The organism is Klebsiella sp. KPN54798, assembly GCF_021184225.1.
Classification (GTDB): domain Bacteria; phylum Pseudomonadota; class Gammaproteobacteria; order Enterobacterales; family Enterobacteriaceae; genus Klebsiella; species Klebsiella pneumoniae.
In genome coordinates this window covers 227,685-342,673 of sequence record NZ_CP089234.1, presented here as the reverse complement: position 1 = coordinate 342,673, position 114,989 = coordinate 227,685, and the positions used below count along the sequence as shown (strand labels likewise).

The window sequence follows — 114,989 nt, the reverse complement described above, 5'->3', positions numbered from 1 at the left end:
GTCAAAAGCGCAACGATTATCGGGGAAATCCCCCGGGGAATGGAATATTTTCCGTCGCTATTTTATTGATCCTGATTATGGATTAAGCGTGAAATCTGGTGCTTTTCCGCTTGCCAAAAAAAAGCGACAAACCCAGTCACAGCAAGGGCTGACGAGGGATACGAGCATCGTCGTAGCGCTAATAAGGGCCAATAGCTGGCAAGGAAAAGAGGGAAAAAGGGCGGCTTATTGCAAAGAAGCCAGGGTAAGCAGCGTTACCCTGGCTTTTTATTTCCCGCGAGCGGGAGATGGGCGGGTTTAGCTCAGCAGCTGGAAGGCGATCATACCGACAATCGCCCCGGTGGTGCCAAGGATGGTTTCCATCATGGTCCAGGTCTTCAGCGTCTGGGCTTCACTGGCGCCGGTAAATTTACCAAACAGCCAGAAGCCGGCGTCGTTCACGTGGCTTACCACAATCGAGCCGCCGGCGATACAGATAGACAATGCCGCCATCTGCGCGCCGCTGTAGTTCAGCTGCTCAATCACCGGCATCACCAGGCCGACCGCCGTCAGGCACGCCACGGTGGCAGAGCCCTGAATGATACGCACCGCCGCCGCCAGTACGAAGCAGGTAATAGCGATCGGCAGCCCCATTCCGGTCAGCGCTTCACCAAGCGCCGGGCCAACGCCGGAGTCAACCAGCACCTGCTTGAAGACGCCGCCAGCCCCGATCACCAGCAGAATAATCCCGGCCGGCTGCAGCGCGTGGCCGCAAATCTCCATCACCCGGTCTTTCGCCATTCCCTGACGTACCGCCAGACCGTAAATCGCCACCAGGCAGGCCACCAGGATCGCGGTGAACGGGTGGCCGATAAACTCGAACCATTCGTAGGCAGTGGAACCCACCGGCACAAAGCGCGCGGCGATGGTTTTCAGGCCAACCAGCACCAGCGGCAGCAGGATCAGCGCCAGGCTGAAGCCGAAGGAGGGCATTTTGCCTTCCCCGAGATGCGGTTCCGTGACGTCGTCAGGAATATGCAATTCGACGTAGCGGCTGATGAAGTTGCCCCATAGCGGACCGGCGATAATCATCCCCGGAATGGCCGCACACAGGCCAATCAGGATCATCCAGCCAAAGTCGGCGTGCATTTGCGACGCCAGCAGCATCGGCGCCGGTCCAGGCAACAGAAACGCCGCGGCGGCGGCAACGCCGGCAAACAGCGGGATCACCAGCTTCACGAGGTTAGTACCGGTATGGCGCGCCATCGAGAAGGCGACGCTAATCAGCAGTACGATCGCCACTTCGAAGAACAGCGGCAGCGCGCAGATGAGACCGGCGAGACCAATCGCATAGTGCGCGCGATTGTGGCCAAAGGATTTGAGCATCTTGACGGCAATCTGATCGACCGCCCCCGTTTCATGCAGGATCTTACCGAACATCGCGCCGAGCGCGACGACGATCGCCAGGAAGCCCAGCGTACCGCCCATCCCTTTCTCCATCGTCGCCGCGATTTTATCCAGCGGCATGCCGGAGAAGAGACCGGCGCCAATAGAAACCACCATCAAAGCCACGAAGGCGTGCATTCGCGCCTTCATGACTAAAAACAGCAGCAGCAATACCGAGCCGACTGCTGTTAAAACAAGCGTTAAAGTACTCACTAGTGACTGCCTTTGTTGATCACCTCGATGGTGCTGGCCACCACGCCTTCCAGCGGCTGGTCGATATCGACGATAAGCACATCGCTCTCGTCGGCGCCTGGTTCCTGCAGCGTTTCAAACTGCGTCACCAACATTTGGGTTTTAAAGAAGTGCCCTTTACGTGCCTTCAGACGGCTTTCGATCACGTCGAAATCGCCTTTCAGGTAGATGAAGGAGAGGTTCGGGTTGCCCTTGCGCAGAATGTCGCGATAGCTCTTCTTCAGCGCCGAGCAGACGATCAGCGACACCTTGTTGGTACGCTGCATGGCGAACGCGGCGTCATTTAGCGCCTGCAGCCACGGCGTGCGGTCGTCATCGTTGAGCGGCTCGCCGGAGGCCATCTTGGTGATATTGCTGCGCGGATGGAGAAAGTCGCCGTCAAGAAACGCGGCATGCAGTTGATGCGCCACTTCGCTGGCGACAGCGGATTTTCCGCTGCCGGAAACGCCCATCAGGACATAGACGTGGTGATCATGGTTAGTCGTGCTCAAAGCGTCCTCCCACTGGACTGGTACGCCGCGCCGGGGCTGACTCATCCAGCGCGAAGGCGGCGTATCGGTTAATTGTTACGGGTAACTGTTATCGGTAACATTGTCATGCCGGACCTGTGGAGAAGCAATATCCATTCGTGCCAGATGTGAATATGTGTGATCTACTTCAAACTTGTCAGTTTAAATTGATCCGCCCGGTGACAATGTGAAACCTAAATCTAACATCTTAGGGGTAATCGCTTCACCACGAATGCGCGCCAGCAGCCGTTCGGCGCCGATGCGCCCCATTCGCTCGCGCGGGGTCAGGACGCTGGCCAGCCGCGGCTCCATCACCTGGCCGATATCATGGCCGTGGAACCCGGCGATCGCCATATCATCGGGGATCTTCAGCCCCAGACGCTGGCACTCGAACGCCGCGCCGACCGCGAGGTCATCGTTGGTGCAGAAGATGCCGTCGAGCTGCGGATATTCGCGGCGCGCCTGGCGCATCAGCTCAATCCCCGAAGAATAGGACGAGGATTGTTCCACCATCACGCTGTAGGGCGTCATCCCGGCGTCAAGCATCGCCTGCTCGTACCCCTTCTGTTTGATGATAGTACGTTCATCAAGACGCGCCCCCAGATAGGCGACATGGCGGTGGCCGCGGGCGATGATCGCCGCGGTCATCTGCCGGGCGGCTTCAAAGTTATCAAACCCGACGGCAATATCGAGACACGGCGACCGGCTGTCCATCAGCTCCACCACCGGAATGCCGGCGACTTCGATCATCTTCAGGGTGCGCGGCGTATGGGTGCGTTCGGTGAGGATCAGGCCATCAATGTTCCAGGAGAGCATCGATTCGAGGCGTTTCTCTTCCATTTCCGGCTTATAGCCGTAGTGCGCCAGCATGGTTTGATAGCCGAAGGCGTCGGTGACGCTTTCGATACCGCGCAGTACTTCCGAAAAGACCTGGTTGGTTAACGACGGCAGCAGCACGCCGATGGCGCGGCTGGTGGCGTTGGAAAGAATGTCAGGGGCGCGATTGGGAATATAACCCAGTTCATCGAGGGCAACGGCAATCTTGCCACGCAGCGCTTCGGAGACCTGCTCCGGGTTGCGTAAATAGCGACTGACCGTCATTTTGGTCACGCCGACAAGATCGGCTACATCCTGAAGTACGGGTCTTTTCTTTTTCATCGTCCTGACTGTGATCAACGGGAAACATTTTCTCAGTTTATCACGGACAAAGCGCAACCTTCCCTAACATGAGGGAAGGCTGCGCAATTTATTTAACCTGGCTCAGATAACTATCAAACCGGCGGCAGATCGAACAGCAGGATCTCGCTATCGCTGTTGGCATGAACCGAAATCGCCTGCTCGTCCCAGATGGCCAAACCGTCGCTGGTGGTGGCTTTGGTACCGTTGATGGTCACTTCGCCTTTGACCACCTGGATCCACACGCGGCGTTCCGCGGCAATCTGGTGAACCGACTGCTCATCTTTCAGCAGCGCCCAGCGATAGAGTTCCATATCCTGGTACACCTTCAGCGAGCCATCTCGCGCATCCGGCGACAGCACCAGCTGTTTGCCCTGGGCGGCGTCGAAGCGGCGCTGCTCGTAGCGCGGGGTAATGCCGGTTTCTTCCGGAATAATCCAGATCTGATACAGACGCAGACGATCGGTTTTGCTCGGGTTGTACTCAGAGTGGCGCACCCCGGTACCCGCGCTCATGATCTGGAACTCGCCCGCCGGCACCTGCTCTTTGTTGCCCATGCTGTCCTGGTGCTCCACCGCCCCTTCCAGCACATAGGTCAGGATCTCCATGTCTTTGTGCGGGTGGGTACCGAAGCCCTGACCGGCGTCGATGACGTCGTCGTTAATCACCCGCAGGGCGGAGAAGCCCATAAAGTTCGGGTCATAATAGTTGGCGAAAGAGAAAGTATGCCAGGAATCCAGCCAGCCATGGTTAGCGTGGCCACGTTCGTTCGCTTTGCGTAAATAGATCATGTTGCACCCCCGTATGTTGTCGATGGAGTCAGTGTGGACCCATTTCGCCGGCGATCATAGAGGGTGAAAATTGACTCCTCTGTTCAAAAAATATGAACAAGCGCAGAGGAGCCAATTTGACTTATCGGGTAAGGGTAATGGTGGCCGGTGAAGGCTGCTCAAAGCCGCGCTGCAGGATCTCCATATTGGTGAGAACGTCAGTTTCCTTGACGTAATTCGGCTGGCCGTTGACGAGGGTGTCGTACAGCGCGTCGTACACCCGACCATAATCGCCGCTCTCCAGCGGCACCGCTTCGCGCACCATCTCCCCTGCCTCGTTGACATACACCAGCTCGCCAACGCTGTCGTCCGCGCCAAATCCCGGCTCGCCCGGCATGATATTGGCCTTCAGGCTGGTCTCCTGCTGGTCAATGCCGTACTTCACAAACGAACCTTTGTGCCCGTGAACGATAAATTTCGGGTAATCGATCTGCACCAGATGGCTGGTCTTAACGATGGCCTTCATATCGCCGTAGAACAGCTGGGCTTCAAAGGTGTCATCCGGGTTGGCTTTATTGCGCAGCGAGCGCAGATCGTAAGAGACATGGTCCGGGCGGCCGAACAGCGAAATGATCTGATCCAGGGTATGCACGCCAAGGCCATAGAACTCGCCGTTTTGCGGACCGCCGGGGTTGGTCTCCGCCAGCGGGCGATAATTATCGAAATGGCTTTCGATCTCCACCAGTTCGCCGAGTTTCCCGCTCTCAATCACCTTTTTGGTGGTCAGGAAACAGGAGTCGAAACGGCGGTTCTGATAGGGCGTCACCGTCAGGCCTTTGCTGTTCGCCAGGGCAAACAGAGTTTTTGCTTCCTCCAGCGTCGGGGTGAACGGCTTTTCCACCAGCACGTTTTTCCCCGCCTCCAGCGCCTTTTTCGCATATTCAAAATGGCTGTCGGCGTGAGTGCAGACCACCACCAGCTTGACCAGTGGATCGTTTAATACTTCATCAAGGTCGCTGGTGAAATGAATATGGGAATACTGCGGCGCCTGCTCCTCGGGCTTCGCCCGGCGGCGGTAAATGTGCGCTACCTGCCAGCGGTCTTTGCGGTGCAAAACGTAAGGAAGGTGATAGCGGGTGGTGCTTTTACCAAAGCCAATAAATGCGCAGTGCAGAGTCATAACGCTGTCCTTAGTTAATGAGCTACCTTCAACCATAGCGCAAGCCGGTCCCTCACTTCATCCTCTCTGTTCGCTTGCAGTGAAGATTCGTTAGGAAAATAGTTCGAGTATCACTCATACGTAATTATTAATAACTTATTGATTAATAAGTGATTAAATCAGCAGTTTTCGGCAAAAAACCTTGATCGCCATGGCAAAACTGCGGATAAGTGGAGAGCAAACCAGGAGGTTGCTGATGACTAACGGAGTAGCCAGCCGCTGCTGATGGACAAACAGTATCTCGCCATAAACGGCGCCCTTTTTTTCTGGCTTCTCGCGCTGATCGCCTGGTCTGTCGATGCAAGCGCGCTGGCGCGCCTGGCGGCCGCCTGCGCGCTTATCGCTTTCCTCCTCCATAGCCAACGGAACAAGATTAACGCGATGTTTATTAAGAAAAATAAAACGGAACCTCAGATATCAGAAGCAGCCACGCCTCCGGCAATTAACCCAGAACCCGAAGCGGTCGCCAGCAAAAAACACGAGACTACGGTCATCGCCAGCGGGGTGCATTTCGTCGGCAATATAGTCGCCAGCGGCCATGTCTATATCCACGGCCAGGTCACCGGCAACATTGAGGCCAAAGAGCATTTGATTAAGGTAATGCGTGAAGGCCAGGTGGAGGGCAACGTCAGCTGCCGGGAGCTAATAATTGACGGCAAGGTGCAGGGCCAGTGTCATGGCGACAGCATCACCATCGAGGAGCACGGCCATCTGGAGGGTACCCTCGCCTATCGCGCGCTGGCGATCAAGAAAGGCGGCGTTTTTAGCGGTCGCGCTGAAATGCTGGCCGCCGCGGAGAACAAAAGTCATATTCTCGGTCTGGTAGCAGACGCGCCCTCCAAAGCCGACGCGCAGCCCGTCAGGCCGCAGAGCGCCTGAGATAGCAGCAAAAAAAAAGCCAGCACCCGGCTGGCTAAAGTAATACTGGAAGCAATGTGAGCAATGTCGTGCTTTCAGGCTTTCCGCAAGGGTCTCCCTGAATGCAGGACAATAATAATCATTCTCATTCGCACTTGTCTACTTTTTTTTGCAAATAATGCGTGTTGACTCGAACGCCGTAGTCAGTGATGTTTAAAGGGACTTTTCACCTGAATGAGGAACAAGGAATGAGTGACATCGTGATACGCCATGCTGAACCGAAAGATATTGACGCGATTCGTCAAATTCACGCCCAGCCGGAGGTGTATCACAACACGCTACAGGTCCCTCATCCATCCGAACATATGTGGCGGGAGCGGCTAACCGATACGCCCGGCGTGAAGCAACTGGTGGCCTGTATCGATGAGCAAGTCGTCGGCCATTTAAGCATTGCCGTCGTCCAACGTCCCCGCCGTAGCCACGTCGCCGATTTTGGTGTCAGCGTGGATTCGCGCTGGCACAACCGCGGCGTCGCCAGCGCGCTGATGCGCGAGATGATCGACCTGTGCGACAACTGGCTGCGCGTCGAGCGTATTGAGCTGACGGTGTTCGCCGATAATGCCCCGGCGATTGCGGTGTATAAGAAGTACGGCTTTGAGATCGAAGGCACCGGCAGGCGTTACGCGCTGCGCAACGGTGAGTATGTGGATGCGTATTATATGGCGAGAATGAAGTAGCGTGTTGCCGGGTGGCGGCTTCGCCTTACCCGGCCTGCGTTCGCACAGTTGTAGGCCCGGTAAGCGCAGCAGCGCCGCCGGGCAACACATCAATACCCCGCCGTTAAATCATCCGGCGAACGCGGATCGGAGGCGCCATACAGCATGCCGTCCGGCCCCACCATGATGCTCTGGGTACTGCCCATCGCCTCTTTCAGCGCCACTTTCTGCCCCTTCGCCTCCAGCAGCTTCAGGGTATCCGGGCTAAAGCCTTTCTCCACCCGCAGCTCATCCGGCAGCCATTGATGGTGGAAACGCGGCGCGTTGGTGGCTTCCGCGACGTTCATCCCGAAATCGATGGTATTGACCACCATCTGCAGTACGGTGGTGATGATCCGACTGCCGCCCGGGCTGCCGGTTACCAGCCAGGTTTTGCCGTCTTTCACCACAATGGTCGGCGACATTGACGACAGCGGGCGTTTTTTCGGCTCCACCGCATTGGCGTCGCCGCCCACCAGACCATAGACGTTAGGCACGCCGGGCTTCGCCGAGAAATCATCCATCTGGTTATTGAGCAGAATGCCGGAATCACCGGCCACAATGCCGGTACCGAAGGTGGTATTCAGCGTATAGGTCACCGCCACCGCATTGCCGTCTTTATCGACCACCGAGAAGTGGGTGGTCTGGTTGCTTTCATAGGGCGCCAGCTTGCCCGGACGGATCTGGCTGGAAGGCTTCGCCTTGTTGACATCAATCTCGGCGGCGATCGCTTTGGCGTAAGCCTTGCTGGTCAGCGCCTGCCACGGCACGTTGACGAAGTCAGGATCGCCGAGATATTCGGAACGGTCGGCATAGGCATGTTTCTCCGCCTCCGCCATCACCTGCATGGCGTCGGCGCTGCCAAAGCCATATTTCTGCATATCGAAGTTTTCGAGGATATTGAGGATCTGCACGATGTGGATCCCGCCGGAGGACGGCGGCGGCATAGAGTAAACCTCATACCCGCGATACTCGCCGCTAACCGGCGTACGCTCCACAGCCTTATAGCCGGCGAGATCGGCTTTGGTGATTAGCCCGCCGTGCTTTTTCATCTCGTCAGCGATCTGGTCGGCGATGGCCCCTTTATAGAAGGCGTCCGGGCCGTGCTCGGCAATCAGCTCCAGGCTCTTACCGAGGTTCTTCTGCACCAGCCGATCGCCCTTCTTCAGCGGCTCGCCGTTCTTCCAGAAGATCGCTTTACTATTTTCATGCTGCGGGATCACTTCGCTGCCGTAGGTCTTCAGATCGTCCGCCAGCGCATCGTTAACGATAAACCCCTCTTCCGCCAGCTTAATCGCCGGACGGATCACTTTGTTCAACGGCATGGTGCCATACTTTTCCAGCGCGAGGGAGAAACCGGCGACGCTGCCTGGCGTGCCGGAGGCCAGATGCGAAGTCAGTGATTTTTTACTGTCCGGGTTGCCCTGGTCGTCAAGGAACATGTCGCGGGTGGCCTGCTCTGGCGCCATTTCGCGGAAATCGATCGCCGTGGTCTTGCCGTCTTTAGTCCGCAGCATCATAAAACCGCCGCCGCCAATATTCCCGGCCTGCGGATGGGTGACCGCCAGCGCGTAGCCTACCGCTACCGCCGCATCGACAGCGTTACCGCCCTGGCGCAGGATATCCACGCCGACGCGGGTCGCCAGCGCGTCCACCGAGGCCACCATCCCCTGCCGGGCGCGTACCGGGTGGAACACATCTTCCTCTACGCCATAAGAGACCGGCGGCGGCGGTGGCGGATTGGCGGCGACGGTAAAGCTGCCCCCCGCCAGCAACGCAGCGATGACCACCTGACGCCATATTGTTGTTTTTATCATTGTCTTACTCCTGAAAGGTAGGTTTCATTCCCCGCTTAAGCCTGGTTGATAACTCCTAAAAAATCATTGTTATGGCAGATTCGAGGTACACTTAAGTGATCCCACGCACGGGAGGAGAAAACCATGAAAGCGATTCTGTTTCTGGCGGCGCTGATGCCGCTTGGCGTATTAGCCCAGCCGATCAATATTAATAACAACCCTAACCAGCCGGGTTACGTGGTCCCCAGCCAGCAGCGCATGCAAAATGAGATGAAGATCCAGCAACAGCAGCAGCAGAGCATGCTAAAGCAGGATCTAAACAATCAGACCCGCTCGCAGCAGCAGCATTTGCAAAACCAGCTGCAGACTAATCAGCAGCGCGCGGCCCAGGGCGGCAATCTGAATGCGCCGCAGCAGGTGCGGCCAAATAACAACGGTGGAATGCTGCGGCAGACTAATCCGTAAAGGTCGTCCGCCGCAAATCCGTCTTAAGGCTGGAAATTCGGCCCGATGACATCAATGGCATCGGTGCAGATGCAGTCTACGCCCCAGCACAGCAGTTCGGCGGCGCGCTGGGGTTTATTGACCGTGTACACCAGAATGTGCAGGCCGGCCTGTTTCAGGCTCGCCACCCGCGCCGCATCCAGCAGTTTGTGATTGAGGTGCATCGACACGCAGCCCAACCGGGTGGTCAATTCGCGCCAGTCATCGCGCCACTCATCCAGCAGCAGCCCGCGCGGCAGCTCGGGCGCGGCTTCCTGCGCCGCCTCCAGGGCGTCGATTTCAAAAGAGGAGAGCAGCGGCGCGGTCATGCCTTGCCATAGATCGCGCGCGGCCAGCGCCACCACTCTGCCGGTCTGCGGCCCCAGCCCGGTGGTCGGCTTAATTTCGATATTCGCCATCATGCCGTGACGACGGCAGCGCTCCGCCACCTGGGAGAGCAACGGCAGCGGCTCGCCCTTAAATTCACGGCTGAACCAGCTACCGGCATCGACCTTCAGCAGATCGTCCCACGCCAGCTCGCCCGCCACGCCCCAGCCATTGCTGGTGCGTTCGAGATTATCGTCATGCAGCAGAAAGATCTGCCCGTCCTTCGACAGCTTGGCGTCAAATTCAATCATCGTGTGCCCGTAGCGGGCGCCGACGTCGATAGCCGCCAGGGTGTTCTCCGGCGCCAGTTTACCGCCGCCGCGATGGGCGACGATGCGGGGATAAGGCCAGTTACTCATGCGCGTTGTCCTGTTTCACCATCAAAGAGGTGCAGATGTTCCAAAGGCAGATGCAGCCATAGCGTGCTGCCTGCCGCCGGGCGCTGCTGGTGCGGCAGTCTGACCACCAGCTTCTGTTCGCCCCAGCGCCCGTGAGCGAGGTTATCGGCACCTAAAATTTCCAGGGTGTCCATCAGCAGCGGAATGCCGCCTTGCGCCTGTGAGCTTAAGATAAAATGCTCCGGACGGATACCGAGCGTCATTTTACGCCCAGCGTGGCGCCGGTGCTCATGATTCGTCGGCAGCTGCATGCCGCCCGCCAGCTCAAAGCGACCGCCGTCATCGCTGATGCGCCCTTCCAGCAGGTTCATGGCCGGGCTGCCGATAAAGCTCGCCACAAAGCGGCTGGCTGGTTTCTCATACACTTCCACCGGGGTGCCGATCTGCTCGGCAACGCCTTTGTTCATCACCATCACCCGCTGGGCGAGGGTCATCGCCTCCACCTGGTCATGGGTGACGTACAGCGAGGTGGTTTTCAGGCGGCGATGCAGCTGCTGCAGTTCCAGACGCATCTGCACGCGCAGCTTGGCGTCGAGGTTTGACAACGGTTCGTCGAAGAGGAATACCGCCGGGTCACGCACGATGGCGCGGCCCATCGCCACGCGCTGGCGCTGGCCGCCGGACAGTTCCCGCGGACGGCGCTTGAGCAGACCATCCAGCTCAAGAATGCGCGCCGCCTCCTGCACCCGCTCGGCGATCAATCCCTTACCCATGCCGCGAATCTTCAGCCCCCACGCCATGTTCTCTTCCACGCTCATATGCGGATAAAGGGCATAGTTCTGGAACACCATCGCGATGCCGCGATCTTTCGGCTCCATCTCGGTCACCCGTTTACGATCGATCCAGATATCGCCGCTGGTCACCCGTTCAAGTCCGGCGACCATCCGCAGCAGCGTTGATTTCCCGCAGCCCGACGGGCCGACCATAACGATAAATTCCCCGTCCGCCACGTCCAGCGTCAGCGGTTGAATTACCTGGGTTTTGCCATCCCAGCTTTTGCTTACTGCCTGTAGTTTTAAACCAGCCATTTTATTTCTCACTATCGACCAGGCCGCGCACAAACGCGCGCTGCATGGCTAAAACGATGACGACCGGCGGGATCAGGGTCAGCAGCATCGCCGCCATCACCTGATTCCACTGGGTAGTACCTTCGCCGGTGGCGATCATGCCTTTAATACCGGCGACGGCGGTGCCAAGATTCACATCCTGAATAATCAGCAACGGCCATAGATACTGGTTCCAGCCGTAGATAAAGGTGATGACGAACAGCGCGGCGAGGTTGGTTTTCGACAGCGGCAGCACGATGTCGCGAAAGAAGCGCATCGGCGAAGCGCCATCGATACGCGCCGCTTCAATCAGCTCGTCCGGCAGGGTCATAAAGAACTGGCGGAACAGGAAGGTGGCGGTAGCCGAAGCCATCAACGGCAGCGTTAACCCGGCATAGCTGTCGAGCATGTTGAGGTTGGCGATCACCTCCACCGTCGGGAAAATACGCACCTCGACCGGCAGCATCAGGGTGATAAAGATCATCCAGAAGAACAGATTACGCAGCGGAAAGCGGAACCAGACGATGGCGAACGCCGAAAGCATCGACACCACGATTTTGCCGACCGTAATGGCGAACGCCATGATGAAACTGTTGAGCATCATCAGCCAGAACGGCGCGCTGTTGACGCCGACGCCGTTCACCCAGATGGTCTTCATGTTCTCCAGCAGATGTCCGCCGGGGATCAGCGTCATCGGCGTTTCAAATACCGATTTGTTATCCAGCGTCGCCGCCACGAAGGCGACGTACAGCGGGAATAAAATGACGGCGATACCCAGGATCAGCATGGTGTGGCTGAAAATCGTCAGCCCGCGACGGTTCTCAATCATTGGTAACGCACCTTAGTTTCAACGTAACGGAACTGCACCACCGTCAGGATAATGACGAGGAACATCAGCACCACCGACTGCGCGGCGGAAGCGGATAGATCGAGCCCGGCGAAACCTTCGCGATAGATTTTGTAGATCAGAGTGGTGGTAGCCTGCACCGGGCCGCCGGCGGTGGCGGCATCGATCACCGGGAAGGTGTCGAAGAAGGCATAAACCAGATTGACCACCAGCAGGAAGAAACTCACCGGCGCAATCAGCGGCAGCGCCAGCTTAAAGAAGCGACGAATCGGCCCGGCGCCGTCGATGGCGGCGGCCTCAACCAGCGAACGCGGAATCGACTGCAGCGCGGCGAAAAAGAACAGGAAGTTGTAGCTTATCTGTTTCCACACCGAGGCGAAGACCACCAGAAACATCGCCTGGCCGCTGTTCTGCGCATGGTTCCAGTCGTAGCCCAGCTCGCCGAGGAAATGGGTGATCAGCCCGCGCCCGGGGTTAAAGAGGAAGATCCACAGCACCGCCGCGACGGCGGGGGCCACGGCGTACGGCAGCAGCATCAGCGTTTGATAAAAGCGGCTGCCGCGCACCACATAGTCGACCAGCGCGGCGAAAAACAGTGAAATGAGCAGGCCGCTGACGGTCACCAGGGCGCTGAATTTTATGGTGGTCCAGAACGAGTCCAGGTAGTACGGATCGTGGAACAGCGCAACGAAGTTATCCAGGCCGACGAACTGGCTGGAAAGGCCAAAGGGATCGACGCTCTGCAGCGAGTACCACAGCGCTTCGCCTGCGGGCCAGATAAAGAAAATCAGCGTGATAATCAGCTGCGGCGCGACCAGCACATAGGGCAGCCAGCGCGAGCGGAATACCGGACGGGATGATGACATTGAGATTGGGTTCCTGAACAATGCCGGGTGGCGGCTACGCCTTACCCGGCCTACATAGGGCACATCGTAGGCCCGGTAAGCGCAGCGCCACCGGGCAAGTTACAGATTACGATTTGGTCGCTTGCTCGAAGCGACGCAGCAGCTGGTTCCCGCGCTGCACGGCGGAATCCAGCGCCTGCTGCGGGGTTTTCTTGCCGGTCCACACGCTCTCCAGCTCTTCATCGACGATGGTGCGGATTTGCGGCATGTTGCCCAGGCGCAGACCTTTGGTGAACGGCAACGGCGGCTTGTTCAGCATCTGGCGGGTAGCGATATCGGCGCCCGGGTTCTTATCATAGAAGCCCTGCTGACGCGTCAGATCGTAGGCCGCGGTAGTGATCGGCAGGTAGCCGGTTTTCTGGTGCCACTCGGCGGCGTTTTCCGGTTTGGTCAGGAAGTCGAGGAACTTCGCCACGCCGGTGTAGGTCTCTTTGTCTTTGCCCTGCATCACCCACAGGCTGGCCCCGCCGATGATGGCGTTCTGCGGCGCGCCTTTCACGTCGGCATCGTAAGGCATCATGCCGACGCCGTAGTTAAATTTGGCGTACTGGCGGATATCGGCCAGCGAGCCGGACGAGGCAGTGGTAATGGCGCAGTCGCCGTTATAGAACTTTTCGGTAGACTCGTCTTTACGCCCGAAGTAGCTGAAATCGCCCTTCTTGTTCATCTCTTCGAGCAGCGCGATATGCTTCACCTGCTCCGGCTTGTTGAACTCAAGAACCGCGTCGGTACCGTCGAAGCCGTTATTCTTCGTGGCCACCGGCAGACCGTGCCAGGCGCTGAAGTTTTCAATCTGGATCCAGCCCTGCCAGCCGCTGGCGTAGCCGCACTTCATCCCGGCGGCTTTCAGCTTCGCGGTGTAGGCCGCCAGATCCTGCCAGGTCTTCGGCGGCTGCTCCGGATCTAAGCCGGCTTTTTTGAAGGCGTCTTTGTTGTAGTAGAGCACCGGGGTAGAGCTGTTAAACGGCTGGGAGAGCAGATGGCCGGTTTTCGAATCGGTGTAATACCCGGCCACCGTCGGTACGAACTGCGATTCATCAAACTTGATGCCCGCCTCGCTAAACACCTGGTAGACCGGCTTAATGGCTTTTGACGCCATCATGGTGGCGGTGCCGACTTCATACACCTGCAGGATAGCCGGCGCGTTGCCGGTACGGAAGGCGGCGATACCGGCGCTCAGGCTCTGCTCGTAGTTGCCTTTGTATACCGGAACGATTTTGTAATCAGGATTGGCCGCGTTAAAGCGTTGCGCCAGAGAATCCACTTCTTTACCCAGCTCGCCTTCCATTGAGTGCCAGAATGGGATGGTGGTAACCGCCAGGGCCTGACCGGCAAAAGCCAGGCTCAGCGCCAGTCCTAAAGCTGTATGTCGTAACGATATCATCGGTTATCTCTCTTGTTGTGCCGGATGCGCGATTTCACGCGTTTTATGCTCGCGGGGTAACATGACATGTTCGAATTACAGAAAAATAACTTTTTTATTACAAAAAAAAGATAGTAACGGGTCAGAGAGATGACAAGCCGATGAAAGGACGGGGGAAGTAAAGTGGGAGCTGAGACACGGATAATATTTGCGCGATCGGCTCCCGGGGTCGGCGCAAGCGCCTCGCCCGGGCTACAAACCGGCGAAGCCGCCGGGTTGCAACGAGTTAACCGTCATCCACGCAAACGCGCGACAATCTGTTCCAGGGTAAGTTGCCCTGCTGCTGCCTCGACGGTCATGCCGACGAAGTCTGGATTCGCTGGCAATATAATTCCATTTCGCTTTAAAAAAAGCAGGGTGATAAACAGTGCCGTACGCTTATTACCATCATTAAATATATGACCGCGAGAAATCGCCAGCAGATGCATCGCAGCGAGTCGCCACACGTCTGTCACACCTTCATATTCAATTTTGTTTAGCACCCTATACATTATCGCTTCGGCACGCCCCGGATCGGGCATACCGGCAACGCCAGGCGTGACGCGGAGCAGCCTGTCGTGAAACAGTATTATCTCTTCCGCTGAGATAATCTGCAGCGTCATTTATCCGCAAGCTCCCTGATCTCATCACCATGAACCGCCATGATAGCCGCGAACTCATCATCCATTCTGGCCGCCTGGTAGCGTTCAAACTCTTCTGCACTAATGATGACTGCAGATTTATGCCCACGACGGGTAATGGTCACAGGTACACCTGTCACTGCGCTTTCCAGCACATCGGCCAGATTTTGCCGGGCTTCGCTATAGTTAACCGTTCTCATAAAAACCTCCAAAGCTGTACTCTTTTATTGTACAACATACATGTACAAAAAAAGAGCCAACAGGCTCTTTTAAATGTATTCGTGCGATCGGCTCCCGGGGTCGGCGCAAGCGCCTCGCCCGGGCTACAAACCGGCGAAGTGAACGACGCCGGGTTGCGATGAATTAACCGCCGAGATAGGCGCTGCGCACCGCCTCGTTGGCCAACAGCGCGTCGCCGGTGTCCTCCAGCACCACGTGGCCGTTCTCCAGCACATAGCCGCGGTCGGCCAGCTTCAGCGCCTGGTTGGCGTTCTGCTCAACCAGGAAGATCGTCATCCCTTGCTCGCGCAGCTGCTCGATGGTGTCGAAAATCTGCTGAATGATAATCGGCGCCAGCCCCAGCGACGGTTCATCCAGCAGCAGCAGGCGCGGTTGGCTCATCAGGGCGCGACCGATCGCCAGCATCTGCTGCTCGCCGCCGGACATGGTGCCGGCGCGCTGAATACGGCGTTCATGCAGACGCGGGAACAGCTCATACACCCATTTGATGCGGGTCTGGAACTGATCGCGGTCGGCAAAAAAACCGCCCATCGCCAGGTTCTCTTCCACCGTCATACGCGAAAAGACGCGCCGCCCTTCCGGAACGATCGCCACCGCCTCGCGCATGATCTTCGCGGTTTGCCAGTCGGTAATATCCTTACCGTCAAAGACAATGCGCCCGCTGGAGGCGCGCGGGTCGCCGCACAGCGTGCCGAGGAGGGTAGTTTTCCCCGCGCCGTTGGCGCCGATAAGCGTGACGATCTCGCCCTGTTTGATATGCAGGCTGACGTTGTGCAGCGCCTGAATCTTGCCGTAGTGGGCGCTGACGTTGTCAAAAGTTAACATCGCGTTTTCCATCTTATGCCTCACCAAGGTATGCGCGGATCACGTCCGGGTTATTACGAATCTCTTCCGGCGTCCCGTTGGCCAGCGGTGTTCCCTGGTTCACGACGTAGATGCGATCGGAAATGCCCATCACCAGCTTCATATCGTGTTCGATAAGCAGGATGGTAGTGTTGTGATGGTTACGCAGCTCGGCGATAAGCTCGTCCAGCTCTTTGGTCTCTTTCGGGTTCAGCCCCGCCGCCGGTTCATCGAGCATCAGAATTTCCGGCTGGGTCACCATGCAGCGGGCAATCTCCAGCCGGCGCTGGTCGCCGTAGGCCAGGTTGCTGGCCTGACGGTTGGCATGCTCCAGCAGGCCGATACGCTCCAGCCAGGTGGCGGCCCTGTCCAGCGCTTCGCTCTGCGCCCGACGGAAGGCCGGCGTTTTCAGCAGGCCGGAGAAGAGCCCGGTTTTCAGCTGCTGATGCTGCGCCACCAGCAGGTTTTCAATCACCGTCATTTCGCGGAACAGGCGCACGTGCTGGAAGGTCCGCACCACGCCCATCCGCGCAATCTGCTGACCCGGCAGCCCTTCCAGGTGCTGGTCGCGCAGCAGAATAGTGCCGCCGGTGGGCTTGTAAAAACCGGTCAGGCAGTTAAAGACGGTGGTCTTCCCGGCGCCGTTGGGGCCGATCAGCGAGACGATCTCGCGCTCTCTGAGCTCCAGCGACACATTGTTGACGGCCAGCAGACCGCCGAAACGCATCATCAGGCCGCTAACGGATAATAATGGCTGACTCATGCCTGCTCTCCTTTCGCCTGACCGTTTTTCAGCTTCAACTGCACGCGCGTCATTGGCAGAAGCCCCTGCGGACGCCAGATCATCATCAGCACCATCAGGCCGCCGAGCATTAACATGCTGTATTCGTTGAAGTCACGCATCAACTCGCGCGAGACCACCAGCAGAATAGCCGCGAGGATCACCGCGAACTGCGAGCCCATCCCGCCCAGCACGACGATCGCCAGCACAAAGGCTGACTCGGCGAAGGTAAAGGATTCCGGGCTGACGAAGCCCTGGCGCGCGGCGAACAGCGTGCCGGCGAAGCCAGCAAACGCGGCGCTGATGGTAAAGGCGGTCAGCTTGATGCGCGTCGGGCTCAGGCCCAGCGAACGACAGGCGATCTCATCTTCACGCAGCGCTTCCCACGCCCGGCCCAGCGGCATTCGCAGCAGGCGGTTGATGACGAACAGGCTGAGCACTACCAGCAGCAACGCCACCAGGTAGAGGAAAATCACCCGGTCGGAGGGATCGTATTTGACGCCGAAGAAGTTGCTGAAGGTATCCCAGCCGCCTTCGCGGGCGCTGCGGCTAAATTCGAGGCCAAAGAAGGTCGGTTTCGGGATCTGGCTGATGCCGTTCGGCCCGCCGGTGATCTCGGTATTGTTGAGCAGCAGAATGCGCACGATCTCGCCGAAGCCTAAGGTCACAATCGCCAGGTAGTCGCCGCGCAAACGCAATACCGGGAAGCCCAGCAGGAAACCGGCCGCCGCGGAGACCAGGCCGGCCAGCGGGAGACAGGTCCAGAAGCCGAGACCGTAATAGTGGTTCAGCAGCGCAAAGGTATACGCGCCGATGGCATAGAACCCGCCGTAGCCCAGCACCAGCAGGCCGGAAAGGCCGACCACCACGTTCAACCCGAGGCCGAGGATGATATAGATCATCGTCAGGGTGGCGATATCCACCGTGCCGCGCGACACCATAAACGGCCAGGCCACGGCAATCACCAGCAGGGCGATCAGGAACAGCTTCTGCTTCACCGTCGACCCGTCAATCGCCGGCATAATAAATTTCGGCCCGGAGACGTTCTTAACCGCTTTCTGGAACAGCGGCCGCAGCAGCTGGAAGAAAAAGACCACCGCGGTACCGATGAAGATCCACTGCCAGCGAATATCGGCGGCGGTATCGACCACCAGTTTGGTGCCGTTCAGCTCCAACTGCACGCCCATAAAGACGCCCGCCAGAATGAAGAACATCACGGCAGAGAGCAGCGCCATTGCAATTTGCATCGGTTTCATACTTTTTCCACCTCCGGGCGGCCCAGAATGCCGGTCGGCATCACTAACAGCACCAGAATCAGCAGTGCGAAGGAAACGACGTCCTTATATTCGGTGCTGAGATAGGCGGAAGAGAGCGCCTCGGCAATACCCAGGATCAGGCCGCCGATCATCGCGCCAGGGATGCTGCCGATCCCGCCGAGCACGGCGGCGGTGAACGCCTTCATCCCGGCCATAAAGCCGATGTAGGGGTTAATCACGCCGTAGAACTGCCCCAGCAGCACGCCGGCCACCGCCGCCATCGCTGCGCCGATGACAAAGGTCAGGGCAATGACGCGGTCGGTGTTAATCCCGAGCAGGCTGGCCATTTTCAGATCTTCCGCGCAGGCGCGGCAGGCGCGCCCCATCCGCGAGTAGCGAATAAACAGCGTCAGGGCCAGCATGGCGATAAAGGTCACCACCCAGATCACCAGTTGCATGGTGGTGATCGTCGCGGAGAAGCTGTCGCTGTGGCCGACGACCCACTGGCCGTTAAACAAGCTCGGCAGCGCCACGTCGCGGGAGCCCTGGGTCAGGCTGACGTAGTTCTGCAGGAAGATAGACATCCCGATGGCGGAGATCAGCGCAATCAGGCGCTTGGAGTTACGCACCGGCCGATAGGCCACGCGCTCAATGCTCCAGCCGTAGGCGCTGGCAATCACAATGGCGCCCACGAATCCGGCGGCGACCAGCAGCCAGCTAGTGTCAATGCCCATCATCATCAGCGCGGCGATGATCATGAAGGAGACATAGCTGCCAATCATATAGACCTCGCCGTGGGCGAAGTTGATCATGCCGATAATGCCGTACACCATCGTATAGCCGATGGCGATCAGCGCATAGGTACTGCCCAGCGTGACGCCGTTAAACATCTGCTGCAGAAAATAGAGAAACTGCTCGGACATAAGGTAACCTTTTTCAAACCGCCCGCGGTTCGCGGGCGGAGGGATAACTCGTCTTCAGCGCTTATTTCGCCGCGCTCGAAGAGCCATCGGCGTGCCACTGGAAGACACCAAACTCAAATCCCTTCAGATCGCCTTTTTCATCCCAGGTCAGCGGCCCAATCACGGTTTTCGCCCCGTGCGCTTTCAAATCGTTGATTAAATCCAGCGGCTGCTGGCTGCCGGTTCTGTCCATCGCCTGCGCCAGCGACTGAACGGCGGCATAGGTGATCCAGACGTACGGTCCGCTCGGATCTTTCTTCTCCGCTTTCAGCGCGTTGACGATGGCGCTGTTGGCAGGGTCCTGATCGTAGCGTTTTGGCATTGTCACCAGCATGCCTTCCGCCGCGGCGCCCGCGATATTGGACAGCGAGGCGTTGCCGACCCCTTCCGGCCCCATAAACACGGTTTTCAACCCGACGGAGCGCGCCTGGCGCAGCATCTGGCCCATTTCCGGGTAGTAGCCGCCGTAGTAGACGAAGTCGATGTTCTCTTTCTTCAGGCGCGCCAGCAGGGCGGAGAAATCTTTTTCCCCCGCGGTGATGCCATCGAAGAAGACGATGTTGGCCCCGGCTTTCTTCAGGTTGTCCAGCACCGAACGCGCCAGCCCTTCGCCGTACTGCTGCTTGTCATGAATGATGGCGATACGCTGCGGTTTCACTTTCTCGACGATATATTTCGCCGCGGTCGGCCCCTGCGAGGAGTCGAGGCCGGCGGTACGCATGATGTACTGGTATCCGCGCTGGGTCAGCTCCGGATTGGTCGCCCCGGGGGAGATCATCAGGATGCCTTCATCCTCATAGATGTCGGAAGCCGGCTGGGTGGAAGAGGAGCACAGGTGGCCGATAACGTACTGAATGCCGTCGTTGACGATTTTGTTGGCCACCGCGACCGCTTGCTTCGGATCGCAGGCGTCGTCATATTCGACGGCCACCAGCTTGTCGCCCTTAATGCCGCCGCTGGCGTTGATGTCTTTAATCGCCTGACGCGCGCCATTGAACTCCATGTCGCCCCACTGGGCCACCGGACCCGACATCGCGCCGACCACGGCGACCTTAATATCCTTGGCCATCGCCGCGTGCGACATCGCTAATGCGACAATGCCCGCGACGATGGTTTTCGCGTTCCTTTTCATGCTGCAGAACCCCGTTCGTGATGTGGTGTAAATGTTTTGTATTTTTATGGTTAAAAAGCATTCTGTGCTTTTATTAAACAACGCCATTTTTACCATTGAGTTTAATGGTTTAGCGCAGTTTTTCACTAAAAAACAGATTAAAACCTCTATTTTTCAGTCGATTAAGCAAAGATAATATTCTGTATTTTGGTGAAGATAAACAAAAAAAAGTCCATCCTGCAGCATAAAATAACGATACATAAGGCGGAATAAAACGCTGCACATTAGGTTAAAATTCTGCTTATTTTTCGATCCATGACGGATTGCGCTACCCTGACAACGCCAGGAAAACGAATCCCCTGATGTACGCGCAAAAAACAGCGCTCCGCCAGACAGCAATTTTGGGTACACTGGCGCCTCTGTTTTGCACTGGATTTGCCGCCCATGAAACTGACCATTATCCGTTTACAGCACTTCAGCGATCAGGATCGCATTGATCTGGGGAAAATCTGGCCGTCGCAGGATCTGTCGACGCTGACCCTTGATGAAAACCATCGTCTCTACGCCGCCCGATTTAACGAGCGCCTGCTGGGCGCCGTGCGCGTTACCCTGCGCGGCGTCGAAGGTGAGCTCAGCGATCTGTGCGTGCGTGAAGTGACCCGCCGCCGCGGCGTCGGACAATACTTAGTGGAAGAGACATTGCGTGATAACCCGGCGATCAATAGCTGGCGCGTCGCCGACCATGGGGTGGAGGACCGCGGCGTGATGGCGGCCTTTATGCAGGCGCTCGGCTTTAGCGCCCAGCAGAATGGTTGGGAAAAGCATTAAGCCGTAGCCCCAATAAGCGGAGCATGACCAAGGAAGAACCCGGCGGCGCTTCGCTTAGCCGGGCTACCTGGCGACTGTAGCCCCGGTAAGCGCAGCGCGACCGGGGTCAGACAACGCATCGGCAGCGTGAAAGGCGCCCCCATTTAACCCAGCATTTCGCGTTGCAAAAAGGCGTCAAGACCCGAAATCCCCGGGAGCTTACATCAGTAAGTGACCGGGGTTGAGGGCCGCAGACAACGCATTTGCAGCGTGAAAGGCGCCCCCCATTTAACCCAGCATTTCGCGTTGCAAAAAGGCGTCAAGACCCGAAATCCCCGGGAGCTTACATCAGTAAGTGACCGGGGTTGAGGGCCGCAGACAACGCATTTGCAGCGTGAAAGGCGCCGGTTAAATTATTTGGCGTCGGTCGCCGTACCATTAGCATGCCAGGTAAAGACCCCGAACTCGAAGCCTTTCAGGTCGCCTTTCTGATCCCACGACAGCGGGCCCATCACGGTGTCTACTGTCGCGCCTTTCAGGTATTTAGCGATTTCCGCCGGATCGTCAGACTGATTCAGGCCTGCCTGCAGCGACTGCAGCGCCGCGTAGGTGGTCCACACGAAGGCGCCGCTCGGATCCTGTTTCTTCGCCTTGATCGCATCCACGATCGGTTTGTTCGCCGGCACCTGGTCGTAGTTCTTCGGCTTGGTTACCAGCAGGCCTTCCGCCGACTCGCCGGCGATGTTAGACAGGGAGACGTTCGCTACGCCTTCCGGGCCCATAAACTGGGTTTTCAGACCGGCGGCGCGCGCCTGACGCAGGATCTGGCCCATTTCCGGGTGATAGCCGCCGTAGTAGACGAAATCGATATTCTCTTTCTTCAGGCGCGCCACCAGGGTGGAGAAATCTTTCTCACCGGCGGTGATCCCGTCGAAGAAGACCACGTTTGCCCCACCTTTTTTCAGGCCATCCTGCACCGCACGGGCCAGGCCTTCGCCGTACTGCTGTTTGTCATGTACCACTGCGATACGCTGCGGCTTCACTTTGTCGAGAATGTATTTCGCCGCGGTTGGCCCCTGATCGGAGTCCAGACCGGTGGTGCGCAGGATCAGCTTATAGCCGCGCGCCGTCAGTTCCGGAGCAGTCGCTGCCGGGGTAATCATCAGAATGCCTTCGTCTTCATAGATATCAGACGCCGGCTGAGTGGAAGAGGAACACAGGTGACCAATGACGTATTTGATGCCGTCGTTGACCACTTTGTTGGCTACCGCTACCGCCTGTTTCGGGTCGCAAGCGTCATCATATTTGACGATCTGCAGCTTATTGCCCTTGATGCCGCCCTTAGCGTTGATATCCGCTACCGCCTGCTCTGCGCCGGTAAACTCCTGGTCGCCGTACTGGGCCACCGGGCCGGACATCGCCCCGACTACCGCGATTTTGATATCTTCCGCCAGCGCCGCGCTGCTCATAACTAAGGCAATACATCCTGCCAGTAACGCTTTACCCTTCATATTCATCCTGAGGCTCCCCATTATTATGGTTTTTGCATTTGTTGTGATGTTGTTTATTAGCGCATTATTTTGTTTATACCCATAGGAAAAGCATATGATAGCTAATCAACCGGGGGCTGCCCGCGCTTTTGCAGCACACTATGCTAAACATACCGTCATTCTGAGGAATTTGAAACGACTAAATTGCGGGCTATGTAACAGATAAGTGACAAATAAAAAAACCGCGCCAGCATGAACCGGACGCGGTGCAAAACAGAGCCTGATTACCAGCCAGCGGGTAGGTAGCCCACCGCGGATGCTATCGCGTAGGCGGCGCTGCAAAGATACAACAACACAATGAAGCATTGGATAAGCGGATGGGTCATCCAGGCCGGACAGGTCCAGCCCGGGGTCAGATCGCCACGCTGGCGGGCGCCCTTGAGCATCAGGATCGGCATAATCGATAAAATGACGCCGCTGAACACCCCGGCAAAATAGAGCGCGTTGACGAAGGAGACCATGCCGCTATAGGCCAGTACGAACGGCGGGATCGCCACCACCAGCAGCACCATCAGGCGCCGGGCGGGCTGTTCGTCATTCCCCAGGCGGAACTGATCGAAGATATTGGTCAGGAAGCTGCCGCCCAGTCCCCAGTAGGAGGTCAACATCGCGCACAGCGCAAACAGGTTGGCGGAGAAGAAGGCCCACTCGCCAAGCGCCCTGCCCCAGGAGATGGTGGCCACATCCGAAATATTGTCCAGACCGTTAAGCGAGATCACCGACAACGGCACCAGCGCCAGCAGGGTAAAGGTCAGCGCCATGCCGACCATAATAGCTTTAGGCAATTTTTCCGGTTTGTCGGCGAAGCCCCGCGCCATCTCCGGGACGATATACTGTGCCGAGAAGCAGAATGCCACGACGTTGAAGACCGGAACCATATACAGCCAGTTGCCGTCGAGCAGATAGCCGACGCGGGTGGTCTCTTTCAGCAGCGTGGCAATCACCAGCACCGAGATCATCACCACCATGCCGATGCTGATAAATTTCTCGCCGCGGCCGATCGCCTTCAGCCCCAGGTAGAGTACCCCTGCCGCCGGAACGAAAAACAGCACGCTGCCCAGCGCCGGCGAGATGCCAAACAGGGAGTGCAACAGCTTACCGCTGCCGGTCATATACGCCGTCAATGCCCCGACGCTATTGACGCAGACGGAGAGAAACATCATCAGCGCGCCAAAGCCGCCGACGTAGCGCTTCGATAATCCACTGAGCTGCAGATGTTTACGGGTGCGCAGCGTGGATTCCGCGACATAGAGCATGGTCACCGTGGTCAGACTACCCACCAGCACCAGCCAGAACAGCAGTGGTAAAAAGCCCGCTTTGCTTGACGCATAGGCGATAGAGAGGACGCCCGCGCCAATATTGGTACCGACAATCATCGATACCCCTTCGACGAAGCTCAGAGATTTTGCAGGGACAGCCGTACGTTCCCGGCCGGTGAGGACGGGAGAAAAGGTGGAGTTTTCAGACATAATACTTTCCGTTTTACTCCGGCGGTTGTCACCGCCGGAAAAAAGGTGATATCAGGGTGATAAACCACTCACGCTGAGCATAAACAGCCGGCTGCGGCGTCCTGTTTCTGTTCGGCTTCCCTGCCGCCGCAGCCCGCCGAGGAGACGTTAGCTCTTCAGTACGCGCGCCAGAATATCCAGCGCTTTCGAGAACTGGGCATCCGGGATAGTCAACGGATACAGGAAGCGGATCACGTTGCCGTAGACGCCACAGCTCAGCAGCAGCAGGCCGTTCTCCTGCGCTTTCTGTTGCACCTGGCGGGTGAATTCCGGCGACGGTTCGCCTGTTTGCGGATCGTTAAACTCCACCGCCACCATCGACCCCCGGCCGCGGACATCAACGATCGCCGGGCAGGTAGCGCGCGCCTGGTTGAGCACTTCCTGCAGATGGCTACCCAGCTGTTCAGCGCGCTGGCACAGCTGCTCTTCGGCAATGACATCCAGCACCGCGTGCGCCGCGGCCACCGCCAGCGGGTTACCGGCATAGGTTCCGCCCAGCCCGCCAGGCGCTGGCGCATCCATCACCTCGGCGCGACCGACAACGCCCGACAGCGGGAAACCGCCGGCGAGGCTTTTCGCCATCGTCATCAGATCCGGTTTCACCTCATAGTGCTGCATAGCGAACAGCTTGCCGGTGCGGGCGAAACCGGTCTGCACTTCATCGGCGATCAGCAGAATGCCGTGGGTATCGCACAGGTCGCGCAGCGCCTGCATAAAATCGGCCGGCGCGACGTTAAAGCCGCCTTCCCCCTGGATCGGCTCGAGGATGATGGCCGCGACCTGATCCGGCGCAATATCCGCTTTGAAAATGCGCTCCAGGCTTTTCAGCGCATCCGCGGTGGTCACGCCATGCGCCGCATTCGGGTAGACACCGTGATACACCGAGCCCGGGAACGGCCCGAAGCCGATTTTGTAGGGCGCGACCTTACCGGTGAGGGCCATGGTCATAAAGGTACGGCCGTGGAAACCGCCGCCGAAGGTAATCAGCCCCGGACGACCGGTGTAAGCGCGGGCGATTTTCACCGCGTTCTCGACCGCTTCCGCGCCGGTGGTGAAGAAAGCCGTTTTTGCCGGCCCGTCAATTGGCGCCAGATCGTTGATACGCTCCGCCAGCGAAACATAGCTTTCGTACGGCACAATCTGATAGGCGGTGTGGGTGAACGCCTGCAGCTGCTCGGCTACCGCGGCGACCACTTTCGGATGGCGGTGACCGGTATTTAACACGGCGATCCCGGCGGCGAAATCGATCACCTCATTGCCTTCGATATCCCACAGCGTGGCGTTTTCCGCCTTCTCGACAAAGTAGTTACACATTACGCCTACGCCGCGCGGCGTCGCCTGCTGGCGACGTTGATTCAGTTCTGAGCTTTTCACCTGCGAATCTCCTGTCGTGTATGTCACGTTATCGCAACAAATTAGAAACGATGTCGTTTATTTACACAGGAGTTGGCCCTATAATCGAGTACCAATTTTGAATATCTGAGGGATCCAATTGCGTTCGCTGGTGGGTGACCTGGTGCTGGTCCGTCTGCAGGAAGAGCGGGATCCTCTTCTGCACAAACGCTTATATAACGCGCTGCGCCGCGCGATCCTCGACGGTTCGCTGGCGCCGCAAAGCCGTCTGCCGCCGTCGCGGGACCTGGCGGGCGAGCTCGGCGTATCAAGAAACACCATATTAACAACTTATGAACAATTGCTGGCGGAAGGATATGTGGTTTCCCGTCGGGGAAGCGGAACATTCGTTGCCAAAACCGCCCCTGAGAGCTCATTGACGGCTAAAGGTCAGCAAGAAAACAGCAGTATCGCAGCACCGACGGCGCATCTTTCACGCCGAGGCCAGCATCTGCTCGGCCAGGTCAGCGCCAGCCCGCGCCAGTGGGGAGCGTTTATACCCGGCGTGCCGGACGTTAACGCCTTTCCCCACCCGCTGTTCAGTAAGATCCAGGCCCGCATCAGCCGTCGGCCCAAACCGGAGCGGCTCAGCTATAGCTGCAACGGCGGCACCCCGGAACTGCAGCAGGCGCTGGTGGATTATCTGCGCGTGTCGCGCGGCGTCCACTGTCAGTCAGATCAAATTCTTATCACCGAGGGGATCCACCAGGCGATCGATCTGGTCACCCGCATGCTGTGTGATAACGGCGATCTGGCATGGGTGGAGGAGCCTTCCTACTGGGGGATCCGTCACGTGCTGGCGATGAACGACGTTCGGGCAGAGCCCCTGACCGTCGATGCCAACGGCCTGTGCCCGCCGGAGACGGTTGACGATGCGCCGAGGCTGATCTTCGTTACGCCTTCCCACCAGTATCCTCTGGGCGCGGTGATGAGCCTTGAGCGCCGCCAGCGCCTGCTGGCGCTCGCCCGTCAGCAGGGGAGCTGGATCGTCGAAGATGATTATGACAGCGAGTTTCGCTTTTCCGGTCAGCCGATCCCCGCCCTGCAGGGTCTGGTCGCCGACGCCCCGGTGGTCTATATCGGCACCTTCAGCAAGACGCTCTATCCCGGCCTGCGCCTGGGCTACGTGGTGATCCCGCGGCCGCTGGTCAGCGACCTGAAGCACGCCCATGCCGAGCTTTACCGCGGCGGCCATTCGCTGATCCAGATGGCGCTGGCGGAGTTTATTACCGCCGGCCACTATTCGGCCCATATCCGCCGTATGCGGCTGCTCTACAGCCGTCGCCGCGCCTTTTTAACTGAGCTTATCCAGCGGCACTGTATGCCGTACGCCCTGTCTGACTTCAGCGATAATGCCGGGCTGCATTTGATCCTCAATTTGCCCGCAGAGGCTGACGATGTGGCGATCGCCAGAGAGGCCAATGCGCGGCACATTCTGGTGCGGCCGCTGTCGCGCTACTACCTGACGGCGGCGCGCAAGAAAGGATTACTGATGGGATTCGCCAGCCAGCCCGAAGAGCAGATGGCGTCGGCGTTCAGCGTCTTACTCGGCTGCCTGCAGACGCACTGCCCGCAGATGCTCCTGCTCCGGGAGGACGCAGAAAAACAAAACGCCCCAACCTGAGGCGGGGCGTTATCGGGGAGCCTGATACCAGGTATCAGGCAGGCATGGCGTATCAGGCTTCGATAGCGGCACGCAGTTTTTTCATGGCGTTCTTTTCCAGCTGACGCACGCGCTCTGCGGAGACGCCGTAGCGGTCGGCCAGTTCCTGCAGCGTGGACTTGTTATCTTCGTCCAGCCAGCGGGCGCGGATGATGTCCTGGCTACGCTCGTCCAGGCCCTGCATCGCATCAGTCAGCTTATTCGCCGCCTGCTCTTCCCAGTTATCGTCTTCGATGCCGTCGGCAAAGTTAGACGTTTTGTCCTGCAGATACAGGACCGGCGCCATCGGCTGGCTGTCGGACTCATCGTCGGACGACATGTCGAAGGTCATGTCCTGGGCCGCCATACGGGATTCCATCTCGCGGACATCTTTGCTCGACACGCCCAGCTCACGGGCCACCATTTCCACTTCATCCTGGTTGAACCAACCCAAACGCTGTTTGGTTTTACGCAGGTTAAAGAACAGCTTACGCTGTGCTTTGGTGGTAGCGACCTTCACAATACGCCAGTTGCGCAGCACGTATTCGTGAATTTCGGCTTTAATCCAGTGCACGGCGAAGGAGACCAGGCGCACACCCACTTCCGGGTTGAAGCGACGCACGGCTTTCATCAGGCCGATATTGCCTTCCTGGATCAGATCCGCCTGCGGCAGGCCATAGCCCGAGTAGTTACGAGCAATGTGAACAACAAAGCGCAGGTGAGACAGAATCAGCTTTTTCGCTGCTTCCAGATCGCCCTGGTAATGCAGCTTTTCAGCAAGCTCCCGCTCTTCATCAGCCGACAGCATCGGCCAAGTGTTAGCGGCCCGGATGTACGATTCCAGGTTACCAACGGGGGCTAAAGCTAAAGTTTGCATTTCTTTGGTCATTCAAATCCTCTCAATTGATATCTTCTGACGCGTTCTTGTCCCCCTCAGGCAACAAGCATGCCAGCATTCATGAGCAACGAGAATATCACTCACATTAGTATCAGACAGTGATTTTATCCACAAGTTCCATGCAACGGTGTGAATAAATTACGCACAAAATGTGACACCACGATGAAAAAGTGAGGGCAGGAAAAGGGGAACAAGCTTGCGGTATCTTTCCCTGCGAACAGGAACTCATTGCAGCAGGGAAAGATTATATCACGCTTTTATTAATCGGGAGTAAAGTGACGTAAATGTTGCACTGTCGCCAGCCAGGCGGCTACCCACCCGATCATCGAGCAGACGATCAACATCAACAGACACTCGTCGAAGCCTAAGCCGCTCAGCTCAAACTGAGTGCCGAAGACTTTCGCCACTTCGGTCACCGCCGACGAGAGGCGCATTACCAGAATCTCCGACAGGATCAGCGATAAAAACGCGCCGGAAAAGCCCAGCATCGCTCCGCCGTAGAGGAACGGACGCAGGATAAAGCCGTCGGTGGCGCCGATAAGCTTCTGAACGTTAATGGTATCGCGGCGGGCGAAGATGCTCAGGCGCACGCTGTTGCCGATCACCAGGAACACCGCCGCCACCATCAGCACGCCGATCATCGCCGACACGCGTCCTACCAGCCCGGTGAGCGAGGAGAGACGGGCAAACCAACTGTCGTCCATCCGCACTTCATCGACGCCCTGGATCCGCGATACCCGATCGCGCAGGGTATTCAGCGCCTCGGTGCTCTGGAAATCCAGCTTCGGCACCACGATGGCGACCGCCGGCAGCGGGTTCTCCTCCAGCATATCCAGGGCGCCGCCAAAGCCTGACCAGTTACGGAACTCCCCCAGCGCCTCGTCACGGGACAAATAGTTTACCTTGTCGACGCCCTGCTCCGCCTGCAGCTGGCCCACCACCCGCGCCGCGGCATCGTCATCCAGCGTTTTTTCCAGATAAACGGTGATCTGCGGCGAGGGATAATACTGGGACGCCGCGCTGCTGACGTTTTTGTAGACCATGTAGCAGACACTTGGCAGGGTCAACGAAATGGCGATGACCATGACCGTCAGGAAGGTCGCCAGCGGCGTGCTTTTTAGATCCTGCAGCGCGCCGTGCCAGGCATAGCGCACCTGCTCGTTGAATACGTTGCTCTTACGCGAGGCCGGGTTAGGCGCCGCTTTCGGCCGTTTTGGCGCATTGCGCCCGCCACCGCCGCCGCCCGCGGCGTTGCGCAGGCGATCGAACTTGCTGCCGAACTGGCGAATCTGGTTCATTGCGTCGCGCTTATTCACCCCGAATGCCTCCATGCAGATGGCCGTCGCTAAGCGTCAGCACGCGGTACGGACGACTGGAGATAAGCCCCAGATCGTGCGTGGCCATCAGTACCGTCACCCCGACGCGGTTAAACTCTTCAAACAGACGTAAAATCCCCTCCGAGAGCGCCTCGTCGAGGTTGCCGGTCGGTTCATCCGCCAGCAGCACCGCCGGCTTGTTGACCACCGCGCGAGCGATTCCCACGCGCTGCTGTTCACCGCCGGAGAGCTGAATGGGAAAATTCTTCGCTTTGTCCAGCAGGCCAACCTTGTCCAGCGCCGCCGAGACGCGACGACGAATATCATCGCCGCTGGCGCCGGCGATAATCAGCGGGATCGCCACGTTGTCATACACGGTACGATCCATCAGCAAATGGTGGTCCTGGAAAATCATACCGATCTGGCGGCGCAGGAACGGCACCTCACGGCTCTTCAGACGGCTGATTTCATGACCGCTGAAGAAGATTTTCCCGGCGCTGGGCCGTTCGATACCACAGATAAGCTTCAGCAGGGTACTCTTCCCTGCGCCGGAATGGCCGGTCAGAAACGCCATCTCGCCCGGCTGCAGGTGGAAGGTCACCCCCTGCAGCGCTTGTCTCCCACCGAGATAGGCTTTGCTGACTTGTTCAAAGCGAATCATTCTTAATCCTCTCGGGCAAAAAGTGCCTCAATAAAGTCGCCCGCATTAAACGGACGCAGATCCTCAATACGCTCGCCGACGCCAATATAGCGAATCGGAATGCCGAACTGATCGGCCACCGAGAAGATCACGCCGCCTTTGGCGGTACCGTCCAGCTTGGTCAGGGTGATCCCGGTCAAACCTACCGCCTCATGGAACAGTTTGGCCTGGCTAATAGCATTCTGCCCGGTGCTGGCGTCAATGGTTAACATCACCTCGTGCGGCGCGTCGACGTCCAGCTTTTTCATTACCCGGACAATCTTCTTCAGCTCTTCCATCAGGTGCGATTTATTCTGCAAACGCCCGGCGGTATCGGCAATCAGTACGTCAACATGGCGCGCCTTCGCCGCCTGAATGGCGTCGAAAATCACCGAGGCGGAGTCGGCGCCGGTGTGCTGGGCGATCACCGGGATATTATTACGCTGGCCCCAGACCTGCAGCTGTTCCACCGCCGCCGCACGGAAAGTATCCCCCGCCGCCAGCATCACCGACTTACCCTGCTGTTCAAACTGACGCGCCAGCTTGCCGATGGTAGTGGTTTTCCCCACCCCGTTCACGCCGACCATCAGAATAACAAATGGCGTTTTGCCTTCAACGTTCAGCGGCTCGTCTACTTTGGCGAGAATCTCGCCCATCTCTTCTTTCAGCAGGCCGTACAGCGCTTCCGCATCGCGCAGCTGCTTACGGCTGGCGCCTTCCGTCAGGTTGGTAATGATCTTGCGGGTGGTTTCCACCCCGACGTCGGCGATCAGCAGCTGTTCTTCCAGCTCTTCAAACAGATCATCGTCGATCTTCTTACCGCGGAACAGGCTGATAAATCCGGAACCGAGATTTTGCTTCGTTTTCAGCAGGCTACGTTTGAGGCGGGCGAAGAAACCTTCTTTTGTCGGTTTTTCCTGCTCCTGAGCCAGCGCTTCAAGCGGCGCCTCGTCCTCGGGCGCCGGCACCACTACCGCCGCCTCTTCTGCCGCTTCGGCCGCCAGCGCCTGCGCTTCCAGCTCTTCATCGCTTAACGGCGCGTCCTCTTCGGGCGCTTCTGTCTCCTGCGGCTGGACAACGATGCCTTCCACAGGCTGCTCTGCTACGGCTTCCGCCACCACCGGTTCGGCGATAACCTCTTCCGCCAGCGGCTCAACCACCGCAGGCTGTTCAGGCGGTTCGCTGACCGCGGGCTCCGGTTCAACAACAGGCGTTTCTTCGGTCAGAGCAGGCGTTTCCACCCACTCTTCTTCCTGCGCGCTGGCAGGCTCCGCGAGGTGCGCTTTTTCGCTTTCGACCACCGTCTCGGTCACTTCGACGACGTCTTCGGCAAACGCCTCCGGGTCTGCTTTCGGCGCGCTCGGCTCAGCAGGGGTTTCAACCGCCGGTATCTCTTCGGCAACCGCTTGCTGTTCTTCTACTTTTTGCTCAGTCTCGGTTTCCTGTGCCTGTTCTTTCTGTCCAAAGCCCAGCCAGGAAAAGAAGCCACGTTTTTTCTCTTTTGCCATTTGCGACCACACTCCTCGCTGTTTATTCATGGCGCAGCTTCATCAGAAGCTGAAAAAATGATGAAATTAGTTGGATAGTCTATCACTTAACTTAACTCGCAGCACCGCCCCCGGATTAAGGTTTCGTCAACCGCCGTCGATCGCTAGAATAGCAGGCTGGAAGTTGAGACTTGAGCAGAGAGATGAAAAAACCAAACCACGCGGGCAGCGGCCAGATCCGCATCATCGGCGGGCAATGGCGCGGCCGTAAATTACCGGTGCCGGAGAGCCCGGGCCTGCGGCCGACCACCGACCGGGTTCGCGAAACCCTTTTTAACTGGCTGGCGCCGTCCATTGTTGACGCGCACTGCCTCGATTGCTTTGCCGGCAGCGGCGCGCTGGGGCTGGAAGCGCTGTCCCGCTATGCGGCCAGCACCACGCTGCTGGAGATGGAGCGCGGCGTAGCCCAGCAGCTGCAAAAAAATCTCGCCACCCTGAAAGCGGATCGCGGCAAGGTGATCACCACCAACACCCTCAGCTTCCTGAGCCAGCCGGGGACCCCGCACCAGATCGTGTTCGTCGACCCGCCGTTCCGTCAGGGGCTGCTGGAGGAGACGCTACGTCTGCTGGAGACACAAGGCTGGCTGGCCGATGAGGCCCTGGTGTACGTCGAAAGCGAAGTCGAAAACGGCTTACCGCCGGTGCCGGCTAACTGGCAATTGTATCGTGAAAAAGTGGCCGGACAGGTCGCCTACCGTCTTTACCAACGTGAGGCCCAAGGAGAGCACCATGCTGATTAATTTAGGCCGCCTGCTGATGCTGTGCGTCTGGGCCTTTCTGTTATTGAATCTGTTTCAGCCCTTCCCGAAGCCGCTGAATATCTTTGTCAACGTCGCGCTGATTTTCATGATCCTGATGCACGGTCTGCAGCTGACGCTGCTCAAGGCGACGCAGCCGAAAGAGGCGCCGCCGCTGAGCCGCTTTGAGCAAATCCGCATTTTTATTTTCGGCGTGTTTGAGCTCGTGGCCTGGCAGAAAAAACTGAAGGCGACGCTGAAAAAATAGTCCTGAAAAGGGCTCAGGGATCGGGCGTAAACGCCACGAACGCTGTGCCCTTATAACTCAACATCCCACGATCGCCGACGCTCAGCGCGTGATATTGCGGCGCGTCAAGGCGAAACACCACCTCCAGACCACCGTTTTCGGGGCGAAAGCTCGCTTCATAGCGCATCTCACTGCCTGCAGGCGTCACCGTCTGCTGCCGCGAGCGCCGATCGTTAATCACTTTTTCCCGTTTATTGCTGACGATAACCCGCTTTTGTAGCAACGGCGCGGCGTCATTCGCCTGTTTCTCACGGCGCTGCTGGACATAGCGAAACGAAGCCGCCACCACAATCACCGCGACGACCAGAACAAAAAAGAGGGGCATTTTACTCATCAAGGTTACCCATAAAAAATATCAGGAATCAGCATACTGCGTCGGGAATAACATTGTCATCTGCTACGCCAAACCACTACACTGAGTTGTAGCATCACGCATCCGTAACTTTCTTTATGATAACAGATACAGGGACTTACTATGCTTTGGTCATTTATTGCTGTCTGTTTCTCCGCATGGCTTTATGTCGATGCATCCTATCGTGGGCCGGCATGGCGACGCTGGGTTTTCAAACCTGTCACCCTGATTCTGTTGCTGTTACTGGCCTGGCAGGCGCCGATGTTCAATGCCATCAGCTATCTGGTGCTGGCTGGCCTGTGCGCCTCGCTGCTCGGCGACGCCCTGACCCTGCTGCCGCGCCAGCGGGTGATGTACGCGGTGGGCGCTTTCTTCCTGTCACATCTGCTGTATACCATCTGGTTCGCCAGCCAGCTGACGCTGTCGTTCTTCTGGCCGCTGCCGCTGGTGCTGCTGGTATTCGGCGCCCTGCTAATGGCGGTGATCTGGAGTCGGCTGGAAGAGATGAAAATGCCGGTGCTGACCTTTATCGGAATGACGCTGGTAATGGTCTGGCTGGCCGGCGAGCTGTGGTTTGCCCGCCCCACCAACACCCCGCTGTCCGGTTTCGCCGGCGCAGCCCTGCTGCTGCTGAGCAATGCCGTGTGGCTGGTGAGCCACTATCGTCGCCGCTTCCGCGCCGATAACGCCATCGCCGCCGCGTTCTACTTTGCCGGCCACTTCCTGATCGTGCGCGCGCTGTACCTGTAATTTAGTCCTTGACTCTGGAGTCGACTCCAGAGTGTATCCTACGGCTAATGAGAAAATTATCATTTCCCGGAGGGTGCCATGTCGACTCCAGACGCGCAGGATAAAAAAGTTCCACAATTCTCGTCTTTCACCATGCGGCCAGCAACCGCCCCGGCGGAGAGCTGCTGTACAGATCACGCCTGCGCCACAGAGTCCGCCCCTGCCGCCGAAGCGCTTAGCGACGCCCGCTACCGCTGGCAGGTAGATGGCATGGACTGCGCCGCCTGCGCCCGCAAGGTGGAAACCGCGGTCCGTCAGGTGCCCGGGGTCAGTCAGGTCCAGGTGCTGTTCGCCACAGAAAAGCTGCTGGTTAACGCCGAGGGCGATGTCCGCGCTCAGGTTGAGAACGCGGTCCGCCAGGCGGGGTATACGCTGCGCGATGCCGATGCTCCCGCAGCAGAGCAAACCCGAGGGTCGCTGCTGCGCGACAATCTGCCGTTACTGACGCTGGTTATCATGATGGCCTTGAGCTGGGGGCTGGAGCAGGCCAACCACCCTGCCGGTCAGTTGGCCTTTATTGCCACCACCCTGGTTGGCCTGTGGCCGGTTGCCCGCCAGGCGCTGCGCCTGATCAAGAGCGGGAGCTGGTTCGCCATTGAAACGCTGATGAGCGTCGCCGCCATCGGGGCGCTGTTTATCGGCGCCACCGCGGAGGCGGCGATGGTCCTGCTGCTGTTCCTGATCGGCGAGCGTCTCGAAGGCTGGGCCGCCAGCCGCGCACGGCAGGGGGTGAGCGCGCTGATGGCGCTGAAGCCCGACACCGCCATCCGTCTGCGCAACGGCGTGCGGGAAACCGTCGCCCAGCGCGACCTGCGTCCCGGAGATGTGATTGAAGTGGCTGCCGGCGGGCGTCTGCCGGCGGATGGCCAGCTGCTGTCGCCGTTTGCCAGCTTTGATGAAAGCGCTCTGACCGGCGAGTCGGTGCCGGTGGAACGTCAGGCCGGGGAACGGGTAGCGGCGGGCGCCACCAGCGTCGACCGCCTGGTGCAGCTTACCGTGATATCCGAACCGGGCGACAGCGCCATCGACCGCATCCTGAAGCTGATTGAAGAGGCTGAGGAGCGTCGGGCGCCGATCGAGCGCTTCATCGACCGCTTCAGCCGGATCTACACCCCGGCGATTATGGTGGTCGCCTTGTTGGTCGCCATTGTCCCGCCGCTGTTCTTCGCCAGCGCCTGGCTACCGTGGATTTATAAAGGACTGACGCTGCTGCTGATCGGCTGTCCGTGCGCGCTGGTCATCTCCACGCCGGCGGCCATCACCTCCGGCCTGGCAGTCGCCGCCCGCCGCGGAGCGCTAATCAAAGGCGGCGCGGCGCTGGAGCAGCTGGGCCAGGTGCGCCAGGTGGCGTTCGATAAAACCGGCACCCTGACCGTCGGCCAGCCGCAGGTGACTTCGGTTATTGCCACGGCCGAAGTTGACGACAACGCGCTGCTGGCGCTGGCGGCGGCGGTGGAGCAAGGCTCCAGCCACCCGCTGGCGCAGGCTATCGTCCGTGAAGCGCAGCGGCGTCAGCTGAGCATTCCGCTTGCCAGCGGCCAGCGGGCGCTGGCGGGCTCTGGTATCGAAGCCGAAGTCAACGGCAGCCGCATCCTGATCTGCGCCGCCAGCAAAGCCGCCCCGGCAGAGCATGAGGCGCAGATCCAGCAGCTGGAAAGCGCCGGGCAAACGGTAGTGCTGGTGATGCGCGGCGAGACGCTGCTCGGCATTCTGGCGCTGCGCGATACCCTGCGCGACGACGCGCGTCAGGCGGTGAATGCTTTACATCAGTTGGGCGTTCAGGGGGTGATCCTTACCGGGGATAACCCGCGCGCTGCGGCGGCCATCGCCAGCGAACTGGGGCTGGAATTCCGCGCCGGTCTGCTACCGGCGGACAAGGTCAACGCGGTGATAGCGCTGAATGCCGACGCGCCGCTGGCGATGGTCGGGGACGGTATCAACGACGCGCCGGCGATGAAAGCGGCCACCATCGGCATCGCCATGGGCAGCGGAACCGACGTGGCGCTGGAGACGGCCGACGCCGCGCTGACCCATAACCGTCTGACCGGCCTGGCGCAGATGATTTCCCTGGCGCGCGCCACCCACGCCAATATCCGCCAGAACATCGCGATTGCCTTAGGGCTGAAGGGGATTTTCCTCGTCACCACCCTGCTCGGCCTGACCGGTCTGTGGCTGGCGGTGCTGGCGGATACCGGCGCCACCGTGCTGGTAACGGCTAACGCGCTGCGGTTATTGCGTAAGAAGTTGTAGCATCGATACCGGCTTCCCTGCTCGCGCTACGCTTAGCAGGGCTACGGTTCCAGACCGTCGGGTAGCCCGGATAAGGCGCTACGCGCCGCCATCCGGGAGAGGCTCAGTGGCTTTTGCGGATCAGGTAGCGGTACGGCAGGGCTTCGGTTTCCTGGGCCACCAGCTCATGCTCCATAAAGCGGCAGAATCCCGGGATATCGCGGGTGGTGGCCGGATCGTCAGCAATAATCAGCAGCGTCTCGCCCACCGGCATCGTCCGCACGGTTTTACGCACCATCATGACCGGCTCCGGGCAGCGGAGTCCCAGGGCATCCAGGGTGTGGTCAGCAGTGGAGAAAAGTTCGCTCATTTTAGTCTCACGTCAATAAAACGGCCCTAGTTTACCCCCTGCTCGCCAGTACGCAAGCCAGGTTAACGTTTGCGCGAAAAACAACCATTGCATTACGCCGGCAACGCAGTATCATGCAGCCGTTTTTAATTGGGTTCCCTCACCCCAACGTTCCGCTGCCGATTGCTCATTCACCTGAAGCATGACGGGCATAAAAAGGTCACAATATGAATCCGTTTACTACCGTACAGCGCAAAAAAGCGCTCGTCTGGCTTTCGCTATTTCATTTGCTGGTCATCACCTCCAGCAACTATCTGGTTCAGCTGCCGATCTCCATCTTTGGTTTCCATACCACCTGGGGCGCGTTTAGTTTTCCGTTTATTTTCCTCGCCACCGACCTGACGGTGCGAATTTTTGGCGCCCCGCTGGCGCGACGCATCATTTTCGCGGTGATGGTCCCGGCGCTGGCCATCTCTTACGGCATCTCCGCGCTGTTCTACATGGGCGAATGGCAGGGCTTTGCCGCGCTGGGCACCTTTAATCTCTTCGTCGCGCGCATCGCCGTCGCCAGCTTTATGGCCTATGCGCTGGGGCAGATCCTCGACGTTCACGTCTTTAACCGCCTGCGGCAGAGCCGCCGCTGGTGGTTGGCCCCTACCGCCTCGACGCTGTTCGGCAACATCAGCGATACCGTGGCGTTTTTCTTTATCGCTTTCTGGCGCAGCCCGGACCCGTTTATGGCCGCCCACTGGGGGGAAATCGCCCTCGTCGACTACAGCTTTAAAGTGCTTATCAGCATCATTTTCTTCCTGCCGATGTACGGCGTGCTGTTAAATATGCTGTTGAAAAGACTGGCGGATAAATCTGATTTGTCGGCATTACAGCCGAGTTAAAGGTACTCGCGGGCTGATGTGTTAAGATAGCCGGATGAGCCATTAGTGGCCGTTTATCGAAAGGAAGATGTCAATGCGCAATTTGGTTAAATATGTCGGTATTGGCCTGCTGGTGATGGGGCTTGCCGCCTGCGATAACAGCGATTCAAAAGCGCCAACCGTTGGCGCAGCAGCGGAGAGCAATGCCAGCGGCCAGGCAATCAGCCTGCTGGATGGCAAGCTGAGCTTCACCCTGCCTGCGGGCATGGCCGACCAGAGCGGCAAACTGGGTACCCAGGCGAACAATATGCACGTCTACTCTGACGCTACCGGCCAGAAAGCGGTCATCGTCATCGTCGGCGACAGCACCAATGAAGATCTGGCGGTGCTGGCGAAACGCCTGGAAGATCAGCAGCGCAGCCGCGACCCGCAGCTGCAGGTGGTGAGCAATAAACCGCTGGAGATTAAAGGCCATACCCTGCAGCAGCTGGACAGCATCATCTCCGCCAAGGGGCAGACCGCCTGGTCTTCCGTGATCCTCGGCAAAGTGGATGACAAGCTGCTGACCCTGCAGGTCACCCTGCCGGCGGATAACCAGCAGCAGGCGCAGACCGAAGCGGAAAGCATCATCAACACCCTCACCATCCAGTAATTACTGGCCTGGTGCGCTGGCCTCCGGTTCGCTAACCGGGGGCCGTTTTTTTAGCCGCCAGCCCAACAGCAGCGCCGCCATCACCAGCCCCGCCGCGGCGAGATAAATCATCGAGATCCCGGTCCACGCCATCAGCAATCCGGCCAGCGGCCCGCTGACGCCCAACGACAAATCCATAAACACGGTATAGGTCGCCAGCGCCGACCCCTGATTGTGCTGCGGCACCGCTTTCACCGCCACCACGCCCAGCGCCGGAAAGACCAGCGAAAAGCCAGCCCCGGTAAGGAAAGTACCGATTTTCGCCATCATCGGCGTATCGGCAAAGCCGACCAGCAGCAGGCCGATCGCCTCCACGCTAAAGCAGAGCATCGCCACGTTCAGCCCGCCGAGTCGGTTAATGGCGTTGGGAAACAGCAGCCGCGCGCCAACGAATGCGCAGCTGAATAATGTCAGCGCGAAAGCCGCGCCGTCCCAACCTTTGGCGTCATAAAATAGCGTGATAAAGGTGGCGATCACCCCAAAGCCGGCGGAGGCCAACGCCAGCGCCATGCCGTAGGGCCAGACCCGGCCGAGCACCGCGCGAAACGACATCGCTTTGCCTTTGGCAGCCTTCACCGCCGCGCGGGGCAGCGCGCAGAGGATAGCCACCAGCGCTACCGCCATAATGACCCCGGCCAGACCGCTGAGGCCAATGTGCGAATAGCACAGCACGCCGAGCGGCGCGCCCATCGCCATCGCCCCATAGGTCACAATCCCGTTCCACGAGATCACCCGCCCGATATGCAGCGAACCGACCACGCCGACGCCCCACAGCGTCGAGCCTGTGCCGGCGAAGCTCTGGCCGATACCAAGGATCACCCGTCCGAGGCATAACAGCAGCAGGCTAATCAGTGGCCAGCCGCTGCCCCAGGCGGCCAGCAGATAGCTCAAACCGCTCAAAAAGCAGCCGCCGAGGCCGAAGACGACAATCTTTTTGGGCCCCAGCAGGTCGGCATAGCGCCCGGCATGCGGGCGGCTGAGCAGCGTGGCGAAATATTGCAGGCTAATCACCAGCCCGGCCCAGAAAGCGCTAAAGCCCATGACATCATGAACATAGCCGGGCAGCACCGCCAGCGGCAGGCCGATGGTGAGGTAGCTGGCAAAGTTAAAGATAACGACAGAGACAATCCGCAGATTGAGGCGCAGTCCATTTAGCGCCGGTTCGGCGACGGGTTCGGGCATCAGGTTCCACCAGATTTCGACAACCAGCTTTCACTATTACCACGCTGTCGGCGGAAAAGCAGCCCTCCTTTCGGAATATTAGCAGTCGGCGAACCGCTACACTTATCTGGCGCGACTCATAAAAGGAATACCTATGTCCCCTCCGCAGGCTGATAAAGCCGGGCTTCATATTTTACTTAAGCTGGCGGCGCTGGTGATTATCCTCGCCGGGATCCACGCCGCCGCCGATATCCTGGTGCAGCTGCTGCTGGCGCTGTTTTTCGCTATTGTTCTCAACCCGCTGGTCACCTGGTTCATTCGCCGCGGGGTGCGGCGTCCGTTCGCCATTACCCTGGTGGTGACGGCGATGCTGGTGATGCTCACCGCGCTGCTCGGCGTGCTGGCGGCGTCGCTCAATGACTTTGTCGCCATGCTGCCCGATTTCAACCGCGCCCTGACGCGCAAGATCCTCCAGCTCCAGGAGTATCTCCCCTTCCTTAATCTGCATATCAATCCGGAGCGGATGCTGCGGCGCATGGATTCAGAACGGCTGATGACCTGGGCCACGACGCTGATGACCCAGCTTTCCGGGGCGATGGCCAGCATCGTGCTGCTGGTGATGACGGTGATCTTTATGCTGTTTGAGGTTCGCCACCTGCCCTACAAACTGCGTTTTGCCCTCAATAACCCGCGCCTGCATATCGCCGGATTGCACCGGGCGCTGAAAGGCGTCACCCATTATCTGGCGCTGAAGACGCTGATTAGCCTGTGGACCGGGCTGATTGTCTGGCTGGGGCTGCTGGCGATGGGGGTACAGTTCGCCCTGATGTGGGGGGTGCTGGCGTTTTTGCTGAACTATGTGCCGAACATTGGCTCCGCCATCTCCGCTATCCCCCCCATGCTGCAGGCGCTGCTGTTCAGCGGCATCTATGAGTGCCTGTTGGTAGGGGCGCTGTTTCTGGTGGTGCATATGGTGCTGGGCAACATGGTGGAGCCGCGCATGATGGGCCACCGGCTGGGGATGTCGACCCTGGTGGTGTTCCTGTCGTTGTTGGTCTGGGGCTGGCTGCTGGGGCCGGTGGGAATGCTGCTCTCGGTGCCGTTAACCAGCGTCTGTAAAATCTGGATGGAAACCACCGTCGGAGGCAGCAAGCTGGCGATCCTGCTCGGCCCGGGCCGTCCCAAAAGCCGGCTCCCCGGCTAGCGGCGTTTCACCGGCCAGAAGATGGTCAATACGCCGGCGACGATGATCGCCACGCCCAGCAGCGATTGCCAGTAGAACGGCTCATGCCAGCCGGGCAGCCAGATGGCGGCGGCCCACACGAGGATATAGCTCAGGCTCAGTAGCGCATACGCTTTCGACAGCGGCAGGCGATGGAGGGCAAAGTACCAGCAGACCATCGACAGCAGGTAGCCCAGCAGGCCGAAAAACAGGCCGAAAGTCCCGGGCTGGAAATGCAGCAGATGCTGGAGAAATGCCACAATATCGGTCAGCGGCGGCAAGGCCACCATGGCGCTGCGCAGCAGCAACTGCGCGGCGCTGACGAGGCCGACGCTGAGTAATGCCCAGAAAAAGCCCATCAGACGCTGGTCCCCAGAATGACAATGCCCACGACGATCAACCCGACGCCAAGCCAGTGGCGACGGGCGACCGGCTCATGCCAGATGCCCCAGCCCGCGAGGGTAACCCAGACGAAATTCAGACTCAGCATCGGATAGGCGATGCTGACCGGAATAGACTGCAGGACGCTCAGCCACAGCAGCATGCCGCAGCCCAGACATAACAGCGCCATCCCCAACCAGAAGAGTATATGGCGACTCCGCCGTCCGCGACGGGACGGGCGGGTCGCCTGTTTCTGGCAGAGCTGTCCGGCGCAGCTCAGCAGGCTGGCGCACACCAGACAGATCCAGACGCTCATTGCGGCAGGTACTGAAGGAAAACGACCCGGCCCAGCTCGTAGGCGTTATCCGGTTTCGGTAACGGTAAGTCGAGCATACTCTCTCCTTTATCCATCAACAGCACCAGCGAGACCGGCCCCTGCTGACGATGCGCGGCCAGCCAGTCGGCAAAACCGGCCTGGCTGACAAAGCTTCCCTGAGCATCCGGCCAGTCGAGACCGTACTTCAGCTCACCCTGTTTGTCGAACATAATAATATCGCTTCGCTTCAGCTCCCAGGCCAGGCCGCCGGCGATCCCAACGTTGTTGGTCAGGACGTAACGGCTGGGCTGCAGGGATTCGCTGACGATATCCACGAGGAACTGCGGCTGTTTGCTGTCGATAACCCGGTCCGGGATGGCGAAGCCCACCAGCAGCGCCAGGCCGAGCGGACAGAGCGCGGCGAGGCTCCAGCGGCGGCCAGAGTCTTTCATCGCCAGCCAGCCCATCAGCGCCCAGACGGCAAAAGCGATCGCCGCCAGCAGACATTTATACAGCTCAATCTTGGTCCACACCGGCCTATGCATGAAGCCCCACGGCGAGACCACCAGCACGGCGATAAGCCCCAGCAAACCAACGCCCAGGTTGATCATCCCGTTGATGCGCAACGCTTTCGCGCCGGTCTTTGCGGCCTCCAGCGCGTAGCGGGCCATCAGGATCGACAGCGGCGCAAAGCACGGCAGGATATAGGTCGGCAGTTTGCCTTTGGCGATACTGAAGAACAGGAACGGCATCGCCACCCAACCTAACAGATACAGCGCGCCGCGGGCCTCATCGCGCTCAAGCCAGCCACGCTTTAGCGCCCCCGGCAGCAGGGCCAGCCACGGCAGACTGCCGGCGATCAGGAACGGGATGTAGTACCAGAACGGCGCTTTGTGCTGGGCGTCTTTTTCAGCAAAACGCTGAATATGCTCGACCCAGAAGAAGTAGCGCCAGAAGTCCGGCTCGCGCTGGGCGATAGCCAGCCCCCAGGGCAGCACCACCAGCGTACAGACAATCACCGCCAGCCAGCCGTAGGTCAGCACTTCACGCCAGCGTTTACGGGCGATCACCCACGGCAGAACGCCCACCACCGGCACCGCCAGCGCCAGGAAGCCTTTGGTCATCACCCCCATCCCGCAGGCGACGCCCAGCAGCACGTAGCCCAGTATTTTGCCGCTGCGGCGCTGCGCCTGCGCCGCGCCCCAGAAGCTGCACATCGCCAGCGCCAGCCACAGGGTGATCATCGGGTCCAGCACCGCATAGGTGCCAATCGCATACACCAGCATCGCGGTGAGGAAGATAATCGGCGACAGGATAGCTACCCGCTTATCACGAAAGATCCGCCACGCCAGCCAGGCCACCAGCAGGGCGGTCATGGTGATAGCGAAGACCGACCCGAAGCGTACGCCGAAGTTATTATGGCCAAACAGCCACTGACCGATACTGTTGATCCAGTAACCGGCAATCGGTTTTTCGAAGTAGCGCAGGCCGAGAAAATGCGGTACCACCCAGTCGCCGGTGGCCAGCATTTCACGGCTGATCTCCGCGTAGCGGGTTTCGTCGGGTTGCCAGAGCAAACGGAAATTGAGCGGCAGCAGATAATACAGCGCAAACAGCGCAATCAGAGAGACGCCATAGCGAATGCTTTTCATCAAATACCCGAAGTCAGTAATTGTTCACGTCCGAGCCAGCCTTCCCGGCCAGCCAGTTCACCACGAACCACTTTGCCTGAGGGCAGCTCGCTAAAGTCAGCGGGCAGCAGCTGGCTCAGTGGGCAAAACTGAATTTCTTCTTCCGCCGCCATGGTCAGTAGTTCATTGAACTGATCGGCGTAGGCAATGCCTTCCACTTCAGCGTGAATGGTATAGACCGGCACGCCCGCATCGCGATGGATGCAGTCCAGCAGGTAGCGGTTAAAGCCGGCGATATCCACCGCCGTGCCCACCGCCTCGTCCCAGGTCGGCAACGTGACCGGGATCTGCACGGTACCAGAGACGCCGCTGCCGAGCTGGGGCAGAAACGGCCGCGTGCCGCGACAGTCGCTGTTGTAGAGAAAATCGAAGGATTCTTTGGCTTTAACCACCCGCTGATCGGCGCGCCAGCCGGCGACGGCCGAGCAGGTCACCGGCCGGCCGATGATGCGCTCGAGCTCCAGCAGGCCGCGCTCAACCTCCAGCGCCAGCCTTTCCTGCGGCCAGACGCCGCTCCACGCCTGCCAGCTGTAGTGGTCCCAGGCGTGCAGGCCGACTTCATGAGATTCGGCGGCGGCGCGGATCACCGCTTCGTTCCCTGCGCCGATGCGGCGCCCCGGCCAGGCGGTGCCGGCCAGCAGAATATCCCAGCCGTACAGCGAGGCGGCTCTGGAACGCAGCATCTTCCACAGAAACTTCGGTTTTACCAGGCGCCACAGGTGGCGCCCCATATTGTCCGGCCCGACGCTGAAGAAGAAGCTTGCCTGGATCCCATGCCGGCCCAGCAGCTCCAGCAGCCGCGGAACGCCGTCCCGCGTGCCGCGAAAGGTATCGACATCTATGCGTAAGCCGACCTGTTTCATGGATTTTTATCGTCCACCAGTTCAACCGTGCGCAGGAAGAAGTCCAGCGTGTGTTCGACCGTTTCTTCCATCTCCACCTTCGGCTCCCAGTTCAGGCAGCGTTTGGCGTTGCGGATGCTCGGCTTACGATGCTCAACGTCCTGGTAGCCCTTTCCGTAGTAATCGCTGCTTTCCACTTCACGGAAGCCGGCGAACGGCGGGAAGCGATCGCGCAGCGGATGACGTTCGAAGCAGGCGAGCAGCATTTCGGCCAGCTCTTTGATGCTCGCTTCGTTATCCGGGTTGCCGATGTTAATGATCTGCCCGTCGCAGCGGCCGTCTTTGTTCTCGATGATGCGGAACAGCGCTTCGATACCGTCGCTGATGTCGGTGAAACAGCGCTTCTGCTTGCCGCCTTCGATAAGCTTGATCGGCGACCCTTCCACCAGGTTGAGGATCAGCTGGGTGATAGCGCGGGAGCTGCCGATACGCGCGGCGTTGAGGTTATCCAGCCGCGGCCCCATCCAGTTGAACGGACGGAACAGGGTGAACTTCAGGCCGTTCTTATCGCCATAGGCCCAGATCACGCGATCGAGCAGCTGCTTGGAGACCGAGTAGATCCAGCGCTGTTTGTTGATCGGCCCCACCACCAGGTTGGAGCTATCTTCGTCGAAGTTATTGTCGGTGCACATGCCGTACACTTCCGAGGTCGACGGGAAGATAATGCGCTTATTGTATTTCACGCAGTCGCGGATGATTTTCAGGTTCTCTTCGAAATCCAGCTCGAACACGCGCAGCGGGTTGCGGGTGTATTCGATAGGCGTGGCGATGGCCACCAGCGGCAGCACCACGTCGCATTTCTTAATGTGATACTCGATCCACTCGGAGTGAATGCTGATATCGCCTTCCACAAAGTGGAAACGCGGACAGTCGAGAAAACGGCTGATGGCGTCGGAGCCGATATCCAGACCGTAAATCTCATAGTTGTCGTCCTGCAGCAGGCGCTCGGTCAGGTGGTTACCGATAAAGCCGTTGACGCCGAGGATCAGCACCCGGGTGCGACGCTTAATCGCCACCACCGGTTTGCTGCTGATCACCGCCCCGGACACCAGGCCCAGCGCCTGCGCCAGCTGAGCGCCCTGCATGTACACGCCGCGTTCGGTCTGGCCGGTGACAATCTCCAGCGCCCCGTCCTGGCACGCGACGATCAGCGGCGCAATGGAGATCACGGTGCCCGGTTTAGCTGCTGGCAAATCGTGGCGAACGCGGGATTTCCAGACGATAAACTTGTTCGCTCCGGCGTAGCCGAAGGCGCCCGGCCACGGATCCGAGACCGCACGCACCAGATTGTGCAGGGTCTGCGCCGGCAGCTCCCAGTCCAGCCGGCCATCTTCCGGGGTACGACGCCCCACATAGGTTGCCTGGCTGTGATCCTGCGGACGCTCATCGGTGGTGCCGGCGAGGATCGCCGGCAGCGCCCGGCTCAGCAGCTCAGTGGCGGCGGCGCACAGCTTACGATGCAGCGTCAGGGCGGCGTCATCCGCGCCAATCGCCACGGCCTGCTGGGCGACGATATCGCCAGCGTCTGCGCGGTTCACCATCCGGTGCAGGGTGACGCCGGTTTCGCTTTCGCCATTGACCAGCACCCAGTTCAGCGGCGCGCGGCCGCGATATTTTGGCAGCAGCGAACCGTGCAGGTTGAACGCCCCTTTCGGCGCCAGATTGAGGATCTCATCGCCCAGCAGGTTGCGATAGTAGAAGGAGAACAGCACGTCCGGCTTCATCTCGCGGATACGCTCAATCCACAGCGGATGGTTCACGTCTTCCGGCGCCCACACCGGAATACCCTGCTCGGCGGCAAGGCGCGCCACGGAGCCAAAGAAATGGTTTTCGCCAGGGTTATCCGGGTGGGTGAAAATAGCAGCGATATCATACCCGGCGTCCAGCAGGGACTGGATACCGGTGCAGCCCATATCGTGATAAGCGAAGACTACGGCTTTCATGAACGATCTTCCTCTTTAGATGCCGTTTCCGGCTGGCGAACAACACGTTGAATAAAGTAGCGGGGGCGGGCGCGCACGTCGTTATAGATGCGGCCGATATACTCCCCGAGCAGGCCCATACCGACAAACTGGGCGCCGATGAACATGAACAGCACGGCGAAGAGCATAAACACCCCTTCCGCCGCCCACTGCGGGCCAAAGGCCAGACGCAGCACCACCAGCAGCAGGCCGAAGGCGAAGCCCAGCAGGGCAATCACGCTGCCGAAAATGCTGAGCAGACGCAGCGGCGTGGTGGTCAGACAGGTCACCAGGTCGTACATCAGGTTGATCAGGCGCATGAAGCTGTATTTGGAGTCGCCGAATTCGCGCTCGGCGTGCATCACCGGGATCTCCACCGCGCGCCGGGCGAAGGTATTCGCCAGGATCGGGATAAAGGTGCTGCGCTCATGGCAGTTGAGCATGGCGTCGATGATATGGCGGCGGTAAGCGCGCAGCATGCAGCCGTAGTCGCCCATCGCTTTGCCGGTGGTGCGCTGGATCAGGCGGTTGATCATCTTCGACGCGGTTTTACGGAAGATGCTGTCCTGACGGTTCTGGCGGACAGTGCCCACCACGTCGTAACCTTCATCAGCCTTCGCCACCAGCCGCGGGATCTCCTCCGGCGGGTTTTGCAGGTCGGCGTCGAGGGTAATAATCAGATCGCCGGTTACATGGCTGAAGCCGGCCATGATCGCCGAGTGCTGGCCGTAGTTACGGTTTAACAGCACGGCGACGACGTGGCTGCCTTCCGCCTCGGCGGCTTCGGTGAGCATGCGCGCGGAATCGTCGCTGCTGCCATCGTCGATCAACAGAATTTCATATTGCCGCCCCAGGGTGGCGCAGGCGGCATCCGAACGACGAAGCAGTTCCGGCAGGCTATCCTGTTCGTTATAAACCGGGATAACCACCGAGACCTTCTTCACGGGAGGGTAAGTAAGCATATCAACGTCCTGACAACTGGCGCAGTGCGGAGATAACGCGAGTGACATCGTCATCGGTCATATCCGGGAACAACGGGAGAGAGCAGATGCGGGCGCTGTTCCATTCGGTATTCGGCAGGGAAACCTCAGGGAAGCGCTCGCGGTAATATTTTTGCGTATGGGCCGCACGGAAGTGCAGGCCGGTGCCGATGCCCATCGCCTTCAGCTTTTCCATCAGCGCGTCGCGGCTGATGCCGCACGCGGCCTCATCGACGCGGATGATAAACAGATGCCAGGCGTGCTGGTGATCCCATGTCGGGACGCTCAGCGGTTTAAACGGCGTGTCCGCCAGCTCGCGCAGGTAGCGCTGGGCAATCTCGGTCCGGCGCTGATTGGCGTGGCTCAGTTTTTCCAGCTGGACCAGCGCCAGAGCGGCGTTAATATCGGCAAGGTTGTACTTGAAGCCCGGGGTGATCACCTCCGCCTGCGGCGCGCGGCCGTGGGTCTGGCGATCATAAGCGTCCACGCCCAGACCATGGAATTTCAGGCTACGGATGCGGGAGGCCAGCTCGTCGTCGTCGGTGACAATCAGCCCGCCTTCGGCGCAGGTCATGTTTTTGATCGCGTGGAACGAGAAAATGGCGGTCCCCTGCCAGCCCACGTGGCGGCCTTTATAATGGGTACCGGCCGCATGGGCGGCGTCTTCGATCACCGAAATGCCATGGCGCTCGCCCACCGCGCGAATGGCGTCAATGTCGGCTGGCGCCCCGGCGTAATGCACGGGAATTATCGCTTTGGTACGCGAGGTGATCGCCGCTTCCACCGCTGCAGGGGTAATCATCAGATTGTCGTTATCGACATCGATCATCACCGGCGTGGCGCCCAGCAGGCAGATCATATTGAGAGTGGAGACCCAGGTCTGGGACGGCGTAATGACTTCATCGCCGGGGCCAATACCCAGCGCCATCAGGGTCACATGCATCCCGCCGGTCGCTGAACTGACGGCAATCGCATGACGGTTGCCGGTCAGCTGGCAGAATGCCGCTTCAAGTGCCTGATTCTTCGGCCCGGTGGTGATCCAGCCCGACGCTAAAACTTCACGCAGCGCAGCCAGCTCTGCGTCGCCCATCGACGGGCGCGAAAAAGGCAAAAAATCGCTCATCATCATCCTGTTCTGTAGATGACCCACGCACGAATCTGGGTCGTTAGAATAAAATATCCTGCGCCTGCGGACTTAAACGAAATTAAAATGAAGTGAGTTCAGCACGGCATTCCATTTCAGGGTATCTCGACCACTATTAATGTAGTCGACCTTGCTTAGGATAATATTAAGAAATTAATATTTCTTCGGAATAAGAAATAAATTCTTAATAAACAGTATGATAGGAGTTTTTTATGGCAGAAATTTGACGGAGGAGCGTTCCTGTCACGAAAAAGAGAACAGGAACGCAATAGTTGAAATTAAACGAGAACTAAACCAGTTCACAATTTATTATTCTGTCATTGTCACGCTTAATGACAAAAAGTTAGCGCAGATCACAAAGTTATTTCTGCTGAATTACAAATTTGCAGGAAAATCCGCAGGCAATTCGCTCGCCGGGCAATTAATGACCTCGTCATTATCCGCGCCACAGTCGCGAATGAAGGTGATAGTGGCGAACTCGTCAATCACTTCCGTCGGGTAGGCCGGGCCGGCATCGCGATACGAATTCATCAGCGGAATATGGTCGTTCTGGAAGCAGATAGTTTTTTCCGGGTTATTCATGATCCAGCGCGGGAAGAAAATAGTGCCGTGGAATAGTTTGTCGCCCAGGTTGACGATCAGGCTGACGTCGGTGCCGGTCGGTTCGGTCCAGGAGATTTTGTAGATACTTTCCCCCACCCGCACAATGTACGCTTCCTGATCTTTCACCCAGCGATTGCCGACGATGCCGCTGTGAATACGGTAGTCGAGGGTGTGGCCATTTTTGACGTAAATCTCGTAGTTCCAGCCGTTGTCGTAGGTATAGACCAGATGTTTACCGATAAAGCCGCTGAGGTCATGTTTGTCGAAAGTGCTCATCATTTATTCTCCTCTGTTTTGTTGAGGACAGCATACGTCTTTAAAAAATGAATGAATAACGCTATGTTTGGATTAAATACATTCAAATTTTAGATTGATTATGCACAAGACAACCCTGGAGCAGTGGGCGTTACTCGAAAAGGTAGTGGAATTGGGGAGCTTTGCCAGAGCGGCGGAGGAGACCAATCGCAGTCAGTCATCGGTAAGCTATAACCTCGCGCTGCTGCAGGAGCGCTTAGGCGTGGCGCTGCTGGCGCCGTCCGGCCGGCGGGCGGTGCTGACGCCGGCTGGCGAACTACTGCTGAATCAGGTCAAGCCGCTGCTGCAGGCCTTCGCCTACGTCGAGACGCACGCCGCCACTCTGCGCAACGGGGCGCGGACCCGCCTGGATCTGGTGGTCGACAGTATTTTCCCGCGCCAGCGGCTGTTCGCGATTTTACGCCAGTTTCAGCAGCGCTATCCGCAGACCCAGGTCAGGCTCACCGAAGTGCTGGAAAACCTGGATGACGAGAGCGCGGCGCGGACGGAAGCCGATGTGATGGTGCTGACCCGCCGCCAGGATATTACCGGCCGCGGGGAGTGGCTGATGAATATTGATTTCATCGCCGTCGCCCACCGCGACCACCCTCTCGCCGCGCTGGACGGACCGCTGGAGGATAGCGCGCTGGCGCCGTGGCCGCTGGTGCGCATTGCCGATCAGGGCGGCGATAGCCAGGCGCCGCGAGACGCCTGGACCTTCTCCACCATTGATGCCGCCATTGATGCGGTGATGTATCAGGTCGGCTTCGGCTGGCTGCCGGAGGAGCGCATTCGCCCCCATCTCGACCAGGGCGTGCTGAAGCGGTTGCCCCTCAGCCATGGCGCGCGCCGCGCGACGCCGCTGCATCTGATCGTCAAGCGGGACCTGGCGCCGATCGACGAACAGGTGGCCACGCTGCTGGCGTTGTTCCGGACGCCCTGAGGGGTAAGGCGGCGCTGGTCGCCTGGGCGTAATGATACGATTTTCTTATACTTTCCGGCGCAATATTGATCCAGGTTACTCCCAAAGTATGATGAATCACTAAAATCGTCATACTTTCCTGTCGTTGAGATTGCCGTCTTGTCTATTATCCGCCTCACCCTGCTGGCGCTGGTCGCCTGCGTCCCTCTGCTGGCTCAGGCCGCGCCGTACCAGCTCACCACCGCCTGGCCGGTTAACGTCGGCCCGCTGAATCCCCATCTCTATACGCCCAACCAGATGTTTGCCCAAAGCATGGTCTATGAACCGCTGGTGAAGTATCAGGCTGACGGCAGCGTACAGCCCTGGCTGGCAACCCGCTGGCGTCACTCCGCCGACGGCAAAACCTGGTGGTTCACCCTGCGCGACGATGTGGCCTTCTCCAACGGCGAACCGTTTAACGCCCAGGCCGCGGCGGCCAATTTTCAGGCGGTGCTGGCCAACCGCCAACGCCACGCCTGGCTTGAGCTCGCCAACCAAATAACCGACGTGCGGGCCCTCAGCGCCACCGAGCTGCAGATCACTCTGAAAAGCGCCTACGCCCCCTTACTGCAAGAGCTGGCCCTGCCCCGCCCGTTCCGCTTCATCGCCCCCTCGCAGTTTATCGATGGCGGCACCGCCAGGGGCATTAAAGCCCCGATCGGCACCGGCCCGTGGCGGCTGGCAAGCTCGCAGCTCAATCAGCGCGATGTGCTGGTGCGCAATGAGCGCTACTGGGGTCGCAAACCCGCGCTACAGCAAATCACCATCAAGGTGATCCCTGACGCCACCAGCCGGGCGGTGGCGTTCGAAACCGGGGAAATCGATATGCTCTACGGCGATGAAGGGCTGCTGCCGCTGGACACCTTCGAACGCTTTCGCCATCACCCCGGCTACGTGGCTCGTCTGTCCGCCCCGGCGGAGACGGTAATGCTGGCGCTAAACGCCAGCCAGGGCCCGACCCGCGAGCTGACGGTTCGCGAAGCGCTCAACTACGCCGTCGATAAACAGACCCTTGTCGATAGCGTGTTGTATGGCACCCAGCAGGTTGCCGACACCCTGTTTGCCCCCTCCGTCCCTTACGCCCCGCAGGATCTGACGCCGCGCCGTTACGACCCGACAAAAGCCCGCGCCCTGCTGGAACAGGCCGGCTGGCAGCAGCTGGAAGGCCAGCCCTGGCGACAAAAAGCCGGGCAACCGCTGGCGATTGAGCTGGCGTTTATTGGCACCGACGCGCTGGCTAAATTGATGGCCGAAATTATTCAGGCCAATCTGCGGCAGGTCGGCGTGCAGGTCACCCTGGTGGGCGAGGAGGAAAGCAGCATTTACGCGCGCCAGCGCGAAGGCCGCTTCGGCATGATCTTCAATCGCACCTGGGGCGCGCCCTACGATCCGCATGCCTTTTTAAGCTCGATGCGCGTCCCGTCGCATGCGGATTACCAGGCCCAGCGCGGCCTGCCAGACAAGGCACTGATTGATAAAGAGATTAGTGAAGTGCTGACCACCGGGGACGAGGCGCAGCGGAGAAAACTGTACCATGATGTGCTGACCCGTCTGCATCAGGACGCGGTGTATCTGCCCATCAGCTATGTCTCGCTGATGTCGGTCGCGCGCCAGGAGGTCGGGGAGATCCCGTTCGCCCCGGTGACCAGCGAGATCCCTTTCGACCAGATTACCCCGGTAACGCCATAATGCTACGCTATATTTTACGCCGCCTGCTGCTGCTGATCCCGCTGCTGCTCGCCGCCTCCGCCATCATCTTTCTGCTGCTGCGGCTCGGCGCCGGCGACCCGGCGCTGGATTATTTACGCCTGTCGAACCTGCCGCCCACTGAAGAGATGGTTGCCTCGACCCGCGAGCTGCTGGGGCTCAACCAGCCGCTGGCAATGCAGTATCTGCACTGGCTATGGCGGGCGCTGCACCTGGATTTCGGTCTCTCCTATGCCACCCAGCGCCCGGTGCTGGACGACCTGCTGCACTTCCTGCCGGCCACCCTGCTGCTCACCGGCGCGGCGCTGGCGCTGATCCTCGTCACCTCCCTGCCGTTGGGCATCTGGGCGGCGCGCCATCGCGATCGCCTGCCGGACTATATCGTACGGCTGATTGCCTTCCTCGGCGTCTCAATGCCCAACTTCTGGCTGGCCTTTATGCTGGTGATGCTCTTTTCCGTGCATCTGCAGTGGCTCCCGGCGATGGGGTATGGCGACTGGCAGCACCTGATATTGCCCGCCGTCTCCATCGCCTTTATGTCGCTGGCGATCAACGCCCGCCTGCTGCGCGCCAGCATGCTGGACGCCGCCAGCCAGCGTCACGTGATATGGGCGCGGCTACGCGGATTGAGCGCGCGCCAGGTGGAGCGCCGACATATCCTGCGCAATGCCACCCTGCCGGTGGTGACCGCCATGGGCATGCACATTGGCGAGCTGATCGGCGGCACCATGATTATCGAAAATATCTTTGCCTGGCCCGGGGTCGGCCGCTACGCGGTTTCCGCCATTTTCAATCGCGATTACCCGGTGATCCAGTGCTTTACCCTGATGATGGTGACGGTGTTCGTGCTGGCTAATCTGGCGGTGGATGTGCTTAACGCGGCGCTCGACCCGCGCCTGCGCCGCCACGAGGAGGTGAGCGCATGAGAGGGCAACAAAGCTTTCGCTGGCCGGTAAAACTGGCCATGCTGGTTATCGCGCTGCTGGCGGTCATCGCCATCGGCAGCGGCTGGTGGCTGCCCTGGGATCCAGCGGCGATTGACCTTCAGCAGCGGCTGCTGCCGCCGGGCGCAGCGCACTGGCTCGGCACCGATCATCTCGGCCGGGATATTTTCTCACGCCTGCTGGCCGCCACCCGCGTTTCGCTGGGGGCGGTGATGGCTTGTCTGCTGCTGGTGCTGCTGATCGGCCTGGCGGTCGGCGGCTGCGCCGGACTGCTGGGCGGCCGCGCCGACCGCGGCCTGATGCGCATCGCCGAACTGTTTATGACCTTTCCGACCTCGATCCTGTCGTTCTTTATGGTGGGAGTGCTGGGTACCGGGCTGACCAATGTGATCCTCGCCATTGCGCTGTCACACTGGGCCTGGTACGCCAGAATGGTGCGTAACCTGGTGGTTTCCCTGCGCCAGCGCGAATTTATCCTCGCCGCCCGTCTGAGCGGCGCCAGCCAGTGGCGGCTGTTCAGCGACCATCTGGCCGGCGCGGTGATCCCCTCGCTGCTGGTGCTCGCCTCGCTGGATATCGGCCATATGATGCTTCACGTAGCCGGCATGTCGTTCCTCGGTCTCGGTGTCAGCGCACCGACGGCGGAATGGGGGGTGATGATCAACGACGCCCGGCAGTATATCTGGACCCAACCGCTGCAAATGGTCTGGCCGGGGCTGGCGCTGTTCATCAGCGTGATGGCTTTTAACCTGCTGGGCGACGCGCTGCGCGATCGTCTCGATCCCCACCTGATCGCGGAGCATAGCCACTGATGCCGCAGAAGATCCAACTGGAACAGATCTCGCTTGCCGCTGACCGACCGCTGGTCAGCGACGTCTCCTTCACCCTGCGCCGCGGCCAGGTGCTGGCGCTGCTCGGCAGCAGTGGTTGCGGAAAATCGCTGACCTGCGCCGCCGCGCTGGGCCTGCTGCCGCCCGGCGTCAGGCAAACCGCCGGCCGGGTGCTTCTCGACGGCATTCCGGTGCACGGCGAACAGCTGCGCGGGGCGACCATCGCCACCATCATGCAGAACCCGCGCAGCGCCTTTAACCCGCTGCATACCATGGCCGCGCACGCCCGGGAAACCTGCCGGGCAGCGGGTCGTGAAGCGAATGACGCCGTGCTGCTGGCAGCGATGGAGGAGGTCGGTCTGGACAATCCGCGGGCGCTGCTGAAGCGCTACCCTTTTGAAATGAGCGGGGGCATGCTGCAACGGATGATGGTCGCTCTCGCCCTGCTCAGCCGCGCGCCCTTTATCATCGCCGACGAGCCGACGACCGATCTCGATACCATCGCCCAGGCGCGCATCCTCGACCTGCTGGCGGATATTGTCGCCAGGCGCGGTCTGGGACTGCTGCTGGTGACGCATGACATGGGCGTCGTGGCGCGGCTGGCGCATCACGTAACGGTGATGGAGAACGGTCGCCTCGTTGAACACTGCGATGTGAATACGCTATTTAGCGCCCCGCGGCACCCGCTCAGCCAGCGCCTGCTGGCCGCGCATCTGGCGTTATACGGTCTGGAGAAAACACCATGAATTTACTCAGCGCTACCGGGGTGAGTCACGATTATCCTCACCACGGCAGGGTCCTGCATGCGATCCATCTCGCCATCGCCCCTGGCGAAACGGTGGCCCTGCTCGGACGCAGCGGCTGTGGGAAAAGCACCCTGGCGCGGATGCTGGTGGGTCTGGAAACGCCGCAGCACGGCGATATTGCCTGGCGCGGCACGCCGCTGGCCGCCCTGAAGGGCGAGGCCATCGGCGCCTTCCGCCGTGATATTCAGCTGGTATTTCAGGATGCCTTCAGCGCGGTGAATCCGCGCAAAACGGTGCGCGAGATCGTCAGCGAGCCGCTGCGCCATCTGTTACGCTTGTCGCGTGAGGCGCGTGCGCGGCGGGTGGAAGAGATGCTGCTGGCCGTCGACCTCGCGCCGTCGCTGCTCGATAAGCGCCCGGCGCAGCTCAGCGGCGGACAGCTGCAGCGCGTCTGCCTGGCACGCGCCCTGGCGGTACGGCCGCAGCTGTTGATCCTTGATGAAGCGGTTTCAAATCTCGATCTGCTGCTGCAGGCGGAGATTATCGCCCTGCTGAAGCGTCTGCAGGCGCAGTTTGACACCGCCTGCCTGTTCATCACCCATGACCTGCGGCTGGTGGAGCGCTTTTGCCAGCGAGTGCTGGTGATGGAGCACGGGCGCATCGTCGAAACCGCAACGGTTAGTCTACCGCTACGCCTGCGTTCCCCTGCCGGACAGGCGCTCCAGCAGGCGGTGCTCCCCCCTTTTCCTGCCACTCTGCTTAACGAGGCCATGCCATGCAGCGCGTAACCCTGACCCTTGATGATGACCTGCTGGCCGCCCTCGATGCGCTCAGCGCCCGCCGCGGCTACCACAACCGTTCGGAGGCGGTACGCGATATTCTGCGCGACGCCCTCAACCAGGATCCTCCGTCGCCGGAATCACGGCGCGGGTATGCCGTTCTGTCGTACGTGTATGAACATGAGAAACGCGAACTGGCGAGCCGGCTGGTGGCCACCCAGCATCATCATCACGATCTCTCCGTCGCCACGCTGCATGTACATATCAGTCATGACGACTGCCTGGAGATTGCGGTGCTGAAAGGTGATATGGCCGAGGTACAGCATTTTGCCGACGACGTGATTGCCCAGCGCGGCGTGCGCCATGGGCATTTGCAGTGTTTAGCGGATGAAAATTAAAACGATAACGATCTGCTGCAGGCTGTTTTAAGCCTGTTTGAGACGTTCATTGAGCGTCTCAAGGATCCAGGTATTTACGGAAACCTGCTCCTCCGCAGCGGCGGAGCTAAGACGCTCACCAAATGACTCAGGATAGCGCAGCGTGAAGGTTTTCATCTTTTCCGGGTGAGCATAAGGCTCAATCCCCGCTTCATGACAATCTGCGAGATACTCCTGTAATGATATCTCGCCCTCCTGTTGTAACCCTTGAATACTATCGGAAACAAAATCGCAATATCCTGATAATCCCAGGAACTTACCGCGGAATGCATTGAGCTCAGGCACGTAATTGATAACGGCAGGCTGGCCGGCAATCTCCATTGAGTTTGGCGTTTTAGGTTTGATCATGGTTTTATCCCTCCTTGCCGCATGATTCACTTACTGAAATCATTTTTCTGATAGCACAATGTGAAGTCAACTTCTTACCAGGCAAACTTTGTTTATCAACAGTTGATAAACCATATAAATTATACGCTTTGTGAATTATCCCGCTTCGCCAATAATGGCGCCTCATTTAACGATCTCGTTATGGCGAGGCTCCTGCATAAATACAAGTTACCGCCCTGTTGGTATCGAGAGAGACCACTCAGGGAAATACAGGCTTCCATCGAATCAAGGTGTTGCCAAGGTAACTTCTGGCGGTCATGACCGTTCAGATACGTTATGCAGTGCTAAAACCAGGACGTAGGGATCTGCCTGCGCTAACCCTGTCTTGTTCGCCCCTATGAGTGATTTTTTATAGGGATTTTTAAACATGTCTTCCATTCAACTCTGCGCCGCCCATCAGGCGACCTCTGGCTTCGACGGCGATGCGATCGCCCAGTACATGCGTACCGATTTTATTACGCTGCAGGAACATCTCAGCGTTCATGAGGCGCGCGAACACTTTATCTCCCAGCTGGCCAGCGATGATATTCCCGGGCAGGTGTTTGTCGTCGCCGGCAAGAAGCTGCGTGGCAGCCTGTCGGTCAAAAAGCTACTCCAGGAAACGGATATCAACCAGTCTATCCGCCACCTGATGGACAGCTGCCTGTTTCGCGTCAAACCTGACGATGAGCGCCAGCAGGTGATTGCCGAGCTCAGCGAGCGCGGCCTCGACCTGGTCCCCGTCGTCGATAAAGGCGAGCTGGTCGGCTGCCTGATGGAGAAGGAGATCGCCCATCTGCTGGAGGATGACGTCACCGAAGATGCTCAGCTGCAGGGGGCAACGCTGCCGCTGGAAAAACCGTACCTCGAGATCAGCCCCTGGACGCTGTGGAAAAAACGCTCGGTGTGGCTGCTGCTGCTGTTTGTGGCCGAAGCCTACACCAGCAGCGTACTGCAGCATTTCGAAGAAGCCCTGGAATCGGCCATCGCGCTGGCCTTCTTTATTCCGCTGCTCATCGGCACCGGTGGCAACAGCGGAACGCAGATCACCTCGACGCTGGTGCGCTCGATGGCGCTGGGGGAAGTGCGACTGCGCGATATGGGGCGGGTGATCCGCAAAGAGGTATCGACCTCGTTTCTGATTGCCCTGACCCTGGGCCTGGCGGGCTGCCTGCGCGCCTGGATGATGGGGATTGGCATGGAAATCACGCTCATCGTCAGCCTGACGCTGGTGTGCATTACCCTGTGGAGCGCGATTGTCTCCTCGGTCATTCCGATGGTGCTTAAGCGGATCGGCATTGACCCGGCGGTAGTTTCCGCGCCGTTTATCGCCACGCTGATTGATGGCACCGGGCTGATTATCTATTTCAAAATCGCCCAGTATTTTCTTGTGTTGAACTGATCATATACGTCCGGGCACCAGGGCGCCCGGACGCGTAGATTACCCTTCCACCAGCGCCTGCGCGCAGGCCCAGGCGCTTGACCACGCCCACTGGAAGTTATACCCCCCGAGCCAGCCGGTAACGTCCATCACTTCGCCGATAAAGTAGAGACCCGGCGCCTTACGCGCCTCCATAGTACGCGACGAGAGTTCGTTGGTGTCCACGCCGCCGAGGGTCACCTCCGCCGTTCGGTAGCCTTCGGTGCCGTTCGGCTGCACGCGCCAGGCGGTTAACGTCTCCACCAGCGTCTGCTGATCGCGAACGTTCAGTTGCTTGAGCGTCACATCAGGTATCTGCCCCAGCTGCTGCAGACACTCCACCAGCCGCTTCGGCAGCTGCATCGCCAGGGTGTTCTTCAGGCTCTGGTTGGGATGCGCGCTGCGCTGCTCGTTAAGGAAGTCATCAAGATCGCAGTCCGGTAGCAGATTAACGGTGACGAACTCGCCGGGCTGCCAGTAGCTGGAAATTTGCAGCACCGCCGGTCCGGAAAGGCCGCGGTGGGTGAACAGCAGATTTTCGCGAAACAGAGTGCCGTTCTCGGCGGTAATGGTCGACGGCACCGACACGCCGGAGAGGACCTGCAGCTGCTCAAGCAATGGCTTGTGGAGGGTAAACGGCACCAGCCCCGTGCGGGTCGGTAGCACCTTCAGGCCGAACTGCTCGGCGACTTTATAGCCAAACGGCGAGGCGCCGAGCCCCGGCATCGACAGACCGCCGGAGGCGATCACCAGCTTTTTGGTCACCAGCGTTTCGCCGTTCACCTGTAGCCGGTAGCCTTGTTCATCGCGCTCCACGCTGAGGATTTCGCTGCGCAGACGGATCTGCACGCCGCCCTTTTCACATTCCGCGAGCAGCAGATTGACGATCTGCTCCGCCGAATCATCGCAAAACAGCTGGCCGAGGGTCTTCTCATGCCAGGCGATGCCGTATTTACCGACCAGCTCGATAAAGTCCCACTGGGTGTAGCGCGCCAGAGCAGATTTGCAAAAATGCGGGTTTTGGCTCAAATAGGCCGCCGGTTCAACATACATGTTGGTAAAGTTGCAGCGGCCGCCGCCGGACATCAGAATTTTTCGCCCCGGCTTTTTGCCGTTATCCAGCAGCAGGACGCGGCAGCCAAGCTGGCCCGCCTGCGCTGCGCAAAACATTCCCGCCGCTCCGGCGCCAACGACAATGGCATCAAACCTTTCCACACCGCGTTCCTCGTTCCCCAATTGTCGGGTTTTGTAAATATTTCACTCTGGTCACACCAGCGGGAAAAATCCCGCATTAGATACATCATTGAAAGATATAGGATTACTCCCAACAGGGTAAAACCTAAACAGGAAGAAAATCAAAAAAAGTCTATATTTCACTTTGCCCGCGCCGCTAAAGTCACTGATAATGCGCCGCGTTCATGTCCTCAAAATGGCGTAACGTCCTATGCTACATTTATTTGCCGGTCTGGATTTACATACCGGACTATTATTATTGCTTGCTTTAGCTTTTGTACTGTTTTACGAAGCGATTAACGGTTTCCATGATACCGCAAACGCGGTGGCTACGGTTATCTACACTCGCGCAATGCGCTCACAGCTCGCTGTGGCGATGGCGGCGCTCTTCAACTTCTTCGGCGTTCTGCTGGGCGGTCTCAGCGTAGCCTATGCCATCGTGCATATGCTGCCGACCGATCTGCTGCTTAACATGGGTTCCGCACATGGCCTCGCCATGGTGTTCTCTATGCTGCTGGCGGCGATCATCTGGAACCTCGGCACCTGGTACTTCGGTCTTCCAGCTTCCAGTTCTCATACCCTGATTGGCGCCATCATCGGCATTGGTTTAACCAATGCGCTGATGACCGGTACTTCCGTGGTTGATGCGCTGAATATCCCGAAAGTCATCGGTATTTTTGCTTCGCTTATCATCTCGCCGATCGTCGGTCTGGTGATCGCGGGCGGCCTGATTTTCCTGCTGCGTCGCTACTGGAGCGGAACCAAAAAACGCGCGCGTATCCACCTAACGCCCGCAGAGCGTGAAAAGAAAGACGGTAAGAAAAAGCCGCCGTTCTGGACCCGTATCGCGCTGATCCTGTCTGCTATTGGCGTGTCGTTCTCTCACGGTGCTAACGATGGGCAGAAAGGCATTGGCCTGGTGATGCTGGTGCTGATCGGCGTCGCGCCGGCGGGTTTCGTGGTGAATATGAATGCCTCTGGTTACGAAATCACCCGTACCCGCGATGCGGTCAACAACGTGGAAACCTTCTTCCAGCAGCGTCCTGAACTGCTGAAAAAAGCCACCGGCGTCGATCAGCTGGTGCCTTCTCCGGATACCAATACCGCGGCCAATGGCGAGTTCCACTGCCATCCGGCGAACACCATCAACGCCCTTGACCGCGTCAAAACCATGCTGACCGGCGTTGAGAACTACGAGTCGCTAAAACCGGAACAGCGCGGCCAGCTGCGTCGCATCATGCTCTGCATCTCCGACACCACCGACAAGGTGGCGAAGCTGCCGGATGTGAGCGCTGACGACCAGCGTCTGCTGAAGAAACTGAAAACCGATATGCTGAGCACCATCGAGTACGCGCCAATCTGGATTATCATGGCTGTCGCGCTGGCGCTGGGTATCGGCACCATGATCGGCTGGCGCCGCGTGGCGACCACCATCGGTGAGAAGATTGGTAAGAAAGGCATGACCTACGCTCAGGGGATGTCGGCTCAGATGACCGCAGCGGTTTCTATCGGTCTGGCGAGCTACACCGGGATGCCGGTTTCCACCACCCACGTACTCTCCTCCTCGGTAGCGGGGACGATGCTGGTGGATGGCGGTGGTCTGCAGAAAAAGACGGTGACCAGCATTCTGATGGCCTGGGTGCTGACCCTGCCGGCAGCGATTATCCTTTCAGGCGTCCTTTACTGGCTCTCCCTGAAACTGATTTAAGCGTTATTCGTTCAAAACGGGCTAGCTTGCTGGCCCGTTTTTTTATTCTGAAACGTTAGTGCCAGATCATCAGCGCAATCAGGCTCACCACCACCAGGCCGCACAGGGCGCTGGTCAGGATAAACTGGCGACGAACACGTTCGCAGCGACGAATAAATTCATCATCGTGATGGTCACGGTAGCGCTGGGCATAGATATACCACACCAGCCGCATCTGTTTGCTGGGCTGCCCGTGCGAGGTAAAAAAGCCGCCGCCATCAACATACTGATAGAGCAAGGGATCGCAACCACGTAGCACCACCAATAATGCACGCAACGATGAGAAGTAGCGTGCCATATTCACCACACAAACGACACACAGGGCCCAAAACAGCGCAATAGTGCTGATCATACCTCCTCCCCGGCGACCCGCCTACGGAGAAAACCTCCGCGGCTACCGCTCCCCAAATAACCCACGACGATACCGTAAAGAGTGCGATTCCGATCACATTTATTTTTCCGACCGGCTCATTAAATAGTGTAGGAGATCCATTAATTTTTTTACCACAAGGTTATTCGTTATCAATACGTAAGACGGATAAATTTGTTTAACTTTTAGGTGAACCCAGTGCATTGACGGAGTGCGGGGGGCGCTATAAGGTAGGAAATATCTTCTACAATGAAGTCCTTAAAGGCTACCCTCCCGCGAATGTAGCACGCAGGACGCGGGCGAAACGGCAGCGCCAGCTGTCAGGTCCAATGGTCATCGACAAACTTATGGAAGGAGTAACACTATGGCTTACAAACATATTCTGATTGCAGTAGACCTGTCCCCGGAGAGTAAAGTACTGGTTGAAAAAGCCGTTTCTATGGCCCGCCCGTATAACGCGAAAGTCTCCCTGATCCATGTGGATGTGAATTACTCCGACCTCTACACCGGGCTGATTGACGTTAACCTCGGCGACATGCAAAAACGCATCTCCGAAGAGACCCATCACGCGCTGACCGAGCTCTCGACCAACGCAGGCTATCCCATCACCGAGACCCTGAGCGGTAGCGGCGACCTTGGCCAGGTGCTGGTCGATGCGATTAAAAAATACGATATGGACCTGGTGGTCTGCGGCCATCATCAGGACTTCTGGAGCAAGCTGATGTCCTCTGCCCGCCAGCTGATTAACACCGTTCATGTCGACATGCTGATCGTCCCGCTGCGCGACGAAGAAGACGAATAACCGTCTCGTTTTATCCGCGCAATACGCCCGCCGATGCGGGCGTTTTTTATTTTCGCTTTCCCTCGCCATGCGGCAGAACTTCAATCCATAAAATCGCCATTCAATTAGTGTGATCAACCAGTTATTCGGCGAAATATCTATATAATAATCTATTCCATAAGCCAATAACCGCAGCATGGCGAGTTATCAGACATTTTCGGCGCGTTCTGGCATACGCGTTCATACTTTTTGGGAAAGTAATACAAGGCGAAGGAATATGAATACAACTGCACCTACGGGCTTGCTGCAGCAACCTCGTCCGTTCTTTATGATCTTCTTTGTGGAGCTCTGGGAACGTTTTGGCTATTACGGCGTTCAGGGGATCCTGGCGGTCTTCTTTGTTAAACAGCTGGGCTTCTCTCAGGAACAGGCCTTTATCACCTTCGGCGCCTTCGCGGCGCTGGTTTACGGGCTGATCTCCATCGGCGGCTACGTGGGCGACCATTTGCTGGGGACCAAACGCACGCTGGTGCTCGGCGCCATTGTGCTGGCTATCGGCTACTTTATGACCGGGATGTCGCTGCTGAAACCGCAGCTGATCTTTATCGCTCTCGGCACCATCGCCGTCGGCAACGGTTTGTTTAAAGCCAACCCGGCGAGCCTGCTCTCCAAATGCTATCCGCCGAAGGATGCCCGTCTCGACGGGGCATTTACCCTGTTCTATATGTCGATAAACATCGGTTCGCTGCTGTCGCTGTCGCTGGCGCCGGTGATCGCCGAAAAATTTGGCTACGCGGTAACCTATAACCTGTGCGGCGCGGGGCTGATTATCGCGCTGCTGGTCTACTTCGCCTGCCGCGGGATGGTGAAAGATATTGGCTCCGAGCCGGATCATCGCCCCCTCAGCCTACGCAATCTGGCGCTGGTGCTGGCCGGTACGGTGGTAATGATTTTTCTCTGCGCCTGGCTGATGCATAACGTGATGATCGCCAACCTGGTGCTGATTGTTCTGTCGGTCGTGGTTATTGCGTTCTTTTTCCGTGAGGCGTTTCGCCTCGATAAAACTGGACGCAACAAAATGTTCGTCGCCTTTATTCTGATGATCGAGGCGGTGCTGTTTTACATTCTGTATGCCCAGATGCCGACCTCGCTGAACTTCTTCGCCATCAACAACGTCCATCATGAGATCCTTGGCTTTACCATCAACCCGGTCAGCTTCCAGGCGCTGAATCCCTTCTGGGTAGTGGTCGCCAGCCCGGTGCTGGCGGCGATCTACACCCATCTCGGTCATAAGGGTAAAGACCTGACCATGCCGGTGAAATTTACCCTCGGGATGTTCCTCTGCGCGCTGGGCTTTCTCACCGCCGCAGCCGCCGGGATGTGGTTCGCCGACGCCCAGGGGTTAACCTCGCCGTGGTTTATTGTGCTGGTCTATCTGTTCCAGAGTCTGGGGGAACTGTTAATCAGCGCTCTGGGGCTGGCGATGGTTGCCGCGCTGGTGCCGCAGCATCTGATGGGCTTTATTCTGGGGATGTGGTTTCTGACCCAGGCCGCCGCTTTCCTGCTGGGCGGCTATGTGGCGACCTTTACCGCGGTGCCGGAAAACATCACCGACCCGCTGCAGACCCTGCCGGTCTACACCAATGTGTTCAGTAAAATTGGCCTGGTGACGCTGGGCGTCACGGTGGTAATGGCGCTGATGGTGCCGTGGCTGAACCGGATGATTAATACCCCGGCCAGCGCCGAATAACCGTTTGAGATGGCCGATCCGCTGGCGCCGTTTGTTTAAATATTGCGGTTCCCGGCTCGCGCTACAATTTGGTAGCCCGGATAAGGCGCTTTGCCCGCTATCCGGGTGATATCACAACGGCGAAAAATTACGCCGGCGTACCGGCGTAAATATCAAACCGATGTCCTTTGGTCACCACCGCATTCGGCGTGGCGACTTCCGCCAGCGGCGGCGCGTAATCCGGGCGCTTCACCACCACCCGCTTGGTCGCCAGCTGGCGCGCCGGGGCCAGCAGGCCATCGGCGTCTAAATCCGGCCCCACCAGCGACTGAAAGACGCGCATCTCTTTCTTCACCAGCGCGCTTTTCTGCTTATGCGGGAACATCGGATCGAGGTACACCACCTGCGGGCGCGGGGTGATATCGGTTAACGCCGTCAGGCTGGAGGCGTGGATCAGCTGCAGCCGCTCCTGCAGCCAGCCGCCGATTTCCGCGTCAGCATAACCGCGCGCCAGGCCATCATCGAGCAGCGCGGCGACCACCGGATTACGCTCCAGCATCCGCACGCGACAGCCGACCGACGCCAGCACAAAGGCATCGCGTCCCAGCCCGGCCGTCGCATCGACGACATCCGGCAGGTAATCGCCTTTAATACCCACCGCTTTAGCCACCGCTTCGCCGCGGCCGCCGCCAAACTTGCGCCGGTGGGCCATCGCCCCGCCGACGAAATCGACGAAGATGCCGCCAAGCTTGGGCTCATCGCGCTTGCGTAGCTCCAGATGCTCCGTCGTCAGCACCAGCGCCATCGGGTTATCGTCATCCTGCTCCAGCCCCCAGCGGGCGGCTAAAACAGATAAGGCGCCGTCACCGGCGCCTGTTTCATCAATTAAGCAGATCTTCACGTAGCAATCAGCCTTTGATCCCGTAATGCTCCAGCATCGCGTCCAGCTGCGGCTCACGCCCGCGGAAGCGTTTGAACAGCTCCATCGGCTCTTCGGAACCGCCGCGGCTCAGGATATTGTCGAGGAACGACTGACCGGTTTCACGGTTGAAAATCCCCTCTTCTTCGAAGCGTGAGAAGGCGTCTGCCGCCAGCACGTCGGCCCACAGGTAGCTGTAGTAACCTGCCGCATAGCCGCCAGCGAAGATGTGGCTGAAGGCGTGCGGGAAGCGGCCCCAGGTCGGCCCCGGCACCACGGCGACCTGCTTTTTAATCTCGGCCAGGGTCTCAAGGATTTTCGCTCCCTGCTCCGGTTTGTACTCCGCATGCAGGCGGAAATCGAACAGGCCGAACTCCAGCTGGCGCAGAATAAACATCGCCGCCTGGTAGTTTTTCGCCGCCAGCATTTTCTCCAGCAGCTCCTGCGGCAGCGGTTCACCGGTTTCATAATGGCCGGAGATAAACGCCAGCGCTTCCGGCTCCCAGCACCAGTTCTCCATAAACTGGCTCGGCAGCTCGACCGCATCCCACGGCACCCCGCTGATGCCGGAAACCCCGGCGGTGTCGATGCGGGTCAGCATATGGTGCAGACCGTGGCCGAACTCGTGGAACAGGGTGATCACTTCGTCATGGGTGAACAGCGCCGGCTTGCCGTTGACCGGGCGGTTGAAGTTACAGGTCAGGTAGGCGACCGGCTTCTGCAGGGAACCATCCAGTTTACGCATCTGGCCGACGCAGTCGTCCATCCACGCCCCGCCGCGCTTATGCTCGCGGGCATACAGGTCGAGATAGAAGCTACCGCGCAGCTCGTTGTGTTCGTCATACAGCTCGAAGAAGCGCACTTCCGGATGCCACACATCGACATCGGTACGCTCTTTAGCGGTAATACCGTAAATGCGCTTAACCACTTCAAACAGGCCGCTAACGGCTTTGTTTTCCGGGAAATAGGGGCGCAGCTGCTCATCGCTAATGCTGTAGAGGTGCTGCTTCTGTTTTTCGCTGTAGTAGGCAATGTCCCACGGCTGCAGCTCATCGACGCCAAACTCGGCTTTGGCGAAGGCGCGCAGCTGGGCCAGCTCTTTTTCGCCCTGCGGACGGGCGCGTTTTGCCAGGTCGGTGAGGAAGTCGAGCACCTGCTGCGGATCCTTCGCCATTTTGGTGGCGAGGGATTTAAACGCATAGCTGTCAAAGCCCAACAGCTGCGCCAGCTCGTGACGCAGGGCGAGGATCTCCGCCATCACCGGGCTGTTATCCCATTTCCCGGCGTTCGGGCCCTGATCGGAGGCGCGGGTGGAATAGGCGCGATACATCTCTTCGCGCAGCGCCTGGTTATCGCAGTAGGTCATCACCGGCAGATAGCTCGGAATATCCAGGGTCAGCAGATACCCTTCCTGCTCTTTGGCCTGCGCCTGAGCCTGAGCGGCGGCCAGCGCGCTTTCCGGCATGCCGGCCAGATCGGCGACATCGGTCACCAGCTTGTTCCAGCCCATGGTGGCGTCGAGGACGTTGTTGCTGTACTGGTTGCCCAGCTCAGAGAGGCGCGCGGCGATTTCACCGTAGCGTTTCTGCGCCTCCGGCGGCAGGCCAATCCCGGATAATTCAAAATCGCGCAGCGCGTTATCAACCGCTTTTTTCTGCGCGGTATTCAGCGTGGCGTAGTTATCGCCATCGCGCAGGTCGCGATAGGCTTTATACAGGCCTTCATGCTGGCCGACCCAGGTGCTGTACTCGGAGAGCAGCGGCAGCGTCTGTTCGTAGGCCTCACGCAGTTCAGGGCTGTTTTTAACCGAATTCAGATGGCTGACAGGCGAGAAGATGCGTCCCAGCACATCGTCCACTTCCGCCAGCGGCTGGCAAAGATTTTCCCAGCTATACGGCGCGCCATGCGCCACCGCGCTTTCCACCGCGGCCCGGCAATCCTCCAGCGCTTTGGTGACCGCAGGGACCACGTGCTCTGGTTTGATCGCAGAAAAAGGCGGCAGGGAGAAAGGCGTCAATAATGGATTGGTCATATGCGCTGTCCTGTTGAAAAGGGTGAATGAAGCGCGCGTCCGGCGCTTATGCATGAGATCTAGAATGGGGATAGTTGGGGGAATTTCAATGACGGGCGGTGCGTCAGCCTGGGTATTGCTGCGATAAGTCCGCCCGTTGCCGGAAAAGCGCGACACGCAGTGCAGCGTGCCGGAAACCACATTAATGCCTTTTTTGCGCCATCTCCCAGGCCGCCGACAGATTCAACCGCTGCCAGAATTGCTGTTCGGGGGTGGTGCCGGATAGCGGGTAACCCGCCGGCAGCGCGGTGTTGACCATCAACGTTCGACGCTGAGCCGCTGACAGATGCGGCAGGGCATCTTCCAGCAGCACTTCCGCCCCCTCCGGCACCTGTAAACGCGGCTGCGGACCCTTCTGCTGCGGCAGATCGTAGGTCATGGTGAAGCGAGAGAAATCACGCATCGCCGGATCGCGCCAGGGATCGTCTTTCACGCTGCTCTTCGCGCACTCGGCAAGCGATGTGCCGCAGGCCTTCGCCAGCGCGGCGCGCAGCTGATCGCGGGCTTCGTTAAATAATACCCGGTAGTGCGGATCGTTAAGATAGTGGGCCACGTTGCGCTCGGCCACCATCCGCGAGCCGATCACGTCCAGCGGGTAGTGGACGCCCAGCACGATGCGCGAGTAGCCATAGCGGGCGCCGCGCGCCACCAGCGCGTCGTAGCGCTCCGGGATCATCGCCGCCAGCAGCAGCGCATCGGTATAGCCGGTGTTGGTGTGGCCGCTGGGAAACGAGCCGCCGTCGGCGGTGTAGGGCTGGTTATCTTTCACCACCACATCGTCAGGCACCAGGTGAATGGTGTTGCCCTGCACCAGAAACGGCCGCGGATTATTGAAGTGCTTTTTCGCCTCGCCGGTGCTGACCTCCGAGGCTTTGATCAACGCTGCCGCTTTCCCCAGCGCGCCCTGGTCATAGGCGGTCAGAAACGCTTTGCCAAGGCGTGGCCCCAGCGCATCGCTGAGGAAGTAGAGGTAGCTAATGCCTTCCGCATCGGCCAGCGCCTGACGGCGCGTGGTCTGCACGGCGTCGCGATTGATGGCGGTCACTGTCGCCAGATTCTGCTTCACGACGGTCTCCGGCAGGGTGCTGAACGCCGACAGCAGCGCAATGCCCGCCTGCTGGTTGGCCCGGGTCTGGAAGTCATAGCCGCTGGCCTTCAGCCAGGCGGTATCGGCCTGAGTTTGGTTTTGTTTGGTGTGCGCCAGCCGATCGCGGGTCAGCGTGGCGGCATCCCCCTGCAGAGCGTGGCGTAGCTGCGCCAGCGCCTGTTGCTCAAGATCGTCATACGCCTGGCTGGAGGCAGCCGGCGTCACGCTATTGGCGAGGGCCGCCGCCCTGTTCAGCGGGGTGTCTTTAGCCAGAACCGGTTGCGCCAGCAGCAGCGCGACGGCCAGCAGCGAGAGTTGCCTTTTCATTATTTTTCCTTTTATTCAAATAATTACCTTGCCTGTATCCGACGCTAGCGCGGCCGTTTGACGTTTTTATGACAGCGTTATGTTTTGCAACGCTTTTGGCAGAAATGAAACAGCGCGGCGGCGCAGCGGTAATCTCGGCCGATCTGCGGTAAACTATCGGTTAACTTGTTTACTTCCCGGAATCTCTGCATCCATGCTCAGTTATCGCCACAGCTTTCACGCAGGCAACCACGCCGACGTCCTCAAACACACCGTTCAGAGCCTGATCATTGAATCACTGAAAGAGAAAGAAAAACCGTTTCTCTACCTGGACACTCACGCCGGCGCGGGCCGCTATCAGCTGAGCGGCGAGCACGCCGAACGTACCGGCGAGTATCTTGAAGGCATCGCCCGCATCTGGCAGCAGGACGACCTGCCGGCGGAGCTGGAGCCGTATATTTCGGTAGTCGAACACTTCAACCGTAACGGCCAGCTGCGCTACTACCCGGGCTCGCCGCTGATTGCCCGCCAGCTGCTGCGCGAGCAGGACAGCCTGCAGATGACAGAGCTGCACCCGAGCGACTTCCCGCTGCTGCGCGCTGAATTCCAGAAAGACAGCCGCGCGCGCGTCGATAAAGCCGATGGCTACCAGCAGCTGAAAGCCAAGCTGCCGCCGGTATCGCGCCGCGGTTTGATTCTGATCGACCCGCCGTACGAAATTAAAACCGACTATCAGGCGGTGGTCACCGGGATTAACGAAGGCTACAAACGCTTCGCCACCGGCACCTACGCCCTGTGGTACCCGGTGGTGCTTCGCGCGCAAATCAAACGCATGATCAAAGAGTTAGAAGCCACCGGCATCCGCAAAATCCTGCAGATTGAGCTGGCGGTGCGTCCGGACAGCGACCAGCGCGGCATGACCGCCTCCGGGATGATCGTCATCAACCCGCCGTGGAAGCTGGAGCAGCAGATGAATAACGTGCTGCCGTGGCTGCACAGCAAACTGGTTCCGACCGGCACCGGCCACGCCACCGTCAGCTGGATCGTACCGGAGTAATCGCAACCATCGGTGGAACCTTTTAAGCCTCGCGCTACAATCGCGGCAATCAACGATTAAGGACATATGGGCATGAGCAAACATTATGATTACCTCGCCATCGGCGGCGGTAGCGGCGGTATCGCCTCAATTAACCGCGCGGCCATGTACGGCCAGAAGTGCGCGCTGATTGAAGCCAAAGAGCTGGGCGGCACCTGCGTCAACGTCGGCTGCGTGCCGAAAAAGGTGATGTGGCATGCGGCGCAGATCCGCGAAGCGATTCATCTTTACGGCCCGGACTACGGTTTCGATACCACCATCAACCATTTTGACTGGGAGAAGCTGGTCGCCAGCCGTAGCGCCTATATCGACCGTATTCATACCTCTTACGACAACGTACTGGGTAAGAATAAAGTCGACGTGATCAAAGGCTTCGCGCGCTTTGTCGATGCCCACACCGTGGAAGTCAACGGCGAGATCATCACCGCTGACCATATCCTGATCGCCACCGGCGGCCGGCCGAGCCACCCGGATATTCCGGGCGTCGAATACGGTATTGATTCCGACGGTTTCTTCGAACTGCCGGCGCTGCCGAAGCGCGTGGCGGTGGTCGGCGCAGGCTATATCGCCGTTGAGCTGGCGGGGGTGATTAACGGCCTCGGCGCCGAAACCCACCTGTTCGTGCGCAAACACGCGCCGCTGCGCAGCTTCGATCCGCTGATCGTTGAGACCCTGGTGGAAGTGATGAACACCGAAGGCCCGCAGCTGCATACCAATGCGATCCCGAAAGCGGTGGTGAAGAATGCCGACGGCAGCCTGACGCTGGAGCTGGAAGATGGCCGCAGCCAGACCGTTGACTGCCTGATCTGGGCGATTGGCCGCGAACCGGCGACCGACAACTTCAATCTGGCGGCAACGGGCGTTAAAACCAACGATAAAGGGTACATCATCGTTGATAAATTCCAGAACACCAACGTGCCGGGCATCTACGCGGTGGGCGATAATACCGGCGCCGTTGAGCTGACGCCGGTCGCCGTGGCCGCAGGCCGTCGTCTCTCCGAACGCCTGTTTAACAACAAACCGGAAGAGCATCTGGACTACAGCAACATCCCGACCGTGGTCTTCAGCCATCCGCCAATCGGCACCGTCGGCTTAACCGAGCCGCAGGCGCGCGAGCAGTACGGCGACGACGCCGTGAAGGTCTACAAATCTTCCTTCACCGCGATGTATACCGCCGTGACCTCTCACCGTCAGCCGTGCCGCATGAAGCTGGTGTGCGTCGGCCCGGAAGAGAAGATTGTCGGCATCCACGGCATCGGCTTCGGGATGGATGAGATGCTGCAGGGCTTTGCGGTGGCCCTGAAGATGGGCGCCACCAAAAAAGACTTCGACAACACCGTCGCCATTCACCCGACGGCGGCAGAAGAGTTCGTCACCATGCGCTAAGACGCGATCGCCGGATGATAAAAAGAAGCCCCCAGGGGCTTCTTTTTTTATGCTCAGGCCACGCCGTTATTGCCATGGCGCATAAACGCCGGGCGCTGATTGAGCGCCATATACCAGCGCTCCACGGCTGGCATCTCTGGATGGGCGAAAGGGGTCATTTTCCAGCGATGCACCGACAGCCCCAGCACGATATCGGCCAGGGTGAAGCGCTCGCCGGCTATCCACGCCCCGGTACGCTGCAGCTGCGCTTCAACAATGCGCACGCAGTGGGTCCAGGCGGCAATACTCTCTTTAATCGCCACCGGATCCTGAAAGCGCGGATCTTTACGCACCAGCCCCATAAAAGCATGGCGCCAGGCAGTATTGAACTCGGTCGCCTGCCAGTCCATCCAGTGCTCCACCTCGGCGGCGGGCTGCGGCTCGGCGGGCAGCAGATCCCAGCGCTCCGCTTTGCGCGCCAGATAGCGGCAGATACTGTTCGACTCCCAGAGCACGAAGTCATCGTCCAGTAACACCGGCACCAGGCTGTTAGGATTCAGACGCTGAAACTCAGGCGTATCCAGGGGCTTAAATCCGCTGCCGTAATCTTCCTGCTGGTACGCCAGCCCGGCTTCCTCGCAGGTCCACAGCACTTTCCGTACATTGATTGAAGAGCGTTTACCCAGAATTGTTAGCATCGTCAGCGATTCCTCAGCCATAAAAGACAGTTCATTCACTCTACTCTATTGCCAGCCAGCAACAAGGCAGAGCGCTGGATAATGTGTATAGTTGATTCCAGCCTGTTTGCCGAAAAGGAACCCGACATGTTGACCCCTTTTACCGTTTTGATGCCTGCAAATATTCGTTTTGGCCGTGGTCAGGCCGAGAGCGCCGCCCCCTGGCTGGCGCAACAGGGCGGCCCAATTCTGCTGGTGCATGGCGCCCGCCCGCAGCGGGCGGCGTTTCTCCGCCAGCAGCTGGAGGCGCTGCAGCTTGCGGTCACGACGCTGGCGATAAGTCGCGAACCCTGGCTTAGCGATATCGAGCAGGGCGTCCAGCTGGCGCGCGAGAAAGGGATCAGAGCGGTGGTCAGCCTCGGCGGCGGCGCGGTGATTGACGCCGGTAAGGCGATTGCGGCGCTGGTCCCCGCCGCCGGCCCGGTGATCGACTATCTGGAGGTGGTGGGAACGGGCCGTCAGCTGGAAGCCAGTCCCCTGCCGTTCGTGGCGATCCCCACCACCGCTGGCACGGGCGCGGAGGTCACCAAAAATGCGGTGATCAACGTTCCGGAACAGCAGCGGAAAGTGAGCCTGCGCGACGACCGAATGCTGCCTGACCTGGCGATTGTCGACCCGGCGCTAACCGACAACGCGCCGCGGAGCATCACCCTGAGCTCCGGCCTCGACGCCCTGACCCAGGTGATCGAGCCCTGGCTCTGCAGCCGGGCCACTCCCTTCACCGATGCTCTCTGCCAGCAGGCGATCCCGCGGGGAATTCGCGCGCTAAAAATCCTGATGGAACAAGAGTGTCCAGCCAGCCGCGACGAGATGGCCTGGGTCAGCCTGTGCGGCGGACTGGCGCTGGCGAACGCCGGGCTGGGGGTGATCCACGGCCTCGCCGGCCCGCTGGGCGGCCTGAGCCGCGCCTCGCACGGCGCCCTATGCGGCAGTTTGTTGCCGTTTGGCCTGGCGCTCAATGAGTCGCAGATCAACGACCCTGGCCTGCGCCAGCGCGTTAACGATGTCCGCCGCTGGCTGGCCGACGGGCTGGACGTCCCTGTGGATCAGGTCTGGGACAGTCTGCGGGAATGGAGCCATCGCGCTGGCCTTGGCACCCTGCGCGACCTCGGCGTAGCGCGCGATGCGCTGGAACCGGCGGCGCTGGCCGCCAGCACCTCCTCATCGATGAAGGCCAACCCGGTCAGCCTGAGCGGCGAACAGCTGCTGGAGATGCTGGAGGCGGCGTGGGAGTGAGCGCCCCGGGATAAAATTTTGTTGCATAATGAATGCTCCGAATTTCATCTGCGCCAGGATGTACAATTTTTAATTACTTATCAACAGCGTACTTTGAAATGGCAGCTTTTCTACTCGGCGGAAAAGCGTGATCTCACGCACAGTTTGCTTCACACTCACCGAAGCGACTGTCTACGCTTAATAGACAAGGCCGGGTATGCCCGGCCCCGAACTCACGCTATCCGGAGGTCCGTATCGCTATGTTCAGCCAGAAATTACGCCACGTTGAAGACGACGAGTTAAGGATCGACATCGATCCCTGCTACGAAGCCGATCCGTACGAATTAAAGCTGGATGAGATGATAGACGCTGAACCGGAGCCTGAGGTGATCGAGGGGCTTCCGGCGTCCGATGCCCTCACCCCGGCGGATCGCTATCTTGAGCTGTTTACCAACGTGCAGAAATCACGCATTTTCGCGGACAGCAAAACCTTCCCCGACTGCGCGCCGAAACACGATCCGCTGGACATCCTGCGGAACTACCGCAAGGTCAAACGCCAGCCCGACTTCGATCTGCGGCAGTTCGTTGAGGACAACTTCTGGCTGCCGGAGAGCCAGAGCGACATCTATATCTCCGACCCCAGCCTGACCCTGAAAGAACACATCGACAAGCTGTGGCCGGTGCTGACCCGCGAGCCTCAGGATCATATCCCGTGGTCATCGCTACTGGCGCTGCCGCAGGCCTACATCGTGCCCGGCGGTCGCTTTAGCGAAACCTATTACTGGGACTCTTATTTCACCATGCTGGGGCTGGCGGAGAGCGGCCGGGAAGATTTGCTGAAATGCATGGCCGATAACTTTGCCTGGCTGATTGAAACCTACGGCCACATTCCGAACGGCAACCGCACCTACTATCTCAGCCGCTCGCAGCCGCCGGTGTTCGCCCTGATGGTCGAACTCTTTGAAGAGGATGGCGTGCGCGGCGCGAAGCGCTATCTGGACCATCTGAAGATGGAGCACGCCTTCTGGATGGACGGCGCCGAGTCGTTGATCCCGCACCAGGCGTATCGCCACGTGGTGCGTATGCCGGATGGCTCCCTGCTCAATCGCTACTGGGACGACCGTGACACGCCGCGGGATGAGTCGTGGCGCGAAGACGTGGAGACCGCCCGACACTCCGGGCGGCCCGCCAATGAAGTATACCGCGACCTGCGGGCGGGCGCCGCGTCCGGCTGGGACTACTCCAGCCGCTGGCTGCGGGATATCACGCGGCTGGCCAGCATCCGCACTACGCAGTTTATCCCCATCGACCTGAACGCCTTCCTGTTCAAGCTGGAGACGACCATTGCCAACCTCTCCGGCCTGAAGGGCGATCGCGAGACGGAGGCGGCCTTCCGCCAGAAGGCCCAGGATCGGCGGGCGGCGGTCAACCGCTATCTGTGGGATGATGAGAACGGCTGTTTCCGCGATTATGACTGGCGCCGTGAACAGCTGGCGCTGTTTTCCGCAGCCAGTATCGTCACCCTTTACGTCGGCCTGGCGACCCACGAACAGGCAGAACGCCTTGCCGATGCGGTGCGGGCCCGCCTGCTCACCCCCGGGGGGATCATGGCCACCGAATACGAAAGCGGTGAGCAGTGGGATAAACCCAACGGCTGGGCGCCGCTGCAGTGGATGGCGATCCAGGGATTTAAACGTTACGGCCAGGATCCGCTGGGAGATGAGATTGCCTGGAGCTGGCTGCAGACGGTCAACCACTTTTACAAGCAGCATCACAAGCTGATTGAAAAATACCATATTGCCACCGGCGTCCCCCATGAGGGCGGCGGCGGGGAGTATCCCCTGCAGGATGGCTTTGGCTGGACCAACGGCGTGGTGCGCCGACTGATTGGCCTGTACGGTGAGCCAACCTAGTCGGGCTGTTCCCGGCGGCTTTCTCCTGCTATGTTCAGAGGATTCGCCCTGCCCGGAACGACGCTTATGCCTGAACTTCTGACGCCGCGCCTGCGCTGCTCACCGCTGCAGCTGGACGACTGGTCGTTTTTTCTTTCCCTGCAGCAGGATCCGCAGGTCATGCTCTACGTCGCCGATCCCCGACCGCAGGCGGCCATCCGCGAGGCGTTCGATTCGCGGCTGCCGCCGTGGACGCCCGGGGATGAACACTGGCTGTGCCTGGTGGTGCGCGACAGGCTGACCCATACCCCGCTCGGCCTGACCGGTTACCAGCATCATCAGCGCGACATTGCCGAGGTTGGCTTTCTCTTCGCCCCGGCAGCGCAGGGCCGGGGCTACGGCTACGAATCGCTGCGCGCGCTGTGCGACTACGCCTTTACCACCGGCGGCGTCCGCCGCCTGACCGCCAGCGTCACCGCCGGCAACGAGGCGTCTAAGCAGTTACTGCTCAAAGCCGGCTTCCGGCTGGAGGGAGAGCTGCGGGAAAACTACTGGCTCAACGGACGCTGGCACAACGACTGGCTGTTCGGTCGGCTGCGTGGGGAGGGCGATGCGCCGTAGCGCACCGCCGGTCACAGGCTGGGGGCAGTCAGGATCAGAGGAACATCCCACCCGAGACTTCCACACGCTGCGCGTTCATCCACGCCAGCTCATCGCTGAGCAGGGCGGCGATGGCGTCGCCGATATCATCCGGCAGCCCAACGCGCCCCAGCGCAGTCTGGGCGGCGATATGCCGATTCACCTCGGCGTTATCGCGCACCTCCCCGCCGCCAAAGTCAGTCTCAATGGCCCCCGGCGCGATGATGTTCACCGATATCCCCCGTCCGCCCAGCTCTTTCGCCTGATAGCGGGTCAGAACCTCCATCGCCCCCTTCATCGCGGCGTAGGCCGCATAGCCCGGCAGGGCAAAGCGCGCCAGGCCGCTGGAGACATTAAGGATACGCCCCCCATCCTGCAGGAGAGGCAGCAGACGCTGGGTCAGGAAAAACGGCCCTTTGAACTGGATATTCATCAGCTCGTCAAACTGCGCTTCGCTGGTCTCGGCGAAGGGCGCGTTGAGTCCGATCCCGGCATTGTTCAGTAAATAATCAAAGGTTGTGCGTCCCCACTTCTGCGCCAGCACCTGCGCCACCTCGCTGGCGAATGAGTCAAATGTTGTGGAATCGCCGACGTTCAGCGCTAATGCTGCCGCTTTGACCCCTTTTTGCTCTATTTCCGCCACCACGTCGAGGGCCGCCTGGCGGTTGCTGTGATAGGTCAAAAGAATATCGGTTCCCTTTGCCGCCAGCTTCAACGCGGCGTTTTTACCCAGACCGCGGCTGCCGCCGGTCACTAAAGCGATACGTTGTGTCATCAGAAGACCCCTTTCAGGTTGCGTTGTGATTGTGTTGTAGCTTATTAACTGCTCATGCAACAATAAATACGCTATATTGCGTTTTACTGTTTCAGTAACAACAACAATAGGCGATCGGCATGGATAAAATTCATGCAATGCAGTTATTCATTCGCGTAGCGGATCTGGAGAGCTTCTCCCGCGCCGCCGAGACCCTGGCGCTACCTAAGGGTAGCGTCTCGCGACAGATTCAGGCCCTGGAAAGCCATCTTGGCGTGCGGCTCCTGCACCGCACCACCCGCCGGGTCCAGCTCACCCAGGATGGGATGGTCTACTACGAGCGGGCGAAAGATCTGCTGAGCAACCTCGACGAACTGGACGGCATGTTCCAGCACGATCCGGCGAGCATCAGCGGCCGGCTGCGGGTGGATATGCCGGTCGGTTTTGCTAAAAAAATGGTGATCCCGCATCTGCCGACTTTTTTACAGCAATATCCGGGCATCGAACTGGAGCTGAGCAGCAGCGATCGGCTGGTGGACGTGATCCGCGAGGGGTTTGACTGCGTGGTGCGCGTCGGCGCGCTCAAAGACTCAGGGCTGATTGCCCGGCCGCTGGGCAAGCTGACGCAAATTAACTGCGCCAGCCCGGACTATCTGGCGCGTTTTGGCTATCCGCAATCCCTGGAGGATCTGGCGGATCATGCCCTGATCCACTACGCCAGCACCCTCGGGGTCCGTCCCCCCGGCTTTGAGGTAATGATCGACGGCGCGGTGCGCTGGGTAAAAACCGGCGGCATATTGACGGTCAACAGTACGGAAACCTATCAGGCAGCCTGTATCGCCGGGCTGGGGATTATTCAGGTGCCACGCACCGGCGTGCGCGAGGCGTTACGCGCCGGCGACCTGATTGAGATCCTGCCCCAGTACCGCGCCGAGCCGCTGCCGGTCTCGCTGATCTACCCGCACCGGCGCAATCTCTCCCGCCGGGTAAATCTGTTTATGGAGTGGCTGGGCGGGCTTATGAAAGCGTATGTCGATTGAGCGGCGCGGCCGGAAAACGGGCGGCGGGGAGAGGCATTCCTGCAGGATACGGCATTTAAGGTATACTTTTTGCTGAATCTCGCTGTAAAAAAGGAAGAAATTACGTATGACGCCGGAAAACGACGATCGACGCCCGCCACAGGAACCGGATACGCAGCCGGAGAAAAGCAAAAGCACGCCCGAGGCCCTCAATGACACCGCCGTCGGGCAAAAAGCCAGCCAGGCGCTGAAGACCGTCACCGGAACGGCGGCCAAAGTGCAGCGCAACCCGGTGATCGCCCATCTGTTGCGCGCCGCAGAGCGCTTCAATGACCGGCTCGGCAATCAGTTTGGGGCGGCTATCACCTATTTCTCGTTCCTGTCGATGATCCCGATCCTGATGGTCTCCTTTGCCGCCGCCGGCTTCGTGCTGGCCTGGCACCCAACCCTGCTGCAGGACATTTTCGACAAAATTCTGCAAAACGTCAGCGACCCAACGCTGGCGGCAACGTTGAAAAACACCATCAACACCGCGGTGCAACAGCGCACCGCCGTCGGTCTGGTCGGCCTGCTGGTCGCCCTTTATTCCGGTATTAACTGGATGGGCAACCTGCGCGAAGCGATCCGCGCTCAATCGCGCGACGTCTGGGAGCGCCGGCCGCAGGACGAGGAGAAAATCTGGGTAAAGTACTTCCGCGATCTTATCTCGCTGATCGGTCTGCTGGTGGCGCTGATTATTACGCTGTCCATCACCTCCGTCGCCGGCTCCGCCCAGCAGATGATTATCTCCGCGCTGTATCTCGACAACATTGAATGGCTGAAACCCGCCTGGCGGCTAATCGGCCTCGCCATCTCGATTTTTGCCAACTATCTGCTCTTTTTCTGGATTTTCTGGCGCCTGCCGCGCCATCGTCCGCGGCGCAAGGCCCTGTTTCGCGGCACGCTTATCGCGGCGATTGGCTTTGAAATCATAAAAATCGTCATGACCTGGACGCTGCCGGCGCTGGTGAAATCCCCCTCCGGGGCGGCGTTCGGATCGGTGCTGGGGCTGATGGCCTTTTTCTATTTCTTCGCCCGCCTGACGCTATTCTGCGCCGCGTGGATCGCCACCGCGGAGTATAAAGACGACCGGCGGATGCCGGGCAAAACCCACCGCTGAGGTATTGCGAGGATGAATAAAAGAGGCAAAATTCATCCTCGCGCTTGATTTCAGCAGATAAATCCAGCATGTAACTTTTATTTAACTCAAAACTGGTTTTATTCTCTATCTTTTTAATTGTGTGAAGCATTTCATAGAACTATTTTTACTGGTGTAAAAATTATCCGCTTTTTGCCTCTTTTTTGCCCATTTTCCGCGTTTGTTACAGATTGAAATGTCCCTGTGGCTGTGGCTATATGGCTTTTCGTTCGCGCAAAAATAAGAAAGATCTATGCAAGCCACAGCCACCACTCTCGAAAACACGCAGGAAACCGCCCCGGTCAACTCACGCAACAAGGTTGTTGTCGCCTCGCTCATTGGCACCGCCATTGAGTTTTTCGACTTCTACATCTATGCCACCGCCGCGGTCATCGTCTTCCCGCATATCTTTTTCCCGCAGGGCGATGCCGCTGCGGCCACCCTACAGTCGCTGGCCACCTTCGCCATCGCCTTCGTCGCCCGGCCGATCGGCTCCGCGCTGTTTGGCCACTTCGGCGATCGCGTCGGCCGGAAGGTCACCCTCGTGGCCTCGCTGTTAACCATGGGGATCTCCACCGTGGTGATCGGCCTGCTGCCCGGCTATGAAAGCATTGGCATTGTCGCGCCGATGCTGCTGGCGCTGGCGCGTTTCGGTCAGGGCCTTGGCCTCGGCGGGGAATGGGGCGGCGCAGCGCTGCTGGCTACGGAAAACGCCCCGGCGCGCAAGCGCGCCCTGTACGGCTCCTTCCCACAGCTGGGCGCGCCGATCGGCTTCTTCTTCGCCAACGGCACCTTCCTGCTGCTCTCCTGGCTGCTGACCGACCAGCAGTTTATGGAGTGGGGCTGGCGCGTGCCGTTTATCTTCTCCGCGGTGCTGGTGATCATCGGTCTGTATGTTCGCGTCTCGCTGCATGAGACCCCGGTCTTCGCCAAAGTAGCGGCGGCGAAAAAACAGGTCAAAATCCCGCTGGGTACCCTGTTGACCAAACACGTCCGGGTGACGGTGCTGGGCACCTTCATCATGCTGGCCACTTATACCCTGTTCTACATCATGACCGTCTACTCGATGACCTTCAGCACCGGCGCGGCGCCGAATGGCCTGGGTCTGCCGCGTAACGAAGTGCTGTGGATGCTGATGATGGCGGTGATTGGCTTTGGCGTAATGGTGCCTGTCGCCGGCCTGCTGGCGGACGCTTTTGGTCGTCGCAAGAGCATGATTATCATCACCACGATGATTATTTTGTTCGCCCTGTTCGCCTTTAAACCGCTGCTGGGCTCCGGCAATCCGCTGCTGGTCTTCGCCTTCCTGCTGCTGGGCTTAAGCCTGATGGGACTGACCTTTGGCCCGATGGGCGCGCTGCTCCCGGAGCTGTTCCCGACGGAAGTGCGCTACACCGGCGCGTCGTTCTCCTATAACGTGTCGTCGATCCTCGGCGCTTCGGTCGCGCCGTACATTGCCGCCTGGCTGCAGGGTAACTACGGTCTCGCGGCGGTCGGCACCTATCTGGCGGCGATGGCGGCGCTGACGCTGATCGCCCTGCTGCTGACCCACGAGACCCGCCACCAGTCGTTGTGATCCTTCGCCCTGACGCCCCCGGCGTCAGGGCTCTCCTCTACTTTTTCATCTGCGACAAAATGGTCCGACACTGGTTGCTATCGCCCTCCGCCGGGGAGATCAGCGCCAGCAGCGCGGCGGCCGGCGTCACCAGGGTTGCCAGCGCCGCCGCTACCGCGCCGCGGACAATCAGCGGCCCGGCCTTCACCCCCGCCTGCGGCGATTTAAAGGTGCCCCGGACATACAGCGGGGAACGCAGGGTGATCACCCGAAAGCCTTTGCTTTCCGGATCGATGGTCAGGTCCAGCTGCTCGGAGGCGAAGCTGGCGGTCCCGGTCACATTGATCAGCGCGTTTTCTGTATCGAAGGCAAAAATCTGCGGCCGGGCGACGCCGTTGGTTACGTCGATATTGGCCGCAGCGCAGTTCACCCGAACCTCCTCATCGCCAAAAATCTGGCCGATCAGGTAGTTACCGACGTTAAGACCGAGGATTTCCATCAGGTTGCGACTGATCAGTCCGTCGTTCATCAGCAGCTTCAGGTTACCGTTGCTGTTGCCGAGCAGGGCCGCCACCGAGTTGCCGCTGCCGCGCAGCTGGACGTCGCCATTCATCTCGCCGAGGGTTTTCTGCATCATCTCGACGTTTGGCATCAGCGCCTTCAGCTTCAGGCGTCGCGCCTGCAGATTGGCCTCACCCTGCAGCGGCTTTTTATCGCCCTGCAGGTGTACGCTGCCGGCAATCGACCCGTTGGCCAGGCCAAAGCGCACCGGCTGCAGGCGCAGGTCACCATCCTCCAGAATCACATGGGTCGACAGATCGCTGATCGGCAGGGTGCCGCCGTGCTCAATTCTCCGGCCCTTAAAGCGCACATCGGCATCCATCACCTGCCACTTGTCGGTTTCAAAGCGGTCCGCCGGCAGCACTTTACCCGCCGGCTGCGGCCGGTCCCCCGCCTGGCGCGAAGCGCTTTTCTTCGTTCCTTTGCCGGAATCAACGCCGATTAATGGCCCGAGGTCCGCCAGACGCAGCTGCTTCGACTCCATATCGCCGCTGAGTTTCGGCCGCGGCTTGCCGGTGGTGTAGGTCAGGGAGCCATGAATGTCGCTATCGCCGATTCGGCCGTTAAAATTCTGATAGTTAAAGCGCATGCGGTTTTTTTGCGTAAAGTCGGCGCGCAGGCGGCCGTCGGTGGAGAATGACGGCGTCTCCGGCAGCAGCACGCCGGTCAGGTCATAGAGATCGCGCAGCGAGTCGCCGGCGAATTTTAGCCGCAGGTCAATGCCGCCGACGTTGAGCGGGTCGCTGACCGTGCCGCTGAACGCTACCCGGGTGTTACCGGAGTGGAAGTCGCCCTGCAATGGGAAGGGGGCGCTTGCGCTGCGCAGGGCCAGCATGCCGCCGATTTTCCCGTTGCCGGTGACCGGCTGGCCCTTGTAGCGGCCCTTCAGCGACAGACCAAAGACATAGTCGCCTGGTTTCGCCGCGCTATGGCGATCCTTTGTGCCGGTCACTTCGCTGAACGGCAGCGGTTTGCCGAGGGGATCGACGAGGATGGTGATATCGCTGCGGGTGATCTTGTCGTCAATGGCGATAGTCCCGCGATCAAAGAGAATATTATCGAGGCGAAAGGACCAGCTGGAGGGCGCGCTGTCGCCCGAAGCACGCTTATCGCCTGCCAGCTGAAAGGTCCAGTTATTGTTGTCTTCCGCAAGGCGGATCAACCGTACGTCGGGCTGCTCCAGCTTGATCCACGGCAGGTACACCGTTTTGCTCAGCAGCGCCAGCGGGGCAAGGGTCGCCTCCACCCGCGGCAGATGGATCATGGTCACCTGGGGAATGGCCGGCGGGTTGCCCAGCACGATATCCTCCGCGTGTACGTGGGGCCACGGGATCCAGCTGCGCCAGCCGCGCTCGTCCGGCTGCCGCTCCCAGACCACGCCGAGATCGCCGCGGATGGCGAACGGGCGGTTAAGTTCGGCGGACACTTTCTGATTGATCGTCGGCTTCAGCCGGTTCCAGTCAAAGGTGGCCAGCACGATAAAGAAAAGAACGATCAGCAATAGTATCGTTCCTGTGATGATAACCAACGTTTTACGGGTTCTGCTCATCCCTACTCCGCTCCTTTTGCATCACGTCAGTCCTGAATATAGTCAAAAAGCGGCGTTTATCCTGGAAATGCGCTTTTCGTCACATTACGCGCGTCAGGTCAAAAAAATAATGGAACGATGTTTTAATATGATTGACCAGCAAAACAGCGCAGCGCACACTAGCGCTTATATCGATTCCATTGCAGGTTCTGGCTATGTCTAAAAAAATTGCCGTTATTGGCGAATGCATGATTGAGCTGTCAGAGAAAAACGGGGCCGTTAACCGCGGCTTTGGCGGCGATACCTTAAACACCTCGGTCTATATCGCGCGGCAGACGGATGCCAGCGCATTGAGCGTCCACTACGTCACCGCCCTGGGAACCGATGCGTTCAGCCAGCAGATGCTCGACAGCTGGCAACAGGAAAACGTCAACACCGATCTTATCCAGCGGATGGCCGACCGCCTGCCGGGACTGTATTACATTGAAACCGATGACACCGGCGAGCGCACCTTCTACTACTGGCGCAACGAGGCGGCGGCAAAGTTCTGGCTGGAGAGCGATCGCGCGGCGGCGATTTGCGAAGAGCTGGCCACTTTCGACTATCTCTATCTGAGCGGCATCAGTCTCGCCATTCTCAGCCCGGCCAGCCGCGACAAGCTGTTCACGCTGCTGCGTGAGTGCCGCGCCAACGGCGGCAAGGTGATCTTCGACAACAACTATCGTCCGCGCCTGTGGGCCAGCCAGGCGGAAACGCAGCAGGTCTATCAGGAGATGCTCTCCTGCACCGATATCGCGTTTCTGACCCTCGATGATGAAGACGCGCTGTGGGGAGAAAAACCGGTTGCTGAGGTGATCGCCCGCACCCACGCCGCCGGCGTGGAAGAGGTGGTGGTGAAGCGCGGCGCGGAAGCCTGCCTGGTCTCGGTTAGCGGGCAACCGCTGCGGGAAGTGCCGGCCGTCAGGCTGGCCAAAGAGAAGGTGGTGGATACCACCGCCGCCGGAGACTCCTTCAGCGCCGGCTACCTGGCCGTTCGCCTGACCGGCGGCGATGCCGAATCCGCCGCCAGACGCGGACACCTGACCGCCAGCACGGTGATCCAGTATCGCGGGGCGATCATCCCGCGGGAAGCGATGCCGCAGTAATTCTCCGCACAAAGCGCTCTCCGGCCGCCGCTGGCGCGCCGGAGAGGCGTTAGGTTACTGCCCCGGCGGGATGTCGCTGGCCTCGCTGTGGGCGTCAACCGTATCGGCGCTGCCGCTAGCCGCCGTGGCCGCCGGATTCGGCGCCATCAGTTTTTCCCAGGTGGCCTGCAGCTCCTTCATATTGTATTCCGGTTCGCCCTTCGGCTGTTGCAGCACCAGCGCCATGTCCTGCGAGAGCTGCTGGCGCAGATACTGGTTCAGCATGTCCACCGTCAGGGAGTTGAGGAACTCCTGACGCAGCTTCTGGTACTGCTCCGGCGCGATGTCCACCACCTGATTCTGCAGGGAGCGCATGCGCTGGCTCATCAGAATGTCGGTGTCAGTGCGCGCATAGGTGGCAAACAGCTTCTGCAGCTCGAGGCTTTTCTGAGCGATAAGCGCGTCAAACTCCTCCTGAGGCAGCCCGTTGTCCCGCACTTTCGCCAGCTCGCGCGAAACCACGCTCAGGTTGTTGTTCAGGCGCTCGCCCGGGGAATCGATGTTGATGGCGCACTGCGCGCGCTGATATAGCACCCGGCAGTCAAAGCCAAGGCCAATATCCTTCACGTTATTTTTGCTCAGGCTCTGCTGCACGTGCCAGAACAGCGCTTCACGGGCGAGATCGTCACGCCAGTAGCGCTGCAGCGCCGCGGAGTCGCGGATCGGCTGCCATGGCGCATCCCACATGATGGACAGTTTGTCCTGACGCACCGCGTTGGTCATGATGCTGACCGGCACGGTAGGCAGCGGCGATAAGGTCGGCACCGCTGCGGGGGTTTCCCGCTTGCCCTTCAGATCGCCAAAGGTCTTATTGATTTGCTCGGCAACGCTGCGGCTGTCGACATTCCCCACCACGATCAGCGTCATGGCGTCGGGGGTGTACCATTTTTGATAAAAGTCTTTCAGCTGCGCCACGTCGATCGGCTGCTTCAGCGGCGCGGCGGGGTCATGGCCCAGCATGGTGGACCCTTTCAGGCGATAGCGCCACCAACCCTCTTTGGTATCCAGTGGCCAGGTCGCCACCATGTCGCTGCCCTGCAGCGCATGATTGATCGATTCAGGCGTAATGGCCAGTTTACCGCTGGCGTCCGCCAGCCAGCTCAGCGCCTCTTTCAACAGATCGTTGCGGTTATTGGGCAGGCTGAGATTAAACATCGTGTAATCGTAGGAGACGATGGCCGGCGGCAGAGGACGCTTCGGGTCAATACTCTGCTGCCATAAAGAGCGCGCCTGCATCGTCGGCAGGCTGCCGCTTTGCGTCAACGCCAGGCGGGGAATAAAGCGGCTGAAACCGCTCTGCTGAGTGCTTTCGCTCAGCGAGCCAATATTGACGGACAAACGGACTTCGATACGGTCGCTGGGACGTTGCGGCGTGGCCAATACCTGCCACGACAAACCATTCGCTAAGGTCCCTTGTTGCCAGGCCGGATCAGGCTGGAGCGCTTCTGCCTGCACATAACCGGCCGCCGCTACCATCAGCAAACCGCCCGTTAAGAGTTTAATTGTTGTGCCCTGCATGTGAACCCCTGATGAACATTCCTGGTTACAACAGCACCCCACTGACGGGCTGCCGAAAAAAGTGAGAGTGAAATACGTCGGTTAGACCACACGGAGACGAAAATGTCGCATGACAACGTAAAATAATCATTTCGTGTCATTCCCGCCGGGCGGGAATGACCTCTAATTATGCGCAGGAGGCCGTACTCCAGCAAGGGAGTACGGGCCTAAGAGGAGGATTTAAGAGGATAATTCGTGCGTTTTGTTCGCCGGAACACGGTTATTCAGAACGTCATCCATCTGTTTGGCATCCAGTTCTTTCACCCATTTCGCCACCACCACCGTGGCAACGCCGTTACCCACCAGGTTAGTCAGCGCGCGGGCTTCGGACATAAAGCGGTCGATACCGAGGATCAGCGCCAGACCAGCCACCGGTAAATGACCGACGGCCGAGATGGTCGCCGCCAGCACGATGAAGCCGCTGCCGGTCACCCCTGCCGCCCCTTTCGAGGAGAGCAACAGCACCACCAGCAGGGTGATCTGATGGAAAATATCCATATGGCTGTTGGTCGCCTGGGCGATAAAGACTGCGGCCATCGTCAGATAGATAGAGGTGCCATCGAGGTTGAACGAATAGCCGGTCGGGATCACCAGGCCTACCACCGATTTACGGCAGCCCAGCTTCTCCATCTTGTCGAGCATTCTCGGCAGCGCCGATTCTGATGAGGAGGTCCCCAGCACAATCAGCAGCTCTTCCCGGATATAGCGGATAAATTTGAAGATGCTGAAGCCGGTGGCCCGGGCGATGCTCCCCAGCACCACCACCACGAACAGGATACAAGTGATATAGAAGCAGATGATCAGCTGCCCCAGCTGCACCAGGGTGCCGACGCCATATTTACCGATGGTAAAGGCCATGGCTCCGAAGGCGCCGATCGGCGCCAGGCGCATGATCATATTGATAATGCCGAAGATAACCTGGGAGAAGCTTTCAATGACGTTGAAAATCAGCTGGCCCTTGCTGCCCAGACGGTGCAGGGCAAAACCAAACAGGACGGCGAACAGCAGAACCTGCAGAATGTTGCCGCTGGCGAAGGCGCCAATGACGCTGCCCGGGATCACATCCAGTAAAAAGGCCACTACCCCTTGATCTTTAGCCTGCTCAGCGTACACCGCCACCGCTTTCGCATCGAGCGTCGACGGGTCGACGTTCATCCCGGCGCCCGGCTGCACCACGTTGACGATAATCAGACCGATAATCAGCGCGATGGTGCTGACCACTTCGAAATAGAGCAACGCCACCGCCCCGGTACGGCCAACGGCTTTCATGCTTTCCATCCCGGCGATCCCCGTCACGACGGTACAGAAGATCACCGGAGCAATCACCATTTTAATCAGCTTAACGAAGGCGTCGCCGAAGGGTTTCATTTGCGCGCCCAGTTCCGGGTAAAAATGGCCCAGCAGAATACCGATCGCTATGGCCGTCAGAACCTGGACATAGAGGCTTTTAAAGATAGAGGTTTTCATAGGGTGTCCTTTGGGAATAACCACAGAGCAAGAAGGGATATTTGACGTCTGTGGCTTAAAAATAACACCCTGGAAACATTTCAGAAATAACTAACGCCGAAAGTGCAACGCAATTGTTAAAATCTTTGAGCTGACTCGCACAAGTCAACAAAACATTTACAAATTTTCATCCTCCCGAACCGGGGAGAGATAGCGCGCGCTGAATGCCTCCTGCGGCAAAGCGCAACCGAACAGATGGCCCTGGAGCACCTCGACGCCGGCGGCTTGCAACCAGCGGCGCTGGGCGTCGTTCTCCACCCCTTCCGCCACGATACGCAGCGACAGGCCGCGCGCGAGCTGGATCATCGCCGGCACCATGCTGACATCCTCCGGCAGCATATCGATGAATACTTTATCGATTTTCAGAATATCCACCGGCAGAGCTTTCATCTGCTGCAGCTGGTGCAACCCGGCATAACCCATGCCAAAATCATCCAGCGCAATCTGTACCCCGGCCTCGCGCAGCGGTCGCAACCGCGCCATCACATCCTGCGGATCGTCCATCCGGCAGCTCTCCGTCACCTCGAGGATGAGGGTGCCCGGGGCGATGCGGTAGCGGGCGATCAGCTTTAGCATCTCCTCGCCGCGGTCATGCTCCAGCAGCTGGAGCAGCGAAACATTGACCGACAGCGGCAGCATAATCCCCTGGCTTTGCCAGGCCGCAAGCTGGCGGCAGGCCTCTTCCATTACCCAGTAGCCGACCGGGATAATCAGCCCGCAGGATTCAATACGTTCAATCAGCGCCGGCGGTAGCGACCAGCTGCCATCCGCCTGCCGCTGGCGCAGCAGTACCTCGGCGCCGCAGATCTCGCCGCTGGCGCAGGCCACCTGCGGCTGCAGCCAGATCGCGAACTGCTGGTTATCGAGCGCGGTCATAATGTCGTGCTCTTCCATCAGGCGGCGCTGAGCCTTTTCCATCTGCTCGGGATCGAAGAACTCGATCTGGTTTTTGCCTTTACGTCGTGCGGTGACGGCGGCCGACACCGCGCGCCGGTAAAACTGCTCGGCGCTGAGCCCGGCGTGGAACATGGCGATCCCGACGCTGGCGTAGGGGCGCAGCTGCAGCCCATGCAGCGGTAAACGCTCATTAATAATAGTGAGCACTTGCTTACTTAACGTTACCGCCTGCCATGGTTCGGCGAGGCCATCGGCGAGAATCGCGAAGTCATACCCGCTCACCTGAGCCAGCACCATCTGCGGCGGGATCGCGGCCCGCAGCTTCTCCACCAGCGTCAGGAGCAGCATTTCGCGCTGACTCTCCTTGAGGACCCCGGCGGCGTCCTGCAGGGTTTCACAGGCGACGACGATCAGCGCGGCGCTCTGCGGGCGGGCCACCGTCTGCTCCAGCATCGCCAGCAAAAAGGCTTTATTCGGCAGCTCGGAGACCGGGAAGCGGGTCGACTGGATGGACAGCTCATCATGCTGGCGGACCAGGCTCTGCTGGTTGCGGTTATAGCTACGCACCAGCATACCGATCTCGTCGTCATGGTGCAGGCGCGGCAGGGTCAGCTGATGGCCAAGACGCTCCTGCTGGGAGAGATCGTTCAGCTCGCGGGCGATACGCCGCAGAGGGCGAACCATCAGCCGGTTGATGCACCAGGTGAGCGCCACCGTCAGCATCAGCACCAGAAGTAAGTAAGCAGTCACTAACGTAGCAAGGGCGCTCATGACGAATTTATACATGCGATAGGAGTCGGCCTGCAGCACCAGATAGGCCAGCGGCTGCGGGTTGGCCGGCCGCTCCAGCGAATAAATGGGCAGCGAAATCTGCACCGGCAGTTCAAACAGCCGGGTGACGGTTACCGGCACCGGCCGCTCGGGGATAAATCGCATCCGCAGCGCCTGGAACTGGTTCGGCAATACCACATCCGCCCGGCTGACGATGCCAGCAGGCTGGATACGGCTTAAAATGGCTTCCGCTTCCGGAATATCGGCTTTCAGAATAGCCGCAGACAGCGGTTCGCGAACGGATCGCGCGATACTTTCTAACTGCGTGGCCGTGGTAAAGCGACTCTGTTGCACAAAGTGAAACAGCAAAATAGTACAAAAAACCAATACAAAGGCCATGGACACGCTCGCGACCATCGCCATCTGTTTGATTGTAAGTGAACGGCTGACGCGCAACGGTGTTCTCCACTGATACTGAATACATACCCGGTATCAATCCTTCAATCCCGGTCGTTTCAGGCTGATTATATACTTAAATCCTTCGCCCACGCCCGCGAGGGATGAAGTGACGGGATATTTCCGCGCGGTGGCGCGGACGCCGGGATACATCCCCGACGGCCAACGGTGGGCAACGCCTCACGAGTATACGCGAAGCGCGTCGCGGAGTGGCGCTCTGTAACGTAATTCAGCCTATTCTGCTACCAGTCGGCGTAGGGCACCAGCGGCTGGGGCGGCATATCCAGATCCCCCTGCCAGCCGGCCGCCGAGTAGCGGACGTAAAGCAGCGCATGGCTCGGGGTGTAATCCTTCGCCTGCTGAATATCGACCGCGGCGCCGACGAACCAGTTGCTGGTCACCCGCCGCTCCACCAGCGCTCTGGCGGTGTAACCGAATCCATGGCTGCTGCTCCCCTCCTCCGTCAGCTCGCTGGCGCGCTGCCGGTAGTCGGACGGGATCAGGTTCAGCAGCGGATAGCGGGCTTGCGTCTGGGTGCGCGAATGGGACCATGACACCGACCCGCCGAGCTCCCAGGACCAGTTCTCGGTGCGCTGACGCCAGGTCACCGGCACGGCGAACGAGAGATACTCCTGTGGGCTGTAATAGCCGCCCTGGCCGAGGGTGTAGCCGCTGAGATCTTTGTCGTAGTGCCAGATCATATTGTTGAGGCCGACGGTGACGCGACGATTATTCTCGTTGATGACCTTGTAGTAGTACCCGGTCATCCAGCGCACGCGCCAGTTATCCGCCACGTTTTTACCGGTCAGCGAGTCGGCGCCCAGCGAGGACCAGATGCCGTGAGCCTCCCCGCGATCGTAGCTCAGGCTCAGGCCGCCGCCGTCGGCGCGGACGCCGCCCCAGGTGGCGCCGGTATGGCTGCTGCTGTCCTTCTGCCCGCCAAAGGAGAGCAGCGAGCTGGAGATAGGCCGCCGGTGGACGTTGACCGTGTACCCCACCGGCCCGACGTCGCTGCTGTAGCTCAGCCCCCCCACCACATCGACGACATTGAAGCCCATCGGCGTGGTGCCGATATCCCCGCTCCAGGTGTCATTCTTCCAGCCGACCGCCACGCTGGCCCCGCTGTCGGTCTGATTTTTACTGCCGCTGGTACAGGCGATCTCCCCGCAGGTGCCCCAGCTGGGCGAGTAGCTCCCGTCGCTGTGGGTGGAAAAGCTGCCGGCATCCATATTGACCAGGTCGGTGCGGAAGAACATCCGGCCATCCGCCAGCGGAGCATCCATCTGCAGCATGGTGGTATGCGCCTTCAGGTCGGAATAGCCGCCGGTGCCGCTGGAACCCCAGAAGTCATGTTCCAGGGTGACGTTCAGATCCTGCTGACGATAAAGGTCGGCGGCATCGCTGCGGATCCCGCGCTTCAGCCAGTCATCATGGCTGTCGTTGCGCGTCAGCCGCGTAAAAGTATCGTTATCCTGCGGCTGCGCGGGGGTAATGCCGGAGGCCACCATCGCTTCCCGGTAGTGCGTCAGCGCCTGCTGCGGCGCCCCGCTCTGGGTGGCAAAGCGCGCGGCATCGCGCAGCACCAGCGCGCTCTCCATCGAGGGCGGCTGCGCCTTCGCCTGCGGCACAATCTGATTAAAAATCCGTTGCGCGTCAGCGGTATCGCCAAGGCCAGCTCGCGCCAGCGCCACCCGCCGCTGCATGTTCATGGATTCGGTCTCTGCGCCTTTCAGCTGCATGACCTGCGCCCGGGCGGCCGGTTTATCGCCCTCGGCCAGGTAGACTTCCGCAAGGCCGAGGCGCGCATCGCCGTTGTCGGCCTCCTGGCGCAGCACCCGCTGATAGTTGGCAATCGCCGTCTGGCTGTCGCCGCGCTGCTGCGCCCAGTCGGCGAGCGTCAGGTCATAGCGCACCGAGGCGGGCTGCTGTCGGATAAGGGCGATCGCCTGCGCTTCGTTACCGCTGTCGCGCAGCTGGTTGGCCTGGCGCAGCACCCGGTCGCTTTGCAAACGCGCTTCGAGCTCACGAATGTTATCCGTCCACGCGCTGCGCGGCAGAGCGGCGATTTGCGCCAGAGCCAGATCGTCCTGGTCGTTCCCCGACAGGTAGAGTCCCGAGGCGTAGACCCGTTCGGCGTCCTGCGGCTGGCGGTTGACCATCGTCCGCATCAGCGCGTCGGCCTCCTGGCGTTCGCCGGCGCTGACCAGATCCCGCGCCAGACGGTAGGTTATCCAGACGCTGTCCGGATCCAGCGCCAGGCGCCGACGCTGAACTTCCGCCGCCTGCGCCCAGTTGCCCTGGCTCTCCAGAGCCTGCGCCTGTTTCTCCAGCCGGTCGTTAGTCAGGCTGCGCTCAATATCATCGATGCTCCGCCGCTGAGCGGGAGGGAGGCCGGCGATCCAGGCGCTGGCTTTCTCCGGCGATTCGGCGCGATAGAGGTTGGCCAGGCCGCGCACCGCCAGGTTATTGCCGCGATCCAGGCGCAACGCCTGCTGGTAATAGCGCTCCGCCGCCGCCGCCTCTTTGCGCGCCGCCGCGACGTCCCCCAGCCCCAGCACGGCATAGCTGTCGGTGCGATCGACCCGCTGCGCCTGGGCATAATAGTTCTGCGCCTGCGAAAGCTGGCCGGCTTTCAGGGCGTTATCCCCCTGCTTTATCAGCAGCCAGTAGCGGTTAGTTTGCAGCAGGCTGTCCCACTTGCCGCGGTTCGGGCTGTCAGGGTCCATAGCAATCGCTTTACTGAGCTGCGCCACTGCCCGCGCGCGGTCGCCGCGCTGGGAATAGGCCTGGCCGAGAGCGCCCACCGCGTCGCTGTCGCGGCTGTCGGCCTGAACGGCTTTCTGCAGATCCGCGACCGCCTGCGTGGTATTCCCGGACTTGACCGCCGCCAGCCCTTCCGAGCGGGCGCGGAAAGTCGGATCCTGCAGCTGCGCCTGCTGTTGGTCGAGCAGAACGCGGGCGTTCGCCGCCACCGAGCCGGTGGGAAACTGCAGAAGAAATTGCTGCAACGCCTGCACGCTGGCCTTACTCACCGGCATGCTTTTCACCTCACTGAACCACATATCGGCGGCGATACCGCGTCCCGAGGCCGATCGGGCCATCTCCGCCAGATAGGCGAACCCCTCCTGCGGTTTGTTATCGGCGAACATCTGCTTCGCCAGCGAAGTCAGCAGGCTGACGTTGCCCGGCGCGCTGGCGTTCAGTTTTTTCAACTGGCTGACGCCTTCGCTATGGCGGGCCGGCAGGCGCGCCACCAGCGTCCAGTACTCAATGGCGACGTCAACGTCATCCGGCACCCCGCCGTACAGTTTTTCATAGGCGGCGATGGCTTCATCGACCTTCCCGGCCACGCCCAGCAGTCGCGCCTGCTGCAGCGCCTGGCGGCCCTCGCCGGTGTTGCTTTTCATCTCATTGCGCGACGCCTTCAGCTCCGGGGAGTCCGGCGCCTGCTTCGTCAGTCGTTCCAGCTCTTTTTGCGCCCCGGCGGCATCCCCCTGACGCAGCAGATAGCGCATCCGCGCGGCAATCAGCTCCGGGTTGTTGGGATCAATCAGCTCCAGACGGTACAGCGACTGGCGCACCAGGTCTTCACGATTGCTGGCCTCGCCGAGGCGGACCTGCTCCAGCAGATGCTCCTGGGCAGGCGTCGTCGCCGCCTGCGCTAACGGCAGCAGCGCAACGCCGAGGGACAGCGTGAGTAAACTTAGTGAGAGCTTGCGCATTCCTGGTTCCAGTCAGGTTGTAATTCACCACTCGCCGTGAAACGAAAACGGTGTTGATCCCAACCCTGGCCGAACAGCGTCAGAACTGCGCTGTAGTAGGCATCCGCGCCGGGATAGTTATCGGCGACGCGCTGGCGTTGCACCGACCGGGCCTCGTCGTCCTGTAAAAACGGCAGCATTGCCGCGGAGAAGCCCACTGGCCCCTGGCCGCTGGTTTTGCCGGTGGCGATATTCACTTTCTCCGGGGGTACCCCCTGCTTCGTGGTCTGCGCCGCCATCGGCGCGAAGCGTTGCAACAGACGCGCTTTCTGCTTATCGCCATCATGGAGCATGCCCACCCACAGGTAGACGCGAATCGCGTCATAGCTGCCGATCGGCGGCTTTTCGGTTTTCAGCTGCCAGCCTTTCCCTTTCTCATAGCGCACCCAGTCCGGGGTAAAGCCTTTCGGCGCGGTCTCCAGCAGCAGGCGCAGGTTACTATCGCGCAGAGCGGGCCACGGCGCGCCAAAACGCACAAAGTAGGTGGCCAGCTGCGGCGGAAGATAGCTGGGGTTAAACCGCCAGCCGCTGTCATCGGCAAAACCGACTTTTCCCGGCAGCAGCATCGTGCCGAGGCCCGGCACCGCCACCGTCTCTTCAGCGACAATCCGCGCCAGCAGGGCTTTACCGGTCTCGGTGTACTGCGGCTGTTGCCACAGGCGCCCCGCCTCCAGCAGCGCCCAGGCTATCCACAGATCCGAGTCGGACGCCGAGTTGCTGTCCAGCAGGGTCCACTGCTCATCGTCCTTTTTGCCCCACAGCCAGCCCGGCAAATGTTGTTTCAGATCGCCTTCCGCCAGGTTGTTCTGCGTCCAGGTCAGCAGTTTGTCGAACCCTGCGCGATCGTTGGCCGCCAGGGCGAAAAACAGGCCATAGCTCTGTCCTTCCGAGGTGGAGATTTTGCGCGCATCGCTGGGGTCAATCACCCGTCCCTCGGGGCTGACGTACGCTTGTTTAAACTGCTCCCAGGCGGGCCACTGGCAGGCGGCGCCCACCTGGCCCGCCGCCAGCAGCAGCGCCGAGAGCACCGCGCCACAAAGTACTTTCATCATGGTTTACTCATCATCCAGGCTAAGACGGCGGCGGCTGATGATGCGCAGCATGCGCCACAGCACCCATGCCAGCAGCACAATGCTGATGGCGGCGAAGATCGCCAGCAGTATCGGGTGGTTAGAGAGCGCGAACCAGATGCGCTCGAACCAGGGCAGATGACCCACGTAGTAAATATCCCCCACCCGCAGACTGTTGACGCCGGATTCGCGGATCACCGCCACCGAGCCAAACATCGCTGCCCGCTTACCGCTGTCGTTGAGGGCGTTGGTCAGCAGTTCATTACCGCGCGGGCTGTCGGCCAGCAGGGCCACCACGCTGCGCTGATCGTTATACGGCGACTGGAAGCCAATCACCGCCGCCATCGGCCCGGAAGAGGTAATGTCGGTGCGGGTATTGGGCGTGCGGGCCTCATCGTCGGGATAAATGCTCGCCAGGTCATAGTGGCGCATCGGCATTTTCACCCAGCTTTTGGTCGCCTCGACCAGCAGGTTGATTTTGGTGTCGTCCTTGAGCGACGACGGGATCGCGCCGATCAGCAGCAGATCCGCGTCTTTATTCTTGATCTGGTTGCCATCGTCGGTCATTTGCAGATTAATCGCCGCCAGACCGGTCTGCGAACCGATGCCCCCCAGCGCCTGCAGCAGCGTCGCCACCTGGCCCTGGGTCGGCGCCTTCGGCACCACCACCAGCGTGTCGGAAAGGTCCGCCATACGGCTGTAAGGGAAGCCCGCATTGGCGAAGACGCGCAGGTCCGGCAAGGCGATAAAGTGATAATACTTCGAGAAGTCGATGGTCGAATCGTCGCCGATCACCACGTGGTTCTGCACCGGCTGGAAGGTAATACAGTTGTCGATGGAGCCGCCGGGCATCGGGTTCATATACTGGAAGTCAAAGCGCAGCTGGTTGACCGCCCCAAGACGCAGCGCGGGGATGGTGACCTCCGATTTGCCGTCCAGCAGCCCCTGCAGCACCGGCAGGCGCAGGATCAGTTTGTTCACGTCCTGGGAGCTGTTAAGGCTGAACGACTGCAGGAACTGGTCGTTGAGGCTGATATCCATCCGCGAGCTGTCCTTCACCGGCGGCATGGTGTAGCGGTATTTCAGATCCATATCGATGCCGTTGGCCCGCAGCAGATAGAGATCCGGCGGCAGGTTAAGCGCCACGGTGATGGCATCCGGCACCAGGCCGCTGGACTGCAGCTGTTGCTCATAGGTTTTCAGCTCAGCAAAGGTGACCGAACGGTCGGTGCGCACCCAGTTCGGCGCGTCGTAAGGCTGACGCGGCTGCAGGGTTTTGATGCCGTCCACGGTGACGCTGCTGCCGCGGAACAGAATATTGCCCTGAGCAATCCCCTTCGCCGCCAGCAGCAGATCGTTATCATCGCGGCCGAAAATCACCAGCAGCTTGACGTAGGGATCGTTCGGGTTGTCGATCATTTCGATGGTCGGCGCCTTGACCGGCGGATGATCGCGCAGGAAGTCCGGACGCTTGTCGTTGGTGGCGAAGACAATGGCGTTACGATCCGGCAGTTCATTGAAATAGACCGGGAACTGCTGGCCGCGCCAGCCGGCCTTGCTGCCGAACCAGGAGGCGACTATCGCCGCCGCCTGCTGCTGGGTGACCGCTGGCGAGCCCGGGAAAATCATCGGCAGCTTCAGCGGGCGGTTATCGCGCGGATCGTAGAACGGCACCGGGAAGTGTGACAGATCGTTATTTACCTTCAGCGACTGGTAGGTGAGATCCAGATAGCTTTCGCGTCCGACGTCCAGCCACAGCGTGCTGCTGGCCGGGTTTTCGCAGACATCGCGGTAGTGGCCGACAAACTCCAGCCGTACGCGGTTGAAGTCGGTGATGTACAGCGGGTCAATCGGCAGCTGCGCGCGGATCTTTTTCCCCAGCTGCTCTTTGGTGACGGGCAGGACGCCCATCAGCTCATCGTTAAGATAGACCTTCAACTGCGACTGCACGGGCAGCAGCGAGGGCGATGGGGTGTATTCCAGATTGAGCAGCGCGTTGGCGACCAGCTCATCGCTGCGCATGCCGAATTCGACCGACGCGTCAGGCCGTGAGCCGCGCAGCACGATGCTGCCGGGCGGCGGCGCGATGGTGGCAAAGCTCAGCTTCACCTCCCGCTGCGGCACGTTCTCGGCCACCGCCGCCGGAGCGGTCGGTTCGGCGAGGGTCGCCGTCGGCTCGCCCACCACGATCGGCGCAGCCGGGGTCGCGGCCTGCGGCTGAACGACAGGGGCAGCGTTCGCCACCGCGGCCGGCGCCGCATAAGAGGCCAGTGGATACCAGCTGCACATGCCCACCGCTACTGCACACATCCAGGAAAGTTTTCTTTTCATCGCATTATCATCATTGTTGAGCCATTGCCGGGTCTGCGGAGAGCGTCGGCGCGGCGCGTTCAGGGCGTCGGGGTACAAACGACGCTATCCAGGCCACCAGCGAAGTGAGCGCGCGGAAAACCACCTTCACCGACGGCGGCGAAAACTCCGCCAGGTGACGATAGCCACGGAAGCCCAGCTTGAGGATATCCAGCAGGCTTTCCATCGGCTTATCTTCCGGGAAGCTATCCTGCCAAAGCGCCCACGTATCAGCGCGGGCAAACGTACACTGCACAAAATCGATATGCTGCTGGTTGGTTAACGGCAGCAGCTGGAGCCCCACTTCGCTGCCGTTGACCCGCGCGACCCTGACCGGGAAGGCATACTCCTGCTGTCCCCGTTTGAGCAGCAGCCTGGCGTTCTGGCCTTCCAGCACCTGCGCGTCGCCGTTAATTTTGATCCCCAGTCCGCCGTCGGAATAGTCGTGGACGGTGCAGGAGAACAGGTGGCCATCTTCGCGGGCGATAGCCGCCGGCATGCTCATTTCGACACGGTGCGAACGGCGAACCTGCTTGCTTTCAACCGAGACCGCCACCGCGCCGCCAAGAATAATCAGGTTGTAGAATACCCAGACAATACTCACCCAGACGGTGAGGATTTCATTTTCCGGGCCGTACATGAAGCGCCAGATCCCCACCGCGACGCCGACCAGATTGAGCAGCACCAGGTAGATATAGGGCCGGGAGATCACCCAGTCGACATACTCCTCTTCCACCAGCCCGCCCTTCGCGGTGACGTTGAACTTGCCTTTATGCGGGTTGATCAGCGCCACAAAAGTGGGCGGCGCGATATACCAGGCCAGCACCGTCTCGTAAATTTCACTCCAGAACGAATGGCGATATTTGCCCTGAATCTTCGAGTTGGTCAGGCTGGCGTGGATCATGTGCGGCAACACGAATAGCGCGATCATCAGCGCTGGCGCATAAATGATATAGGCATGGAGCAGCAAAAAGGCCAGCGGCGCCGTGAGGAAGATGAGGCGCGGAATACCGGAGAGAAAGTGAAGCATGGCGTTGGCGTAGCAGACGCGCTGCACCAGCTTCAGGCCTTTGCCAAACAGCGGATTATCGAGGCGGAATATCTGCACCATCCCGCGCGCCCAGCGGATGCGCTGGCCGATATGCGCGGATAAACTCTCCGTCGCCAGCCCCGCCGCCTGCGGAATACGCATATAGGCGGAGGTATATCCCCGCCGGTGCAGACGCAGCGAGGTGTGGGCATCTTCGGTCACCGTTTCGACGGCTATCCCGCCAATTTCATCCAGCGGGCCGCGGCGGATAACGGCGCAGGAGCCGCAGAAGAAGGTGGCGTCCCACATGTCGTTCCCGTCCTGCACCAGGCCGTAGAATAGCGTCCCTTCGTTCGGCGTTTTGCGAAAACGACCAAGGTTGCGCTCAAAGGGATCGGGCGAGAAGAAGTGGTGCGGGGTCTGCATCATCGCCAGCTCTTTCTCTTTCAGGAACCAGCCCATGGTCATCTGCAGAAACGAGCGCGTCGGCACATGGTCGCAGTCAAAGATCGAGACGAACTCCCCTTTGGCATATTTCAGCGCATTATTGATGTTGCCGGCCTTGGCGTGTTCGTGGCTGGTGCGGGCGATATAGTGCACCCCAACATCTTTGGCAAACTGGCGAAACGCTTCCCGTCCGCCGTCGTCGAGGATCCAGATGTTCAGCTTGTCCTTCGGCCAGTCGATGCCCTGCGAGGCGTAAATGGTGTTTTTCACCACGTTGAGATCTTCGTTATAGGTGGGGACGAAGATGTCCACAGTTGGCCACAAATCCATGTCCTCCGGCAGCGGCACCGGCTGGCGATTCAGCGGCCAGACCACCTGGAAGTAGCCCAGCACCAGCACCACCCAGGCGTAGGTCTCTGCGAACAGCAGAATGATCCCGCACACCAGACTTACCGGGTCGTTCCAGTTCAGCGTCGAGGTATAGCGCCACCAGATATAGCGGCACGACACCGTCAGCGACAGCACGATCAGCATCAGCGCCGAGAAACGGCCCGGGATGCGTCGCACCAGCAGCGCCACGCCCCACAGCAGCATCAGGAAGATAAACTGCGACAGCGGGTTAAAGGGCTGCGTAATACACATCAGCGCCAGCACCAGCGAGCAGAAGGTCACCCCCCCAAGGATCGCCCGGCGCAGTTTAGGATTGAGGTGCGCCAGCTCTTTCTGTTTATCCAGATGGCCGGTGCGGGCGTTCATCTGCTCAGGCAATTTTTCCAGCCACTGCGTATAGCGACCGTGCACCCCTTCCAGCGCCGCCAGCGAACGCCAGTTGACCTTTTTCTCCGGCTCCGGCACGCGCGTCGTCAGTAACCACAGGGATTGCAGCAGGTAGCGCAGCGGATCCAGCGGACGCGGGCGATGCGGATTTATGTGGGGAAAATAGGTTTCATGGCGGGCCAGAATCGCCTGCCAGCGCGGCGTCTCCAGCGGCATCAGCGCCCAGACCAGCGACGCCCACAGACAGCCAAGCGACGCCGACAGCCACGAAGCGCCGTGCTGCCGATAGTCATCATAGCGCGCACGCAGCCGCTCCCCCACCGGCGGGGCCAGCAGCAGCGTACTGAGGCGGATCATGCCGCTCTCCCGGCGGAATAGTGGATCAGGCACCAGTTCGCCAGGGTCAGCACCTCTTCCGCCGCCAGCGAATCCTGACGATACTCCCCGAGAGGTTGTTTCGCCGCCAGGCACTCGGCCATCGCCTCGTCGCGGTGAATCGTCACCGGCAGGATGCGCGGCTGGCTCTCCAGCCACAGCTGGTAGAGATCTTCCTGCAGCTGGCTGCCGACCCGCAGATCGTTAATCAGAATATCGCCGTTGGCCGGGAGGGGCTGCTGGTGTAGACGGATATGGCTATTGGCGTCGGGATGAACCACCACCAGCGAGCGATCGCAAAGCGTCAGCAGCTCGCGGGTCAACGGCGAATAACCCGCCGGCAGATCCAGCAGCAGCCAGCGGTACTGGCCCTGTAGCTGCTGTACTGCCTCCGCTATCGCCCCCAGGGTGGGCTGCAGCTGGTCGACATTTTCTCTTTCACCGGCGCTGAGCTGGCCAAACGGCAGCAGATCGATATGCTGCGTATAGCGCAAGCCCGCGTCACGCCAGTCCCGGCCGTCGAGCAGCGCCCGCGCCCAGCCGTCCTGATGATGGATATCGGTATTAAAGAAAAAGCGCAGCATATTATCCGGGCTGGCGTCGATCGCCAGCACGCTTTCACCGAGCAATTGCAGGGCCCAGGCGAGTGCAGCCGTAATGGACGTGACGCCAGTTCCCCCGCGCACGCCCTGTAATCCCAGAATAGCCATCTCCGGCTTCCTTATTTTTTCTCTGCAAACTCTGCCAGCAGCGGCCAGCGCTTCAGCGCCGCGTTCAGCTGTTCGCGCCTGGAAATATCATGATAATCAATATCCGGCAGGGAAAATGCCCGGCTAAGCGCCAGAAAATCATTTTGAAAGGTGTACCCCAGCGTGGCGTCCGTGGGTACCGCAGGATCTTTTGCTGGCATATCTCTGTCCGTTCGAAATTTATTATTAAACCAGAGGACGTATACAGCTCATCCTTAAAAGCAGGTGTACATGCTAAAACTGATGACCTTTAATTTCAATGTTAGGTTTACTCTGTCGGTTTCGCTAGTAAACTTATTCAGTGTCAATCAGGGCGCACGAGGGATGCCGTGGATAATGTATTTACTTTGGGTATTTCATCATTATGGGATGAAGTGTGCCATATGCCGGTCGGCGGAGTATGGTGGCTCAACGTCGACCGTTATGCCGATGCCGTCAGCCTGTTTAATCAGACACTGGCCGCGCAGGCGAAAAACAGCCACGTTGCCGCGCTGGTTATGGGAAACAAACCCAAGGATATCATTTCATTAGATCATATTCACGGTCCGGATAATATCGCGCTGTTCACCCTGCCGAATCGCCCGCAGGCGCTGGAGGAAATACACCGCGATTTAGTCTGCTCCCTCGAACCTGGCAATTATTTGTTTATTCTGCTATGCGCTGAAAATGCCTGGCAAAATATAAATAATGAAAAGTTATGCGCCTGGGTAGAAAAGACCAGCCGCTGGGCGCAATATCACCGTTGCGCGTTCTTAGCGATCAATTCCGCGCAGGATATCGATCGGCAGCTGACTCCCTTATTACGTGAGTACCGCTCCCTTTCCGGACTGGCAAGTATTCGTTACCAGGGCGACCGGCATATCTTTGATATTGCCTGGTGGGGAAGCGATAAGGGTATCAGCGCCCAACAGCAGCTGATGGTGCAACATGATGACGCCGGCTGGCGATTAGCGCAGGACGCTGAAACCAGCGTGCAGCCGCGCAGCGACGAAAAAGCGATCCTCAGCCATGTGCGCGTGCTGGAAGGCGCCCCGCCGCTGTCGGAATACTGGACGCTGTTTGACACCAACGACGAGGTCTTCAACGCCGGGCGCACCGCGCAAGCGGCGACGATCCTCTTCTCCATTACCCAAAATACGCAAATTGAACAGCTGGGCCGCTATATTCATACCCTGCGTCGCCAGCGCGGTACGGCGCTGAAAATCATCGTCCGTGAACAAACCCCGAGCCTGCGCGCGACCGATGAGCGGCTACTGCTCAGCAGCGGCGCCAGCCTGGTGATCCCCAGCAGCGCATCGCTCTCCCGCTGCCTGACGCTAATCGAAAGCGTACAGAACCAAAAGTTCTCCCGCCATATCCCGGAAGATTTTGCCACCCTGCTGACCTGGAGCCAGCCGTTAAAGCTGCGCGGCTACCAGAAGTGGGATGCCTTCTGCGAAGCGGTGCACAACGTGATGACCAATACCCTGCTTCCACCCGACAGCAAAGGCGTGATGGTGGCCCTGCGCCCGGCGCCGGGGCTGCGCGTTGAACAGGCGCTGACGTTATGCAAACCTAACCGGATGGGCGACATCATGACCATCGGCAATAACCGGCTGGTGCTGTTTTTGTCGTTTTGCCGGATCAATGACCTCGATACCGCGCTAAACCACATTTTCCCGCTGCCGACCGGCGATATTTTTTCTAACCGTATGGTGTGGTTTGAAGACAAGCAAATCCTCTCGGAAATCGTAATCATGCGCGGCGTCGAGCCGGCGCGCTGGAACACGCCGCTGCCTCTCTCAGTCGGTAAAAACGAGACCATTAACGCCACCCACGATGGACGCCACTGGCGACGCTACCCCGAACCACACCGGTTAACCACCCGCGAGGAGCAAGCCTGATGATGTCTCTCGCCGATATTCTGCAACTGGTGGTGCTCTGCGCCCTGCTATTTTTTCCGCTGGGCTACCTGACGCGCCACTATCAGCGCCGGATCCGCACGACGTTAAGACTGATGTTCTTTAAACCCCGTTACGTGAAACCGGCAGGGGTATTACGCCGGGGAACAACGGTTAAGCAAGGCAAAGCGAACAAATGACAAATAAAAAAACGACCGCGGCACCGCTTCCGCTCTGGCAGTACTGGCGCGGCCTTGGCGGCTGGAACTTCTACTTTCTGGTCAAGTTTGCCCTGCTGTGGGCCGGGTATCTCAATTTCCATCCGATGCTGAACCTGGTATTTCTCGCCTTTCTGCTGGTGCCGATCCCGCGCGAAAAGCTACACCGTATCCGCCACTGGATCGCTATTCCGCTGGGATTCGCGCTGTTCTGGCACGATACCTGGCTGCCCGGGCCAGAGTCGATTTTTAGCCAGGGGTCGCAAATCGCCGGCTTCAGCGCCAGCTATATCTGGGATCTGATTGTCCGCTTTATCAACTGGAGCATGGTTGGCGCCTTCTTTGTTTTGCTGGTGCTATGGTTGTTTATCAGCCAGTGGCTGCGCGTCACCGTGTTTGTCTCGGCAATGGTCGTCTGGCTGGCGGTCAGCCCGCTGCTGCCGGCCTTTACCCTATGGCCCTCCGGTCAGCCCACCACGGCCGCCGCCACGACCGCACAGGCCAATACCGGGGCCAACGCCGCCGCTGGCGCCGCGTCCAGCCCCGCCAACAGCGATATTCCGCCGCAGACCGAGCCGCCGACCTCAGCCAACCTGACCAACTGGCTGAACGCTTTCTATGCCGCCGAGCAGAAGCGCAAGACGCCGTTCCCGGACCAGCTGCCGGCGGATGCGCAGCCGTTTGACCTGCTGGTGATCAACATCTGCTCCCTCTCCTGGTCGGATATTGAAGCCGCCGGTCTGATGGATCATCCGCTATGGAAGCACTTTGATATTGTCTTCAAAAACTTTAACTCCGCGACCTCCTACAGCGGCCCGGCGGCGGTGCGCCTGCTGCGCGCCAGCTGCGGCCAGCTGTCGCATACTAATCTGTATCAGCCGTCCGGCGCCGACTGCTACCTGTTTGAAAACCTGGCAAAGCTCGGCTTCAACCAGCAGCTGATGCTCGGCCATAACGGTCTGTTCGGCGACTTCCTGAAAGAGCTGCGTTCGCTGGGCGGTATGCAGAGTCCGCTGATGGACCAGACCGGCCTGCCGGTCAGCCTGCAGGCGTTTGACGGCTCCCCGGTGTATGAGGATCTGGCGGTCCTCAACCGCTGGCTGAAGACCGAAGAGGCCAGCAGCAATCCGCGGAACGCCACCTTCTATAACACCCTGCCGCTGCATGACGGCAACCACTTCCCGGGACAAAGCAAAACCGCAGACTACAAAGTGCGGGCGCAGAAGCTGTTTGATGACCTGGATAACTTCTTCACCGAGCTGGAGAAATCGGGGCGGAAAGTGATGGTGGTGGTGGTGCCGGAACACGGCGGCGCGCTGAAGGGCGATAAGATGCAGGTATCTGGCCTGCGCGATATTCCAAGCCCGTCGATCACTAACGTCCCGACGGCGGTGAAATTCTTCGGCATGAAGGCGCCGCATGAAGGGGCGCCGATTATCATCGATCAGCCCAGCAGTTATCTGGCGGTGTCGGAGCTGGTGGTGCGCGCCCTCGACGGCAAAATGTTCAGCGAGGACAGCGTCAACTGGCAGCAGTATGTCGCCAACCTGCCGCAGAGCGCGGCGGTGTCCGAGAACGCCAACGCCATCGTCATCCAGTATCAGGGCAAGCCTTATGTCCAGCTGAATGGCGGTAGCTGGGTGCCTTATCCGCAATAAGCGACAAGGCCGCCTATGTTGGCGGCCTTACATCGTGAGACGTTCCCATTCTACCTTCTCAGCCCGCAGGCATACGGGCGGGGAAGGCGGCAAATCAATCACCGTATTTAGCGCTGATCCTGTTTCGCCAGCCAGACCAACAGCTTGAGGCTGGCAGAGTAATAATCATCCTTGTCGTCAATCTGCGGCGCCTCCTGCGGTTCACCCAGCGTCAGATCGCGCACCGCCAGCAGGCCGCCGGCCATATACCAGGGAGCCACCTCGTTGGTGCTGACGTTGATCCACGCCGGGGTTTGCAGGCGCGGGTAACTCTGCATCCAGGCCTTCCAGGGCGCGAGCAAGGCGCTGTGCGGATCGGCCCACGAGAGATACAGCGGGATACGGATCGCATCGAAACTCATCCGCGGCGGCCACTCTTTGGCTGGCAGCATCTTGCCATCCGCCCGCAGCGCCACCCAGTCGCTGGGTAGATGTGATTTCCCCCAGCCCATCTGCCCCAGCAGCGCCTGTCCGTCGCTCTGCAATGTCCGCCAGGCGGTGAGATGCGTCCGCTCCGCGAAGGCGCGCCAGGCCGGGAAGATGAAATAGGAAGGGTTAAGGTTCAGGTGATCATTGAGGTTGAACCCTTTCACACCCGGGAGCATTACCTGGCGACCGGCGAAAGTCACCACCGTAGACTTCAGCAGGGCGGCGGTGATGGCGTCAGAGGCAATCGCATAGCGCTTATCCTGCCACTGCTTTTGCGCGCGCAGCAGCGCCCAGGCGATCAGGGTATCGCCATCGGAGGCGTTGTTTTTATCGGCGATAGGGTCCGGCGCCACCGGGTTATAGCGCCAGTAAAACAACCCGTTAGACTTGTTGCGCAGGGTGTTGTCCGTCCACTGCCACAGCTTGTCGAACGCCGGACGATCGTTATTCGCCACCGCCAGGAGCATGGCGAAGCCCTGACCTTCCGTATGCGACACATTGCCATTGGCGGTATCAATGATACGACCATCCGGCATCATAAAACGGGCCTTATAGCGCTCCCAGGCCGTATCCGCCCACGCCCTGGGCACCAGCATCACTACCGTTGTCACTATCACCGCCACTAAAGCACGCAGGGGCATAAATTCACTCTTTATGGATGGTAGTAGAGAAACTGAACGTCAGAGACGGAGAACACCCGCTCACGCTGCAGTATCACGTGGGCACTGCCTCCCTGACTCTGCAGCCAGCGAGAATATAACCCCTCGAGTATGGCACAGAACGCGTTGCACCAGCGCACGCGCCCCGCTTCGTCGCGGCTGACCGGCAACGCCTGATGGCGCAGGCGCAGGCCGTCCTCACCGACATCGATGGTCACCACGCCCCAGTGAAAATGAGTCAGCAACCGGTTGATATTGGCCTCCAGATCCCCCACCGTCTCCGACGCCGGCAGCGGATGGGTCTCCGCCAGCGAGGCGCCCATCTGACGCAGGAAGGGCTGGCTTTCCAGCTCGCCGGCATTATTTAGCATACCTTCGATCATAATAATCAACAGATCGAACCATCCGGCAGGCGTCTGCTGCTGCTGAAACCAGGTCATCACCACCGGGTTATTGTTCTCCGTCATCATCAATGTTCTCCTAACATATAGCGAATATAGAGCCCGGCGGTGCTTTCGTTATAATCCCCGAAGGTGTCATAGCCAATCTGGCCCCCCAGGGTCATTTGTTTGTTGACCTTGTAATCCGCCCCGGCGCGCAGGGTATACCCTATGCCGCTCTTCGAGGTCGCGGAGTAGTAGGCTTCCTTGGCAAACCCATTGCTCACCGCCGTCTCCAGGGTCTGCTGCCACTCCGAATTGGTCGGGAAATAGGCGCTCTTATCCTGACTGTAAGACTGATAGCCCACCGAGCCGCCGAGCTTCATGGTCCAGTTATCATATTTCTCCGTTAGACTGACCGGCAGCGATACGCTGACGTAGTTTTGCGGACTAAAGTAGCCCCCCTGACCATAGGTGAAGTAGCTGAGGTTTTTGGAGTAATCCATATAGCTCATGCTCAACCCGGCCTGCAGCTGGCGGTATTCGTCATGGTAGGGACGAAGATAGACCCCGGCATTGGCGTTGATACTGGTGTTGCTGGCGACGTTCTGCCCCAGATAGCTGTATCCACCGCCGCCGACATAGAAGCCCGCGTCGCCGTCGTCATAGCTCAGCTGCAGGGTGCCGCCGTTTTTCGTCACCTGCCCCCAGGTTTTCCCGGAATAGGCGTCTTTCAGACCCACGTAGGAAAGCAGGCTGTCGGTTAGCGAGCGGCGTTCGCCGGTGAGGATCAGCGACAGATAGTTGGTCAGCTTGGGCGACCATTTCACCCCGCCGACTACGGTATTAAGATCCTGGCCCAACGGCGTGCTGCCGATATCGACCCGGTAATCGTCACCGCTTAACGCCAGCGCCAGTTCGACGCCATTGGCCTTCTGCGAATCGGTCGAGCCGCTGGTCTGGTCAACGTTCGGCTTGCGGCTGGACGAAGAGAGATAGCTGGCCACCTGCCCCGCATCATAGCTCCCGAGCTTCGCCAGGTTTTCCATCCCGCTGCTGGTGGTCGGATTGAAATCTGCCGCGTTCAGGGTGCCGAGGCCGCTTAACGCCTCGGCACCTGGATTGCTGGCGAAATAGGCCGTCCGCTCCGCCTCGGTCATCGAGGCGATCGCCGCCTGCTCGCTGGTGGCGGTACTCACCATGTTGGAGACCGCGTTAGCCAGCGGGTTGGCGCCGTAGCGACGCCAGGCGTCGCCGCTGGCGGTCCCGGCGTTCAACGACACCGGGGTGACGGTAAAGTCAAAGCGCGAGTCGCCAAACGGCGAGGATGACCAGGTCAGCGGCGTCCGGAGCTCCGTCAGCTTGCTGGTGCCCGATTCGCCGTCGCGTCCACGCACGTCCATTCCCCCCTGCAGCCAGCTGCCGGTTTTCTCCTGCAGCGACTCCATCATGGTGTCCACCTGACGCAGCATCCGCGTCTGGGCGGTGTCCACCGGCAGATCGGTGCGCTGGATCCCCGGCAGCGTGGAACCAGGCGCGGCGGCCGACTGGGCAACCTGCCACGGCATGTACTGCCCGTAGGCGGAGGCCGTCCGCGTCGGCGCCGACGTTTGCGACACGCCGATAAAGGGGTTATCCGCCGCCAGCACCCCGCCGACGGTCGGCGTTTCGCTACTGTTGGTGCTTTGCATGCCCAGCAGTTTGCCGCGGGCGCTGCGCAGATAGGTCATCGCCTGCTGATGATGTCCCTGGGCCTCCGCCACTCTCGCCAGCAGCAGCAGGCGATCCGGGGAGTTATCCTGGCGCAAACCGCCGGCCAGCTGTTCAGCGCGATCGTTGTTCCCCGCCGACAGCGCCACGTCGATGGCCCCGGCGCGCGCATCCTGGTTCGGCGTATCGCGCGTCATCAGGTAGTCATAGACCACCCCGGCCTCTTTGTTCATTTTGCCGCTCTGGTACAGCCGCGCCATGGCGAACATCAGATCGGTATTTTGCGGATCGCTTTGCATAGCGCGGATCAGCTTGTCATACGCCGCAGCGTAATTGCCCTGCTCGCGCAGGCGGTCGGCTTCGTTGATCACATAGCCATTGCGAATGCTCGCCAGCTGCGTCGGCGTACTGCTGGCCTGCAGCTGCGGATTGCTGATCAGGTTCTGCGCCTCGCCGGTCAGCCCGGCCTGATTCAGGACAGCGATCTGATCGGCGTAATCCCCGGCATTGCCGGATACGCCGCTGCTGATATTGTTGCGCACCAGCGAGACCGCGGTGGTCAGGTCGCCGCTCTCGGCCAGCAGACGCGCCAGCTTGCCGGCGTCCGCCGGGGCTTTTGGCGGCGTGGAGGCCATCGCCCGCAGGGTATTGCTGGCGGCGATGGTATTGCCCTGCGCCAGGTAGTTTTCGGCCGTCACCAACTGCAGGTTGTAGTTCACCCGCTGGCGCAAATCGCGCATGTCGCTGGTCTGGCTGCCGCCGGGAATGCGCGCCAGCAGCGTCTGCGCCTGCTGCCAGGCGCCGTTTTCGCTGGCAAACAGGGCGGCGGCATACAGCGCACTGTTGCTGGCGCCGGGGCGATAGGCCGCCGACATCAGCGAAGAGGCCTCGCTGCCGTTACCCGATTTTTGCAGCAGCCGGGCCAGGTCGAGGCGCAGCCAGGGATCGTCCGGATAGCGGGCGACGCCTTCGCGCAGGGTGGCAATGGCGCCGGCTGGGTTACCGCCGCTGACCTGCGCCTGGGCCTGACGGCGCAGGGCATCGCCCGGCATACCGGCCACCACCCGCGGCTGCAGTTTTTGCCGCAGGCTCTGCGGGAGCGTCTGCAGCATCGCCTGCGCCTCGGCGGATTTATTCTGCTCGCGCAGCACGTAATAGAGGTTTTCCCGCGCCGCCGCGTTCTGCGGATCGTCATTTAACAGTGAGCGCAGCGTTTGCTCCGCCTGGGGCAAATCTTTGTTGTGCCGCAGCACATCGGCGCGGAACAGCTTCGCCGAGGCGCCCTGCGCCCCGCTCTGCTGCGCCAACGGCGCGGAGAGCGCCAGCGCCTGGCTGATATTGCCCTGCTTATAGGCCTGCTGGGCCTGCGCCAGCTGGCCGTAGAACAGTGCATCGGCCGCCTGCTGACGACGGGTCGCCGAGGCGTCGCCGCCGAGGTCCGCGGCCCGGCTCAAATACTGCGACGCGGCCTGGTAGTCGCCGCTGCGCTGGGCGATATAGCCCATGCCCGCCAGCGCATCGGCATCCTGGGGGTTGGTCTGCAATACCTCTTCAAACTGCTGTTTCGCGGCGGCGGTATTGCCGCTGTTGAGATTGGCGTAGCCCTGGCCGCGCGCCTGACCGCTGCGCCGTTCGCGAAAGTAATTCTGAACTTCGCTGTCCTGGGGATGCCGCTGCATCCAGGTGTCGTAATACTGCTCATCCCCGGCCTGCGGGCCCAGCCAGAGCAGCGCCTGGCGCAAGCCGCTGTCCGCCTCTTTATTGCCGCTGGCCATCGGCTCGAGCAGGGCGATCCCTTCCCGGCGAGTCTCTTCCCGCCAGGTTAACGCTTTGCCCAACGCCACCCGCGGGGCGTTCTCCTGCGGATGCTGCGCCACGTACTGGCGCAGCTCGCTGATAGCCTGCGGATAGAGCGATTTGTCGCTGGCCATGGTCAGGTAATATTCCGCCGCCAGCCCGGCAGGCGGCGTATTGCCATTGAACATACTGCGCCAGGTCGCCAGCGCCCCGGGGATATTGCCTCCGCGCGCCTGCTGGCGGGCCAGGTTGAGCTGGCCCTGCGGCACCTGCGACATCTTTTTGGCGTTGTCCAGATCCTGTAGTCCCGGGCTGTCAGGGGCCGCTTTCGCCAGCCGCGCGCGCCACTGCGCCGCCGCCTGCATATCGCCGCCCTGCTGCGACCAGAGCGCCATCAGATACAGCGCCTGGGTGTTGTTGGCATCCACCGAGAGCACCTTCTGCAGGGACTCCATCGCCAGCTCGTCATGAGATTTCTCATGCCAGTAGTTGGCCTGAGCGAACAGCGCCTGTAGCGCCGCGTCGTTCCCCGACGCCAGCGCGCCGCCCGAGGCAGCGAGAGTCAACGCGCCGGTGAGGCAGAACGTGGTGAGCCGACGGGTGTTTTTCATCGTTATTATTATTTTTCTTTTCATTGGTTATCCCCCGAACCCAGACGCTTACGGGCGTGACGTTTAAACATCGCGGTCAGCGCCAGTCCCATTATCGAGGTGGCAATCAGCCCCAGCACCGCCAGGAAACCTGAGTGCTGGCTGGCATACCAGACCGCCATCATGTACCACGGCATCTGACCGCTGGGGAACGGCGTACTCACCTGGAAGCTGCGCACCCCGTTATCGCTGGTGATCACCGCGGTATCGCCGCGGATCCCGGCGTTAATGCGCGGCGAGTCCAGATCGGTCTTCAGTCGCGCCAGCTGGTCATCATTGCTGGCCAGCGCCACCACCACCAGGCGGGTGGAATTCCACGGCGAGCGATAGCTGATGAACCCGCGCCAGGCGCTGCTCGACGAAAAGTAGCGATCGGCGTCGAGGCTGGCGGAAGTCCAGTCGCCGGTGAGCCGGCGCTGGACTTTTTGCCACAGGTCTGGCTCGCGGACGCTCAGCACATTATCTACCGGGCGGTAGGGTGAGTCGGCCAGCAGGCTCTGGTTAAAGGCCTGCTGATCGAGAGCGGTGACCGCCAGCACGTCACGTTCACGCAGCGACTGCAAATCCCCCCCGCCGGTGGGCATCCCGAGCACGACGCGGTTATTCGCCAGCGCGGTGCCGGTCGCGTTCCCGGAGCGTGCCGCCAGATTCAGCAGGGTCGCCACCTGGGTTTCAGACGGGTCCGCCGGCAGCAGAAGGGTCGTCTGCGAATAGTCCGCCAGCCGCGAGAAGGGGAACGAGGCGCCGACAAAGTAGGAGAGATTGGGCAACAGCGAGAAGTGACGCGTCTTGCTCAAATCGATCCAGGAGTCGTCAGTGATCCGGCTCTTGATATTGTTATTCAGCAGCACCGAACACGGAACATCGTCCTTTGGCACCACATTGAAGTACATCGACAGCTGGTTATCGCCGTAAATCAGGTAGGGCGCCAGCGGGATGGTAAAGCGCTCCTGGCGCGCATCGCCCCCGAGGTAGCGCCAGACTTTCTCCAGCGGCCCCTGCTTGTTCATCGGCAGGTTGTTGAGGAAGGTGCCGTTGAGCGTTACGCTCAGCAAGGACTTGTCCTCATTAATCCAGCTTTCCGACGGGAAGCGGTAGCCAACCTGTAGCGGAATGGTCTCCCCATCCCACAGATAGAGATCGGGCGCGGCGCGGAAGGCGATACGTAAAGGTTCGTGCCAGACGCCGCTGACGGTCGGGCTTTGATCCTTACGCAGCAGCTCGCTGAGCTTGACCGGACGATCGGTGGGGATCCAGCGCGGGGCATCATATGCTTTGCCAACCGGGATGGTCTGCGGTTCGACATCCAGCGTCGCGGTTTGCGGCGCAAAGTTGCCGCGGGTTAACCGCCAGGCGGCCATGCGCAGCGCCGTATCGTTTTTGCCGACAATCAGCAGCAGTTTATAGGCCGGATTGGCGGGGTTGGCGATGATGCGCAGCAGCGGCTTATCGGTTTCCGGCAGCATCATGCCGCCCACCTGCTCCCCCGGATGGCCAATCACGATGCCGTGGCGTTCCGGCAGACGGTCGCGCAGAGCGCTGAAGGCGATGCCGCGATAGTCCGCCTGGATACCCAGCCAGGAGGAGATCAGCGCCGCGGCGCTGAAGACGTCCGCCGACGGCTTGGCCCCATAGGCGACCGCAATGTCCGCCGGGGTCATCTGCATGCTGTCAAAGAAGGGCCGCGGGAAGTGGCTCAGGTCGTCGCTGATGTTCAGCTGCTGGCTTTCCCAGCTGAAATGCGACGTGGGCAGCACCGTCACCCGCGACGTATCATGAATGTCACGCTGGCACTGCAGGGTATCGCCATCGTTGATCTTCACGCTCAGGTTATTGCTGGAGACCATCAGCGCGGGCGGAATATCCAGCTGATAATGGGAGACATCCTCGCCATCGGCGCCCAGCGGCAGCGTGCCGAGCGGTTGACCGTTGAGCATCAGCTGCAGGGTGGCGTTGCGGCTCGCCATCTCCGGCGATACGCGAACGGCAAGGCTGAGCTGCGAATGGATCACCACCTGATCGGCAGGCAGGGTAAAGCTGACCCCACCCTGTCGCTGGCCGCCGCTGAGGATAATCCCGTCCGGCATCCCCATCTGCGCCAGATTCAGATCGCCTCCCCAGACCGGAGCGACAGGAATGACCTCCGGCGCGGCCGTGCCGCTCACCGGCGGGGGTAAGTCCGGCATAACCGGCGCAGGGGCCGTCGCCGCCGCATCGCCGGCGGTGGCGGGGGCTGCCGGAGAGGCGCCCTCCTCCGGCGAGGCAGCCGGAGGTTCGTCGCCTGGCTCGCTGTCCGCCGCGTCGTTGAGCTGCGGGAAGCTCAGCGGGGCAGCGGAGCCGGAGCCCGGTTCTTCACTGTGTAGCGCAGGCGCAGAGAGCATCCCTGCCAGCAGCGCCAGCGTGGTTAATCGCTTCATAACGTCCCATCCTCCTGCGCCGTTTTCGCCACTGTTGCCCGATTGCGCTGGCTGCGACGGGTTTTCCACGTCAGCCAGAACAGTTCGAACACGCAGCGTAAAATGGTGAAGAAGGAGCGGAACGGGTTATCCTGCGGGCGCGGCGGATTAATCCACGCATCCGCGCGGGCCAGCACCACGCGCACCAGTTCACGGCGGCGCGAAAGCGGAATATCTTCATCAAACTTGAGGCGCAGGAAGCGCTCGTCAGAGGTGACCAGCTGGGCCGGAATCGAGATAGCCCCGGACTGCAGGATCAGCTCAATCTCTTCGATGTCATCCTCCAGATGGCGATTATCAGGCGCGACCACGCGGCAGCCGCCCATCGACAGGTCCGCGGTATGGCTGCGCGAGACGATGCCGCTGGCGTAATGGATCACCACCGGAATATCGACATCGATACGAATGGTTTTTCGCACCTGCCGCGTTTCGCGCGCCACGGCAATCGCCGCCAGCAGGAAGATCAGACTGTAGATCCCCACCCGACGTTGAGGGCGATAACGTTGGGATCCGAGCCAAAATAGTCATGGCCAATCGCCCGGACGATGCCGACCACCACCCCAGGGCCAGCAGGCAGGCCACCACCAGGTGCGGGCGCACCACGGTGAAATCGAAGTAGCCGACGTCAAGCAGCCCCCCTTATCGGTGACGTTGAACTTGCCGCGTTTAGGGAAAATCATCGTCACCAGGGTCGGCAGCACCAGGTGGAAGGCCAGCACAATATCGTAAATTTCCCCCCAGAAGCTGTAGCGATAGCGGCCGTTCATTCGCGAACCGACGTAAATAGCGAGGAACAGGTGCGGCAGGGCATAGGAGACGATCAGGCTCGCCGACGAGTAAATAATATTGAGGTTAAACAGCAGGTAAGCCAGCGGGGCGGTGACAAACACCACCCTGGGCAGCGCGAACTGGTAGTAGAGCATGGCGCTGAGATAGCACAAGCGCTGCTGAAAAGTCAGCCCGCGGCCAAACAGCGGATTATCGACGCGGAAAATCTGCGTCATCCCGCGCGCCCAGCGGGTACGCTGGATGACGTGCACCACCAGGCGTTCAGTAGCGAGGCCTGCGGCCAGTGGGATATCGAGAAAGGCCGACTTCCACCCCAGACGCTGAAACTTCAGCGCCGTATGAGCATCTTCGGTCACCGTTTCGACGGCGAAACCGCCGATCTGCGCCAGCGCCTCGCGACGGATCACCGCGCAGGAGCCGCAGAAAAAGGTGGCGTTCCAGTTGTCGTTCCCCTGCTGAATCGGGCCATAGAACAACATCCCTTCGTTGGGAATGTTGCGTCCGACGGAGAGGTTACGTTCAAATGGATCCGGGGAATAGAAGTAGTGCGGCGTCTGCACCAGAGCCAGCATCGGGTCTTTCAGGAAGCCGCCGACGGTGGCCTGCAGGAACACGCGCGTGGCGACGTGGTCGCAGTCGAAAACGCAGATAAGCTCCCCCTGAGTCAGGGTCAGCGCATGGTTAAGGTTCCCCGCTTTGGCGTGCTTGTTGTCATTGCGGGTGATATAGCCCACCCCAACGTCGGCGGCGAACACGGCAAACTCGCTGCGCTTACCGTCATCCAGAAGATAGATTTTCATTTTATCTTTTGGATAATCAATGCATTGTGCCGCCAGGACGGTATCGCGCACCACCTCCAGCGGTTCGTTATAGCTCGGAATATAGATATCGACCGTCGGCCACTTACTCATATCATCCGGCAGCGGAACAATGCCGCGCTTCAGCGGCCAGACCGTCTGCAGATAGTTAAGCAGTAGCATCACCCAGATATAGACTTCCGCCAGAAAGAGTCCCATGCCGAGAATAGCTTCAATGGACGAGTTGAAGTGCAGGGTCTGCGTGAGGCGAAAATACATGTAACGGGTGGACATCAGCAGCGACGTGACGACCATAATGACCGATACGCTGCGGCGCTTGCTGAAGCCCATCAGAAAGAGAATACCGATACTTAACAGACCAAAAATATACTGCTTTTGGCTGTCCATCGGCGTGATCACCACCAGCACGGCGACGGGTGACAGCACCAGCGCCAGCAACCAAAAAAGAGATTTTTTCATTCAGCAGCCCTGCAAAAAGTTAACGCCCTGACATGCGTGGCTGGCTGTGCACCGTGCCATCGCCAATATGAATACCCAACAGCGAAGATATTTTTTTAGCCATGATTTCAATATCGAAGGCCGCTGCCGAGGAAGCGTTAAAGTCCAGGATCGACTTCTGCGAGGCATTGGCCTCCACCACGCTTTCATCACGATGGATCACGCCAAGCAGTCGCTCGCCCAGTTTCTCTTCCATCAGGCTGGTGACGTCCCGGCTGACCTGGCGACGGCTATCGCTTTGGTTAATGACGAAATAGTGCCCGTGCTTATGATTCAGCGCCGCGCCGGTCAGGCGCTGCTTTTCTACGTGCGCCAGGGTCGACATCGAGGCGGTATCCGCCAGCAGCGGGATAAGATGCAGGTCCGCCAGCCCCGTCAGCGCCTTTAGCGCGGGCGAAGGTCCAGGGGGCATATCGGCGATGGTGATAAGCCCGGGATAATTAAGCAGCGCGGACAGACCGCGCTGGAGGAAATGGTCATTATGGGTCAGTTGCTCATCAAACGCCTGACGCTGCGCCTCGCTCACTTCGCCATATGGCAGGACGAAAATATTACTGCCGGCGCTCAACACGCACTGGCTCCAGTCGTGCAGCTCCAGCGCCTTCGCCACATAGCCCCGCTCATCGTTCAGCGGTACGCCAAAATGCAAACGCAGCGCGTTCTGGACATCAAAATCCAGCGCCAGAACTTTGCTGCCCGTCCGCGCCAGCGAATAGGCTAAATTGGCCGCCAGGGTCGTTTTCCCTACGCCGCCTTTCGGTGAACAGACGCAAATCAACGGCATGTCGCGATCCTTTCCAGAAGTGATTTCAAAGGCTGGTCTTTATTTTTCGCCACCGGCTCCGCGCTTTTCGCGGCGAACAGGTGGGCATAGTTCTCAGCGGCGGGCGCGGGTCGGGGGGCCATTCTCGGCGGCGGCGCCATGGCCGGTTCCGACGCCGGAATTGAAGGCGCAGGGGTCGGCGCAGGCTCCTGCCTGACCGGCTCCGGTGCGGCTGCGGCGGTCTCCACGACCGGCTGGGAAGTAGCAGGCGCGGCCGAAGCGGCAGACACAACAGGATCAGAGGTTGGCGCCGCTGCTACGGCCGCCTCTACCTGGCGGAACAGATCCGCGGGCACCGACTGCGGCAACGGCGCGGAGACCGAGCCTCCCAGCGCCAGAGAAGAGGTTTTCTCGGCGCCGGGATTTAGCTGATTGAGGATCGCCAAGTCGCCGTGTTCCCGCGTGGCGGCTTGCGAAGAAAGATCCTGAAAGTTGAGGTTTTGCGTCCGCGTTTTTTCTTGAAAGCGCTGCAGATCATCATAATGGTTCATTGATAACCTCATGATTTTAAAAATTTCATATTAAGTTTGTTGTTATTTTCTGGGTATATTAAAAATATCGTGACGCTTCTGGGATGCCAGATAACGCGCCGATGGTGACGTACCAATACACACGATTGACAGGGTTATAATAGTTTAGAATTTGATTTTCGGGATGATTCCACGGCAGAAGTATCGCTACACTAACATTTCCCTTGCAGAAGGGTAGCCCCATTTTTTAGGTATGCGTACATCCTTAACCTCCCGCAATCACCACGCTTCCCAGTCGTTTTTATATAAAAGTATTAGGTCATGATGAAATCATAGCGTCAGATCAGCGAAAGAATAAACCTGAACCATTTTAATTTCTCTTTAATTCTATAAAAATGGACTGAAAGGCTTATTTTTTCGGATAATCTACGAAGAATGCTCTGAGAGCGTGACATAAACTGCGGCAATATGCGTAAGCGCCAGGTTTTATCCACGGCGGGAGAGAAGCTCCCGGCCATGGGACCGGGAGCGCGCCATCAGGCGTGGGACTTTTGCGGATTCTCATCCTGGTCGACGGCAAAGCAGGCCACCAGCTGGCCGCCGTAATCCTTCAGCTGCGGCTGGAGCTGAGTGCAGGGGCCAAAGCGACGGCGACAGCGCGCGTTAAAGGCGCAGCCCGGTGGCGGATTTAGCGGGCTCGGCAGTTCGCCGGTCAGCTTGATCCGCTCGCGCCGGTCGTCTGGGTTCAGACGCGGCGTCGCCGACAGCAGCGCCTGGGTGTACGGATGACGCGGATTGTTGAAGATCTGGTCTTTGGTGCCCTTCTCCACGCAGCGGCCGAGATACATCACCATCACTTCATCGGCGATGTGCTCGACGACCGACAGGTCGTGGGAGATAAACACGTAGGACAGCCCTAAATCCTGCTGCAGATCCATCATCAGGTTCAGCACCTGAGCGCGTACCGAAACGTCCAGCGCGGAGACCGGCTCATCGGCAATCACCACATCTGGATCCAGCATTAGCCCGCGAGCAATAGCGATACGCTGACGCTGACCGCCGGAGAACATATGCGGGTAGCGATCGTAATGCTCGGTTTTCAGGCCCACTTTCGCCATCATCGCCAGCGCTTTTTCACGCCGCTGCTCTTTGCTCAGGCTGCTGTTAATCAGCAGCGGCTCCTCCAGAATCTGCCCCACTTTTTTACGCGGGTTCAGCGAACCATACGGGTTCTGGAACACAATCTGGATTTTTTGCCGCCGCAGCTTCTGCGCCTGCGGGTCGTGCTTAAGCAGATCCTGCCCCTGATAATAGAGCTCGCCGCCGGTGGGGATCTCAATCATCGTCAGCAGACGACCGAGGGTCGATTTGCCGCAGCCCGACTCCCCCACTACCGCCAGCGTTTTACCGCGCTCAAGGGTAAAGGAGACGCCGTCCAGCGCCTTCACCAGCCGTTCCGGGGCGAATAACCCCTTCTTCACCGGATAGTGTTTTTTCAGATCAATGGCCTGCAACAGCGGTTGTGGCGTGGCGGCCTTTTGCGTACTCATAATCCAGGCCTCCCGGCATCATCGAGTGGGTAGTGACATTTAGACTGGCGGCCGCCGGTCAGATCCGCGAGCGCCGGCTCTTCGCTACGGCATTTATCCGTGGCATAGGGGCAGCGCGGATTAAGCAGGCAGCCGTTGGGACGGTCATATTTCCCCGGCACCACGCCCGGCAGCGAGGCCAGACGCGCTTTATCCTGGGCGAATTCCGGCAGCGCGCGCAGCAGCGCCTGGGTATAAGGATGGCGCGGCGCGCGGAAGATATCTTTCGCGTCACCGGTCTCCACCACCTGACCCGCGTACATAACGATAATTTTATGCGCGGCTTCCGCCACCAGCGCCAGGTCGTGGGTGATCAGCACCAGCGCCATATTCTCCTGCTGCTGCAGATCCAGCAGTAGCTCAATGATTTGCGCCTGAATGGTCACGTCCAGCGCGGTGGTCGGTTCATCGGCAATCAGTAGTTTTGGCCGACAGGCAATCGCCATCGCGATCATCACGCGCTGGCTCATGCCGCCGGAAAGCTGATGCGGATAGACGTCCAGCCGCGAGGCCGGATCGGGAATGCCCACCAGGTTCAGCAGGTCGATGGCCCGCTGGCGGCGGGTTTGCTTATTACCACCCTGATGGACCTTAATCGCTTCCATAATCTGGTAGCCGACGGTAAAGCACGGGTTGAGGCTGGTCATTGGATCCTGGAAGATCATCGCCACTTCCGCCCCCACCAGCTGGCGCCGCTCTTTTTCAGAGATGCGCTGCAGATCGCGGCCGTTAAATTCCAGTTTGTCCGCCATCACCCGGCCGGGATAGTCAATCAGCCCCATAATCGCCAGCGAGCTGACAGATTTACCGGAGCCGGACTCTCCGACGATACCGACCACTTCAC

98 protein-coding genes, 2 pseudogenes and 1 riboswitch (2 of these 101 cut by a window edge) are annotated in these 114,989 nt (G+C 59.7%); of the genes and pseudogenes, 36 read left to right on the top strand and 64 right to left on the bottom strand.

From position 1 onward, the window contains the following. Positions 1–301, top strand: the 3' portion of a protein-coding gene (locus LPQ25_RS01605) for a hypothetical protein (protein WP_014906836.1). Its footprint begins 62 nt before the window's first position; 301 of the gene's 363 nt are visible here — the last part of the coding sequence; its start codon lies off the left edge, out of view; its stop codon occupies positions 299–301. Here LPQ25_RS01605 and gntU read toward each other — a convergent pair. From gntU to LPQ25_RS01580, 5 genes are all read right to left on the bottom strand, one after another. Further along, positions 298–1,638: a gluconate transporter gene (gntU, locus tag LPQ25_RS01600; protein ID WP_002920773.1), complete on the bottom strand. Its 1,341-nt coding sequence runs from the start codon at positions 1,636–1,638 to the stop codon at positions 298–300. The genes LPQ25_RS01605 and gntU overlap by 4 nt on opposite strands. Beyond that, entirely contained in the window at positions 1,638–2,168 is a 531-nt protein-coding gene (gene gntK, locus LPQ25_RS01595; RefSeq protein WP_002920775.1) for a gluconokinase, read from the bottom strand. Before gntK ends, gntU begins: the two co-directional genes overlap by 1 nt. A gap of 180 nt (positions 2,169–2,348) precedes the next feature. Further along, positions 2,349–3,344, bottom strand: coding sequence for a gluconate operon transcriptional repressor GntR (gene gntR, locus LPQ25_RS01590; protein WP_002920777.1), 996 nt, complete (start codon positions 3,342–3,344; stop codon positions 2,349–2,351). A gap of 113 nt (positions 3,345–3,457) precedes the next feature. After that, on the bottom strand, positions 3,458–4,153 hold the full coding sequence (locus LPQ25_RS01585) for a pirin family protein (RefSeq protein WP_014906835.1): 696 nt from the start codon (positions 4,151–4,153) through the stop codon (positions 3,458–3,460). 121 nt (positions 4,154–4,274) lie between these two features. After that, positions 4,275–5,312, bottom strand: a complete 1,038-nt coding sequence (locus tag LPQ25_RS01580) for an oxidoreductase (RefSeq protein ID WP_004200666.1) — start codon at positions 5,310–5,312, stop codon at positions 4,275–4,277. Positions 5,313–5,576: 264 nt separating this feature from the next. Between LPQ25_RS01580 and LPQ25_RS01575 the strand changes: the two genes are divergently transcribed. Next, positions 5,577–6,230, top strand: coding sequence for a bactofilin family protein (locus LPQ25_RS01575; protein ID WP_014906834.1), 654 nt, complete (start codon positions 5,577–5,579; stop codon positions 6,228–6,230). A 227-nt stretch (positions 6,231–6,457) separates the two neighbouring features. Next, positions 6,458–6,946 carry an N-acetyltransferase gene (yhhY, locus tag LPQ25_RS01570; RefSeq protein ID WP_004174011.1) on the top strand — a complete coding sequence of 163 codons (489 nt, stop codon included), beginning with the start codon at positions 6,458–6,460 and terminating at the stop codon, positions 6,944–6,946. An 89-nt stretch (positions 6,947–7,035) separates the two neighbouring features. Here the strand turns inward: yhhY and ggt are convergent, their stop codons facing one another. Beyond that, positions 7,036–8,781, bottom strand: coding sequence for a gamma-glutamyltransferase (gene ggt, locus LPQ25_RS01565; RefSeq protein ID WP_004150072.1), 1,746 nt, complete (start codon positions 8,779–8,781; stop codon positions 7,036–7,038). 123 nt (positions 8,782–8,904) lie between these two features. Here ggt and LPQ25_RS01560 point away from each other — a divergent pair, with 123 nt between their 5' ends. Further along, positions 8,905–9,225 (top strand): DUF2756 family protein, encoded by a 321-nt coding sequence (locus tag LPQ25_RS01560; protein ID WP_004150073.1) that lies wholly within the window; start codon positions 8,905–8,907, stop codon positions 9,223–9,225. Between the two features lie 23 nt (positions 9,226–9,248). Here the strand turns inward: LPQ25_RS01560 and ugpQ are convergent, their stop codons facing one another. The 12 genes from ugpQ to livK form a co-directional block, all read right to left on the bottom strand. Then, the gene (ugpQ, locus tag LPQ25_RS01555) at positions 9,249–9,989 is read right to left on the bottom strand and encodes a glycerophosphodiester phosphodiesterase (RefSeq protein ID WP_014906832.1); all 741 of its coding nucleotides are present in this window, start codon (positions 9,987–9,989) and stop codon (positions 9,249–9,251) included. Further along, the gene (locus LPQ25_RS01550) at positions 9,986–11,056 is read right to left on the bottom strand and encodes a sn-glycerol-3-phosphate import ATP-binding protein UgpC (protein ID WP_004150074.1); all 1,071 of its coding nucleotides are present in this window, start codon (positions 11,054–11,056) and stop codon (positions 9,986–9,988) included. Before LPQ25_RS01550 ends, ugpQ begins: the two co-directional genes overlap by 4 nt. 1 nt (position 11,057) lies before the next feature. Further along, positions 11,058–11,903, bottom strand: a complete 846-nt coding sequence (ugpE, locus tag LPQ25_RS01545) for a sn-glycerol-3-phosphate ABC transporter permease UgpE (protein WP_004145129.1) — start codon at positions 11,901–11,903, stop codon at positions 11,058–11,060. Continuing rightward, a complete protein-coding gene (ugpA, locus tag LPQ25_RS01540) occupies positions 11,900–12,787 on the bottom strand; it encodes a sn-glycerol-3-phosphate ABC transporter permease UgpA (RefSeq protein ID WP_014906831.1) in 888 nt (295 codons plus the stop codon). Before ugpA ends, ugpE begins: the two co-directional genes overlap by 4 nt. A gap of 106 nt (positions 12,788–12,893) precedes the next feature. Continuing rightward, complete coding sequence (ugpB, locus tag LPQ25_RS01535; protein WP_004174008.1) at positions 12,894–14,210, bottom strand: sn-glycerol-3-phosphate ABC transporter substrate-binding protein UgpB; 1,317 nt, start codon at positions 14,208–14,210, stop codon at positions 12,894–12,896. Between the two features lie 272 nt (positions 14,211–14,482). Beyond that, positions 14,483–14,851: a type II toxin-antitoxin system death-on-curing family toxin gene (locus tag LPQ25_RS01530; RefSeq protein WP_014906830.1), complete on the bottom strand. Its 369-nt coding sequence runs from the start codon at positions 14,849–14,851 to the stop codon at positions 14,483–14,485. Further along, positions 14,848–15,069 carry a type II toxin-antitoxin system Phd/YefM family antitoxin gene (locus LPQ25_RS01525; RefSeq protein WP_004174006.1) on the bottom strand — a complete coding sequence of 74 codons (222 nt, stop codon included), beginning with the start codon at positions 15,067–15,069 and terminating at the stop codon, positions 14,848–14,850. Before LPQ25_RS01525 ends, LPQ25_RS01530 begins: the two co-directional genes overlap by 4 nt. Positions 15,070–15,232: 163 nt before the next feature. Then, the gene (livF, locus tag LPQ25_RS01520; RefSeq protein ID WP_004145133.1) at positions 15,233–15,946 is read right to left on the bottom strand and encodes a high-affinity branched-chain amino acid ABC transporter ATP-binding protein LivF; all 714 of its coding nucleotides are present in this window, start codon (positions 15,944–15,946) and stop codon (positions 15,233–15,235) included. Position 15,947: 1 nt separating this feature from the next. Next, a complete protein-coding gene (gene livG / locus LPQ25_RS01515) occupies positions 15,948–16,715 on the bottom strand; it encodes a high-affinity branched-chain amino acid ABC transporter ATP-binding protein LivG (protein WP_002920803.1) in 768 nt (255 codons plus the stop codon). Further along, positions 16,712–17,989 (bottom strand): branched chain amino acid ABC transporter permease LivM, encoded by a 1,278-nt coding sequence (gene livM / locus LPQ25_RS01510; protein ID WP_004174005.1) that lies wholly within the window; start codon positions 17,987–17,989, stop codon positions 16,712–16,714. Before livM ends, livG begins: the two co-directional genes overlap by 4 nt. Continuing rightward, positions 17,986–18,912 carry a high-affinity branched-chain amino acid ABC transporter permease LivH gene (gene livH / locus LPQ25_RS01505; RefSeq protein WP_002920807.1) on the bottom strand — a complete coding sequence of 309 codons (927 nt, stop codon included), beginning with the start codon at positions 18,910–18,912 and terminating at the stop codon, positions 17,986–17,988. The genes livM and livH overlap by 4 nt, the downstream gene beginning before the upstream one ends. Before the next feature lie 61 nt (positions 18,913–18,973). Continuing rightward, positions 18,974–20,083 carry a high-affinity branched-chain amino acid ABC transporter substrate-binding protein LivK gene (gene livK, locus LPQ25_RS01500; RefSeq protein ID WP_014906829.1) on the bottom strand — a complete coding sequence of 370 codons (1,110 nt, stop codon included), beginning with the start codon at positions 20,081–20,083 and terminating at the stop codon, positions 18,974–18,976. Positions 20,084–20,506: 423 nt separating this feature from the next. On the opposite strand from livK, the gene panM reads away from it, so the two are divergent. Next, positions 20,507–20,890 (top strand): aspartate 1-decarboxylase autocleavage activator PanM, encoded by a 384-nt coding sequence (gene panM / locus LPQ25_RS01495; protein WP_002920810.1) that lies wholly within the window; start codon positions 20,507–20,509, stop codon positions 20,888–20,890. A 392-nt stretch (positions 20,891–21,282) separates the two neighbouring features. Here the strand turns inward: panM and livJ are convergent, their stop codons facing one another. The 3 genes from livJ to LPQ25_RS01480 all read right to left on the bottom strand — a co-directional run bounded on the left by livJ (position 21,283) and on the right by LPQ25_RS01480 (position 25,301). Beyond that, positions 21,283–22,386 (bottom strand): branched chain amino acid ABC transporter substrate-binding protein LivJ, encoded by a 1,104-nt coding sequence (livJ, locus tag LPQ25_RS01490; RefSeq protein ID WP_002920812.1) that lies wholly within the window; start codon positions 22,384–22,386, stop codon positions 21,283–21,285. 257 nt (positions 22,387–22,643) lie between these two features. Continuing rightward, entirely contained in the window at positions 22,644–23,888 is a 1,245-nt protein-coding gene (locus tag LPQ25_RS01485; protein ID WP_004150081.1) for an aromatic amino acid transport family protein, read from the bottom strand. A 147-nt stretch (positions 23,889–24,035) separates the two neighbouring features. Then, positions 24,036–25,301, bottom strand: a complete 1,266-nt coding sequence (locus tag LPQ25_RS01480) for a 4-aminobutyrate--2-oxoglutarate transaminase (protein WP_004188289.1) — start codon at positions 25,299–25,301, stop codon at positions 24,036–24,038. Positions 25,302–25,419: 118 nt separating this feature from the next. Here LPQ25_RS01480 and pdxR point away from each other — a divergent pair, with 118 nt between their 5' ends. Next, positions 25,420–26,943, top strand: a complete 1,524-nt coding sequence (gene pdxR, locus LPQ25_RS01475; protein ID WP_015875217.1) for a MocR-like pyridoxine biosynthesis transcription factor PdxR — start codon at positions 25,420–25,422, stop codon at positions 26,941–26,943. Between the two features lie 52 nt (positions 26,944–26,995). Here the strand turns inward: pdxR and rpoH are convergent, their stop codons facing one another. From rpoH to ftsY, 4 genes are all read right to left on the bottom strand, one after another. After that, complete coding sequence (rpoH, locus tag LPQ25_RS01470; RefSeq protein WP_002920815.1) at positions 26,996–27,850, bottom strand: RNA polymerase sigma factor RpoH; 855 nt, start codon at positions 27,848–27,850, stop codon at positions 26,996–26,998. A 269-nt stretch (positions 27,851–28,119) separates the two neighbouring features. Continuing rightward, a complete protein-coding gene (gene ftsX, locus LPQ25_RS01465) occupies positions 28,120–29,175 on the bottom strand; it encodes a permease-like cell division protein FtsX (protein WP_002920816.1) in 1,056 nt (351 codons plus the stop codon). After that, positions 29,168–29,836 (bottom strand): cell division ATP-binding protein FtsE, encoded by a 669-nt coding sequence (gene ftsE, locus LPQ25_RS01460; RefSeq protein WP_002920817.1) that lies wholly within the window; start codon positions 29,834–29,836, stop codon positions 29,168–29,170. Before ftsE ends, ftsX begins: the two co-directional genes overlap by 8 nt. 2 nt (positions 29,837–29,838) lie before the next feature. Further along, the gene (gene ftsY, locus LPQ25_RS01455) at positions 29,839–31,362 is read right to left on the bottom strand and encodes a signal recognition particle-docking protein FtsY (protein WP_004173992.1); all 1,524 of its coding nucleotides are present in this window, start codon (positions 31,360–31,362) and stop codon (positions 29,839–29,841) included. A gap of 182 nt (positions 31,363–31,544) precedes the next feature. Here ftsY and rsmD point away from each other — a divergent pair, with 182 nt between their 5' ends. Both rsmD and LPQ25_RS01445 read left to right on the top strand, forming a co-directional pair. Next, positions 31,545–32,141: a 16S rRNA (guanine(966)-N(2))-methyltransferase gene (gene rsmD, locus LPQ25_RS01450; protein WP_002920820.1), complete on the top strand. Its 597-nt coding sequence runs from the start codon at positions 31,545–31,547 to the stop codon at positions 32,139–32,141. Next, complete coding sequence (locus LPQ25_RS01445) at positions 32,131–32,406, top strand: DUF1145 family protein (protein WP_002920822.1); 276 nt, start codon at positions 32,131–32,133, stop codon at positions 32,404–32,406. The genes rsmD and LPQ25_RS01445 overlap by 11 nt, the downstream gene beginning before the upstream one ends. Positions 32,407–32,419: 13 nt before the next feature. On the opposite strand, the gene LPQ25_RS01440 is transcribed toward LPQ25_RS01445, so the two are convergent. Then, a complete protein-coding gene (locus LPQ25_RS01440) occupies positions 32,420–32,770 on the bottom strand; it encodes a DUF2500 domain-containing protein (RefSeq protein WP_004173989.1) in 351 nt (116 codons plus the stop codon). 150 nt (positions 32,771–32,920) lie between these two features. Between LPQ25_RS01440 and LPQ25_RS01435 the strand changes: the two genes are divergently transcribed. Both LPQ25_RS01435 and zntA read left to right on the top strand, forming a co-directional pair. After that, complete coding sequence (locus tag LPQ25_RS01435) at positions 32,921–33,547, top strand: lysoplasmalogenase (protein ID WP_014906827.1); 627 nt, start codon at positions 32,921–32,923, stop codon at positions 33,545–33,547. 78 nt (positions 33,548–33,625) lie between these two features. Then, on the top strand, positions 33,626–35,836 hold the full coding sequence (gene zntA, locus LPQ25_RS01430; RefSeq protein WP_014906826.1) for a Zn(II)/Cd(II)/Pb(II) translocating P-type ATPase ZntA: 2,211 nt from the start codon (positions 33,626–33,628) through the stop codon (positions 35,834–35,836). Between the two features lie 103 nt (positions 35,837–35,939). Here zntA and tusA read toward each other — a convergent pair whose 3' ends face one another. Continuing rightward, positions 35,940–36,185, bottom strand: coding sequence for a sulfurtransferase TusA (gene tusA / locus LPQ25_RS01425; protein WP_015875218.1), 246 nt, complete (start codon positions 36,183–36,185; stop codon positions 35,940–35,942). A 206-nt stretch (positions 36,186–36,391) separates the two neighbouring features. Here tusA and LPQ25_RS01420 point away from each other — a divergent pair, with 206 nt between their 5' ends. Beyond that, complete coding sequence (locus LPQ25_RS01420; protein WP_002920860.1) at positions 36,392–37,057, top strand: 7-cyano-7-deazaguanine/7-aminomethyl-7-deazaguanine transporter; 666 nt, start codon at positions 36,392–36,394, stop codon at positions 37,055–37,057. 73 nt (positions 37,058–37,130) lie between these two features. Next, positions 37,131–37,688 (top strand): DcrB family lipoprotein, encoded by a 558-nt coding sequence (locus LPQ25_RS01415; RefSeq protein ID WP_002920861.1) that lies wholly within the window; start codon positions 37,131–37,133, stop codon positions 37,686–37,688. Here LPQ25_RS01415 and LPQ25_RS01410 read toward each other — a convergent pair whose 3' ends face one another. Further along, positions 37,689–38,909: an MFS transporter gene (locus LPQ25_RS01410; protein ID WP_004173981.1), complete on the bottom strand. Its 1,221-nt coding sequence runs from the start codon at positions 38,907–38,909 to the stop codon at positions 37,689–37,691. Positions 38,910–39,042: 133 nt separating this feature from the next. Here LPQ25_RS01410 and LPQ25_RS01405 point away from each other — a divergent pair, with 133 nt between their 5' ends. Continuing rightward, positions 39,043–40,092, top strand: coding sequence for an AI-2E family transporter (locus tag LPQ25_RS01405; RefSeq protein ID WP_004145147.1), 1,050 nt, complete (start codon positions 39,043–39,045; stop codon positions 40,090–40,092). Here the strand turns inward: LPQ25_RS01405 and arnF are convergent. From arnF to LPQ25_RS01365, 8 genes are all read right to left on the bottom strand, one after another. After that, positions 40,089–40,469, bottom strand: a complete 381-nt coding sequence (arnF, locus tag LPQ25_RS01400; protein WP_002920863.1) for a 4-amino-4-deoxy-L-arabinose-phosphoundecaprenol flippase subunit ArnF — start codon at positions 40,467–40,469, stop codon at positions 40,089–40,091. The two genes, LPQ25_RS01405 and arnF, sit on opposite strands and share 4 nt — an antisense overlap. Beyond that, complete coding sequence (arnE, locus tag LPQ25_RS01395) at positions 40,469–40,807, bottom strand: 4-amino-4-deoxy-L-arabinose-phosphoundecaprenol flippase subunit ArnE (RefSeq protein ID WP_002920864.1); 339 nt, start codon at positions 40,805–40,807, stop codon at positions 40,469–40,471. Before arnE ends, arnF begins: the two co-directional genes overlap by 1 nt. Beyond that, positions 40,804–42,459 (bottom strand): lipid IV(A) 4-amino-4-deoxy-L-arabinosyltransferase, encoded by a 1,656-nt coding sequence (arnT, locus tag LPQ25_RS01390; RefSeq protein ID WP_014906823.1) that lies wholly within the window; start codon positions 42,457–42,459, stop codon positions 40,804–40,806. Before arnT ends, arnE begins: the two co-directional genes overlap by 4 nt. Further along, on the bottom strand, positions 42,459–43,361 hold the full coding sequence (gene arnD, locus LPQ25_RS01385) for a 4-deoxy-4-formamido-L-arabinose-phosphoundecaprenol deformylase (RefSeq protein ID WP_009308746.1): 903 nt from the start codon (positions 43,359–43,361) through the stop codon (positions 42,459–42,461). The genes arnT and arnD overlap by 1 nt, the downstream gene beginning before the upstream one ends. Next, complete coding sequence (arnA, locus tag LPQ25_RS01380) at positions 43,358–45,343, bottom strand: bifunctional UDP-4-amino-4-deoxy-L-arabinose formyltransferase/UDP-glucuronic acid oxidase ArnA (RefSeq protein ID WP_014906822.1); 1,986 nt, start codon at positions 45,341–45,343, stop codon at positions 43,358–43,360. The genes arnD and arnA overlap by 4 nt, the downstream gene beginning before the upstream one ends. Beyond that, entirely contained in the window at positions 45,340–46,323 is a 984-nt protein-coding gene (gene arnC, locus LPQ25_RS01375) for an undecaprenyl-phosphate 4-deoxy-4-formamido-L-arabinose transferase (RefSeq protein ID WP_014906821.1), read from the bottom strand. The genes arnA and arnC overlap by 4 nt, the downstream gene beginning before the upstream one ends. 1 nt (position 46,324) lies before the next feature. Then, positions 46,325–47,464, bottom strand: a complete 1,140-nt coding sequence (arnB, locus tag LPQ25_RS01370) for a UDP-4-amino-4-deoxy-L-arabinose aminotransferase (RefSeq protein WP_002921037.1) — start codon at positions 47,462–47,464, stop codon at positions 46,325–46,327. 396 nt (positions 47,465–47,860) lie between these two features. Then, positions 47,861–48,367: a phenolic acid decarboxylase gene (locus LPQ25_RS01365; protein ID WP_004181483.1), complete on the bottom strand. Its 507-nt coding sequence runs from the start codon at positions 48,365–48,367 to the stop codon at positions 47,861–47,863. A 97-nt stretch (positions 48,368–48,464) separates the two neighbouring features. Between LPQ25_RS01365 and LPQ25_RS01360 the strand changes: the two genes are divergently transcribed. The 7 genes from LPQ25_RS01360 (at position 48,465) to nikR (ending at position 54,747) form a co-directional block, all read left to right on the top strand. Beyond that, the gene (locus LPQ25_RS01360; protein WP_004151421.1) at positions 48,465–49,325 is read left to right on the top strand and encodes a LysR family transcriptional regulator; all 861 of its coding nucleotides are present in this window, start codon (positions 48,465–48,467) and stop codon (positions 49,323–49,325) included. Positions 49,326–49,463: 138 nt separating this feature from the next. Next, complete coding sequence (gene nikA / locus LPQ25_RS01355; protein WP_115272579.1) at positions 49,464–51,032, top strand: nickel ABC transporter substrate-binding protein; 1,569 nt, start codon at positions 49,464–49,466, stop codon at positions 51,030–51,032. Then, positions 51,032–51,976: a nickel ABC transporter permease subunit NikB gene (nikB, locus tag LPQ25_RS01350; protein WP_014906819.1), complete on the top strand. Its 945-nt coding sequence runs from the start codon at positions 51,032–51,034 to the stop codon at positions 51,974–51,976. The genes nikA and nikB overlap by 1 nt, the downstream gene beginning before the upstream one ends. Further along, positions 51,973–52,806, top strand: a complete 834-nt coding sequence (nikC, locus tag LPQ25_RS01345) for a nickel ABC transporter permease subunit NikC (protein ID WP_014906818.1) — start codon at positions 51,973–51,975, stop codon at positions 52,804–52,806. Before nikB ends, nikC begins: the two co-directional genes overlap by 4 nt. After that, positions 52,806–53,570, top strand: coding sequence for a nickel import ATP-binding protein NikD (locus LPQ25_RS01340; RefSeq protein ID WP_014906817.1), 765 nt, complete (start codon positions 52,806–52,808; stop codon positions 53,568–53,570). The genes nikC and LPQ25_RS01340 overlap by 1 nt, the downstream gene beginning before the upstream one ends. Next, positions 53,567–54,358, top strand: a complete 792-nt coding sequence (nikE, locus tag LPQ25_RS01335) for a nickel import ATP-binding protein NikE (RefSeq protein WP_014906816.1) — start codon at positions 53,567–53,569, stop codon at positions 54,356–54,358. Before LPQ25_RS01340 ends, nikE begins: the two co-directional genes overlap by 4 nt. Further along, a complete protein-coding gene (gene nikR / locus LPQ25_RS01330) occupies positions 54,346–54,747 on the top strand; it encodes a nickel-responsive transcriptional regulator NikR (RefSeq protein WP_004181488.1) in 402 nt (133 codons plus the stop codon). The genes nikE and nikR overlap by 13 nt, the downstream gene beginning before the upstream one ends. Before the next feature lie 27 nt (positions 54,748–54,774). Here nikR and LPQ25_RS01325 read toward each other — a convergent pair whose 3' ends face one another. Further along, a complete protein-coding gene (locus LPQ25_RS01325; protein WP_004181489.1) occupies positions 54,775–55,134 on the bottom strand; it encodes a type II toxin-antitoxin system HicB family antitoxin in 360 nt (119 codons plus the stop codon). A 167-nt stretch (positions 55,135–55,301) separates the two neighbouring features. Beyond that, a riboswitch (M-box (ykoK) riboswitch) is annotated at positions 55,302–55,483 on the top strand. A 57-nt stretch (positions 55,484–55,540) separates the two neighbouring features. On the opposite strand from LPQ25_RS01325, the gene LPQ25_RS01320 reads away from it, so the two are divergent. Continuing rightward, positions 55,541–56,554 (top strand): magnesium transporter, encoded by a 1,014-nt coding sequence (locus LPQ25_RS01320; protein WP_014906815.1) that lies wholly within the window; start codon positions 55,541–55,543, stop codon positions 56,552–56,554. A gap of 39 nt (positions 56,555–56,593) precedes the next feature. Here the strand turns inward: LPQ25_RS01320 and LPQ25_RS01315 are convergent, their stop codons facing one another. After that, positions 56,594–57,787: a BaiN/RdsA family NAD(P)/FAD-dependent oxidoreductase gene (locus LPQ25_RS01315; protein WP_048336814.1), complete on the bottom strand. Its 1,194-nt coding sequence runs from the start codon at positions 57,785–57,787 to the stop codon at positions 56,594–56,596. 229 nt (positions 57,788–58,016) lie between these two features. Between LPQ25_RS01315 and pitA the strand changes: the two genes are divergently transcribed. Next, positions 58,017–59,513: an inorganic phosphate transporter PitA gene (gene pitA / locus LPQ25_RS01310; protein ID WP_002921200.1), complete on the top strand. Its 1,497-nt coding sequence runs from the start codon at positions 58,017–58,019 to the stop codon at positions 59,511–59,513. 55 nt (positions 59,514–59,568) lie between these two features. Here pitA and uspB read toward each other — a convergent pair whose 3' ends face one another. Further along, positions 59,569–59,904: a universal stress protein UspB gene (gene uspB / locus LPQ25_RS01305; protein WP_002921203.1), complete on the bottom strand. Its 336-nt coding sequence runs from the start codon at positions 59,902–59,904 to the stop codon at positions 59,569–59,571. Positions 59,905–60,286: 382 nt separating this feature from the next. Here uspB and uspA point away from each other — a divergent pair, with 382 nt between their 5' ends. Continuing rightward, positions 60,287–60,724: a universal stress protein UspA gene (uspA, locus tag LPQ25_RS01300; RefSeq protein WP_004145166.1), complete on the top strand. Its 438-nt coding sequence runs from the start codon at positions 60,287–60,289 to the stop codon at positions 60,722–60,724. A 256-nt stretch (positions 60,725–60,980) separates the two neighbouring features. Then, entirely contained in the window at positions 60,981–62,453 is a 1,473-nt protein-coding gene (dtpB, locus tag LPQ25_RS01295; protein ID WP_002921264.1) for a dipeptide/tripeptide permease DtpB, read from the top strand. A gap of 127 nt (positions 62,454–62,580) precedes the next feature. Here the strand turns inward: dtpB and rsmJ are convergent, their stop codons facing one another. The 3 genes from rsmJ to LPQ25_RS01280 all read right to left on the bottom strand — a co-directional run bounded on the left by rsmJ (position 62,581) and on the right by LPQ25_RS01280 (position 66,836). Further along, positions 62,581–63,333: a 16S rRNA (guanine(1516)-N(2))-methyltransferase RsmJ gene (gene rsmJ, locus LPQ25_RS01290; RefSeq protein WP_014906814.1), complete on the bottom strand. Its 753-nt coding sequence runs from the start codon at positions 63,331–63,333 to the stop codon at positions 62,581–62,583. 7 nt (positions 63,334–63,340) lie between these two features. Further along, on the bottom strand, positions 63,341–65,383 hold the full coding sequence (prlC, locus tag LPQ25_RS01285; protein WP_004173955.1) for an oligopeptidase A: 2,043 nt from the start codon (positions 65,381–65,383) through the stop codon (positions 63,341–63,343). Between the two features lie 181 nt (positions 65,384–65,564). Continuing rightward, positions 65,565–66,836 (bottom strand): acid phosphatase, encoded by a 1,272-nt coding sequence (locus tag LPQ25_RS01280; RefSeq protein WP_015875220.1) that lies wholly within the window; start codon positions 66,834–66,836, stop codon positions 65,565–65,567. 193 nt (positions 66,837–67,029) lie between these two features. On the opposite strand from LPQ25_RS01280, the gene LPQ25_RS01275 reads away from it, so the two are divergent. Together LPQ25_RS01275 and gorA are read left to right on the top strand one after the other, a co-directional pair. After that, positions 67,030–67,872, top strand: a complete 843-nt coding sequence (locus LPQ25_RS01275; RefSeq protein ID WP_002921269.1) for a 23S rRNA (adenine(2030)-N(6))-methyltransferase RlmJ — start codon at positions 67,030–67,032, stop codon at positions 67,870–67,872. A gap of 72 nt (positions 67,873–67,944) precedes the next feature. Then, positions 67,945–69,297: a glutathione-disulfide reductase gene (gorA, locus tag LPQ25_RS01270; RefSeq protein WP_015875221.1), complete on the top strand. Its 1,353-nt coding sequence runs from the start codon at positions 67,945–67,947 to the stop codon at positions 69,295–69,297. 53 nt (positions 69,298–69,350) lie between these two features. Here gorA and LPQ25_RS01265 read toward each other — a convergent pair whose 3' ends face one another. Next, positions 69,351–69,974, bottom strand: a complete 624-nt coding sequence (locus LPQ25_RS01265; protein ID WP_002921273.1) for a glutathione S-transferase family protein — start codon at positions 69,972–69,974, stop codon at positions 69,351–69,353. A gap of 126 nt (positions 69,975–70,100) precedes the next feature. On the opposite strand from LPQ25_RS01265, the gene LPQ25_RS01260 reads away from it, so the two are divergent. The 3 genes from LPQ25_RS01260 to LPQ25_RS01250 all read left to right on the top strand — a co-directional run bounded on the left by LPQ25_RS01260 (position 70,101) and on the right by LPQ25_RS01250 (position 73,741). Beyond that, positions 70,101–71,249, top strand: a complete 1,149-nt coding sequence (locus LPQ25_RS01260) for an iron-containing alcohol dehydrogenase (RefSeq protein WP_014906811.1) — start codon at positions 70,101–70,103, stop codon at positions 71,247–71,249. Between the two features lie 239 nt (positions 71,250–71,488). After that, a complete protein-coding gene (locus tag LPQ25_RS01255; RefSeq protein ID WP_002921331.1) occupies positions 71,489–73,141 on the top strand; it encodes an alpha,alpha-trehalase in 1,653 nt (550 codons plus the stop codon). Between the two features lie 66 nt (positions 73,142–73,207). Next, entirely contained in the window at positions 73,208–73,741 is a 534-nt protein-coding gene (locus LPQ25_RS01250) for a GNAT family N-acetyltransferase (protein ID WP_002921333.1), read from the top strand. A 34-nt stretch (positions 73,742–73,775) separates the two neighbouring features. On the opposite strand, the gene LPQ25_RS01245 is transcribed toward LPQ25_RS01250, so the two are convergent. Then, positions 73,776–74,534, bottom strand: a complete 759-nt coding sequence (locus LPQ25_RS01245; RefSeq protein ID WP_014906810.1) for an SDR family NAD(P)-dependent oxidoreductase — start codon at positions 74,532–74,534, stop codon at positions 73,776–73,778. 119 nt (positions 74,535–74,653) lie between these two features. Here LPQ25_RS01245 and LPQ25_RS01240 point away from each other — a divergent pair, with 119 nt between their 5' ends. The 3 genes from LPQ25_RS01240 (at position 74,654) to LPQ25_RS01230 (ending at position 78,285) form a co-directional block, all read left to right on the top strand. Beyond that, entirely contained in the window at positions 74,654–75,553 is a 900-nt protein-coding gene (locus tag LPQ25_RS01240) for a LysR family transcriptional regulator (RefSeq protein ID WP_004145179.1), read from the top strand. A 106-nt stretch (positions 75,554–75,659) separates the two neighbouring features. Beyond that, positions 75,660–76,691, top strand: coding sequence for an inner membrane protein YhjD (gene yhjD, locus LPQ25_RS01235; RefSeq protein ID WP_014906809.1), 1,032 nt, complete (start codon positions 75,660–75,662; stop codon positions 76,689–76,691). 271 nt (positions 76,692–76,962) lie between these two features. Further along, positions 76,963–78,285, top strand: coding sequence for an MFS transporter (locus LPQ25_RS01230; protein ID WP_004150118.1), 1,323 nt, complete (start codon positions 76,963–76,965; stop codon positions 78,283–78,285). A gap of 37 nt (positions 78,286–78,322) precedes the next feature. Here LPQ25_RS01230 and LPQ25_RS01225 read toward each other — a convergent pair whose 3' ends face one another. Continuing rightward, on the bottom strand, positions 78,323–80,374 hold the full coding sequence (locus LPQ25_RS01225; RefSeq protein ID WP_014906808.1) for an AsmA family protein: 2,052 nt from the start codon (positions 80,372–80,374) through the stop codon (positions 78,323–78,325). Between the two features lie 194 nt (positions 80,375–80,568). Between LPQ25_RS01225 and LPQ25_RS01220 the strand changes: the two genes are divergently transcribed. Then, entirely contained in the window at positions 80,569–81,498 is a 930-nt protein-coding gene (locus LPQ25_RS01220; protein WP_014906807.1) for a 2-dehydro-3-deoxygluconokinase, read from the top strand. 54 nt (positions 81,499–81,552) lie between these two features. On the opposite strand, the gene LPQ25_RS01215 is transcribed toward LPQ25_RS01220, so the two are convergent. The 9 genes from LPQ25_RS01215 to bcsR all read right to left on the bottom strand — a co-directional run bounded on the left by LPQ25_RS01215 (position 81,553) and on the right by bcsR (position 97,443). Then, positions 81,553–83,055: a M16 family metallopeptidase gene (locus tag LPQ25_RS01215; RefSeq protein ID WP_002921436.1), complete on the bottom strand. Its 1,503-nt coding sequence runs from the start codon at positions 83,053–83,055 to the stop codon at positions 81,553–81,555. 219 nt (positions 83,056–83,274) lie between these two features. Then, positions 83,275–84,561, bottom strand: a complete 1,287-nt coding sequence (locus LPQ25_RS01210) for a dicarboxylate/amino acid:cation symporter (RefSeq protein WP_002921438.1) — start codon at positions 84,559–84,561, stop codon at positions 83,275–83,277. A 156-nt stretch (positions 84,562–84,717) separates the two neighbouring features. Next, positions 84,718–86,724, bottom strand: a complete 2,007-nt coding sequence (gene hmsP, locus LPQ25_RS01205) for a biofilm formation regulator HmsP (RefSeq protein ID WP_004151429.1) — start codon at positions 86,722–86,724, stop codon at positions 84,718–84,720. Positions 86,725–86,966: 242 nt separating this feature from the next. Next, positions 86,967–90,446, bottom strand: coding sequence for a cellulose synthase complex outer membrane protein BcsC (gene bcsC / locus LPQ25_RS01200; RefSeq protein WP_014906806.1), 3,480 nt, complete (start codon positions 90,444–90,446; stop codon positions 86,967–86,969). Beyond that, entirely contained in the window at positions 90,428–91,537 is a 1,110-nt protein-coding gene (gene bcsZ, locus LPQ25_RS01195) for a cellulose synthase complex periplasmic endoglucanase BcsZ (RefSeq protein WP_014906805.1), read from the bottom strand. The genes bcsC and bcsZ overlap by 19 nt, the downstream gene beginning before the upstream one ends. Positions 91,538–91,540: 3 nt before the next feature. Continuing rightward, positions 91,541–93,886, bottom strand: coding sequence for a cellulose biosynthesis cyclic di-GMP-binding regulatory protein BcsB (bcsB, locus tag LPQ25_RS01190; protein WP_014906804.1), 2,346 nt, complete (start codon positions 93,884–93,886; stop codon positions 91,541–91,543). A 10-nt stretch (positions 93,887–93,896) separates the two neighbouring features. Beyond that, positions 93,897–96,515 (bottom strand): UDP-forming cellulose synthase catalytic subunit, encoded by a 2,619-nt coding sequence (gene bcsA, locus LPQ25_RS01185; RefSeq protein ID WP_002921508.1) that lies wholly within the window; start codon positions 96,513–96,515, stop codon positions 93,897–93,899. Beyond that, positions 96,512–97,243, bottom strand: a complete 732-nt coding sequence (gene bcsQ / locus LPQ25_RS01180) for a cellulose biosynthesis protein BcsQ (RefSeq protein WP_002921510.1) — start codon at positions 97,241–97,243, stop codon at positions 96,512–96,514. Before bcsQ ends, bcsA (LPQ25_RS01185) begins: the two co-directional genes overlap by 4 nt. A gap of 11 nt (positions 97,244–97,254) precedes the next feature. After that, entirely contained in the window at positions 97,255–97,443 is a 189-nt protein-coding gene (gene bcsR, locus LPQ25_RS01175; RefSeq protein WP_002921513.1) for a cellulose biosynthesis protein BcsR, read from the bottom strand. A 168-nt stretch (positions 97,444–97,611) separates the two neighbouring features. Between bcsR and bcsE the strand changes: the two genes are divergently transcribed. Genes bcsE through bcsG form a run of 3 tightly spaced genes read left to right on the top strand, consistent with a single transcriptional unit; the run spans position 97,612 to position 101,038 of the window. After that, positions 97,612–99,165 (top strand): cellulose biosynthesis protein BcsE, encoded by a 1,554-nt coding sequence (gene bcsE / locus LPQ25_RS01170; RefSeq protein WP_014906802.1) that lies wholly within the window; start codon positions 97,612–97,614, stop codon positions 99,163–99,165. Next, positions 99,165–99,362: a cellulose biosynthesis protein BcsF gene (bcsF, locus tag LPQ25_RS01165; RefSeq protein ID WP_002921518.1), complete on the top strand. Its 198-nt coding sequence runs from the start codon at positions 99,165–99,167 to the stop codon at positions 99,360–99,362. Before bcsE ends, bcsF begins: the two co-directional genes overlap by 1 nt. Next, entirely contained in the window at positions 99,359–101,038 is a 1,680-nt protein-coding gene (bcsG, locus tag LPQ25_RS01160; RefSeq protein WP_004173944.1) for a cellulose biosynthesis protein BcsG, read from the top strand. Before bcsF ends, bcsG begins: the two co-directional genes overlap by 4 nt. Positions 101,039–101,145: 107 nt before the next feature. Here bcsG and LPQ25_RS01155 read toward each other — a convergent pair whose 3' ends face one another. From LPQ25_RS01155 to dppD, 10 genes and pseudogenes are all read right to left on the bottom strand, one after another. Beyond that, on the bottom strand, positions 101,146–102,147 hold the full coding sequence (locus LPQ25_RS01155) for a glycosyl hydrolase family 8 (protein ID WP_002921526.1): 1,002 nt from the start codon (positions 102,145–102,147) through the stop codon (positions 101,146–101,148). Between the two features lie 11 nt (positions 102,148–102,158). After that, complete coding sequence (bcsD, locus tag LPQ25_RS01150; protein ID WP_002921529.1) at positions 102,159–102,635, bottom strand: cellulose biosynthesis protein BcsD; 477 nt, start codon at positions 102,633–102,635, stop codon at positions 102,159–102,161. Further along, complete coding sequence (locus tag LPQ25_RS01145) at positions 102,635–106,687, bottom strand: cellulose biosynthesis protein BcsC (protein WP_014906800.1); 4,053 nt, start codon at positions 106,685–106,687, stop codon at positions 102,635–102,637. Before LPQ25_RS01145 ends, bcsD begins: the two co-directional genes overlap by 1 nt. Continuing rightward, positions 106,684–109,119, bottom strand: coding sequence for a cellulose biosynthesis cyclic di-GMP-binding regulatory protein BcsB (gene bcsB, locus LPQ25_RS01140; RefSeq protein ID WP_004889350.1), 2,436 nt, complete (start codon positions 109,117–109,119; stop codon positions 106,684–106,686). Before bcsB (LPQ25_RS01140) ends, LPQ25_RS01145 begins: the two co-directional genes overlap by 4 nt. Beyond that, positions 109,116–111,224 (bottom strand): annotated as a pseudogene (gene bcsA, locus LPQ25_RS01135) (UDP-forming cellulose synthase catalytic subunit). Before bcsA (LPQ25_RS01135) ends, bcsB (LPQ25_RS01140) begins: the two are co-directional and overlap by 4 nt. Before the next feature lie 19 nt (positions 111,225–111,243). Next, a pseudogene (locus LPQ25_RS01130) lies at positions 111,244–112,036 on the bottom strand (cellulose synthase operon protein YhjQ/BcsQ). Position 112,037: 1 nt separating this feature from the next. Then, a complete protein-coding gene (locus LPQ25_RS01125) occupies positions 112,038–112,577 on the bottom strand; it encodes a cellulose biosynthesis protein BcsO (RefSeq protein ID WP_234599494.1) in 540 nt (179 codons plus the stop codon). 317 nt (positions 112,578–112,894) lie between these two features. After that, on the bottom strand, positions 112,895–113,074 hold the full coding sequence (locus tag LPQ25_RS01120) for a hypothetical protein (RefSeq protein WP_004145206.1): 180 nt from the start codon (positions 113,072–113,074) through the stop codon (positions 112,895–112,897). Positions 113,075–113,092: 18 nt separating this feature from the next. Further along, positions 113,093–114,106, bottom strand: coding sequence for a dipeptide ABC transporter ATP-binding subunit DppF (gene dppF / locus LPQ25_RS01115; RefSeq protein ID WP_002921784.1), 1,014 nt, complete (start codon positions 114,104–114,106; stop codon positions 113,093–113,095). After that, a protein-coding gene (gene dppD, locus LPQ25_RS01110; RefSeq protein ID WP_002921785.1) for a dipeptide ABC transporter ATP-binding protein crosses the window boundary here: on the bottom strand, positions 114,103–114,989 show its 3' portion. It continues 97 nt past the right edge of the window; 887 of the gene's 984 nt are visible here — the last part of the coding sequence; the start codon falls outside the window, past its right edge; its stop codon occupies positions 114,103–114,105. The genes dppF and dppD overlap by 4 nt, the downstream gene beginning before the upstream one ends.

Coding starts and splice junctions, on each gene's coding strand:
- livH (WP_002920807.1), bottom strand. CDS start 18,912: ATGTCCGAGCAGTTTCTCTATTTTCTGCAGCAGATGTTTAACGGCGTC.
- bcsB (WP_004889350.1), bottom strand. CDS start 109,119: ATGAAGCGATTAACCACGCTGGCGCTGCTGGCAGGGATGCTCTCTGCG.
- ugpQ (WP_014906832.1), bottom strand. CDS start 9,989: ATGAGTAACTGGCCTTATCCCCGCATCGTCGCCCATCGCGGCGGCGGT.
- yhhY (WP_004174011.1), top strand. CDS start 6,458: ATGAGTGACATCGTGATACGCCATGCTGAACCGAAAGATATTGACGCG.
- LPQ25_RS01340 (WP_014906817.1), top strand. CDS start 52,806: ATGCCGCAGAAGATCCAACTGGAACAGATCTCGCTTGCCGCTGACCGA.
- arnT (WP_014906823.1), bottom strand. CDS start 42,459: ATGAAAAGCATTCGCTATGGCGTCTCTCTGATTGCGCTGTTTGCGCTG.
- LPQ25_RS01320 (WP_014906815.1), top strand. CDS start 55,541: ATGTCTTCCATTCAACTCTGCGCCGCCCATCAGGCGACCTCTGGCTTC.
- rsmD (WP_002920820.1), top strand. CDS start 31,545: ATGAAAAAACCAAACCACGCGGGCAGCGGCCAGATCCGCATCATCGGC.
- livG (WP_002920803.1), bottom strand. CDS start 16,715: ATGAGTCAGCCATTATTATCCGTTAGCGGCCTGATGATGCGTTTCGGC.
- arnC (WP_014906821.1), bottom strand. CDS start 46,323: ATGCTTACTTACCCTCCCGTGAAGAAGGTCTCGGTGGTTATCCCGGTT.
- LPQ25_RS01325 (WP_004181489.1), bottom strand. CDS start 55,134: ATGATCAAACCTAAAACGCCAAACTCAATGGAGATTGCCGGCCAGCCT.
- prlC (WP_004173955.1), bottom strand. CDS start 65,383: ATGACCAATCCATTATTGACGCCTTTCTCCCTGCCGCCTTTTTCTGCG.
- rpoH (WP_002920815.1), bottom strand. CDS start 27,850: ATGACCAAAGAAATGCAAACTTTAGCTTTAGCCCCCGTTGGTAACCTG.
- ggt (WP_004150072.1), bottom strand. CDS start 8,781: ATGATAAAAACAACAATATGGCGTCAGGTGGTCATCGCTGCGTTGCTG.
- nikC (WP_014906818.1), top strand. CDS start 51,973: ATGAGAGGGCAACAAAGCTTTCGCTGGCCGGTAAAACTGGCCATGCTG.
- ftsY (WP_004173992.1), bottom strand. CDS start 31,362: ATGGCAAAAGAGAAAAAACGTGGCTTCTTTTCCTGGCTGGGCTTTGGA.
- zntA (WP_014906826.1), top strand. CDS start 33,626: ATGTCGACTCCAGACGCGCAGGATAAAAAAGTTCCACAATTCTCGTCT.
- LPQ25_RS01210 (WP_002921438.1), bottom strand. CDS start 84,561: ATGAAAACCTCTATCTTTAAAAGCCTCTATGTCCAGGTTCTGACGGCC.
- gntR (WP_002920777.1), bottom strand. CDS start 3,344: ATGAAAAAGAAAAGACCCGTACTTCAGGATGTAGCCGATCTTGTCGGC.
- uspA (WP_004145166.1), top strand. CDS start 60,287: ATGGCTTACAAACATATTCTGATTGCAGTAGACCTGTCCCCGGAGAGT.
- arnA (WP_014906822.1), bottom strand. CDS start 45,343: ATGAAAGCCGTAGTCTTCGCTTATCACGATATGGGCTGCACCGGTATC.
- LPQ25_RS01360 (WP_004151421.1), top strand. CDS start 48,465: ATGCACAAGACAACCCTGGAGCAGTGGGCGTTACTCGAAAAGGTAGTG.
- gorA (WP_015875221.1), top strand. CDS start 67,945: ATGAGCAAACATTATGATTACCTCGCCATCGGCGGCGGTAGCGGCGGT.
- LPQ25_RS01230 (WP_004150118.1), top strand. CDS start 76,963: ATGCAAGCCACAGCCACCACTCTCGAAAACACGCAGGAAACCGCCCCG.
- panM (WP_002920810.1), top strand. CDS start 20,507: ATGAAACTGACCATTATCCGTTTACAGCACTTCAGCGATCAGGATCGC.
- LPQ25_RS01415 (WP_002920861.1), top strand. CDS start 37,131: ATGCGCAATTTGGTTAAATATGTCGGTATTGGCCTGCTGGTGATGGGG.
- bcsG (WP_004173944.1), top strand. CDS start 99,359: ATGACAAATAAAAAAACGACCGCGGCACCGCTTCCGCTCTGGCAGTAC.
- LPQ25_RS01485 (WP_004150081.1), bottom strand. CDS start 23,888: ATGTCTGAAAACTCCACCTTTTCTCCCGTCCTCACCGGCCGGGAACGT.
- LPQ25_RS01365 (WP_004181483.1), bottom strand. CDS start 48,367: ATGATGAGCACTTTCGACAAACATGACCTCAGCGGCTTTATCGGTAAA.
- LPQ25_RS01580 (WP_004200666.1), bottom strand. CDS start 5,312: ATGACTCTGCACTGCGCATTTATTGGCTTTGGTAAAAGCACCACCCGC.
- dtpB (WP_002921264.1), top strand. CDS start 60,981: ATGAATACAACTGCACCTACGGGCTTGCTGCAGCAACCTCGTCCGTTC.
- bcsD (WP_002921529.1), bottom strand. CDS start 102,635: ATGATGACGGAGAACAATAACCCGGTGGTGATGACCTGGTTTCAGCAG.
- nikE (WP_014906816.1), top strand. CDS start 53,567: ATGAATTTACTCAGCGCTACCGGGGTGAGTCACGATTATCCTCACCAC.
- livF (WP_004145133.1), bottom strand. CDS start 15,946: ATGGAAAACGCGATGTTAACTTTTGACAACGTCAGCGCCCACTACGGC.
- LPQ25_RS01275 (WP_002921269.1), top strand. CDS start 67,030: ATGCTCAGTTATCGCCACAGCTTTCACGCAGGCAACCACGCCGACGTC.
- LPQ25_RS01550 (WP_004150074.1), bottom strand. CDS start 11,056: ATGGCTGGTTTAAAACTACAGGCAGTAAGCAAAAGCTGGGATGGCAAA.
- bcsA (WP_002921508.1), bottom strand. CDS start 96,515: ATGATCCGCCTCAGTACGCTGCTGCTGGCCCCGCCGGTGGGGGAGCGG.
- LPQ25_RS01220 (WP_014906807.1), top strand. CDS start 80,569: ATGTCTAAAAAAATTGCCGTTATTGGCGAATGCATGATTGAGCTGTCA.
- LPQ25_RS01280 (WP_015875220.1), bottom strand. CDS start 66,836: ATGAAAAGGCAACTCTCGCTGCTGGCCGTCGCGCTGCTGCTGGCGCAA.
- LPQ25_RS01525 (WP_004174006.1), bottom strand. CDS start 15,069: ATGAGAACGGTTAACTATAGCGAAGCCCGGCAAAATCTGGCCGATGTG.
- bcsQ (WP_002921510.1), bottom strand. CDS start 97,243: ATGGCTATTCTGGGATTACAGGGCGTGCGCGGGGGAACTGGCGTCACG.
- LPQ25_RS01125 (WP_234599494.1), bottom strand. CDS start 112,577: ATGAACCATTATGATGATCTGCAGCGCTTTCAAGAAAAAACGCGGACG.
- LPQ25_RS01215 (WP_002921436.1), bottom strand. CDS start 83,055: ATGCAGGGCACAACAATTAAACTCTTAACGGGCGGTTTGCTGATGGTA.
- LPQ25_RS01250 (WP_002921333.1), top strand. CDS start 73,208: ATGCCTGAACTTCTGACGCCGCGCCTGCGCTGCTCACCGCTGCAGCTG.
- yhjD (WP_014906809.1), top strand. CDS start 75,660: ATGACGCCGGAAAACGACGATCGACGCCCGCCACAGGAACCGGATACG.
- ugpB (WP_004174008.1), bottom strand. CDS start 14,210: ATGATATCGTTACGACATACAGCTTTAGGACTGGCGCTGAGCCTGGCT.
- arnD (WP_009308746.1), bottom strand. CDS start 43,361: ATGAAACAGGTCGGCTTACGCATAGATGTCGATACCTTTCGCGGCACG.
- ftsE (WP_002920817.1), bottom strand. CDS start 29,836: ATGATTCGCTTTGAACAAGTCAGCAAAGCCTATCTCGGTGGGAGACAA.
- LPQ25_RS01240 (WP_004145179.1), top strand. CDS start 74,654: ATGGATAAAATTCATGCAATGCAGTTATTCATTCGCGTAGCGGATCTG.
- LPQ25_RS01410 (WP_004173981.1), bottom strand. CDS start 38,909: ATGCCCGAACCCGTCGCCGAACCGGCGCTAAATGGACTGCGCCTCAAT.
- uspB (WP_002921203.1), bottom strand. CDS start 59,904: ATGATCAGCACTATTGCGCTGTTTTGGGCCCTGTGTGTCGTTTGTGTG.
- nikB (WP_014906819.1), top strand. CDS start 51,032: ATGCTACGCTATATTTTACGCCGCCTGCTGCTGCTGATCCCGCTGCTG.
- bcsR (WP_002921513.1), bottom strand. CDS start 97,443: ATGCCAGCAAAAGATCCTGCGGTACCCACGGACGCCACGCTGGGGTAC.
- LPQ25_RS01155 (WP_002921526.1), bottom strand. CDS start 102,147: ATGCCCCTGCGTGCTTTAGTGGCGGTGATAGTGACAACGGTAGTGATG.
- LPQ25_RS01255 (WP_002921331.1), top strand. CDS start 71,489: ATGTTCAGCCAGAAATTACGCCACGTTGAAGACGACGAGTTAAGGATC.
- livM (WP_004174005.1), bottom strand. CDS start 17,989: ATGAAACCGATGCAAATTGCAATGGCGCTGCTCTCTGCCGTGATGTTC.
- LPQ25_RS01440 (WP_004173989.1), bottom strand. CDS start 32,770: ATGCCCCTCTTTTTTGTTCTGGTCGTCGCGGTGATTGTGGTGGCGGCT.
- ugpE (WP_004145129.1), bottom strand. CDS start 11,903: ATGATTGAGAACCGTCGCGGGCTGACGATTTTCAGCCACACCATGCTG.
- LPQ25_RS01145 (WP_014906800.1), bottom strand. CDS start 106,687: ATGAAAAGAAAAATAATAATAACGATGAAAAACACCCGTCGGCTCACC.
- LPQ25_RS01405 (WP_004145147.1), top strand. CDS start 39,043: ATGTCCCCTCCGCAGGCTGATAAAGCCGGGCTTCATATTTTACTTAAG.
- ugpA (WP_014906831.1), bottom strand. CDS start 12,787: ATGTCATCATCCCGTCCGGTATTCCGCTCGCGCTGGCTGCCCTATGTG.
- bcsZ (WP_014906805.1), bottom strand. CDS start 91,537: ATGATGAAAGTACTTTGTGGCGCGGTGCTCTCGGCGCTGCTGCTGGCG.
- nikR (WP_004181488.1), top strand. CDS start 54,346: ATGCAGCGCGTAACCCTGACCCTTGATGATGACCTGCTGGCCGCCCTC.
- LPQ25_RS01260 (WP_014906811.1), top strand. CDS start 70,101: ATGTTGACCCCTTTTACCGTTTTGATGCCTGCAAATATTCGTTTTGGC.
- LPQ25_RS01585 (WP_014906835.1), bottom strand. CDS start 4,153: ATGATCTATTTACGCAAAGCGAACGAACGTGGCCACGCTAACCATGGC.
- dppF (WP_002921784.1), bottom strand. CDS start 114,106: ATGAGTACGCAAAAGGCCGCCACGCCACAACCGCTGTTGCAGGCCATT.
- LPQ25_RS01560 (WP_004150073.1), top strand. CDS start 8,905: ATGAAAGCGATTCTGTTTCTGGCGGCGCTGATGCCGCTTGGCGTATTA.
- arnF (WP_002920863.1), bottom strand. CDS start 40,469: ATGGGCTTTTTCTGGGCATTACTCAGCGTCGGCCTCGTCAGCGCCGCG.
- LPQ25_RS01435 (WP_014906827.1), top strand. CDS start 32,921: ATGCTTTGGTCATTTATTGCTGTCTGTTTCTCCGCATGGCTTTATGTC.
- arnB (WP_002921037.1), bottom strand. CDS start 47,464: ATGAGCGATTTTTTGCCTTTTTCGCGCCCGTCGATGGGCGACGCAGAG.
- livJ (WP_002920812.1), bottom strand. CDS start 22,386: ATGAATATGAAGGGTAAAGCGTTACTGGCAGGATGTATTGCCTTAGTT.
- LPQ25_RS01530 (WP_014906830.1), bottom strand. CDS start 14,851: ATGACGCTGCAGATTATCTCAGCGGAAGAGATAATACTGTTTCACGAC.
- LPQ25_RS01225 (WP_014906808.1), bottom strand. CDS start 80,374: ATGAGCAGAACCCGTAAAACGTTGGTTATCATCACAGGAACGATACTA.
- tusA (WP_015875218.1), bottom strand. CDS start 36,185: ATGAGCGAACTTTTCTCCACTGCTGACCACACCCTGGATGCCCTGGGA.
- livK (WP_014906829.1), bottom strand. CDS start 20,083: ATGAAAAGGAACGCGAAAACCATCGTCGCGGGCATTGTCGCATTAGCG.
- LPQ25_RS01575 (WP_014906834.1), top strand. CDS start 5,577: ATGGACAAACAGTATCTCGCCATAAACGGCGCCCTTTTTTTCTGGCTT.
- LPQ25_RS01245 (WP_014906810.1), bottom strand. CDS start 74,534: ATGACACAACGTATCGCTTTAGTGACCGGCGGCAGCCGCGGTCTGGGT.
- bcsF (WP_002921518.1), top strand. CDS start 99,165: ATGATGTCTCTCGCCGATATTCTGCAACTGGTGGTGCTCTGCGCCCTG.
- bcsC (WP_014906806.1), bottom strand. CDS start 90,446: ATGCGCAAGCTCTCACTAAGTTTACTCACGCTGTCCCTCGGCGTTGCG.
- LPQ25_RS01420 (WP_002920860.1), top strand. CDS start 36,392: ATGAATCCGTTTACTACCGTACAGCGCAAAAAAGCGCTCGTCTGGCTT.
- pitA (WP_002921200.1), top strand. CDS start 58,017: ATGCTACATTTATTTGCCGGTCTGGATTTACATACCGGACTATTATTA.
- bcsB (WP_014906804.1), bottom strand. CDS start 93,886: ATGAAAAGAAAACTTTCCTGGATGTGTGCAGTAGCGGTGGGCATGTGC.
- LPQ25_RS01120 (WP_004145206.1), bottom strand. CDS start 113,074: ATGGCCGGGAGCTTCTCTCCCGCCGTGGATAAAACCTGGCGCTTACGC.
- LPQ25_RS01265 (WP_002921273.1), bottom strand. CDS start 69,974: ATGCTAACAATTCTGGGTAAACGCTCTTCAATCAATGTACGGAAAGTG.
- LPQ25_RS01445 (WP_002920822.1), top strand. CDS start 32,131: ATGCTGATTAATTTAGGCCGCCTGCTGATGCTGTGCGTCTGGGCCTTT.
- arnE (WP_002920864.1), bottom strand. CDS start 40,807: ATGAGCGTCTGGATCTGTCTGGTGTGCGCCAGCCTGCTGAGCTGCGCC.